Genomic DNA, 109846 nt, shown 5'->3' on the forward strand with positions numbered 1-109846 from the left:
GCGCCGGATGAGGGCCGCTTCCGCGCGCCGAATGTCGATACGGCCTAGGGCTCGATCAGGCGCGGCCCGGCGCCGTCCTCGCCCAGCCGGTCCTCGGGGTTGCGCAGCGGGCAGACCTTCAGCGACAGGCAGCCGCAGCCGATGCAGCCGTCCAGGTCGTCGCGCAGGTGCAGCAGCCGCTGGATGCGCTCGTCGAGCTCCGCGCGCCAGCGCCGCGACAGCCGCGACCAGTCGGCCACGGTCGGCGTGCGCCCGTCCGGCAACGTTTCCAGGGCGGCGCGGATCTCCGCCAGCGGCACGCCGGCGCGCTGGCCGACCTTGATCACTGCGACCCGGCGCAGCACGTCGCGCGGGTAGCGGCGCTGGTTGCCGGCGGTGCGCAGGCTGCGGATCAGCCCCTTCTTCTCGTAGAAGTGCAGCGCGGACACCGCCACCCCGCTGCGCGCGGCCAGTTCGCCCACCGTGAGTTCCCGCACCGATCGTGCCGGCGCCATGCCCGCCTCCTTGACCTCAACAATTGTCGAGGTTTTAACCTGCGCGCCCCTTCACCGCAAGCGCGACGCCCATGGCCCCGATCCGCCTCGCCCTGCTGCTGGGCAGCAACCGCACGCCCCGCTTCTGCGACACCGTGGCCGCCTGGGTCCTCGACGAGGTGGCGCGGCACGGCGGCTACCAGATGGACGTCCTGGATCCGCGCACGCTCGGCCTGCCCGCCTCGCTGCCGCCGGAGCCCGACCCGCCCACCCTGCGCCTGCGCCGGCGCCTGGCGGCGGCGGACGCCTTCCTCGTGGTCGCGCCGGAATACAACCACGGCTACCCGGCGCCGCTGAAGCAGACCCTCGACGCCGCGCACGCCGAGTGGCAGGCCAAGCCGGCGGCCTTCGTCGGCTATGGCGGGCATTCCGGCGGGCTGCGCGCCATCGAGCAGCTGCGGCAGGTGTTCTGCGCGCTGCACGCGGTGCCGGTGCACGACAGCCTGCTGTTGCCGGGCGCCGCCGCGCGCTTCGACGCATCGGGCCGACCGCCCGATGCGCAGGCGTGTGGACGGGCCATGCAGGCGATGCTGGCACAATTGCACTGGTGGGCCGTCGCGCTGCGCCGGGCGCGCGCGGAACGGCCCTACCGCGCGAACGCGGCGTGAGCCGCCGACGCCCGCCACCGTCCTTCGCCGACGCGCCGCCCCGCCCCGGGCGGCGCGCCGCCTTTCCGGAACCGTCCATGCTCCGCTGGTTCGAAACCCGACTCGACCCCTTCCCGCCCGCCCCGCCGGTGCAGCCGCCGCGCGGGCTGCTCTCGTTCTGCCGCCACTACACCCGCGGCGCGGAGGGCTGGCTGGCGCTGATGGCGGCGCTGGCCGCCGCGGTCGCCGCGGCCGAAGTGGTCATGTACGCCTTCGTCGGCTCCCTGGTCGACCGGCTGGCCGAGCGCACGCCCGCCGAGTTCCTCGGCACGGAGGGCGGCGCCCTGCTGTGGATGAGCGCGCTGGTGCTGGTGCTGCTGCCGGCGCTCAACCTGCTGTACTCGCTGGTCATCCACCAGACCCTGCTCGGCAACTACCCGATGCGCATCCGCTGGAACGTGCATCGCTACCTGCTGCGGCAGTCGATGAGCTATTTCCAGGACGAGTTCGCCGGGCGCATCGCGACCAAGCTGATGCAGACCTCGCTGGCGGTGCGCGAGACGGTGGTCAAGCTGCTCGACGTCGGCGTCTACGTCGTGGTCTACCTGGGCGGCGCACTGGCGGTGGCGGCCTCGGCGGACTGGCGGCTGATGCTGCCGTTCGCGGTCTGGCTGCTGGCCTACGGCGGCATGATGCGCTACTTCGTGCCGCGCCTGAGCCGGGTCGCCACCCAGCAGGCCGACGCGCGCTCGGTCATGACCGGCCGCATCGTCGACAGCTACACCAACATCGCCACCGTCAAGCTGTTCTCGCACTCGCAGCGCGAACAGGCCTACGCCCGCGAGGCGATGTCCGGGTTCCTGGACACCGTGCACCGGCAGATGCGCCTGTCGACCTGGTACACCGCGCTCAACTACGCCCTCAACATGCTGCTGCTGTTCGCGGTGGCGGCGCTGGGCATCTGGCTGTGGATGCAGGGCGCGGTGACCACCGGCGCGATCGCGGTGGCGATCGCCTTCGTGCTGCGCATCCTCGGCATGTCGCAATGGATCATGTGGGAGATGTCGGCGCTGTTCGAGAACATCGGCACCGTGCGCGACGGCATCAACTCGATCTCGCTGGCGCCCACCGTCGACGACGCGCCGGATGCGCAGCCGTTGCCGCAGGTGCGCGGCGACATCGTGTTCGACGGCGTCGGCTTCCACTACGGCAAGGGCGGCGGCGTGATCGACCGGCTGGACCTGCACGTGCGCCCGGGCGAGAAGATCGGCGTGGTCGGCCGCTCCGGCGCCGGCAAGTCCACCCTGGTCAACCTGCTGCTGCGCTTGCACGATTGCGAATCCGGCGCGATCCGCATCGACGGCCGCGACATCGCGCGGGTGCCCCAGGACGACCTGCGCGCGCAGATCGGCGTGGTCACCCAGGACACCTCGCTGCTGCACCGCTCGGTGCGCGAGAACATCCTCTACGGCCGCCCGGACGCGAGCGAGGCGGAGATGATCGAAGCGGCCAGGCAGGCCCGCGCCCACGACTTCATCCTCGGCCTGACCGACGCGCAGGGCCGCCGCGGCTACGACGCCCACGTCGGCGAGCGCGGGGTGAAGCTGTCCGGCGGCCAGCGCCAGCGCATCGCGATCGCGCGGGTGCTGCTGAAGAACGCGCCGATCCTGGTCCTCGACGAGGCCACCTCGGCGCTGGATTCCGAAGTGGAGGCGGCGATCCAGGAGAACCTGGCCACGCTGATGGAGGGCAAGACCGTCATCGCCATCGCCCACCGGTTGTCGACGATCGCGGCGATGGACCGCCTGATCGTGATGGAGCAGGGCCGGATTGTCGAGGAAGGCACCCACGAGACCCTCATCGCCGCGGGCGGCATCTACGCGCAGCTCTGGGCGCGGCAGTCCGGCGGCTTCATCGATCCCGGCGAGGCCGCCGCGCGCGCGGCGCCGGCGCCCTGAGCCGCGGACGACGCGCTCAGCCGCCGCCGCCCTGCTGCCCCAGCGGCTCGGGGCGCGGCGGCGGCGCCAGCACCAGGCCGGTGCCGACGTCGAACTCCGACAGCGGGCTTTCGGCCGGGCAGGTCTCGTCGGGAAAACCGAACCGCTGGCGCAGTTCCAGCCCGCAGGCGTTAAGCGCGTCGAGATCGGTGTTGGGCGCCTTGCAGCGCACGTCGAAGGCGCGGGTGAAGGAGTCGCGCCGGCTGACGAAATCCTCGCCGCACTTGCGCATCAGCCGCAGCCGGTCCAGGTCGTCCTGGGCCGGGTTCACGCCGTCCAGGCCGTACAGCTGCAGTTCCTCGGGCGTGAGCAGGCGCAGGCTGCGGTTGGGCACCGCCATCATCAGGTCCGCGACCGCGACCGCCGCGCCGTTGCGTTCCAGATAGCTGCGCACGCGATCGTAGACCGCGCGCAGCTCGGCGTTGAGTTCGGCACGCGTGGTCGCGGTGGAGCTCATGCGGATGATGCGGTGGATGCCCACGCGGCCGGTGATCAGGCGCGTATCGCCGGCGGTGAGCACGAACACGCAGGCGCTGTGGCAGGAGGAGCCTTCGCGTACCCAGATCGTCCAGCGCGATTCGGCGATGAAGTCGCCGGCGCGGATCGCCTCCTCCACCTGGCCGCCCACCGAGGCGATGTCGAGCACGCGCTTGCCGATGCCCAGCTCGTCGGCCACCGTCGCCACCCGCTGCACCAGCGCGGTGAAGTCCGCGGCGATGCGGCCGTCGTAGCGCAGCCGCATCACCCCGCGTTCGGCGCAAGGCTGCAGCGCGTGCTCGATCGCGCCGTGGGTCAGGTCGGGCAGCGGCTCGCCATCGCCGCGGGAGAGGTAATCCAGCTCGCAGCTCACGGAGGCGCGTCCGGACTCCAGCGCCAGGTCGGACCAGTCGACGCCTGCCGGCTCGGGCGCGGGCGCCGGCGGCGCCGGCGCGGCATCCTCGGGCGGCGCCGGCTCCACCGGCGCGACGCTGAACGCACCGCCGTCCTCGGGACCGGCCAACGGCACCGTCTCCAGCAACGGCGCCTCCGATGCCGGCTCGGGTCGCGCGCAGGCGGCCAGCAACAGGACGAGGCAGGGCAGGACCCGCCAGGACATCACGCGCATACGACGGAAAGCTCCGGGTCGGCCGGGCGGCAGGGAACGGCCAGTGTAGTGCCCGCGCCGCGGGACGGGCGAACCCCGAGTGAATCGTCCGCAGACCGGGCCGCGGGCGCCCCGGCGAGATCTCACGGGCTGCGGCAGCGGGGCCGCCAGGCCCCGGCGCGATGCGCCATGCGATCGAGATGCAACGCCGCGAGGCGCTCGGCCGGCCGGGCGCGCGGCGGCGGAAAACGCGGCGCCCTACAGCAAGCCGGCGAGCACCAGCAGCAGGCCCGCCAGCGAGGCCAGCCAGACCAGCGAGCGCAGGTAGGGCACGCCGGCGGCATACAGCGGCACGTAGGCCACCCGCGCCCAGAAATAGAGCTGCGCGCCCAGCGCGGTCTGGTCGTCGCCACGGCCCGTCGCCACCACGGCCAGCGCCGCCGCGGCGAAGAACGGGAAGGTTTCGAGGAAGTTGCGCCGCGCGCGGTCGAGCCGGCCGGCCAGCGGGCCCAGCGGCGCGGCCTGGCCGTCGCGCGCGCTGGCGTTCCAGCGCAGGCCGCGCTCGCGGGTGGCCGCCGTGGCGGCCACCCATACCTGCAGCAGGCCCAGCAGCACGGACCAGGCGAGCACGCGGATCTCGACGGGCAGGGATTCGATGGGCATGGGCGTCTGCGGTGGTGGCGGGCGGGAAGCGGGATCGCGCGCCGGCGTCAGCCGGCCGGCCGGCGATACAGCGCGGCGTTGACGCAGGCGAAGATGCTGACCACGAACCAGCCGAAGGGCAGCAGCGACAGGGTCAGCAACCAGGTGACGGCGAAGGCCACGCACGCGCTCACGAACCACAGGATCGCCGACAGCACCCGCCCCTGGAACAGCTGGCCCAGGCCCGGGACGAAGAAACTGCAGATCGCGGCGATGACGTTGCCGGTGGAACCCTGCCCTGCGCTCATGCCTGCCCCCCTCGAAGTGAATGGGCATAGCATGCCCCGGAACGCGAAACGCCGTCGTGAACGGCCGGGCAACGCGCCTGCCCGGCTGGAACGCGTCGCGTCCTCCGGCGTGCGGCCCCGCCTCGCCGGGCATGCCCCCCTCTAACCGTCGTGGTTGTCGATCGACGTCCGGGCGCCGTCGTCCTGGTGGGCCACGCGCGGCAGCAGGCTGACGACGATGAAGGCGACCACGGTGGTGATCGCCGCCACCCACTCCTGCCCCATGCCGGCGGCCATGCCGATCGCCGCGGTCATCCAGATGCCCGCCGCCGTGGTCAGGCCTTCGATGCGTTCGCCGCGATCGAGCTTCAGGATCGCGCCGGCGCCCAGGAACCCGATGCCGGAGACGATGCCCTGCATCACCCGCGTGACCTCGGCGCCGTCGATCCCGTACAGCAGCGGCGCCAGCACGAACAGCGCGGAGCCGATCGAGACCAGGATATGGGTCTTGAGCCCGGCGGCGCGCCCCTTCTGCTCGCGTTCCCAGCCGATGATCCCGCCCAGCACCGCCGCGGTCAGCACCCGCGCCACGATCACGGTCATCTCGCCCGCGCCCGGCAGCGAGAACTCGTCCGCGAGCGCCCGGCCGATCTCGTCGAGCGCGCTCATCGGCCACCGCCCTCCGGGCGGCGCGGCGCGGGCGGCGGGCGCAGGCATTGCGCAGGGGCTGGGTACGCCATCGGACCTCCTCACGAGACCGGGCGACGTTAGCCCCGGTGCGGTCGGCGGCGGGTGAGGACCCGCGGCCCTGGCGCGTCGACGCGTCGTGCGGACGGTCGGATGCCGCCCTGGGCCTATAACCCGGCGAGGGCCGGGGCGAGCGCGAGATGCACCGCGACCACGCCGGCTGCCAGCAGCGCCCCGCGCAGCAGGCCGGTGCCATGGATCAGCGCCAGCAGCGCGCCGCCCACCGCGACCAGGACCAGGCCGCAGGCGACCGGCGCCCAGCCCAGACTCTCCAGCCCGCGCCAGAGCGCGCCCAGCGCGAGGGTGCCCAGCAGCGCGTAGCCGAAGCTGCGCCGGCGCGCGCGCACCAGGCTCGCGCCGAGCCGCAGCGGCACGGCGGTCAGCGCCACCAGCAGCGCCAGCCCGACGGGCGAGGAGAGGGTCGCCATGCGTCTTCCCGGATTCCGAGGCCGATGCGAGTCTAGGGCCTGTCGACGCGGCGGCCCAGGGCGTATCGACATTCGACCTGCAGCGTCGAAACCGTCCCTGCTCCCGCAAGCGGGGTCATGTCGTCCCTTCTCCCGCAAGCGGGCCCATGTCGTCCCTTCTCCCGCGCAGCGCCGGATGAGGGCGCGTTTGCACGCCTGCGGCGTGCCCCAGCGCACCTCCAGGCGAGGGCCTTTCGCGCGCTGGATGCCGATACAGCCCAGGGCCTGTTTCCGACTCCGACTCCGACTCCGGCTCGGACCGGCCACCGGGCGGCACGGGGGCGCTCAGTGCGCGATGGAGCGCGAGAACAGGTTCAGCACCATCACCCCCGCCACGATCAGGGCGATGCCCGCCACCGCCGGCGCATCGAGCTTCTGCCCGAAGCCCAGCCAGGCGACCAGCGAGACCAGCACGATGCCCGCGCCGGACCAGACCGCGTAGGCGATGCCGACCGGGATCGTGCGCAACGTCAGCGACAGGCAATAGAACGCCACCCCGTAGCCCACCACCACGATCAGCGAGGGCCAGAGCCGGCTGAAACCATCGCTGGCCTTGAGCATCGAGGTCGCGATCACCTCGGCGACGATGGCGACGGCGAGATACAGCCAGTTCATGCGCGGGCTCCGACGACGGGGGGCACGCATGGTCGCACATGCGTCCGCACGCGCGGCCCCGCCTCCAGAGCCGGGAAATGGCCTGCGGCCCGGTGGATCGATGCCACGCCGACGCCGGCCCGGTGCGCGCCCGCCCGCGCGAAAGGACCATGGCCGCGTCGCTCGACAGAGCGCCCCATGGGCCGCACCTGCGCCCACAACGACGATGCCCGGCCGGAGCCGGGCATCGGGCGAACGCCGGGCCAGCGCGGGCTCAGCGGATCGACGGGTCCAGCCGGCGCAGCGCGTCGCGCATGTCGGCGCTGCCGGTGCGGTCGATCTCCTCGCGGGTATACACGCGACCGCCCGCGCTCACGCAGGCATCGCGCTCGCCGCGGCTGCGCGCGTTGCGCGTGGCCACGATCCGCGAACCGGTCTCCTGGATGCAGAAGCGCTCGTTGGCCGCCGCGCGCTCGGCACGCGACAGGCGCGCCTCTTCCTCCGGCTCGGCTTGCTGCGCGAAAGCGCCGAACGCCAGGCCCATCAAGGCGGTCGCCAGCAGCAGACGTTTCATGGATCACCTCCGGGGATATGTGTAGGCTGGACGATAGCGCGCGCACCCCGCGCACGCATGTGCACGCGCCGGCCGCATTTAGCGCGCCGTCACCTGCGTGCACGGCCGGGAACACGCCATGCTCCGGACCGCCGCCTGCCTTGCCGCGATCGCCCTGGGCGCCGCGTGCGCACCATCGCCGGCCGCCTCGCCCGGCGATGCGCCGCCGGCGCCGACGATCCTCGTGTTCACCCGCACCGAGGGGTTCCGCCACGACACCATCCCGCTCGCGGTCGAGACGCTGCGCGCGCTGGCGGGCGAGGCGGGCCTGGCCGTCGAGCACGGCGAGGACCCCGCGGCGTTCGCGCCGGAGCGGCTCGCGCGCTACCGCGCGGTGGCGTTCGCGCTCACCACCGGCAACCTGCTCGACGAGGCGCAGCGCGCCGCGTTCGAGGCCTACGTGCGCGACGGCGGCGGCTTCCTCGGCCTGCACTCGGCCGCCGACACCGGCCACGACTGGCCGTTCTACGGCGAGCTGGTGGGCGCCTGGTTCCGCAGCCACCCGCCCGGCCTGCAGCGCGCGCGCGTGCGCTTCGAGGACCCGGCGGTGGAGGCCGCCCACGGCCCGTGGCGGATCGAGGACGAGCTGTACGACTTCCACCGCAACCCGCGCCCCTGGGTGCGGGTGATCGCCACGCTGCACGAGCGTGCCGACGGCGGCGGCATGGGCGCCGACCACCCGATCGCGTGGTGCCACGAGCGCCTGGGCGGCCGCGCCTGGTACAGCGGCCTCGGCCACGATGCCGCGCTCTACGCCGACCCGGTGTTCCGCGCGCACCTGCTGGCGGGCCTGCGCTACGTCGCCGGCACCGTCGCGCGTTGCGACCAACTGTCACCTCGCCGGCCTATCATGGGCGGATGATGCCGTTCCGTTTCCTGGCGGCCGCCTTCGCGGCCTGCCTGCTCGCCGCTTGCGCTACGTCCCCGGCTCTGCCCGCCTCGTCGGCCGCCGATGGCCCGCCCACCCTGCTGCTGATCTCGCTGGACGGGGTGCGCCCCGACATGCTCGGCCAGGGCCATACCCCGCACATCGACCGCCTCGCGCGCGAGGGCGTGCGCGCGGCGTGGATGCGCCCGTCGTATCCCGCGCTGACCTTCCCCAACCACTACACCCTGGTGACCGGGATGCGCCCGGACCGCCACGGCCTGGTCCACAACGTCATGCAGGACGAGGCGCTCGGGCGCTTCGCGCTGAAGGATCGCGACGCGGTCTCCGACGGGCGCTGGTGGGGCGGCGAGCCGATCTGGGTCTCCGCCGAGCGCGCGGGCCTGCCGACGGCCACGCTGTTCTGGCCGGGCTCCGAGGCCGACGTGCAGGGCGTGCGGCCGACCCGCTGGCGGCCCTTCGACGACAGCCTGCCGCACGAGACCCGCGTGGCCGAGGTGCTGGGCTGGCTCTCGGAGCCGGCGTCCACGCGCCCGCGGCTGGCGACGCTCTACTTCGAGCACCCCGACTTCGCCGGCCACCATTACGGCCCGGACTCGCCCGAGCTGCACGCGGCGCTGGCGCAGGTGGACGCCGCGCTCGGCACGCTGTTCGACGGCCTGCGCGCGCGCGGGCTGGAGGACCGGGTCGACATCCTCGTCGTCTCCGACCACGGCATGGCCGAGGTGCCTCCGGGCCAGGCGATCGCGGTGGAGGACATGGCCGATCCCGCGCTCGCCGAGGTGGTGAGCGCGGGCCAGGTGATCGGCTTCCGCCCGCGGCCCGGTCGCGAGGCGGAGGCCGAGGCCGCCCTGCTCGGCGCGCACGCGCAGTACGACTGCTGGCGCAAGGGCGAGCTGCCGGCGCGCTGGCATTACGGCACGCACCCGCGGGTGCCGCCGATCGTGTGCCAGATGCACCTGGGCTGGGACGCGGTGCCGCGGCAGGCGCTGGCGCAGCGTCCCGCGCGCATGCGCGGATCGCACGGCTACGACCCGGACCTGCCGCAGATGCGCGCGATCTTCATCGCCCGCGGGCCGTCGTTCCGGCGAGGCGCCACCCTGCCCGGCTTCGACAACGTCGATGTCTACCCGCTGCTGGCGCGCCTGCTGGGCATCGCGCCGCAGCCGCACGACGGCGACGTGCGCACCCTGCTGCCGGCGCTGCGCGAGCAGGGCACGGCCACGCGCCCGTAGCGGCGCACACCTACGCGCCGAGGCTGCGCAGCGCCGCGGCGCGCGCGTGCAGCTCGGTGGTGTCGAACAGCGGCATCGGCGCATCGTCCGCGCCCACCAGCAACGAGATCTCGGTGCAGCCCAGGATCGCGCCCTCGGCGCCGCGCGCGGCGAGCCCGGCCAGCACCTCGCGATAGGCCGCGCGGGACGCGTCGCGGATCACCCCGCGGCACAGTTCCTCGTAGATCACCCGGTGCACCTGGCCGCGCGCGGCCGCGTCGGGCACCAGCACCTCCAGGCCGTGCCGCTCCAGCCGCTCGCGGTAGAACGCCTGCTCCATGGTGAAGCGGGTGCCCAGCAGGCCGACCCGGCGGATGCCGGCGGCGGCGAGCGCATCGGCGGTGGGATCGGCGATGTGCAGCAGCGGCAACGGCACCGCCGCCTCGATCGCCTCGGCGACGATGTGCATGGTGTTGGTGCACAGCACCAGGAAGTCGGCGCCGCCGCGCTGCAGGCGCCGCGCCGCGTCCGCCATCGCCTCGCCGGCGCCGCTCCAGTCGCCCGCGCGCTGCAGCGCCTCGATCTCGTGGAAATCCACGCTGTACAGCAGCACCCGCGCCGAGTGCAGGCCGCCCAGGCGCTCGCGCACCGTGCGGTTGACGATGCGGTAGTACGGCAGGGTCGATTCCCAGCTCATCCCGCCGATCAGTCCGATCGTTCGCGCCGTGCGCATCGCCCGCCTCCCGTGTCCGCCTGCCCGCCTTATCGCACACGCGCGGCTGCGGCGCGATCCGCCCGCGCATCCATGTCCGAAAGCGGCCGGTTCCGCCAGGGCCCCGGTGCTAGTCTGCCGCCATGCCCGCTGCCGCCGCCATGCCCGATGCCCAGGTCTGCGAGCGCGCGCGGTTGAGCCGCGACGCCCGCTTCGACGGGCTGTTCTTCACCGCGGTGCGCACCACCGGCATCTACTGCCGGCCGGTGTGCCCGGCGCCGGCACCGAAGCCGGGCAACGTGCGCTACTACCCCAGCGCCGCGGCGGCCGAGGCCGCCGGCTTCCGCCCCTGCCTGCGCTGCCGGCCGGAACTGGCCCCCGGCGAGGGGTCCTGGCGCCGCGGCGACGAAGCGGTGGCACGGGCGCTGAAGCTGATCGACCAGGGCGCGCTGGCGGAGGGATCGCTCGCCGCGCTGGCCGCGCGCCTGCACCTGGGCGAGCGCCAGTTGCGCCGGCTGTTCGTCGTGCGCCTGGGCGCGGCGCCGAACGCGGTGCATACCACCCGGCGCCTGCTGTTCGCCAAGCAGCTGCTGACCGAGACCGCGCTGCCGGTCACCACGGTGGCGATGGAGGCGGGCTTCGGCAGCCTGCGGCGCTTCAACGCCGCCTTCCGCCAGGCCTACGGCCTGGCCCCGCGCGACCTGCGCCGGCAACTGCCGGCGGTGCAGGACGGCCCGCTGGTGCTGCGGCTGGGCTACCGGCCGCCCTACGACTTCGACGCCGTGCTGGCGTTCTTCCGCGGCCGCGCGCTGCCCGGCGTCGAGCGGGTCGATGCGCGCACCTACGCGCGGGCGTTCGGCCACGATGGCGGCACCGGCTGGCTGCGCGTCGGCCGCTGGCCCGCGCCCGCGCATGCGCTGCGGCTGGAAGTGCACGGCGCGGCCACCGGCGGCCTGCTGGGCATCGTGCAGCGCGTGCGGCGCATGTTCGACCTCGACGCCGACCCGCATGCGATCGCATCGGTGCTGGGGCGCGATCCCCGGCTCGCGCCGCTGCTGCGCGCGCACCCGGGGCTGCGCATTCCCAGCGGCTGGGACGGCTTCGAGATCGCGGTGCGCGCGGTGATCGGCCAGCAGGTCAGCGTGGCCGCCGCGCGCACCCTGACCGCGCGCCTGGCCGCCGCGCACGGCGCCGCGTTGCCGGCGCCGCTCGCCGCGCAGGGCTTCGGCCACCTGTTCCCCAGTGTGGAGGCGCTGTCCGAGGCCGATCCCGACGGCTTCGGCCTGACCCGCGCCCGCGCGCAGGCCGTGCGCGGCATCGCCCGCGCGGTGCGCGAAGGCCGGGTCGATTTCGCCGCGGACGCTCCACTGGACGACTTCGTCGCGCGCTGGACCGCGTTGCCGGGGATCGGGCCGTGGACCGCGCAGTACATCGCGCTGCGCGCGCTCGGGCACCCCGACGCCTTTCCCGCCGAAGACCTCATCCTGCAGCGTACCGTGCCGGCGGACGGCACCCGCCTCGGCGCCCGCGCGCTGTCGGCCCGCGCCGAAGCCTGGCGCCCCTGGCGCGGCTACGCGGTGATCGCGCTTTGGCACGAGGCCATGGCCGCCGCGCCCGCACCTTCCCACCCCGCCGCCTCCAGGAGCGCCGCATGAGCGTCCGCTACGCCCACCTTCCCAGCCCGGTCGGCGCGCTGCTGGTCGCCGCCTCCGATGCCGGCCTGCACGCGATCGAGTTCCCCGACAACCGCCGCCCGGTGCGCCGCCTCGGCGACTGGCGCGCCGGCCCGCATCCGCTGATCGACGCCGCGCGCGCGCAGCTCGACGCCTACTTCGCCGGCACGCTGCGCCGCTTCGACCTGCCGCTGGCCCCGCACGGCACGCCGTTCCAGCTCGCCGTGTGGCAGGCGCTGGCCGACATCCCCTACGGCGCGACCGCAAGCTATGCGCAACTGGCCGCCCGTGTCGGCCGCCCCAGCGCGACCCGCGCGGTGGGCGCCGCCAACGGCCGCAACCCGCTGCCGATCGTGCTGCCCTGCCACCGCGTCATCGGCGCCGACGGCGCGCTGACCGGCTTCGGCGGCGGCCTGCCGACCAAGCGCTTCCTGCTGGAACTCGAAGGCGCGCTGCCGCGCGGCATCCCGTTCGCAGGCCATGCCCAACCGGGCGTGCGCGAGCCCGTGCCGCGTGTCTCCGCGAACGCACCGCCGGGCCCGGCGGGCGCTTCCCGCCCGGGCGGTCGAATCCGCACCGGGTAGCGCCGCGCTCGCACGCGTGCGCCGGCCAGCGCGACTTCCGGGCCACCGCACCCAGGCATCGCCAGGACGTTGCGGTCGTGGCCCCGGCCGGCGGGCCGGCCCGCCCGGGACGCTCAGCGCTTCTCGCCGTGCAGCGTCTGGCCGCCCTGGTGCAGTTCCAGCGCGGTCACGGCTTCGTCGGCGCCACGCAGGAAACGGATCTCGATGCCGTAGGCGGCGGCCTCGAAGCGGTCGGCCTCGCCGGTGGCGTCCAGCGCGAATTCGCCCTGTCCGGTGGCCTGCGCGAACAGCCCGCCGTCGCGCTCGCGCACGCTCAGCTCGAAGCCCGGCGCCAGCGGATAGATGCCGGCGTAGGCGCGCAGCATCTCGGGGGCCGGCATCGGCGCGGCGGCCGGGCGGCGCGCGCCGGGCGCCGGGAAGCGCGCGTCGAGCAGGTGCAGGCCGAGCGGTTCCAACCCGCCGTGGGAGTACAGCGCGGTATCCGACAGCAGCACCACCGCGCGGCCGCGCGCGCGCTCGAAACCGACGAAGGCGGAGAAACCGCCGGTACCGCCCTCGTGCAGGTGCAGGACGCGGCCGTCGAAGGGCGCGAGCAGCCAGCCCATCGCCATCGGCTGCTCCGCCGCCCCGGCGATCGGCTGCTGGGCCTGCACCAGCGCCGCGGCGATCGGCGCCTCGGCCTGGCCGAGCTGGGCCTGCGCGTAGCGCACCATGTCGTCGAGCGTGGCGCGCACGCCGCCGACCCCGGCCAGTGCCGGGGCGAAGCGCCAGGCCGGCGTCGCCTCCCCGCCCGGCAGGTGGCCCTGGGCCGGGCGCACGCCGTCCGGCGGCGTCGCGACGTAGGCGCCGTCCATGCCCAGCGGCGCGAACAGGCGCGCGCGCAGCAGCGCCTCCAGGTCCTCGCCGGCGCGATGCGCGAGCGCGTAGGACAGCAGCATGTAGCCGAAGTTGGAATACTCGAAGCGCTCGCCCGGGGCCTGCGCCAGGGGCGTGTCCTGCAGCGCGGCCAGCAGCGTGGCGACGTCCAGCGCGGCGTAGGGATCGGCCGGGTCCGACAGGTCCATCCCCGGCGGCAGGCGCGGCAGCCCGGAGGTGTGGGCGACGAGGTGGCGCAGCAGGATCGGCTGGCCCGAGTGGTCCGGCACCGCCGTGCCCTCCGGCAGGTAGGCGGCCAGCGGATCGTCCAGCGAGGCGCGGCCCTGCGCGATCAGGTCGGCCAACAGCGCGCCGGTCATGGTCTTGGCGACGGAGCCGATCTCGAACGCCGCGTCGGGCCCGATCCTCGACGACTGCGCTGGATCTGCGCAGCGCCAGGCGCGGGCGACACGGTCGCCGTCGATCACCGCGGCGGCGACGCAGGCGCCGCTGGCGTCGCCGTCGAGGCGATGGTCCAGCGCGAGCCGCAGGGCCTGGTCGGCATCGGCTTGCGCGGCGCCGGCGCACAGCAGCAGGGCGGCGGCGAGCGGTCGGAACTTCGGCATGGCGGATCCTCCTGGACGGGTTGGGACACGGGAAAGGCGCGAGGTCAGGCCGAGTCGCCGGCGAGCGGATCGATCTGCCGCTGCAGCGCGGCCGCGTGCGCGTGGAAGTCCTTCGCGGCACGGCGGTTCAGCCAGACCGCGAGCATGCCGAACGCCACGAACGCGGCGATGGTGATCAGCGCGCCGGGGGTGGGCCCGCTGGAGGCGAGGACGAACGCGCTCGCGCCGAGCATCGGCGGCGCGACGTACCATCGCCACGCGCGGTCGAGCAGGCGCGCCTGCACCAGCGCGGCGTCGCGCCGGCGCTGCAGATGGAGCACCAGCGGCTGGTCGGGCGCCGCCTCGGGCACCGCATGCCGCGCACGGCGCAGCGTCCACGGCAGCCACGCCGCCCAGGCCGCGATCCACGCCGCGGACGCGGCCACCCACCAGGCACCGCGCAGCCCCGCGGCGACGCCGACCAGGGCGAAGAACGCCAGCACCAGGACGGCGGCCACCGCCTCCACCCGGTCGCGCGTGCGCACGGCACGCGCGAGGGCGCGATCGCGCTCGCGCAGCGACTGCAGCGAGACGGTCTGCGCAGCGCCGTCGGTCGGCTGGCGCTGCCACGCCTCTCGGATCCGCTCCCAGTCCATCGTCGTCCTCCGGGTCAATCGTTCACGAATCGGGTTTCGTAGGCCTGCCGCAGGCGGGTCATGCGGATCGCCACCGCGTTCGGGGTCGACCCCAGCACCTCGGCGATCTGCTCGCGCGACAGGCCCTCGAGATCCAGCAGCAGCACGCTGCGCTGCACCGGATCCAGCGTCGCCAGGAAGGCGTCGAGCACGTCCAGCGGATCCAGCGGGTGCCCGGCGTCGGCCGGCTCCGCCGCCTCGTCCAGCGGCCGGTGCTCGCGCCGCGGGCGGCGCACGTGCGACAGCGCGGTATTGAGCGCGACCCGATACACCCAGGTCGAGCGCTGCGCGCGGCCCTCGAAGCCCGCGAAGCTGCGCCACAGCTGCAGGTGCATGTCCTGCAGCAGGTCCTGCCAGTCCTGCGGGCCCGCATAGCGGCGCGCCAGCCGCACCAGGGCCGGCTGGTTCGCCTGCAGCATCGCGGTGAAGGCGGCTTCGGTGTCCATCGCGCTCATGGTCGCAGTCCGGCGGGCTCGCTAGGATTGGTCGCACCGGGGCGCGTGGATTTTCATTGCCCGCGGCGGAACCTGCCGATGCCCGAACGCCGCGGGCGGCTGCCATGCCGCCCGCCCGTCCCTGCGGGACGCGCCGCGCTCGGCGGCAGCGGCGCGACATCCGCCTGGCCCGGCGGGGGCGACGCTCCGCGCGGCCCGCGAGCCGCGGGCGAGCGCGGCTACCGCTTAGGCCGCCAGCAGCCGGCGCAGCGTGGCGCCGTAGTCGGCGGCGATGGCGTCGGCCAGCAGGTGCCGCCCCTCGGCGACCACGCGCCGCCCGCCCACGTGCGCCTCGCGCAGCAGCGGGCGGTTGCCGCTGAAGATCCAGCGGTCGGCCACGTCCTGCTCGGTCGCGCCGGCGAGGACCGGGGCATCGGCATCGAGCAGCAGCCAGTCGTCGCTTTCGTCGAAACCGGTCGCCGCGCCCGCGCTCTCGGCGACGCCGGCCAGCAGCGTCTGGCCGACGCTCTCCGACGCGCCCACGGCGATGTTGCGGCGGCGGGCGACCAGCCGCTGGCCGTATTCCAGCCAGCGCAGTTCCTCCACCGGCGACACCGAGATCTGCGAGTCCGAACCCACGCCCCAGCGGCCGCCGGCATCGAGGAAGGCGCGCAGCGGGAACAGCCCGTCGCCCAGATTGGCCTCCGTCGTCGGGCACAACGCGACCACCGCCCCGCTGCGGGCGATGCCGGCGATCTCCGCCTCGTCCAGGTGGGTGGCGTGCACCAGCGTCCAGTGCGCGTCCACCGGGGCGTTCGCCAGCAGCCATGCCACCGGCCTGGCGCCGCGCAGCGCCAGGCAGTCCTGCACCTCGCCGACCTGCTCGGCGATGTGGATGTGCACCGGCGTGCGCGCCGGCAGCGCCGCGAGCACCTCGCGCATCGCCGCCTCCGGCACCGCGCGCAGGCTGTGCAGGGCCACGCCCGCGCGCAGGGTCTCGTCCTCGCGCGCGCGCAGCGCCTCGAACAGGCGCAGATAGGCGTCCACCTCGTGCCCGAAGCGGCGCTGCCGCGCTGACAACGGCCGGCCGTCGAAGCCGCCGGCCATGTACAGCACCGGCAGCAGGGTCAGGCGGATACCGGTCTCGCGCGCGGCGGCCACCAGCGCCAGCGACATCTCCGCCGGATCGTCGTAGGGAAGCCCGTCCGGGCGATGGTGCACGTAGTGGAACTCGCACACGCGGGTGTAGCCAGCCTCGAGCATCTCCGCGTACACCTGCGCGGCCACCGCGTGCAGCGCGTCGGGGGTCATCCGTTCGGCGAAGCGGTACATGGTCTCGCGCCAGGTCCAGAAGGAGTCGGCGGGATCGGTGCGCCGCTCGGCCAGTCCGGCCATCGCGCGCTGGAACGCGTGGGAATGCAGGTTGGCGATGCCGGGCAGGCGCCAGCCGTCGCCGGCGCGGATCGGCTGCGGGGATGCGGGTTCGGGCATCGGGACGGCCTGGCGGTGAGGAGTGCGCTAGGCTAACGCGTCGTCCCCGCCGCTCACAGGCCGCGCATGCTGACCGCCCTCGGCGTCGTCCTCGGTTCACTGCTCGCCGTCGCGCTGGTGCTGCTGATCGCGCGCGAGCGCCTGCGCGCGCCCGGCGCCCGCCGCGGCCGCGAGGGCGGCACGGTCGGCAGCGGCGGCCTGCCGCACGACCGTCACGACGGCGGCGGCGACAGCGGCCCGGGCGGGGCGGACGGCGGCGACGGAGGCGGCGGTGGCGACTGAGCGCTGGGACGGGCTGATCGTCGGCCCGACGCTGGTCACCCTGGCCGGCGATGCCGGCTACGGCCTGATCGAAGACGGCGCGCTGGGCTGGCGCGACGGCGTGCTGGTCCATGCCGGTGCCCGCAGCGCGCTGCCGGCCGCGCCGGAAGCGCTGGCCGCCGAGGTCGTCCAGGCCTCGGGCTGCATCACCCCGGGGCTGATCGACTGCCATACCCATCTGGTGTTCGCCGGCAACCGCGCGGCCGAGTTCGAGCTGCGCCTGCAGGGCGCCAGCTACGAGGAGATCGCGCGCGCCGGCGGCGGCATCCTCTCCAGCGTGCGCGCGGTGCGCGCGGCCGACGAGGACGCGCTGCTGGCCGAGTCGCTGCCGCGCGCGCGCGCGCTGGTGGCCGACGGCGCGACCACGCTGGAGATCAAGTCCGGCTACGGCCTCGACTTCGACAGCGAGCGCCGCATGCTGCGCGTCGCCCGCCGCGTGGGCGAAGCGCTGGGCATCGCGGTGCGCACCACCTACCTCGCCGCGCACGCGCTGCCGCCGGAATACGCGGGCCGCGCCGACGACTACATCGACGCGGCCATCGGCTGGCTGCCTGCGCTGCACGCCGAGGGGCTGGTGGACGCGGTGGACGCCTTCGCCGAGCGCATCGCCTTCGACCCGGCGCAGACCCGGCGCGTGTTCGAGGCCGCGCGCGCGCTGGGGCTGCCGGTCAAGCTGCACGCCGACCAGCTCAGCGACGGCGGCGGCGCGGCGCTGGCGGCCGAGTTCGGCGGCCTGTCGGCCGACCACGTCGAACACACCTCGGAAGCGGGCGTGCGCGCGATGGCGGCCGCCGGCACCGTCGCCGTGCTGCTGCCCGGCGCCTTCCACGTGCTGCGCGAGACGCGGCTGCCGCCGCTGGACGCCTTCCGCGCCGCCGGCGTGCCGATGGCGGTGGCCACCGACTGCAACCCCGGCACCTCGCCGCTGCTGTCGCTGCGCCAGGCGATGCAACTGGCCTGCACGCATTTCCGGCTCACCCCCGAGGAAGCGCTGCGCGGCGCCACCGTGCACGCCGCGCGCGCGCTCGGCCTGGACGATCGCGGCCGCCTGCGGCCCGGGCTGCGCGCGGACTTCGTGCACTGGGACGTGCGCGCGCCGGCCGAACTCGGCTACTGGCTGGGCGGGCGGCTGGCGCGCGGCGTGTACGCCGGCGGCCGCCGCATCGGTCCGCCGCCTGCGACCTGACCCACTGCCCGCCCGACGGAGGCCCCATGCCGCGCACCGCCCTGTGTACCGCCCTCGCCCTGGCCCTGGCCGCCGCCTTCCCGGCCCTCGCCGCCGACGCGCCGGAGGCCGCGCGCCGCCTCGCGCAGGAGGCGGTGATCGTCGATACCCACATCGACGCCCCCGGCCTGCTGGAGAGCGCCTGGACCGACCTCGGCGAGGCCGCGCCAGACCGCGAGTTCGACTACCCGCGCGCGCGCGAGGGCGGCCTGGACGTCGCCTTCATGTCGATCTACACCTCGGCGCGCCGCGACGAGGACGGCAGCGCGCGGCAGTCCGCGCACGCGCAGATCGATTCGGTGGAGGCGCTGGCGGCACGGCATCCGGACCGCTTCGCGCTGCTGACCTCGCCGGGCGACGTCGAGCGCCTGCGCGAAGGCGGCCGCGTGCTGCTGGCGCTGGGCATGGAGAACGGCGCGCCGATCGGCGACGACCTCGGCCAGCTGCAGCGCTTCCACGACCGCGGCGTGCGCTACATCACCCTCGCCCACAGCGCCAACAACCGCATCGCCGATTCCTCCTACACGCAGGAGAAGCGCTGGAACGGCCTGAGCCCGTTCGGCCGCGAAGTGATCGCGGAGATGAACCGGCTCGGGATCATGGTCGACGTCTCGCACATCTCCGACGCCGCCACCGAGCAGGCGGTGGCGGCCAGCCGGGTGCCGGTGATCGCCAGCCATTCGGCGCTGCGCCACTTCACGCCCGGCTTCGAGCGCAACCTCAGCGACGCGCTGGCCCGCGCCATCGCCGAGCGCGGCGGCGTGATCCAGATCCCGTTCGGCAACGCCTTCGTCAACCCGCAGGCCGCCGCCGACACCCAGGCCTACTTCCGCGCCATCGACGCCTTCGACCGCCGCAACGCCGAGCGCGCCGCCGCCGGCCGGCCGACCGAGGACCGCGCGGCCTTCGTCGAGCGCTGGGAGCGCGAGCACCCCTCGCCGGCGACCGCCATCGATGCCGTGCTCGACCAGATCGACCACGCCGTCGCGCTGGTCGGCATCGATCACGTCGGCATCGGCTCGGACTTCGACGGCGTCGACGGCAACCTGCCCGAGGGCCTGCGCAGCGTGGCCGACTACCCCAACCTGATCGCCGGCCTGCAGGCGCGCGGCTACGCCGAGGCCGACATCCGCAAGCTGCTCGGCGGCAACCTGCTGCGGGTCTGGGCCGAGGTGGAGGCCGGCGCCGCGCGCTGAAAACCCGTTCCAGCGCGTACTGCGCGCGCCGGCGGGCGCGCATGCGGCGCCCGGGCGCGCGAGCACGCCTCGTTCGCTGCGCTTGCCGCGTTCCGCCAGCCGGCGGCGCTCGCGGCGCCGGATACGCCACCGGAACGAAAAAGCCCCGCGCAGGCGGGGCTCGGTTCGCGGCCGGCGGCAGGTTCAGCCCGCCTTGGCGACGGTCTTCTTCGCGACCTTCTTCGCCGGCGCCTTGGCGGCGGTCTTCCTGGCGACGGGATCCGACGCCGAGGCGGCGTTGCGGGTCGCCGTCTTCGGGCGGCTGTTGCCGTAGCTGGAGTTGTAGCGCTTGCCCTTGAGGGTCTTGCGGTCGCCCTTGCCCATCGTCTCGCTCCTGAATCTGATACCGGTTTGCGTGGCGCCATTTCCGGCGCACGGGACCGCACATCCTATCACGCGGCCGGTGGCCGGTTGCTGGCGTGGGTGAGGCGCAGGTTGACCAGGTGCGCGGCGGCCAGCAGCAGGCCGCCGGCGGTCATGATGGCCGCATGGGCCAGGCCATGGTCGTGCAGCGGAGTGAACGCGCCCGCCCACACCAGCGCCAGGCCCGGCACCAGCAACAGCCAGGCACGGAAGCCGCGATGGCGGCGATAGCCCAGCGTCAGCGTGGTCAGCCCGAGCAGCGTGGCGAACACCACGAAGCCCTGGTCGAAGTCGATCCAGCCGCCGGCGCCCAGGCCCAGCGCCGGCAGCAGCGCCAGCGCGAGCGGCAGCAGCGCGCAGTGAACGGCGCAGAGGAAGGAGGCGGCGAAGCCGAGGCGGTCGGCTCGGCGCAGCGCCTGGCTGGAAGACGGGGGGGCGGTCTGCACGATGAGGTCTCGGTCCCTGATGGCTGTAATTTTATAACATGACCGGCGTGATGGGCGAGCCCACGCCCGGACGCGGCGGCGCGAACGGTTCAGCCGGCGCGAACCGGCGCGTCCCGCTATGCCGGCTCCGCCGTGACGATGTAGTCGTGGCCGTGCCGCAGCCCGCCCTCGCGCGCGACGTGCGCCAGCGCGCGGGCGCGCAGGTCGGCCACGTGCGCCAGCAGCGGCGCGGCCAGCCGGCGGTCGCGCAGCTTGCCGGCCGCCTGCACGCACATGTCGAGCTGGCTGTGCACGAAGCGCTCGCCGTAGCGGATCGGGATCGCCTCGGCATCCACGATGCGGAAGCCCGCACGCTCCAGATGCCGCAGCGTCCAATCCAGCGGGTACTCGCGGTAGGGCCGGTCCTCGGCCAGCAGCAGGCAGGCGTCGCGCAGCCGGCCGATCTCGTTGACCAGCCTGCCGTCGGCATCGGTCGGCAGCCGCGGCACGTAGGGCTCCAGCCCCAGCACGTACAGGCGCCTGCCCACCAGCGGCCGCAACCGCTCGAAGAGCCGGTCCTGCCAGTACGGCGCGAACCCCTCGATCGCGCCGAGCAGGTAGTCGGCCAGCACGGTGTCGTAGCGCTCGCCGGCCAGCAGCTCGGGATCGATCCAGTTGCCGACCACCAGGCGGTCCTGCGGGCGCATGCGCTCGCCGGCCTCGCGGCGGGTGTTGTCGGCCATCGCCTGCGAGCCGGTGACCGCGGTCCAGCGCTCGGTGTCCAGGCCCAGCAGCCAGCGCATCGAGCTGCGGCCGGTGCCGGCGTCCAGCACCGCGCCCCACGGCCGGTGGCCGTGGAGCGCGGTCACGCGTTCGTACAAGGACACGACTAGAAGGTGTAGCTCAGGCCCACCGTCAGGTTGCGCCCGGGCAGCGGGACGGTCCCGGCGAGGAACGAGGCGTGGTTCCAGATCTGCTCGTCGAGCAGGTTGGACCCGCGCAGGAACACCCGCGTGCGGCCGTCGGCGAGACGGTAGTTCAGCGTGAGGTTGAGCATGTCGTAGGCCGGCGAGGCGCTCTCGAAATCGGCGATGTCGTCCTGCCCGTTGACGTGGTAGAACTCCGCCTCGCCGCCGAACGCGCCGTTGTCGACCCGGACCCGTGCGCCGAGGCGCGACGGCGGGATGCGCGGCACGTTGCCGCTGCCGTCGGCGAACTTGGCGTCCACGCGGTCGGCGAACACGCCGGCGGAGAGCACGTCGGTGAAGCGGTAGTCCAGCTCGGCCTCGAAGCCGCGGAACTCGGCATCGCGCTGGGTGTACTTGATCAGCCGGAAGTCCTCGTAGCGATCGAGCGTGCGCGCGTAGATGTAGTCGTCGATGTCGTTGGCGAAGGCGCCGAGGCTGAAGGTCAGGTCGCCGGCGGTCTTGCGCAGCATCAGCTCGAAGTTGCGCGCGGACTCGTTGCCGTAGCCGGCGTTGTTCTCGGCGCCGCCGCAGGTCAGCGGGTGCGCGACCAGGCCGCACTCGTAGGTGTTGGTGGCCAGGTGCACGCCGCGCGCGTACAGCTCCTGCGCATGCGGCGCGCGCTCGGAGTGCGAGGCCGAGAACGTCAGCGACAGGTCGGGGCGCAACGACCAGATCGCCGCGCCGGAGAACGAGGTCGCGGTGTCGTCGAACGCCGGGCGTCCGCGCGCGTCGTTCTTCGGCGTGTGCTCGACCCACTCGTGGCGGGCGCCGAGTTCGAAGTGCCAGCGCTCGCTCAGGTCCAGGTGCTCGACCAGGAACACGCCGGTGGAGCGGCTGTCCACCGTGGGCATGAAGGCCTCCAGGCCGTCGGCGCTGAAGCGGGTATCGGTGTGCTGCACGCCGACCACGCCCGTCCACGGGCCCAGCGGCACGTGCTCCAGCTCGATGCGGCTGTCGTGGCCCTTGTTGGAGAACGTCGTGGCGACCTCGCCCTCCTCCAGCTCGTCGTGGGTGTAGTCGGTATAGCTGGAGCGGAAGCGGATGCGCGAGAAGCCGGCGAACGGATCCTCGAATTCGCCGCGCAGGTCCACGCGCTTGCTCTCCAGGTCGATCGTCGCCAGGTGTTCGTGATCGTGGTCGTGGTCGTGATCGTGGTCGTGATCCCCGCCGCCGTCGTGCGAATGGCTGCCGCAATGCAGCGCGCTGCCATGGGGGTGGCAGCCCTCGTACTCGTGGCTGTGCCCCGGCAGGCCGTAGTCGTCGTCGCGGTAGGAATAGGCCAGGCCCACGTAGCCGCGATCGGTCACCCAGGACAGGCCGAGGCTGGCGTTGCGGGATTCGCTGGCGGTGCCGTGCACGCGCGATGCTTCCAGGTCGGGCGCGCGGTAGTCGTCGGCATCGCGCCAGGAACCTTCCGCATGCAGCACCAGGTGGTCGCCGAGCTGCTTGGAGACGCCGGCGCCGAACGCCTTCTCGTCGGCCACGCTGTTGCCGCGCAGGACGAAGCGCCCTTCGAGCCCGTTCTCGGGCAGCGCGGTGGGGATCTTGTTGTCGAGCACGTTCACCACGCCGCCGATCGCGCCGCCGCCGTAGAGCAGCGTCGCCGGGCCGCGCAGCACTTCGACGCGCTCGCCCAGCAGCGGGTCCACCGTGACCGCGTGGTCGGGGGAGATGTCGGAGGCGTCAAGCACCTGCGAACTGTCCGACAGCACCTTGACCCGCGGACCGACCTGGCCGCGGATCACCGGGCGGCTGGCGCCGGCGCCGAACGTGTCGGCATGCACGCCCGGAAGATTGTTCAGGGCCTCGCCGATGGTGGCGGCGCCGCGCTCGACGATCTCGTCGCCCGACACCACGCTGTAGGGCGCGGCGATCTGGTTCGGATTCTCGCCGATGGCGGTCACGTGGACCGCCTGCAGGGTGGTGACGTCGTCGTCCTGGCGGCCGGCGTCGTCGGCCGCCAGCGCGGGTGCGGTCGCCGCGGCGCCGAGCAGGATGCACTGGATCGCGATGCCGAGAGGGTGGAGGTTCTTGGTCATGGAAGTCCGTCGGGGAGTCATGCGGGAAACGCGGCACTGCCGCGAGCCCGTAATGATATACCATAACAATGACGATGCCCGTGCCGGCGAGCGCTTTTCGTGCCGGCCCGGCCCTGCGACGCCGGACCGCCGCTGCCGCCCCTCTCCCCCACGCCGCCCGCCTCTTGCGACCGCCGTCGCGGCGGCGCAGCGCCGGCCGCAAGCGGCGCCACTGCCGGTACCGACTCCATCGGCGCAACGCGTCGGTGTCCGGCGACCGTGCCGGGCTCGACCGGCGGCGGCCCGCGGCGCCTTGCGCGGGGGCGCCGTGGCGAGCGGAGTCGACAGCGGATGCGGGCCGCACAGCGCGTGGCCCGGCCCGCGCCCTGCAGGCCGCAGCCCGACCGGCGAACGGCGGCTCCGCCTCGCGGCGACGGAGCCGCCGCACGCCAGGTTCGAGCCGCGCGCGCGGCGTCAGGGCTCCGTCGCGTATCGGCCCAGGTGCCGTCGCGCTTCCTGCCCGCGCACGCCGGCGAGGCCCGTTTGCGGCAGGTCGTGGCGATCCGCGGGCCCCGGGCGATCCGGTTCGAGCAACAGCACGTTGATGCAGGCGAGATGGTCCACCGCGACGCTTCTGCACAACCGCGCCCAGGCGCGCGGCTCGTGCATCGGCATGCCCAGCCGATCGAGCAGCGCGGCGTGCCGTTCCAGTTCGTCGGCGAGCGAGAGCAGGCGCTGGCCGTTGAGATCGGCACGGACGCCGAGGCGGGCACGCGCCCGGCTGCGGCGCGCGCTCCGCGTGGCCGCGGCGACCAGCATCGAGGCGCAGGCGCCGGCGAGGAACATGACCAGGCCGAAGACCCAGCCGCTCATGGCGATGCGCCCTGCCCGCGCGGCACGATGGACAGCGCTTTCCCGTGGCGGGAGGCCGTGCCGGAGCGCGGTCGGCGGGCGCGAGAAGCGTTGAGGCGCATGCAGGCTCCGATTCCTTCCGGACGCGGGCCAAATTGCCATCTCAAGTTGCAATTGTCAACAACCGCAACTTGCGATTCGCCGTTGGCGTCTACGCAACAATGTCCGCGCTGCAAGCGCACCGGAGCCGGCCACGCGCCGGCACTTCCTTCCCCCTGCACACGAGGACATGAGCCAGGCGCCCCACGCCGAATTCGCACGTCGGCTGCACCAGGCCCTGGACTTGGCGGGTTTCGCGCCTGGGCGCAGGCGGACCGGCGCACTGGCGGAATCCCACGGCGTGAGCCGCGAGACGGCGCGCAAATGGCTCACCGGGCTGTCCCTGCCCGAGCTCGAACGCATGATCGAACTCGCCATCCGCCACCACGTCAGCTTCGAATGGCTGGCGACCGGGCGCGGCGAAGCGGAACCGGAGGGCCTGAGCGTGCGCGACGCCTGGCTCAAGTACGGCGATCCGGAGGAAGCGCGGCTGCTCGAGCTGGTGCGCACGCTGTCCCACAAGCAGCGCCGGGCGTTGATCGACCTGCTGGACACGCCGTAGCGCGAGCGCCCGTGCCGGCGCCGACACCCCTGGCTGCATCCACCGAACGCGCGCGAGCGAGGGGATGCCCCGCGTACGGCCGCCTGCGATCGCCGCCGGCCTGCGGGATGCGGAAGCGCCGGGCCCGGCCGGCGCCCGGAGCGATCGTCAGGCCGCCGCGCAGAGCGCGCAGGTGCCGTGGACTTCCAGCGTCTGCGCCTGCGGCACGAAGCCCAGCGCGCGGGCGCGGGCGTCGAGCAGCTCGACCGCCTCCTCGTCCTCCAGCTCGGTGGCGCTGTGGCAGGTATCGCAGATCAGGAACGGCACCGAGTGCTGCCGGCTGCTGGGATGGTGGCAGGCGACGAAGGCGTTGATCGATTCCAGCTTGTGGACGAAGCCGTGCTCGAGCAGGAAGTCGAGGGCGCGGTACACCGTCGGCGGCGCGGGCGCGCCGGGGCCGTCGCCCTCGCGCACCTGGTCGAGCAGGTCGTAGGCCTTGAGCGGCTTGCCGGCGCGGGCCACCAGGCCGAGGACGTGGGCGCGGATCGGCGTCAGCCGCAGGCCGCGGCGCGCGCAGGCGTCCTCCACCGCGGCCACGTAGCCGGCGGCATCGTGGACGTGGTGCTGGGGATCGGTGCAGGCGGTCGCGCGCGGCATGACGCCCATGATGGCGGCGCGGCGCCGCCGACTCAAGCCGCCGCCCGGCCGCGGCCGGGCGCCGCTCAGGCCGCGGCCGGGATCCGCGCCAGCGCCGCGTCGATCCGCGCCAGCGCCTCCTCGCGCCCGGCCAGGTACACGGTGTGGCCGATGTCCGGGCTGACCTGGGTGCCGGTGATCGCCACCCGCATGGGCTGCGCGACCTTGCCCATGCCCAGCCCGAGCGCCGCGGCGGTGGCCTGCAGCGCCTCGTTGACGGCGTCCGCGCTCCAGTCCGGCAGTTCCGCCAGGCGCGCGCGCGCGTCGGCCAGGGGCGCCCGCGCCTCCGCCTTCAGGTGCTTGGCCACGGCCTTGTCGTCGTACTCGGTCAGCGGGCGGTACCACACCGCCGCGCGCTCGGCCATGTCGGCCAGGGTCTGCACGCGGTCGCGCAGCGCGACCACCACGTCGGCCGGCGCCGGTCCGCGGGCGAGATCGTAGCCGGCGCGTTGCAGGTGCCAGACCAGGTGGCCGGCGACGTCCTCGGGCGCGTCGGTCTTCAGGTACTGCTGGTTGAGCCAGCCGAGCTTGGCCGGGTCCAGCCGCGAGGCCTTGGCGTTGACGTCGGCCAGGTCGAACAGCGCGGTCATCTGCGCGATCGAGAAGATCTCCTGGTCGCCGTGCGACCAGCCCAGCCGCACCAGGTAGTTCAGCAGCGCGTGCGGCAGGTAGCCGGCCTCCCGGTACTGCATGACGTCGGCGGCGCCGGTGCGCTTGGACAGCTTGGCGCCGTGCTCGTCGAGGATCATCGGCAGGTGCGCGAAGCGCGGCGGCTCGGCGCCCAGCGCGCGGTAGATGTTGATCTGGCGCGGGGTGTTGTTGACGTGGTCGTCGCCGCGGACCACGTCGGTGATGCCCATGTCCAGATCGTCGACGACCACCGCGAAGTTGTAGGTCGGGTAGCCGTCGGGGCGGAAGATCACCAGGTCGTCGAGTTCGGCGTTGGCGATCTCGATGCGGCCCTTGACCAGATCGTCCCAGGCCACCACGCCCTCGGTCGGGTTCTTCAGCCGGATGACGCGGTTAGGATCGTCGCGCCACGGCGCGTTCCGATCGCGGTAGGCGCCGTTGTAGCGCGGCTTCTCGCCGGCGGCCATGGCGGCCTCCCGCATGGCGTCGAGTTCGGCCTTGGACTCGTAGGCGTAGTAGGCATGGCCCGCGGCGACGAGCTGCTCGGCCGCCTCGCGATAGCGCTCGACCCGCGCGGTCTGGTAGATCGGGCCCTCGTCGTAGTCCAGGCCCAGCCAGTCCATTGCCTCCAGGATCGCGTCGATCGCCGCCTGCGTGCTGCGCTCGCGGTCGGTGTCCTCGATGCGCAGCACGAACTGCCCGCCGGCACGGCGCGCGGCCAGCCAGCAGTACAGCGCGGTACGCGCGCCGCCGATGTGCAGGTAGCCGGTGGGACTGGGGGCGAAGCGGGTGCGGACGGTCATGGGGGGGCGGCGGTCGCTGTGCGGGAATCGCGCATTCTAAGGGGCCAGGGGTCAGAGGCCAGGGGCCAGGGAAAAGCGCTTCCTGCTTTTGCTTTCCCCTGACCCCTGACCCCTGCCCCCTGGCCTCTAGCCCCTTATCATTCCCCCATGACCACGCTCTTCGTCTCCGACCTGCACCTGGATCCCGCGCGGCCGGAGATCACCCGGCTGTTCGGCGCGTTCGTCGACGGCCAGGCGCGCGGTGCCGAGGCGCTGTACATCCTCGGCGACCTGTTCGAGTCCTGGGTCGGCGACGACGATCCCTCCGAGGCCGGCGCCTTCGTCGCCGAGCGGTTGAAGGCGCTGTCGGAGGCCGGCGTCCCGGTCTGGTTCATGCACGGCAACCGCGACTTCCTGCTCGGCCGCGACTACGCCGCGCGCGCCGGGATGCGCCTGCTGCCCGACCCGGCGGTGATCGTGCTCGGCGGCCGCCCGGTGCTGCTGACCCATGGCGACCTGCTGTGCACCGACGACACAGACTACCAGGCGGTGCGCGCGCAGACCCGCGATCCGGCATGGCAGGCGACGATGCTGGCGCAACCGCTGCCGGCGCGGCTCGCCTTCGCCCAGCAGGCGCGCGCGGCCAGCCAGGCGCGGCAGGGCGCGTTGCGCGAGGCCGGCACCATGGAGACGATCACCGACGTCGCGCCGGCGGCGGTCGATGCGATGTTCGCCCGCTACGGCGTGGACACCATGATCCACGGCCACACCCACCGCCCCGCGATCCATCGCCTCGACGGCGGCCGCCGCCGGATCGTGCTGGGCGACTGGTACGCGCAGGGCTCGGTACTGCGCGTCGACGGCGACGACTACCGCCTCGAGGGGCTCTGAGCGGCGCGCATCCTCGCTGCGATGCCGTCGCGCGCGAGCGACGAGCCGCCTACGCCACAGCGAACTCGGCCGCCGCCGGCCAGCCCGCGCGGACGCGGCGCCGGAGCGGCCTCGAGCAGCAACGGCGAGGGCAGCCTGCAATCCGGGTGCAGCCGGTTGAGGAAGTGCACCGATCCCGACACCCCGCTCATCAGCCCGGGCGTGTAGGTGTCGCGCGCCAGCCCGCCGACCGCGCCGTCGTACTCCTCCATCGCCGAGACGATGCGCGCGCCGGCCGGCAGCGCATCGTCGCTGCGCAACCCAGGGGCGAGCGCTTCGGCGCGCGCGAGCAGCTCCCACAGGCTGAGGTCGCCGTGGCACAGGGTGTGGCTGATGCCCCAGCCGCGGCGCTGGGCGGCGCGCACCGCGCGGCGCAGCGTATCGAGGTGGCGCGCGTCGCCGGTGCGCGCGAACAGGTCGCAGGCGGCCAGGCCGATGCCGACGCTGCCGTGGCACCAGGTGTCCGGGAACTCGCCGGTCCCAGGCTTGCGCACGTCGGTCCAGTCCTGCGCGTCCTCGTCGTACAGCGAATCCTCGAACGCGAACGCGCGCGCGGCGAGCGCAGCCCAGCGTTCGCGATCAGCCGCGCTGCCGGCATCGCTCAGCGCCAGCCGCGCCAGCGCCCAGCCGCTGCCGGTGGCGCCGTGGGCGAAGCCGCCCAGCGGCCGGTGGAAGATCGCGCTGGGCCAGCGCGCGCCGTCGTCGTCGACGATCGCGGTGGCCTCCAGGCAGCGGCCGGCCTGCGCGGCAAGGTCCAGCCAGCGCGCGTCGCCGTCGGCCGCGGCCAGTTGCAGCAGCGGCACGATGGCGCCGCTGACGCCCTCCAGCAGGTCGAGGTTGCCGCCCGCCGGGAAACCGCGGCGGGCGATCGCCGCGGCGCTGCGGCGCGCGCGCTGCAACATCTCCGGCTCGCCGTCGAGCCCATGCAGGGTCAACCAGGTCAGCACCTGCGAGCCCAGGCCGATGAAGCCGCCGACCGCGTCGATCGGTTCATGCGCCTCCAGCGCGTCGGCGACCCGGATCGCGCCGGCGATGGCGGCATCGAGCCCCTCGACCGGATCGGCGCGCCCCAGCCGCAGTTCGTGGCGGTAGCCCGCCAGCGCCACCGCGATGCCGCCCAGGCCGATGTAGAGGTCGGCCTGCAGCGTGCGCATGGTCCAGCCCTCCGGCCCCAGCACCGGACTGATCCAGGTACAGGTGCCGTCGCCGCCGCGCACCGACAGCCGCAGCAGCTTCTCCACCGTCGCCGCGGCGAGCCGGCGGCGGCGGCCGTCGAGGTCGCGCGCATGCGGACGGCGGGCGACGACGTCGCGCGGCGCGCCCTGGCGATCGGCCAGCCGGCCGTTGAGGTAGGCGGTCACCAGCGCGCCGCGGATGGTCAGCTCCTCCATCTCCAGGCGCATCGCGCGCCAGCCGTCCAGCACGCCATCGACGTCGGCGGGCGCGAGCCGCTCGGCGAACACCGGGATGTCGCCGTGGCGCATGTCCTCGACCTCGGCGGCGATGGCCTGCGGATCGCCCGGCGCGACCGGCAGCACCTCGGCGTTGCGGCGCAGGATGTCGCGCGCGCGCGCCAGCGCCGGCGGCTCGTCGTGGAGGGACGCGGGATGCCACAGCATGCGCATCACCTCCGAGTACGCCTGCGTGGGCCGCCGGATCCGGCGCACGACGCAGCCGGCGAACGGCTCGAGCAGCGGCCGCAGCGCACCGTCGCGGTCCAGCGCCTGCAGGCGCCGGGTGAGATCGGCGAAGCCTTCGACGACGTGGTTCCAGTGCTGCGAGATGTCCGGGCGCGGACAGGGATGGTTGCGCGCCGCCGGCAGCTCGACGTCGGCCACCTGCATCCGCGCCGAGGCGGTGCCGGCGCCGGCGATCAGCGGCACCCGGATCTTCGGCTGCTCGCCGGGCAGGGCGCCGGCGGCGGAGATGTCCACGCCGTGCAGGCCGAGCATCGGCGCGCGGAACGGCACCAGGCCGGTACGCAGCACCGAACTGGTGATGAGCCGGGTGGCCTCGTCCATCGCCCCGCCCAGGCCGCCGGGCGCGAACGCGATCTCGGGCGAGAACAGGCTTTCGACGTCCACCGCCACCGGCACCGGCCCCGCGGCGACGATGTTCTCGTGGTGGAGGTCGGTGCCGCCGAGCAGGCGCATTGCCGCCAGCCAGTGGCCGATGTTGCGGTAGAACGCCGCCAGTTCCGCCTCGCCCTCGCAGTAGCGGTGGGCGACGTATTCGGTCCAGCCGTAGCCGTCGCGCGCGAGCGCGGCCGGCACCCGGATGCGATCGGGCGCGTCGCCCAGGACCCGCGCCAGGAAACCGTCCAGGGCGAGATCGATCTCCAGCGGGCGCGGCTTGTACATCGCGCTGCCGCCCTCGAAGACCGCCTGCGCCACCGCCTGCCCGCGGTTGTGCACGTCGCCCTCGCCCAGCCGCAGCGCGCGCAACGCGCCTTCCGGCCCGCCGATCAGCGCGCGCAGGTGCGGCCGGTCGGCGACAAGCCGCCGCACCAGCAGCGCCAGCGCCTCGGCGTGCTGGTCGAGCGTGCGCTGCAGGCGCGGCCGCAGTGCCGGATAGCGCGCGTCCAGGTGCGCCTGGAACGCCGGCCGGCAGGCGAGCGCCATGAATTCCTCGAAGCGCTCGCGCTCGCCGGTCGACTGCAACCGGCCTTCCAGCTGCGCCGCGTGCAGTTCCAGCAGCAGCACCCGGTTGAGCTTGCGCCGCGCATTGGCGGCCAGGGCGCGATGCGCCGCTTCGGCCGCGATCGCGCGCTCGGCGTCGGCCAGCCCGCGTGCCGCCTCGGCCAGGCGCGCGTCCAGCCCCCGGCGCGCCTCGGCCGCGATGATCTCGATCGCGCGGTCGAACGCCGCGCCCCCCGCCTGCTGCTCGTCCATGTCCTGCCTCGGTCGTGGATGTCCATGCGCCGTGCGCGCATCGGCGGCGCCTGGCGCAATCGCCGGGCGCGCGGGACGACGGCCCGGCCGGGGGCCGGGCGCCGTACGGGAACGGGCCCGCGAGGGGCCCGTTCGGTTCGGACTAGCAACAGTGGCTGGGCGGCGACGCCGTGCAGGAGCTGCACTGGGTCAGGAGGAAGAAGTCGCGGTGGGTCATCGCCGCCTCGGTCGCCGCGATGCCCTCCACGTACAGCGAACCCGCGGGGTTCTCGTAGCCGTCCACGCTGTCGGCGCCGCTCAGCCAGCCGCGGACGATGTCTTCGTGCTGCATGTCGTATCTCCTTGTCGATCGGATCAACTTACGAAGGGCCGCCTGCACGCCCACGGGAAAACGCGATCCGACCTTCCCCGTCGAACGCACCCACGGCATCTGGACGGGGCGATGAGCCGGCGCTCCGGCCCGGCGCGTCGCTCCGCCCCGCCCCGATACTGGGCCCGGCGCAGCCCGGCGTCCACGATGGTCGTCACACTGTCCCGGCATCCGAGCTCCCCGGGCCGGCCGGCGCCCGCATCAGGGTCCGAGCGCCGCCGCCCGCAGCGCGTCCAGTTCCTCGGCGCTGAAGCCGGCCGCGGCGCGCGCGTCGAGATTGAACGGCCCGTGCAGCACCGTGCGGGCGTACTCGGCCAGCAGTTCGCGGAAGCGCGGCTCCGGCGCGATCCCGCGCTGCGCGCAGTACCAGCGGAACCAGCGGCTGCCGGCGGCGACGTGCGCGACTTCCTCGGCCAGGATCACTTCGAGGATGTCGGCGGTCTCGTCGTCGCCCTGCGCGCGCAGCTTCACGATCATGCCGGGCGTCACGTCGAGCCCGCGCGCCTCCAGCACGCGCGGCACCAGCGCCATCCGCGCCAGGCCGTCGTGGGCGGTCTTCTCGCACATCTCCCACAGGCCGTTGTGGGCGTCGAAGTCGCCGTAGTCGCGGCCCAGCGCGCGCAGGCGGTCGCGCAGCAGCACGAAGTGCCGGGCCTCGTCGTCGGCGATCGCGGCCCAGTCGGCGTAGAACGCGTCCGGCAGGCCGCGGAAGCGGTAGACCGCGTCCCAGGCGAGGTCGATCGCGTTGAGCTCGATGTGGGCGATGGCGTGGACGAAGGCCGCGCGCCCCTCGGGCGTGCCGAGGCCGCGCCTGGGCAGTTCGCGCGGGTGCACCAGCCGCGGGCGCGGCGGCCGCCCGGGCATGCGGATCGGCTCGGGGGGCGGGTCGCCGGCGGCGATGGGCAGTTCCCCGCGCGCGAACGCGGCCGCCGCGGCGCGGGTCAGCGCGACCTTGTCGTCGGGATCGCACGCGTCCAGGCAGGCGCGCGCGGCGCGCAGCAGGCTCGCGCTCATCGCGCCGCGCACCGCCCGGCCGATGCCCGCGCCCGCCTCACGAGGCGACGCGGCGCTTCTTCTTCGCCTCGTCCGAGCGCAGCTGCTGCAGGCGCTCGAAGTAGCCCGGCTCGATGCCGGTGACGTACTCGCCGCTGAAGCAGGAGCTGTCGAAGCGCATGCCCTCGAACTTGTGCCCGGCCACCGCCTTCTCCAGGTCGGCGAGGTCCTGGTAGATCAGCCAGTCGCAGCCCAGCAGCTGCTCGATCTCGCGCTCGCTGCGGCCGTTGGCGACCAGTTCGTCGGCCGAGGGCATGTCGATGCCGTAGATGTTCGGATAGCGCACCGGCGGCGCCGCCGAGGCCAGGTAGACCTTGCGCGCGCCGGCGTCGCGGGCCATCTGCACGATCTGCCGCGAGGTGGTGCCGCGCACGATGGAATCGTCCACCAGCAGCACCACCCGGTTGCGGAACTCCAGCGGGATCGGGTTGAGCTTGCGCTTGACCGACTTCGCGCGCTCGCCCTGCCCCGGCATGATGAAGGTGCGGCCGACGTAGCGGTTCTTGATGAAGCCCTCGCGGTACTTCACGTCGAGCACGTTGGCGATCTCCAGCGCGGAATCGCGCGAGGTGTCCGGGATCGGGATCACCACGTCGATGTCGTGGTCCGGGCGCTCGCGCAGGATCTTCTCGCCCAGGGTCACGCCCATGCGCATGCGCGCCTTGTGCACCGAGATGTTCTCGATCATCGAGTCCGGCCGCGCGAAGTACACGTACTCGAAGATGCACGGCGCATGCGGGGCCGGCTCGGCGCAGGGGCGATGGTGCAGTTCGCCGCGCGCGGTGATCACGATGCCCTCGCCCGGCGCCACGTCGCGCAGGCGCTCGAAGCCGAGGATGTCCAGCGCCACCGACTCCGAGGCCACCGCGTACTCGCTGCCGGCGGCGGTCTCGCGGCGGCCCAGCACCAGCGGGCGGATGCCGTGCGGATCGCGGAAGGCGACCAGCCCCAGGCCGAGCACGGTCGCGACCACCGCGTAGCCGCCCTTGGCGCGGCGGTTCACGCCCTCGATGGCGCGGAACGCCGCGTCCGGCGTCAGCGCCTTCTGCCGGTCCAGCTCGTGCGCGAACACGTTGAGCAGGACCTCGGAATCCGAATCGGTATTGATGTTGCGGCGGTCCTGCTCGAACACCTCGCGGCGCAGCGCGTCGGTGTTGATCAGGTTGCCGTTGTGGGCGAGCGCGATGCCGTAGGGCGAGTTGACGTAGAACGGCTGCGCCTCGTCGCTGCCTTCGGAGCCCGCGGTCGGGTAGCGGCAGTGGGCGATGCCGACCCGGCCCTCGAGCAGGGCCATCGCGCGGGCGTCGAAGACGTCGCGCACCAGGCCGTTGCCCTTGTGCACGCGCAACTGGGTGCCGACCGCGGTGGCGATGCCCGCGGCGTCCTGGCCGCGGTGCTGGAGGACGGTCAGGCCGTCGTAGAGGGCTGGGGCGACCTCGGAAGTTCCGACGATGCCGACGATGCCGCACATGGGGATTCACCTGTCTGGAAAGCGGGCGCCCGGTCCGCGCGGTCCGGGCGCGGGCGGGCGGAACGGGCCGGCGCGGACGCCGGGCCCTCAGGGATGGCTGCGTACCAGTCCGTCGACGCCGGTCTTGCCCCGGATCTGCGCGCGCAGCCGCTCGGCCTCGGCGCGGTCGAGCACCGGACCGGCCTTGACCCGGGTCAGCCGGCCGCGCTCGGTCTGCACGGTATCGGTGAACGCGCCGATGCCGGCCGCGCGCACGCGCTCGCGCAGCGCCTCGGCGTCGGCGGCGTTGCTGAAGGCGCCGAGCTGGACCACGAAGCCGGCGCCGGCCGCCGCGGCGGGCACGGGCGCGGGTGCGGGCTTCGCGGGCGGCGGGGCGGGCGACGCCGGTGCCGGCGCCTGCTGCCGCGGCGGACGCGACGCGGCCGGCGCGGTGGCGGCGGCCGGCGCTGCATCGAGCGCGATCACCCGGGCGTCGTTGGTGCCTATGCGGGAGGCGGCCACCCGCACGGCTTCGGCATCGGCGCGGCTGGCATAGGGACCGATGCGCACGCGCCACACGGTCTTGCCGGACACCGTGGCCCGCGCGCTCTCGGCGGGCAGATCCTCGGCGCGCAGGCGATTGACCACGGTCTCGGCATCGACGCTGTTGCCGTAGCTGCCGAAGTGCACCGCGTAGGCGCCGCCGGCGGCGGTGGCCGGCAGCGCGGGGGCGGTGCCGGCGGTCTGCGCGCGCGCGGCGGCGGTGTCGACGGTGGGCAGCCCGCCGTCCGCGGCGGGGGCCGCTGCCGGGGCGGGCGCGGCGCCGGCGCGGCGCCGGGCCTCCAGCACGCCGCCGTCGGCGGGCGCCGGCGGCGGCGCGATCAGCGGCAGGTCGCGGGTCACCATCTCGCCGCGGGGGGCCTCCGGCAGATCCAGCGGCAGATCGGACACGCCGCTGTCGGGCGCCGGCCCCTTGACCAGCATCGGCAGGAAGATCACCGCCAGCGCGATCAGCACGGCCGCGCCGATCAGGCGCTGTTTCAGTCCGGGATCCATCGACGTCTCGCGAAACGAGGGCGGCGGAAATTATACGCGCCCGCCGCGGCCGGCTCCTGAGGACGCGCTGACGGACGCTGCGTCCCGCGCGCCGGCGCCGAGCGCCGCCAGCGCCGCCGCGGCGGTGTGGAAGGACCCGAACGCCAGCACCCGGTCGCCCGGGCGGGCCGTGCGCAGCGCCGCGGCCAGGGCCCCGGCCACGCTGGCGTGGCGCGGGGCGCCGGCGGCGGCGGTGCCGGCCAGCGCCGCGGCCAGGGCGTCGGCGTCGCGCCCGCGCGGGCCCGCGTCCTCCAGGCCGGCCAGCCGCCAGTCGTCCACCGCGCCCGCCAGCGCGGCGACCACGCCGGCGGCGTCCTTGTCGGCCAGCGCCGCGTAGAGCGCGATCGTGCGTCCGGCCGCGGGCCGCTCGGCCAGCGCGGCGGCCAGCGCGCGCGCGGCCTGCGGGTTGTGGCCCACGTCCACCAGCACCTCCACCCCGTCCGCGTCGAAACGCTGCAGCCGCCCCGGCAGGCGCGCGGCGGCGACGCCGGCGGCGATGGCCTCCGGCGCGGGATCCTCGGGCAGCGCGCGCAGCGCGGCGATCGCGACGGCCGCGTTGCGCAACTGCACCGACCCGGCCAGATGCGGGCGCGGCAGGTCCAGCTCGAAGGCCAGTTCGCGCCAGCGCCACCGGCCCTCGTCGACCGGCTCGGCGAAGAAATCGCTGCCGTAGCGGATCGCCGAGGCGCCGATCCGATAGGCGTGGCCGAGCACGCTGGAGGGCGGGTCCTCGTCGCCGATCACCAGCGGTCGCCAGGCCCGCGCGATGCCGGCCTTCTCGCGCCCGATCGCCTCGCGATCGGCGCCCAGCCAGTCCTGGTGGTCGAGATCCACGGTGGTGATCGCCGCCACGTCGGCATCGACCAGGTTCACCGCGTCCAGGCGCCCCCCCAGGCCGACCTCCAGCACCGCGAGGTCGAGCCCGGCGCGCGCGAACAGCCACAGTGCGGCCAGGGTGCCGGTCTCGAAGTAGGTCAGCGCGACGTCGCCACGCGCGGCCTCGACCGCCTCGAAGGCTTCGACCAGGGCGTCGTCGCCGGCCTCGACGCCGTCCAGGCGCACGCGCTCGTTGTAGCGCAGCAGGTGCGGCGAGGTGTAGGCGCCGACCCGCCAGCCCTGCGCGCGTCCGATCGCCTCCAGGAACGCCACCGTCGAGCCCTTGCCGTTGGTGCCGCCGACCACCACCGTGCGCCGGGCCGGCGCGCCGATGCCCAGCCGCGCGCGCACCGCGCCGACCCGGTCCAGGCCGAGCGCGATCCCGGCCGGATGGCGCCGCTCCAGCTCGGCCAGCCATTCCGGCAGCGTGCGGCGTGCGCTCACAGCGCGCGGTGCACGGCCTCGCCGAACAGCGGGGTGTGGTGCGCGCAGTCGTTGAGGCGCACCACTTCCAGCGTTCCGGGGCTGCCGCCCTCCAGCAGGTTGAGCGTGGTCGGCGCCTGGCGGAAGGTCCACAGCCGCGACAGCGGGATGCCCAGCACGCGGCACAGGATCACCCGGTTGACCGCGTCGTGGGCCACCACCAGCAGGGTGTCGTCGTCGCCGAGCCCGTCCATCGCGCGCTCCAGCGCCGGCCAGGCGCGATCGGCCACGTGCTGCAGCGATTCGCCGCCGTCGGGCATCAGCACCGTGTCCGGCGCCTCGCGCCAGGCCTGCAGCAGTTCCGGATGCCGCTGGCGGATCTCGCTGGCCAGCAGGCCTTCCCAGCTGCCGTGGCCGATCTCGCGCAGGCCCTCGTCCAAGGTCAGCAGCGCCGCCCGCCCGGGGCCCAGCGCCAGCTCGGCGGTACGGCGGGCGCGCTGCAGCGGCGAGGCCACGGCGCGGTCGATGCGCGTGTCGCGCAGGCGCTCGCCCAGCGCCTCGGCCTGGGCGATGCCGACCGGCGACAGCGCGATGTCTTCCTGCCCCTGGTAGCGGCCTTCCGCGTTCCACGGGGTTTCGCCGTGCCGGGCCAGCAGGATTCTCATGCGCGTCGCGTCTCGTCGGGGGCGCAGCAGGTTAGCAGAGCCGGGCGCGCACCGCGGCGCCTACGGCAGGTCCAGTTCCTGCAACAGGTCGGGCGCGGGATACACCTCCTGCATGATCCAGCGCAGGTAGCGCTGATCGACCGAGATGGTCCGCGTCATCGCCGGGTCGAACACCCAGTTGGAACTGACCGACTCCCAGTTCATGTCGAACAGCAGCCCGGTCAGGCGGCCGTGGGCATCGAGCACCGGCGAGCCGGAATTGCCGCCGGTGACGTCCAGGTCGGACAGGAAGTTCACCGGCACCGTACGCAGCCGGCGATCGGCCAGCCCGCCGTAGCGCTTGGCCGCGACCGCGTCGAGCAGCGCCTGCGGCGCGTCGAAGGGCTCCTGCCCGGTGGCCTTGGCGGCCACCTCCTCCAGCCGGGTGAAGGGCGCCTGCTCGCTGCCGTCGAGCTTGGTGTAGCCGGTCACCCGGCCGAAGGTGATGCGCAGCGACGCGTTTGCGTCCGGGTACACCGCCTGGCCCAGGCTGTGCCGGTAGCCCGCGACCGCGCCCAGGTACAGCGGCCGCGCGCGCAGCAGGTCGCCGCCGCGCGCCTTGCGCTCGATGTCCTGCCGCAGCATCGACGGCGTCACCGCCACCGCGTACCGGATCGCGGGATCGTCGCTGCGCTCGAAGGCGTCGCGGTCGGCGGTCAGCCAGCGCATGCGCTCCTCCAGCTGGCCCAGCCGGGTGCCGGCCAGGCGGTCCAGCGCGCGTTCCACCGCCGCCGCGTCGTCGCCACCCAGCCACTGGTCGATGGCCGGGTCGCGCTGGTCGGGCGGCAGCTTGGCGTACTCGGCGAACCAGTAGCGCTGCAGGATGCGGTCCATGTCCGGGTGGTAGCGGCGCTCCATCTGCTGCAGCGCGCCTTCGATGGTGGCCTGGTCGCGCTCCTGGTAGCCCGGCTCGCGATCGGCGTCCGGATTGCTGCGCTCGATCGCGTTGCGGTAGAGCGTCATCGCCACGCCGATCGTGCCCAGGCGGTGCAGCTGGCCGGTGACCAGGTCGCGGTCGCGGGTGGCGTCGGCGGCCGCGGCGCTGCGCACCAGCTCGGCGTGGGCCTCGAGCGCCGGCGCGCCGGCCTCGCCCTGCTCGCGCAGCCAGGCCAGCACGGCCGCCTCTTCCTCGCGCTTGCGCGCGGCGGCGCCGATGCGGGCGAAACCCTCCAGCTGGCCGTCGTAGTTCTTGGAGGCGTTCTTCCAGCCGCCGACCGTGCTGGCGTAGCGCACCGCGATCTCGGGATTCTCGCGCCCCGCCTCCTCCACCAGCGCCAGCAGCCGCTTGTAGTGCGCCGACAGCGTCGGGTACATCCAGCCCGCGGTCTGCTCGAACTCCGCGGCGATCGCGTAGCGGTTCGTGCTGCCGGGGTAGCCGGCCGCCATCACGAAGTCGCCCTCGCGCAGCGGCTCGCTGGCGAAGCGCAGCCAGTGCCGCGGCCGGTAGGGCACGTTCTCGTCGGCGCGGTCGGCCGGGCGGCCGTCCGGGCCGACGTAGGCGCGATAGAAGGCGAAGTCGCCGGTGTGCCGCGGCCACATCCAGTTGTCCACTTCGCCGCCGAAGTTGCCGACCCCGCCCGGCGGCGCGTAGACCAGGCGCACGTCGCGGATCTCGAGGTTGCGGAACAGGCGGTAGGCGCCGCCGCCCTCGAAGGCGTACAGGCGGCAGCGGTAGCCGGGCTGGAACTCGCAACTGGCCACCAGCCGCTTCTCGATCGCCTCGAAGGCGCGCGCGCGCCCGATCGCGTCCGGCGCGGCGGCGATGGCGCGCTGCACCTCGGCGGTGACGTCGCGGATGGAATCGAGCACGTAGATGCGCGCGTTGGGGCCGGCGGCGAGCTCGCCGGCGCGCCCGCCGGCGTTGAAGCCGTCGCGCATCAGGTTGTTCTCGGGCGTCGAATTGAGCTGGATGGCGCCGTAGGCGCAATGATGGTTGGTGACCACCAGGCCCTGCGGGGAGACGAAGCTCGCGGTGCAGCCGCCGAGCGAGACCACCGCGCCCATCGGATCGCCGGTCAGATCGGCCAGCCGCTCCGGCGGCAGGCGCAGCCCCGCGTCCCGCAACGGCTGCGCGATCTCCGCCAGTTGCTGCGGGACCCACATGCCCTCCGCGGCCTGGGCCAGGGCCGGGGCGGCGGCGGCGAGCGCGAGCAGCGCGGCGATCGGGCGGCGGGTCATCCGGGGCGGTCTCCTGTCGGCGGGGGACCGCAAGTCTACCCAGCCCGCGCCGGCGGGCGACCGCAGCGCAGCACGGGGCGGCCGGGGCGCTGCCCTATAATCGCGCCTCCTTTTTGCCCACCGGAACCTTTTCCATGGCCGAGACCGCCCGGCGACCCACCACCATGCGCGCATTGGTCAAGCGCGAGGCCGCCAAGGGCATCTGGATGGAAGAGGTGCCGGTGCCCTCGCCCGGCCCCAACGAGGTCCTGATCCGGGTCGAGAAGGCCGCCATCTGCGGTACCGACCTGCACATCTACCTGTGGGACGAGTGGAGCCAGCGCACGATCGAGCCCGGGCTGGTCATCGGCCACGAATTCGTCGGGCGCATCGCCGAGATCGGCCCGGGCGTGGCCGGCTACAGCCTCGGCCAGCGCGTCTCGGCGGAGGGGCACATCGTCTGCGGCCACTGCCGCAACTGCCGCGCCGGCCGCCAGCACCTGTGCCCGAACACCCGCGGCATCGGCGTCAACCGCGACGGCGCTTTCGCCGAGTACATCGTCATGCCGGCCACCAACCTGTGGCCGATCCCCGACCAGATCCCCTCGGAGCTGGCGGCGTTCTTCGACCCCTACGGCAACGCCGCGCACTGCGCGCTGGAGTTCGACGTGGTCGGCGAGGACGTGCTGATCACCGGCGCCGGCCCGATCGGGGTGATGGCGGCGGGCATCTGCAAGCACGTGGGCGCGCGCAACGTGGTGGTCACCGACGTCAACGACTACCGCCTGAAGCTGGCCGCCGACATGGGCGCCACCCGCGTGGTCAACGTCGCCAACGCCTCGCTGCGGGACGTGATGGCCGACCTGCACCTGGAAGGCTTCGACGTCGGCCTGGAGATGAGCGGCAACCCGCGCGCCTTCAACGACATGCTCGACTGCATGTACCACGGCGGCAAGGTCGCCCTGCTGGGCATCCTGCCCAAGGGCGCGGGCATCGACTGGGACCGCATCATCTTCAAGGGCCTGACCGTGCAGGGCATCTACGGCCGCAAGATGTACGAGACCTGGTACAAGATGACCCAGCTCGTGCTGTCGGGCTTTCCGCTGGGCAAGGTGCTGAGCCATCAATTGCCGGCCGACGAATTCCAGAAGGGCTTCGACCTGATGGAATCGGGTAAGTCGGGCAAGGTCGTGCTCGACTGGCACTAGCGGCGTCTCGACGTTCGAACTGCAGCGTCGAAACCGTTCCTTCTCCCGCAAGCGGACCCCATGCCGTCCCTTCTCCCGCAAGCGGGGGCATGTCGTTCCTTCTCCCGCAAGCGGGACGCATGCCGTCCCTTCTCCCGCAAGCGGGACCATGTTGTTCCTTCTCCCGCGGGAAGGGAAAAACAAGATGCGCCCCGCTCGCGGGGGAAGGACCGCGCGGGCGCTGCGACGCCACCGCCCCCGGCGGCATCCCTTCGGGAGTCCGTCCCGGAGAATCCGCATGCCGTCGCGCCCGCTGTCGCTGCTTCGCCTCCTGCTTTCGCTCGCCGCCACGGCCGCGTCCGCGGCCGAGCCCGCACCCTGCCCCACGCTGCCCGCCCCCGCCGCGGAACTCGCCTGCGTCGCCAGCGAGGCGGGCTGGTTCTACGCCCACGACGCCGGCAGCGCCGCGCGGATCGCCGAGGACGCGCTCCGGACCGGCGAGGATTTCCGCCGCCGCTTCTCGCGCCCGCCTCCGCGCGGTGCGGTGATCGCCGGCGGCGCCGGGTTCGTCCTCGCGCCCGCAGCGGCGCAGATCCTGCGCGATGCCGGCGCGGCCTGGCAGCTGCCCTGGCTGGACGCGTCCGAACGGCGCGAACTCCAGCGGCTGGGGATCGAGCGCCAGTTGCGCGCGCAGCGGCCGCAGGCCTCCGAGGCCGAGATCGCCGCGCTGCTGGAAGCGGCGCTGCGCCGTGCGCCGGCGCTGCAGGCCACCGACCGCAGCGCGCTGCGCCACGAGATCGGCCACGCGCTGCTGATCCACGCGTTCTGGCCCGACGCCGCCGGCACGAGCGGCGCGGCGCACTACGGCGGCCCCGCGCAGGACTGGCTGGACGAGACCGCCGCGGTGCTGATGGAATCCGAGGACATGGCCGACGCCCGCCGGCGCCGGCTCGCCGAACCCGGCGAACGCGCGCGCCTGCTGCCGCTGGAGGCGTTCTTCGCCGCCGACCATCCGCTCGCCGCGCGCCTGGCCGAGCTGCGCCCGTCCGCAGCCGGCGGCGGCATCCGCGTGATCTCCGGGGAGGACGCGCAGCGCCTGTCGCAGGAGGCCGGCGGCTTCTACGCCCAGGCCCGCGGCGTGGCCGATTTCCTGATCGAGGCCAGCGGCGACCCGGCCGTGTTCGGCGACATCGCCACCTTCGCCGCCGCCGGCGGCGACATGGCCGGCTGGCTGTCCGCACGCGGCGCGCGCTACGGCCTGCCCACGACGGTGGCGGCGCTGGATGCGGCCTGGCGGCGCTGGCTCGATGCCGCCGTCGCCGCGCCGCCGCCGCGCGCGTCCGGCGACGCCGCGGAGCGCGATGGATAGACTGTGCCCCTCCCGAACCGCCGAACCCCGCTCATGTCCCTCACCCAGCGCTACGCCGCGACCCTCGACGAGATCCGCGAGGCCGGACTGTTCAAGTCCGAACGCATCATCACCAGCCCGCAGTCGGCCGAGATCACGCTGGCCGACGGCCGCACCGTGCTGAACTTCTGCGCCAACAACTACCTCGGCCTGGCCGACCACCCCGACCTGATCGCCGCGGCGAAGGACGCGCTCGACAGCCACGGCTTCGGCCTGGCCTCGGTGCGCTTCATCTGCGGCACCCAGGATCTGCACAAGCGCCTGGAAAGGACCATCGCGGACTTCTTCGGCACCGAGGACACCATCCTCTACGCCGCCTGCTTCGACGCCAACGGCGGCCTGTTCGAGCCGCTGCTGGGCGAAGAGGACGCGATCGTCAGCGATGCGCTCAACCACGCCTCGATCATTGACGGCGTGCGCCTGTGCAAGGCCCGCCGCTACCGCTACGCCAATTGCGACATGGCCGACCTGGAGGCGCAGTTGCGGCAGGCGCGCGCGGACGGGGCGCGCACGATCCTGATCACCACCGACGGCGTGTTCTCGATGGACGGCTTCGTCGCCCCGCTCGACGAGATCGTCGCGCTGGCGGCGAAGTACGACGCGCTGGTGCACATCGACGAATGCCATGCCACCGGCTTCATCGGCGCGACCGGTCGCGGCTCGGCCGAGGCCCGCGGCGTGCTCGACAGGATCGACATCTTCACCGGCACCCTGGGCAAGGCCATGGGCGGCGCCCTGGGCGGCTTCACCACCGCCAGGGCCGAGGTGATCGAGCTGCTGCGGCAGCGCTCGCGCCCGTACCTGTTCTCCAACTCGCTGCCGCCGCACGTGGTGGCCGCCGGCATCAAGGCCTTCGAGATGCTCGACGCCGCCGACGCACTGCGCGAGCGGCTGCGCGAGAACACGCGCTACTTCCGCGAGCGCATGACCGCGGCGGGCTTCGACCTCAAGCCGGGCGACCACCCGATCTCGCCGGTCATGCTCTACGACGCGCCGCTGGCGCAGCGCTTCGCCGAGCGGCTGCTGGAGGAAGGCATCTACGCGATCGGCTTCTTCTTCCCGGTGGTCCCCCAGGGGCAGGCGCGCATCCGCACCCAGATCAGCGCCGCGCACACCCGCGCGCATCTCGACCGCGCGATCGATGCCTTCACCCGCATCGGCCGCGAGCTGGGCGTGATCGCCGGCTGAGCGCCAGAACGCGAGAGAGCCCGCTCGCGCGGGCTCCTCGTCCACTCGGCGCGATGCCGGCCTCAGTCCGGAGAGGCGGACGCCGCCGCGCCGGACGTGCCGGCGGCTTCGCCGGTCGCCGTCGCCGCGGGCACGCCCTCGATGTCGAGCGCCGGCGTCGCCGGCTTCGGCGCGCCACGGGCCACGCGTACGCCGCGGGCCTTCATCCAGGCGTCGAACTCGTCGGCGGTCATCATCTTGCCGCCCTGCTGCATGTCGAACCGCCACGGGGTGTTGTCGAACTCCGTCTGCGGCTTGTAGACGGACGGATCGTTGGGATCGATCGCGGCCGGCGCGGGCATCGCGCTGGCCAGTTGGCTGCAGCCTTCCAGGCGCATGCGCAGGACCACCTGTTCCAGCGACTGCGTTTCGTCGAAGGCCGGCGACAGCACGCCGCCCTGCGCGCCGGGGCGGTAGACCGGGGCGATCAGTTCGGGCGAGATCGCGGTCAGCACGGTCGGCTGCAACGGCGCCGCGGCGGCGGTCTGGCCGATCGAGCAATCGGAGGCATGGGACAGGACGGGCGTTGCCGCGAGCAGCAACGTGGCGATGGCCTTGTGCATGGTGAGATCCCCGGCGAAAGTGCGAAGGAGTGTATGCGCTTTAAATAAGCGCCGCAAGTCGTTGTTTCACAAAGCCACGCATTCAGCATGACCCGCGCGACGCCCGGCCCACGCTAGCACTTTTCCGGGTCCGCCGCGGCATCGCGGCGACCGCACCCGCGGAAAACAGAAAGCCCGGCGCGAGGCCGGGCTTTCTGGTGTTGCGCGAACCGACGTCCTTAGTTCTGGACGTTCAGCTCGGTGCGGCGGTTGCGCGCGCGGCCTTCCGGATTGTCCGAGCCATCCGGGTTGGTGTTCGGCGCGATCGGGCGGCTCTCGCCGTAGCCGACCGGACCCACCAGGCGGCTGGCATCGATGCCGTTGCTGGTGATGTAGTCGTACACGGCGCGCGCACGGCGCTCCGACAGACCCTGGTTGTAGGCATCGGTACCGACCGAGTCGGTGTGGCCGGCCACTTCGACGCGCAGGTCGGGGTAGCGGCGCAGGATCTCGATGGCCTCGTTCAGGATCGCCACGGCGTCCGGACGCAGGGTCGACTTGTCGAAGTCGAAGTTGACGCCGCGCAGGTCGATGGTGACCGGGACCGGGCAGCCGTCCGGACCGACGGTGGTGCCGGCGGCGGTGTTCGGGCAGCGGTCGTCGCAGTCGTTCACGCCGTCGCCATCGCTATCGCGATCGGCGCAGGTGTCGACCGGCGGCGGCGGCGGCGGGGCGACCGGAGCAACCGGCGGCGGGCCCAGCGGAATCACGACGCCGACCGAAGCCAGCAGGTCGGTGAAGTAGCTCTCCGACTGGTTGTGCGGGTAGCCGGCCCAGTCCTGCGAACCGTTGGCCGCATAGCTGTCGTCGTTGAAGTCGCCGCGCAGCGCGACCTCGGTACGGACCGCGACGCGGTTGGCGAAGGTGCTCTGGATGCCCAGGCCGATCTTGGCGGCGAAGTTGCCGTCCTTGTTCTCGCCGGGGGAGTCCGCGTTCGGGAAGTTGTCGTACTCTTCCTCGCTGCGCTGGTAGCCGATGCCGAACAGCGCATAGGGGTTCCAGGAACGGCCTTCCGAGAGCCAGTGGTAGCGGAAGTCGAACGAGATACCGTACTGGCTCCAGTTCAGGTTCGGGTTGGAACCCGTCACGTCGTTGGCGCTACGGAAGTTCGGGTTCTGGTAGTTCAGCTCGCCGTCGACCGACCAGTTGGGGCTGATGAACTTGCCCAGGCCGATGGTCCCGAAGGGGGCGTCCGAGGTGCGACGGTCGTCGTCCTGGAAGTTGTAGCCCACCGAACCGGTCAGGTACCAGCGATCGTCGAACTCCTGCGCACTGGCGGCGTGCGCCAGGCCCAGGCCGCCCAACAGCGCGGCGCAGAGGAGTTTCTTCTTCATTTGGTTCAGCTCCTTGATCAAGGGGGAAAGCGGGACTGCACTGAATTGTTCGTTGTCGGTCGTGACCGCGTGAGGCGATCATCGCCGGCGTAGCCTAGAGTCAGCCCTGTGAAGGCCCCGTTAACGCTAGCATAACAGTTGAAGGGTGCCAACGTGGGGCAAGCCCTGACCCTGCCCCCCCAGTCAGGGACGATAAAGGGCCATGAACGCGTCCAGCGGGGTCTCGTCGAAGCGGTCGGGGTCGGCGGCCAGCGCCAGGATCCGCTCCGCCTGCGCCGGCGGCAGGTGCGCGCGCAACGCGGTTTCGCACTTGGCCAGCAGCAGCGGCACGCCCTCGGCGCGGCGCCGGCGGTGGCCCACGGGATAGGCGACCTCGACCCGGCCGGTCGAGCTGCCGTCGGCGAAGACCACCTCCACCGCGTTGGCGATCGCGCGCTTGTCCGGGTCGAGGTAGTCGCGGGTGAAGGCCGGATTCTCGCGGACCCGCATCCGGGCGCGCAGCGCGTCGATGCGCGGATCGGCGGCCACCTCGTCGCCGTAGTCCTCGGCGGTCAGGCGGCCGAAGATCAGCGGCACCGCGACCATGTACTGCAGGCAGTGGTCGCGATCGGCGTAGTTGGCCAGCGGCCCGGTCTTGTCGATGATCCGCGCGCCCGCTTCCTGGGTCTCGATCTCGATGCGCGCGATTTCGCCCAGGCGGTCGCGCACCTGCGGGTGCAGGCGCAGGGCGCACTCGACCGCGGTCTGGGCATGGAATTCCGCGGGGTAGCTGATCTTGAACAGGATGTTCTCCATCACGTAGCTGCCGAACGGCCGTTCGAACTCGAACGCGCGCCCGCCGAAGGCGACGTCGTAGAAGCCCCAGCCGGGCGCGCTGAGCGCGCTGGGGCAACCCACCTCGCGCTTGCGCGCGGCATCGAGCGCGAGGACGACCGCGCGGCGGCAGGCGTCGCCCGCGGCCCAGCTCTTGCGCGGCCCGGTGTTGGGGGCGTGGCGGTAGGTGCGCAGGGCGCCGTTGTCGACCCAGGCGTGCGAGACCGCCGCGACGATCTCGTCGCGGCCGCCGCCCAGCATGGCGGTGGCCACCGCGGTCGAGGCCAGCCGGACCAGGATCACGTGGTCCAGGCCGACCCGGTTGAAGGCGTTGCGCAGCGCGTAGACGCCCTGGATCTCGTGCGCCTTGATCGCCCATTCGAGCACCTCGCGCATCGCCATCGGCCGGCCTTCGCGGCGTGCGCGCCAGTCGGCGACGGCGAGGATCGCGCCGAGGTTGTCGGACGGGTGTCCCCACTCCGCCGCCAGCCAGGTGTCGTTGTAGTCGAGCCAGCGGATCAGGGTGCCGATGTTGAACGCGGCCTGCGCGGGATCGAGCTCGAAGCGGGTGCCGGGCACGCGGGCGCCGCCGGGAATCTCGCCGCCCGGCACCAGCGGCCCCAGGTGCCGGGCGCATTCGGGGAACGCCAGCGCCATCAGCGCGCAGGCCAGCGAGTCGAACACCATCAGCCGCGCGGTGTCGTAGGCCTCCGCGGACTCGATGCGGGCATCGAGCACGTAGTCGGCGATGGCGACCAGGGGCGCGTCGGGCGCGGGCCGGGCCGCGGAACGGGGATCGGAACCGTGCGTCATGCAGATTCTCGCTTGCCTCGGGACCCCACACTCTAAAGGCTGCCGGCACCGGACGCGCCGGACTGCAACGCTGCGGTTCGCCGGTACGGCTTGGCCCGCCCGGCGCCTGGGGCCATGGTGGGCGCATGCACATCGTCCCGACGCCCTCGCCCGCCGCATCCGCGCCGCGCCCGCCCGCGCTGTTCCTGTCCCACGGCTCGCCGATGCTGGCGGTGGAGGACTCGCCCGCCGGGCGGTTCCTCGACGGGCTCGGCGCGCGGCTGCCGCGTCCGAGCGCGATCCTGGTCGCCTCGGCGCACTTCACCGCCGCGCCGTTCCTGGTCGGGGCGGCGGGCGCGCCGGCGACGATCCACGATTTCGGCCGCTTCCCGGACGCGCTGTTCCGCATCCGCTACCCGGCCCCCGGCGCGCCGGCGCTGGCGGAGGCGGCGGTCCGCCGCCTGCGCGAGGCCGGCATCGCCGCCGCGCCGTGGCCGGACCAGGGCCTGGACCACGGCGTCTGGGTGCCGCTGCGGCGCATGTATCCGGATGCGGACGTCCCGGTGGTGCCGGTGTCGGTGAACCCGCGCGCCGATGCCGCGGCGCACTTCGCGCTGGGCCGCGCGCTCGGCGGGCTGCGCGACGACGGCGTGCTGGTGATCGGCTCCGGCGGCTTCGTGCACAACCTCGGCGACCTGGTGTGGACCGACCGCGACGCGCCGATGCCGGCCTGGGCGAGCGCCTTCGCCGGCTGGATGCGCGCGCGGCTGGAGGCCGGCGACCTGCCGGCGCTGCTCGACTGGGCGCAGCGCGCGCCCGAGGCGCACCGCGCGCACCCCACCGTGGAACACCTGTTGCCGCTGTTCGTGGCGCTGGGCGCTGCGGGCGACGCGCCGCGGGTGGAGACGCTGCACCGCTCGCACGAGTTCGGTTCGCTGGCGCTGGACGCCTTCGCCTTCCACGACGATCCACCGCCGGCCCGGTAGGCGCGCGGTCTACGCCGCTTCCATCCCGGCCTCCCACGGCGGCGGATCGCCGAGCCGCGCGGCGAGGAACGCCAACAGCGCATCCACCCGCGGCGGCACCAGCCGCCGCTGCGGCATCACCGCGTGGATGGCGGTCTCGGCGATGCGGTAGTCCGGCAGCACCGCGCGCAGGCGGCCGGCGCGCAGGTCCTCGTGCACGTGCCACAGCGAGTGCTGGGCGATCCCGAGGCCGGACAGCGCCGCATCGCGCAACGCCTCGCCCAGGTTGCTCTCGAAGCGCGCCTGCATCCGCACCGCGGTCTCGCGGCCCTGCGCGTCCAGCAGCCGCCACACGTCGTGGCGTCCCCGGTTGCCGAACAGCAGTACGCCGTCGTGCGCAGCGAGATCGGCCGGCGTGCGCGGGGTGCCGCGCCGGGCGAGGTAGTCGGGCGAGGCGCACAGCACGTAGCGGTTGCGCGCCAGCGGCCGCGCGACCAGCGAGGAATCCGGCAGCGCACCGATGCGGATGGCCAGGTCGTAGCCGCCGCCGACCAGATCCACCACGCGGTCGTCGAGGTCCAGGCTGATCCGCAGCGCCGGATGGGCCGCGAGGAAGTCCGGCAGCAGCGGCGAGATGTACTGGCGGCCGAACGAGGCCGAGGCGGTCATCCGCAACACCCCGGACACGCCGCCGGCACCGCCGCTGCCGCGCAGGCTGGCGGCCAGGCTGTCGAACTCGTCGATCAGCGCGCGTCCCTGCGCGGCCAGCAGCGAACCTTCCGGGGTCGGGTGCATGCGGCGCGTGGTCCGGTGCAGCAGGCGCACGCCCAGTTCGCGCTCGAGCCGCTTCAGCCGCTGGCTGGCCACCGCCGGCGACAGGTCCAGGCTGCGCGCGGCAGCGCTGATGGAGCCCAGGTCGAGCGTGCGCAGGAACAGCGCGACGTCGCCTATCCGGTCCATGTCCGCCCCATGCGATCTTCAATATTCCATTGAAAGTGATTGGCGATTCTACGCCTGTTTCGGCATCGCGGCGCCCGCCAGACTGGCCGCCTTCTCCCGTTCCGGCCCACGCATGCGCCCGCCCCTCCCCGCCCCGCCCGCCGCTTCCCACCGCCTGCCGCTGGCGCTGTACGCCTTGACCGCCGGCGCGTTCGGCATCGGCACCACCGAGTTCGTGATCATGGGCCTGCTGACCCAGGTGGCGGCCGACCTGCGGGTCAGCCTGCCCGCGGCCGGGCTGCTGATCTCCGGCTACGCGCTGGGCGTGTTCGTCGGCGCGCCGCTGCTCACGCTCGCCACCGCGCGGCTGCCGCGCAAGGCGGTACTGGTCGGGCTGATGGTGGTGTTCACGCTGGGCAACCTCGCCTGCGCGCTGGCGCCCGGCTACGGCGGCCTGATGGCCGCGCGGGTGGTCACCGCGCTGGCCCACGGCACCTTCTTCGGCGTGGGCGCGGTGGTCGCGACCGGGCTGGTGCCGCGCGAGCGCCAGGCGTCGGCGATCTCGCTCATGTTCGCCGGCCTGACCGTGGCCACCCTGCTCGGGGTGCCCGCCGGTGCCTGGCTCGGCCTGCAGGCGGGCTGGCGCGCCACGTTCTGGGCGGTGGCCGCGCTGGGGGTGCTGGCCACCGCGGTGATCGCCGCGCTGGTGCCGGCCGAGCGAGCGCGCCCGGCGCCGCTGCGCACGGCCCAGCAGATCGCGGCGGTCGCACGCCCGCAGGTACTGCTCGGCCTGTCGATGACGGTGCTGGGTTTCGCCGGGGTGTTCACCGTGTACACCTTCATCCAGCCGATCCTGCTGCGGGTGACCGGACTGTCGGAAGCGGCGGTGTCTCCGGTGCTGCTGGTGTTCGGCGTGGGCATGATCGCCGGCAACCTGCTCGGCGGCCGGCTCGCCGACCGCCGCCCGGCCGCGTCGCTGCCGATCACCCTGGGCGCACTGGCCGCGGTCATCGGCACGCTCGGCCTGGCGATGCACTCGGCGCCGGCGATGGTGCTGTGCACCGGCCTGCTGGGCGTGGCCGCGTTCGCCACCGTGTCGCCGATGCAGCTGTGGGTGCTGCGGCAGGCCGGCGACGCCGGCCGCACGCTGGCCTCCAGCCTCAACATCGGCGCCTTCAACCTCGGCAACGCGCTCGGCGCCTGGCTCGGCGGGCTGGTCCTGGCGCGCGGCGGCGGCCTGGCCGCGACCGCGCCCGCCGGCGCCGCGGCCACCCTGGCCGGGCTCACGCTGGCGATCGCCGCGATCCGCCTGGCCGGCCGCGAAGCCACGCCGGCAGCCCTGCCCGACGCCTGCTGATCCCGTTCCCTCCCAACCGGAAGACCCACCATGGACATGCGTTTCCTGGGCGCCTCGGGCCTCAGGGTTCCCGCCCTCGGCTTCGGCGTCGGCACCTTCGGCGGCCGCGGCCCCCTGTTCGGCGCCTGGGGCGACACCGGCCCCGACGAAGCGACCCGGCTGATCGACATCTGCCTCGACGCCGGGGTCAATTTCTTCGACACCGCCGACGTCTACTCCGACGGCGCCTCGGAAGAGGTACTCGGCCGCGCCGTGCGCGGGCGCCGCGACCGCGTGCTGCTGTCGACCAAGGTCGGCCTGCGCCTGGGCGAGGATGCCAACGCCGTCGGCAGCTCGCGCTTCCACCTGTTGCGCGCGGTCGAGGACAGCCTGCGCCGGCTCGGCACCGATTACCTCGACCTGCTGCAGCTGCATGCCTTCGATGCGCGCACGCCGGTGGAGGAGACGCTGTCGACGCTGGACGGCCTGGTCCGCGCCGGCAAGGTGCGCTACCTGGGCGCGTCGAACTACTCCGGCTGGCAACTGATGAAGTCGCTGGCCGCCGCCGACCGCCACGGCTGGAGCCGCTACGTGGCGCACCAGGCCTACTACTCGCTGATCGGCCGCGACTACGAATGGGAACTGATGCCGCTGGCCCTGGACCAGGGCCTGGGCGCGGTGGTGTGGAGCCCGCTGGGCTGGGGCCGGCTGACCGGCAGGATCCGCCGCGACCGGCCGCTGCCGGCCGGCAGCCGCCTGCACGAGACCGCCGGCTTCGCGCCGCCGGTGGAGGACGCGCGGCTGTACCGCGTGGTCGATGCGCTCGACGCGGTCGCCGCCGAGACCGGGCGCAGCGTGCCGCAGGTCGCGCTGAACTGGCTGCTGCAGCGGCCCACCGTCTCCACCGTGCTGGTCGGCGCGCGCAACGAGGCGCAGTTGCGCGAGAACCTCGGCGCCGTCGGCTGGTCGCTGGATCCTGCGCAGGTCGCGCGGCTGGATGCGGCGAGCGCCGTCGCGCCGCCGTATCCCTACTACCCTTACTGGAACGGGCAGTTCGCCGAACGCAGCCCCGCCCCCGTCCCCCGCTACGAGGAATCCGCATGAAAGCCATCGCCATGACCCGCCCGCTGCCCATCGACGATCCCGAGGCGCTGGTCGAGATCGAACTCGACCTGCCCGAGCCCGGTCCGCGCGATCTGCGCGTGCGCGTGGACGCGGTCTCGGTCAACCCGGTCGATACCAAGCTGCGCCGCGCGCCGCTGCCCGATGGCGCGGCGCATCGCGTGCTCGGCTACGACGCGGCCGGCGTCGTCGAGGCGATCGGCGCGCAGGTGCGCGGCTTCGCCGTCGGCGACGCGGTGTACTACGCCGGCGACGTCTCGCGCCCGGGCAGCAACGCGCAGTTCCAACTGGTGGACGAGCGGCTGGTCGCGCGCAAGCCGCAATCGCTGGACTTCGCCCAGGCCGCGGCGCTGCCGCTGACCGCGATCACCGCCTGGGAACTGCTGTTCGAACGCATGCCCTACGCCTTCGACGGCGGCGGCGCCGGCAAGACGCTGCTGGCCATCGGCGGCGCCGGCGGCGTCGGCTCGGTCGCGATCCAGCTGGCGAAGCTCGCCGGCTTCACGGTGGTCGCCACCGCCTCGCGCGAGGAGACCGTCGCCTGGTGCCGCGAACTGGGCGCCGACCATGTCGTCGACCACCGCCAGCCGCTGGCGCCGCAGTTGCGGGCGCTGGGCCTGGCTGCCGTGGAGGCCGCGATCAACCTCGCCGACACCGACCGCTACTGGGACGAACTGGGCGAACTGCTGGCGCCGCAGGGCCACCTCGGCCTGATCGTGGAGCCGGCCGGCGCGCTCAGGATCGGCGATCCCTACAAGGCCAAGTGCATCGGCATCCATTGGGAAATGATGTTCGCGCGCCCGCGCTTCCGGACCGCGGACATGGATGCGCAGGGGCGCATCCTGGCGCGCGTGGCGGACCTGATCGACGCCGGCCGGCTGCGCGGCACCTGGACCGAGACGCTCTCGCCGATCGGCGCCGGGACGCTGCGCGAGGCGCACCGGCGCCTGGAGTCCGGGCGCACGATCGGCAAGCTCGTGGCCGCCGGCTGGTAGCAGCGCGCACGCGCGCCGGCGGCGCCGGAGCGGCCCGGCGAGCGGCTTCGGCGCTTACCGCACCCGGCTGAACAGGGCAAGGATCGGCGCGAATCCCATTCAGGATGGGTTTGGACAGGCGCCCTTAACGTGCGCGCACCTTCCGGGGGGCCCTCCCCGGAAACCGGTCCGGGCCGCGTTCGGCGGCCCGGTCCCGGGCACAAAGCGCGCCGCAGAGCCGCTGCCCTTGTCGCGAATCCCTCGCGAGCGTCCCGGCGCCGATGCCGGACGTGCCTATCGCCATGCCGGTCCGTCGCGCCGTCCTCGCCCCAGGCGACGATGCCGCGAGCCCGGCGCAACGGAGCAAGGACCGAACATGCAACTGAGCTGGATCCTTTGGCTGGCCTCGATCCTTCCCCAGCCCGCCGCCGACTCGCTGTGCCTGAGCACCACCGTGTACCTGGAGGCCCGCAACCAGTCCGAGCGCGGCCAGAAGGCCGTCGCCGAGGTCGCCCTGCGCCGCCAGGACAGCGGCCTGTGGGGCCGTTCGATGTGCGAAGTGGTGACCGCGCGCAACCAGTTCGCGCCGACCATCGTGTCGCCGCGCACGCGGCTGAGCAACGTCGAGGCGTGGTCGCAGGCGGTCACGATCGCGCTGGAATCCGAGCGCAACTGGGCGCTGCCGCCCGGCGAGCGCACCGAGATCGTGCCGGGCGCGAGCCATTTCATGGCCCACGGCATCGCCAGCCCGAGCTGGCGCAACGCCTACCAGGTGGCGCAGATCGGCGACCACACCTTCCTGCGCGTGCAGACGCTGACCCCGCGCGGCTCCTGATCGCCGGCGGCGGCACGCCGCACGCGCGCGTGGAAGACGGCCCCGACTGGCCTTCGCCGATTCCGACGCGCATCCGACCTTCCGTTCGCTTCTGGGCGCTGCGCGTCCTCGACGCCCAGTCCGGCCGCGTCGCGATCGAGAAGCGGCCCGTCCGCCGGCGCGGACGGGCCACGCCGGTCAGCCGCGCCGGTCGATCGGCACGAACTCGAGGTTCTCGGGACCGGTGTAATTGGCGCTCGGGCGGATGATCTTGCCGTCGATGCGCTGCTCGATCACGTGCGCGCTCCAGCCGGAGGTGCGCGCGATCACGAACAGCGGGGTGAACATCGCCGTCGGCACGCCCATCATGTGGTAGCTGACCGCGCTGAACCAGTCGAGGTTGGGAAACATCTTCTTGATGTCCCACATCACCGTCTCCAGACGTTCGGCGATGTCGTACATCTTGGTGCTGCCCTGCTCCACCGACAGCTGGCGCGCGACCTCCTTGATGACCTGGTTGCGCGGATCGCCGGTGGTGTAGACCGGGTGGCCGAAGCCGATCACCACTTCCTTGCGCTCCACCCGCGCGCGGATGTCGGCTTCCGCCTCGTCCGGCGTGTCGTAGCGCTTCTGCACCTCGAAGGCGACCTCGTTGGCGCCGCCGTGCTTGGGCCCGCGCAGCGCGCCGATCGCGCCGGCGATGCAGGAATACAGGTCGCTGCCGGTACCGGCGATCACGCGCGCGGCGAAGGTGGAGGCGTTGAACTCGTGCTCGGCGTAGAGGATCAGCGAGGTGTGCATCGCGCGCACCCAGCTCTCGCGCGGCTCGGTGCCGTGCAGCAGGCGTAGGAAGTGGCCGCCGATCGAATCGTCGTCGGTCTCCACCTCGATGCGCCGGCCGTTGTGGCTGAAGTGGTACCAGTACAGCAGCATCGAGCCGAGCGAGGCCATCAGCTTGTCGGCGATGTCGCGCGCGCCGGGATGGTTGTGGTCGTCCTTCTCCGGCTGCAGGCAGCCCAGCGCCGACACGCCGGTGCGCATGACGTCCATCGGGTGCGCCGACGGCGGCAGTTGCTCCAGCACCGCCTTGACCGCGGCCGGCACCCCGCGCAGCGATTTCAGCTTGGCCTTGTAGCCGCGCAGCTCGGCCGCGGTGGGCAGCTTGCCGTGCACCAGCAGGTAGGCGATCTCCTCGAACTCGCTGGTGGTGGCGATGTCGAGGATGTCGTAGCCGCGGTAGTGCAGGTCGTTGCCGCTGCGCCCCACGGTACACAGCGCGGTGTTGCCGGCCGCGGTGCCGCTCAACGCGACGGATTTCTTCGGCTTGAACGCCGGGGCGGTGGTCTGGCTCATCTGCTCGCTCCTTCAAGAGCGTGCCGGCCGCGGATCTGCGCGGATCGGCACGGATTGAGAACTTCGATCGTCGGTTTCGCTATGCCCGCGCTCATCCGCGGAAAATCCCCGTGGCGCGTCATTTCTTCGATGCGAACAGCGCATCCAGGCGCTGCTCGAAGGCGTGGTAGCCGATGCGCTCGTACAGCTCCTCGCGGGTCTGCATGGTATCCAGCACCGCGCGCTGGGTGCCGTCGCGGCGCACCGCCTCGTAGACCGCCTCGGCGGCCTTGTTGGCGGCGCGGAAGGCCGACAGCGGGAACAGCTGGATCGCCACGCCCGCCTGCGCCAGCTCGTCGCGGGCGAACAGCGGGGTGGCGCCGAACTCGGTGATGTTGGCCAGCACCGGCACCTTCACCGCATCGACGAAGCGGCGGTAGGTGTCCAGGTCGTAGGCGGCCTCGGCGAAGATGCCGTCGGCGCCGGCCTCCACGCAGGCGATCGCGCGCTCGATCGCGGCGTCCACACCGTCCACCGCGATCGCGTCGGTGCGCGCGATCAGGAAGAAGGCCGGATCGGTCCTGGCGTCGGCGGCGGCCTTGACCCGGTCGACCATCTCGTCCTGCGGCACGATCTCCTTGCCGGGCCGGTGGCCGCAGCGCTTGGCGCCGACCTGGTCCTCGATGTGGCAGGCGGCGGCGCCGGCCTTGATCAGCGACTTCACCGTGCGCTCGATGTTGAACGCGCTGGGGCCGAAGCCGGTGTCGATGTCGACCAGCAGCGGCAGGTCGCAGACGTCGGTGATGCGGCGCACGTCGATCAGCACGTCCTCCAGGGTGTTGATCCCCAGGTCCGGCAGGCCCAGCGAACCGGCCGCCACGCCGCCGCCGGACAGGTAGATCGCGCGGAAGCCGGCGCGGCGCGCGAGCAGCGCGTGGTTGGCGTTGATCGCGCCGATCACCTGCAGCGGCGATTCCTCGGCGAGGGCGGCGCGGAACCTCGCGCCCGGGCTGGCGGGGGCGCCGGCGTGTTGCGGGCTCATCGGGACTCCTTGGAGGATGGCGTGCGGGCCGACAATCTGGCACCGCCGTACCCGTTGATCAATCTTGATCGGATCGATCAATCTGTCGGCATGAGCGCCGATGCCGACCTCCTCACCGCCCGCCAGGCCTGCGCCCTGCTGGGAATCAGCCGGGCGACGCTGTACGCCTACGTCAGCCGCGGCCTGCTGCGCTCGCGACCCGGCGCCGACCACCGCAGCCGCGGCTACCTGCGCCAGGAGGTGGAGCGGCTGGCGCAGCGCCAGCGCAGCGGCCGCGGCGCGGCGCGCGGGGCGGCGCAGAGCCTGGACCGCGGACTGCCGGTGCTGGAGACGCGGATCTCGCTGATCCGCCCCGACAGCCCCTACTACCGCGGCCGCTCGGCGGTCGCGGCGGTACGCGCCGGGGCCACGCTGGAAGACGCCGCCCGGCTGTTGTGGGATTGCGGCGCCGACGATCCCTTCGCCGATCCGGCGGAGACCGGCTGGCCGCCCCGGGTCGCGGCGCTGGCCAACGATGCCGCGCTGCCGCCGCTGGAGCGCGCGATGGCCGCGCTGCCGCTGCTGGCGCTCGACGCCCCGCGCTCCTTCAGCGCCGCGCCGCGCGCGCGCCACCGGACCGCGGCCGCGCTGCTGCGGCAGACCGCGGCGCTGCTGGTGGCGGCCGCGCCGGCGCCCGGCCCGGTGCACCGGCAACTGGCCGCGGCCTGGCGCCCCGGCGACGCCGCCTTCGCCGATCTCGTGCGCGCGGCGCTGGTGCTGTGCGCCGACCACGAACTCAACGTCTCCGCCTTCGCCGCGCGCGTGGTCGCCTCCACCGGCGCGCACCTGCACGCCACCGCCTGCGCCGGGCTGGCCGCGCTGTCCGGGCCGCGCCACGGCGGCGCCACCGCGCGCGCCTACGCGCTGATCGCGCAGGCGCGCGAAGGCGACGCGCGGGCCGCCATCGCCGAGCGCTGGCGGCGCGGCGACGACCTGCCCGGCTTCGGCCACGCGCTGTATCCCGACGGCGATCCGCGCGCGGCGGAACTGCTGGCGCGCCTGCGCGCGGCCTGCGATGGCGCGCCGGCGCTCGCAGAACTCGACGCGATCGTCGCCGCCGCCGAGGAGGTCAGCGGCGAGCGCCCCAACATCGACTTCATGCTGGCCGCGATCTGCCATGCCCACGCGTTGCCGGCACCGCCGGCGCTGGTGCTGTTCGCGGCCGGCCGGCTCACCGGCTGGCTGGCGCACGCGCTGGAGCAGCAGGCGCTGGGCCGGCTGATCCGGCCGCGCGCGCGCTACACCGGCATCGCCCCCGGCCAGGCGCCATAGACGCGACGGGCGTTCCGGAAGCGCGAGCGCGTACCTAAGGCGTATCGACATTCGACCTGCAGCCGAATGCAGCCGAAGCCATCGCTTCTCCACAGGCGGGACCACATCGTCCCTTCTCCCGCAGCGGGTGCATGCCATCCCTTCTCCCGCAAGTGGGCCCATGCCGTTCCTTCTCGCGTGCCCCCATCCGCCTTCGGCACCTTCCCCCGCTCGCGGGGGAAGGAAAAACAAAGTGCTCCCCGCTTGCGGGGAAGGGAAAACAGCGTGCTCCCCGCTTGCGGGGGAAGGGAAAACAGCGTGCTCCCCGCTCGCGGGGGAAGGAAAAAACAGGATGGCCCCCGCTCGCGGTGAGAGGCAGGGGCTTTCCCACGCTGAAATCGATACGACCTAGCGCGCCACCAGCGCGCGCCGGATCTCATCCAGCGCGCCGGGGTCGTCCAGCGTGGACAGGTCGCCCGGATCCCGGCCTTCGGCGAGCGCCTGCAATGAGCGCCGCAGCAGCTTGCCCGAGCGGGTCTTGGGCAGCGCGCCCACCACGTGCACGCGCGCGGGCCGCGCCACCGCGCCCAGCGAGGCGTCCACCGCGCGCTGCATGTCGCGCGCGGCCTGCTCGCGTGCCGCGGCGTCGGCCCCGGGATCGCGCAGGGTGGCGAACACGATCGGCACCTGTCCCTTCAACTCGTCGGCCACGCCGACCACCGCGGCCTCGGCGACCGCCGGGCACGACGACACCGCCTCCTCGATCTCGCGCGTGCCGAGCCGGTGGCCGGCGACGTTGATGACGTCGTCGGTGCGGCCGAGGATGAAGGTGTAGCCGTCCTCGTCGCGCACCGCCCAGTCCAGCGAGCTGTAGAGCAGTTCGTTGAAATGCGAGAAGTAGCTGTCGAGGAAGCGCCGGTCGTCGCGCCAGATCGTGCTCATGCAGCCCGGCGGCAACGGCGGTTCGATCACCAGCACGCCCTTCTCGTTCGGGCCGACGGTCTCGCCGCTGCCCTCGCGCACCACCTTCATCCGGTAGCCCAGGTTGGGGAAGCCGGGCGAGCCGAACCGCACCGGCTTCATGTCCAGCCCCGGCATCAGCGTCAGCGCGGGCCAGCCGGTCTCGGTCTGCCAATAGTTGTCGATCACCGGCTTGCCCAGCGCAGCGGAGATCCACCGCGCGGTGGGCTCGTCGAGCGGCTCCCCGGCCAGAAACAGGTATTCCAGCTTCGACAGGTCGCGCTCGCGCAGGTAGGACACGTCGTGCTTCTTCAGCACGCGGATCGCGGTGGGGGAGGAGAACAACGTGCCCACGCCGTAGCGCTCGCACAGCGACCACCAGATGCCCGGATCCGGGTTCACCGGCAGCCCCTCGTACAGCAGCGAGGTACAGCCGCCGATCAGCGGCCCGTAGACGTTGTAGGAATGGCCCACCGCCCAGCCGACGTCGGAGGTCGAGAACATGACCTGGCCGGGCGCGCAGTCGAAGATGGTGCGCATGGACTGCGCCATCGCCACCGCGTAGCCGCCGACGTCGCGCTGCACGCCCTTCGGCTTGCCGGTGGTGCCGGAGGTATAGAGCAGGTAGCTGGGCTCGTTGGACTCCAGCCAGGCCACCGGTACCTCGGCCTCGCCCGTCTGCGCGCGCAGCTCGGCGTAGTCGACGTCGCGCCCGGCCACGCGCGGCTCGGCCGGGTCGAGCCCGCGCGAGACGATCAATACGTGCGGCGGCGGCGACTTCGCCCGCGCGCAGGCCTCGTCGACCAGCGGCTTGTACGGAATGATCCGGCCACCGCGGCTGCCGGCATCGGCGCAGACCAGCAGCTTCGGCTCGGCGTCGTCGATGCGCAGCGCGAGGTTGTGCGCGGCGAAGCCGCCGAACACCACCGAGTGGATCGCGCCGATGCGCGCGCAGGCCAGCATTGCGAACACCGCCTCGGCCATGTTCGGCATGTAGATCACCACGCGGTCGCCGCGCCCCACGTCCAGCCGCAGCAGTGCGGCGGCGAAGGCGTTCACCTCGCGATGCAGCTGACGGTAGGTGATCTCGCGCGTCGCGCCGGTCTCGGTGGACACGGCCACCAGCGCGAGCTGGTCGCCGCGCGCCTGCAGGTGACGATCGACGGCGTTGTAGCAGAGATTGGTCTCGCCGCCGACGAACCACTTGCGCAACGGCGGGTTGGAGTCGTCGAGGATCCGCTCCGGCGGGCGGTGCCAGTGGATGGCGCGGGCCTCCTCCGCCCAGAACGCCTCCGGCTGCTCGATCGAGCGCCGGTAGACCTCTTCGTAGGTACTCATGCGGCCGCCTCCGAGGAACCGCATCCGAGCATAGCGCCGGGCCCGCGCGCCGCCCCTGCGACCTTGGTCGTAGCCCGGAAAGCGCGAACGGGGATGGAACGCGTTCCAATCCCCCGCCTCGAAGCGCCGGCGCCCCCGGCGAAGTCCCCTCGGGTCGAGGGCGCGCCAACGGCGCAGGGGCGTGGAGAGCGAGCACGCCGGCCCCACGGTCCGCGCAACGAACCGTGGGGCCTGCGTGCGGAGCGAGAAGGCTACCCCAGCAAATGCGCCACGCCGCCGCGCTCTTCCTCGAGCTCGGCAAGGGTCTTGTCGATCGCCTTCTGGCTGAAGTCGTCGATCGGCAGATCCTTGACGATGGTGTACTCGCCGTCCTTCGTCACCACCGGGAAGCCGAAGATCACGCCTTCCGGGATGCCATAGCTGCCGTCGGACGGCACGCCCATGGTCACCCACTTGCCGTCGCTGCCCAGCACCCAGTCGCGGACGTGGTCGATGGCGGCGTTGGCGGCGGACGCTGCCGAGGACAGTCCGCGCGCTTCGATGATCGCCGCGCCGCGCTTGCCGACCTGCGGGATGAAGACCTCGGCGTTCCACGCCTCGTCGCCGATCCTGTCCTTGAGCGAGGCGCCGCCGACGGTAGCGAAGCGGTAGTCGGGGTACATCGTCGGGCTGTGGTTGCCCCACACGATCAGCTTCTCGATCTCGCCCACCGGCACGCCGGCCTTGTTCGCCAGCTGGCTCAGCGCGCGGTTGTGGTCCAGGCGCAGCATGGCGGTGAAGTTCTTCGCCGGCAGGTCGGGCGCGGACTTCATCGCGATGTAGGCGTTGGTGTTGGCCGGATTGCCGACCACCAGCACCTTGACGTCGCGCGAGGCGACCTTGTTCAGCGCCGCGCCCTGGGCGGTGAAGATCTTGGCGTTCTCCAGCAGCAGGTCCTTGCGCTCCATGCCCGGGCCGCGCGGGCGCGCGCCGACCAGCAGGGCGATGTCGGCGTCCTTGAACGCCACTTCCGGATCGTCGGTGCCGATCACGCCGGCCAGCAGCGGGAACGCGCAGTCCTCCAGCTCCATGATCACGCCCTTCAGCGCGGCCTGGGCCTTCTCCATCGGCAGCTCCAGCAGCTGCAGCACGACCGGCTGGTCCTTGCCGAGCATCTCGCCCGAGGCGATGCGGAACAGCAGGGCGTAGCCGATCTGGCCGGCGGCACCGGTGACGGCGACTCGGACGGGGGTCTTCATTCGGTGGATCCTCTCGTTGCTGGGTGGGGAACGGCGCGCGCGTTCAGTAGACGCGGTAGCCGAGCGGGGTCAGCCGGCGGTCGAGCGCGGCGGTGTCGTAGCCGCGCACCACGTCCTGGCCGATGACGGTGACCGGCACCCCGCGCGCGCCCAGGGCGCGCATGGCGCGGTCGCCGTCGGGGGTGTCGATGTCGAGCACCCGATAGCGCACGCCGGCGCGCTCGAAGTCCCGTTGCTGCCTGCGGCAATAGCCGCACCAGTCGGCGGCCAGCATCACGATGCGGTCGTCGCCGGTGGCGGTACGGGGATCGTCGGGATGCAGCGCGGGCGCGGCCTCGCCGTGGAAATGGAACCAGGCGCCGGCGGCGCAGAGCGTCAGCAGGAGCAGCGCCCAGCGCACGATTCAGGCCCTGCCGACGACGGCACCGGTCGCGCCGGGGCGGGCGCGTACGCGTGAGGCGGTCGGTGGACGGGATGGGCGCATCGACGCTCGTGCTGGGTCCGGGCGGGCTCCGCGAGCGAGGCTGCGCGGAGCCCGCGATTCTAGCATCCGCCCGGCGCGCCGCCGCACGCCGGGCGGGGCGGTCTCAGGCGGCCAGGATCTTGTTCCACTCCGCCACGCGGTCGGCCTTCGCGGCCAGCGCGGCGTCGGCGTCGCCCTCGATCTTCACGGACTTGATCGTATCGCCCTGCTTGACCGCGTCCACCACCTCCAGGCCCTCGGTCACCTTGCCGAAGACGGTGTGCTTGCCGTCGAGCCAGTCGGTCTTGATGTGGGTGATGAAGAACTGGCTGCCGTTGGTGTTCGGACCCGCGTTGGCCATCGACAGCACGCCGCGCTCGTGCTTGACGCCGTTGTCGGTCTCGTCCTCGAAGCGGTAGCCGGGACCGCCGCGGCCGGAGCCTTCCGGGCAGCCGCCCTGGATCATGAAGTCGGCGATGACGCGGTGGAAGCTCAGCCCGTCGTAGAAGCCGCGCTTGGCCAGGTTGACGAAGTTGGCCACCGTCAGCGGGGCCTTGTCGGGCAGGAGCTCGACGCGGATCTGGCCACGGTCGGTGTCGAAAACGGCGTTCAGGGACATGCGGTTGCCTCGGGGCTCGGATGAATGGGAAGACATGCGGCCGCCGGCGGGGGAATCAACCGCCGACCGCCGCGCCGCATTGCGGCGGCGCAACACGCTACAATACGCCCTTATCCGCCTCCCACCGTCGCGCCCCGCCCCAGCCCGGCGCGCCCTTGCCCGTGCCCGCTCCCATGCCCTCATCCATCGAACGCCTGCGCAACATCGCCATCGTCGCCCACGTCGACCACGGCAAGACCACCCTCGTCGACCAGCTGCTCAAGCAGTCCGGCACCCTCAGCGAGCGTGCCGCCGTCCCCGACCGGGTGATGGACAGCAACGACCTCGAGAAGGAGCGCGGGATCACCATCCTGTCGAAGAACACCGCGATCCGCTGGACCGATCCGGCCGGCGAGACCTGGCGCATCAACATCGTCGATACGCCCGGCCACGCCGACTTCGGCGGCGAGGTGGAGCGCGTGCTGTCGATGGTGGACTCGGTGCTGATCCTGGTGGACGCGATGGACGGCCCGATGCCGCAGACGCGCTTCGTCACCCAGAAGGCGTTCGCGATGGGCTTCAAGCCGATCGTGGTGGTCAACAAGGTCGATCGCCCCGGCGCGCGGCCGAGCTGGGTGCTGGACCAGACCTTCGACCTGTTCGACCGCCTGGGCGCCAACGACGACCAGCTCGACTTCCACACCGTCTACGCCTCCGGCCTGCAGGGCTACGCCGGCCTCACCGAGGACGTGCGCCAGGGCGACATGACGCCGCTGTTCCAGGCCATCACCCAGCACGTGCCGGCGCCGCCGGTCGATCCCGACGGCCCGTTCCAGATGCGCGTGACCTCGCTGGACTACAACAGCTACGTCGGCATCATCGGCGTGGGCCGCATCCAGCGCGGCAAGGTCAAGACCAACCAGCAGGTCGTGGTGATCGACCGCGAGGGCAAGACCCGCAACGCCAAGGTGCTGCAGGTGCTCGGCTTCATGGGCCTGGAGCGGGTGGAGGTGCCGGAGGCCCAGGCCGGCGACATCATCGCCTTCTCCGGCATCGAGGGCATCGGCATTTCCGACACCCTGTGCGATCCGTCGGCGGTCGAGCAGTTGCCGGTGCTGGCGGTGGACGAGCCGACCATCTCGATGACCTTCCAGGTCAACGACTCGCCCTTCGCCGGCGTCAAGGAGCGCTCCGGCGGCAAGTTCCTGACCTCGCGCCAGCTGCGCGACCGCCTGATCCGCGAGACCCAGCACAACGTCGCGCTGAAGGTGGAGGACACCGCCGATGCCGACAAGTTCAAGGTCTCCGGCCGCGGCGAGCTGCACCTGTCGATCCTGATCGAGACCATGCGCCGCGAGGGCTACGAGCTGGCCGTATCGCGCCCGGAAGTCATCGTGCGCGAGATCGACGGCGTGCTGCAGGAGCCCTACGAGTCGCTGGTGGTGGACCTGGAGGAGCAGTACCAGGGCGGCGTGATGGGCCGCCTGGGCGAGCGCAAGGCGATCCTGCAGAGCATGGAGCCCGACGGGAAGGGCCGCGTGCGCCTGGAGTTCATCATCCCGGCGCGCGGACTGATCGGCTTCCAGACCGAGTTCCGCACCCTGACCGCCGGCACCGGGCTGATGTTCCACGTGTTCGACCATTACGGCCCGAAGGCCGACGGCGACATCGGCCAGCGCATCAACGGCGTGCTGATCTCCAACGGCACCGGCACCTCGCCGGCCTACGCGCAGATCGCCATGCAGGAGCGCGGCCGGCTGTTCATCGAGCCGGGCGAGGAGATCTACGAGGGCCAGATCGTCGGCATCAACGCCAAGGACAACGACCTCACCGTCAACGCGCTGCGCGGCAAGCAGCTCACCAACTTCCGCGCCGCGGGCAAGGACCAGGACGAGGGCCTGATCCCGCCGATCAAGCTGTCGCTGGAGCAGGCGCTGGAGTTCATCGACGACGACGAGCTGGTCGAGGTCACGCCGAAGCAGATCCGGCTGCGCAAGAAGCTGCGCACCGAGACCGACCGCAAGCGCGCGGGCCGCGCCGCCTGAGCCGGCGGCCGGCGGTGAGCGTCTTCGTCGCCTGGATCCCCGACGAGGAGGCGCTGGACGCCCTCGATGCCCTGTGCGCGGCGCTGCCGGCCGCGCTGCCCGGATTGCGCGGCCTGGCCTGGCGCCGCCGCGCGCAGTTCCACATGACCCTGCGCTATCTGGCCGAGGGCCTGCCGGACGATCCGGCGCCGCTGCTGGCGGCGCTGAGCGAGACGGCGGCGCGACGGCCGCGGCTGACGCTGCGCTTCGATCGCGTGGAAGCCTGGCCGGGCGCCCGCGCGCTGGTGGCGCGCACCGCGCCCGACGACGCGCTGGCCGGGCTGTTCGCGGCGCTGGAGCGCGCGGCGGTGGCCTGCGGCCACGCGCCGGAACCGCGCGCGCCGGCACCCCACGTCACCCTGGCCTACGCGGGGCCCGGCCAGCGCCTGGACGAGTTCTGCACGCCCGCGCCCGGCAGCCTGCCGCTGCCCTTCGACGCCTGTCTCGGCAGCCTGTCGCTGGCGCGCACCGCGCCCGGCCGCTACGAGATCCTGCAGTGGTGGCCGCTGCGCGACGCCGAGGACGGCGCCGCCGCCGGGCCGCGCCTGGAGTGACCCCATGCACGCCCCGCCCTCCACCGCCCGGCCCGAGGACGACGCGCCGCACCGCGCGCAGCTGCGCGCGGTGGCGGCGTTCGAGGCGGCCAAGGGCGCGACGGCGCTGCTGACCGCCGGCGGCCTGGCCTGGCTGGGCGCGCCGCAGCTGCAGCGGCTGGTCGAGGCCGCCGCCGCCCGCCTGGGCGCGCCGCTCGACGGCGGCCGCATCGCCTGGCTCGAGCGCGCGCTCAGCCCCGGCAACCTGCACCTGCTGCTGGCCGTGCTGGCGATCTACGCCGCGATGCGCTTCGTCGAGGCCTGGGGCCTGTGGCGCGCGCGCCGCTGGGCGTCGTGGCTGGGCTGCATCGGCGCCGCGCTCTACCTGCCGTTCGAGGTCGCCGAGCTGTGGCGCCACCCCGGCTGGCTGCCGGCGCTGGTGCTGGCGACCAACCTCGCCATCGTCTGGGTGCTGGGCCGCGACCTGGCCCGGCGCCGCCGGCAGCCGGCGCCGTAGCCCGCGACCGCGGGACGCGGCCATCCGCCGCTACGAGGAGGAGGCCGCCTCGGGCGTGCGCGGCTCGCGTTGCGCACCCTGCAGCGCGAATGCGCCGTCGAGCGTGGCGCGCATGCGCGGCAGCGCCTGCGGCTGCTCGCGGCGCAGGTAGTCCAGCATGCGCTCGCGCACCGCCGCGCGCAGGTCGTAGTCGTCGCCCGAGTTGCGCGCGCTCACCAGCAGGCGCACCTTCATCGCCTCGGCGGCGATGTCCTCCACGTGCACCACGCACACCCGCCCGTCCCAGCGCGGGTCCGACTCGCAGATCCGCCGCAGTTCCGCGCGTACCGCCTCCAGCGGCGCGCCGTGGTCCAGCCACAGGAAGACCGGGCCCAGGATCTCGGCGCTGCGCCGGGTCCAGTTCTGGAACGGGTTCTCGATGAACCACTGCAGCGGCACCACCAGCCGGCGCTGGTCCCAGATCGCGACCACCACATAGGCGCTGGTGATCTCCTCGATCCGCCCCCATTCGCCGTCCACGATCACCACGTCGTCCAGGCGGATCGGCTGGGTGATGGCGATCTGCAGCCCGGCGATCAGGTTGCCGAACACCGGCTTGGCGGCGAAGCCCGCGACCACCCCCACCAGGCCCGCCGAGGCCAGCAGCGTGGCGCCGACCTGCCGGATCGCCGGAAAGGTCATCAGGATGATCGAAAGGCCGAACAGCAGGATCGCGATCTGGATCGCACGGCCGATGACGCGGGTCTGCGTCTGCACCCGCCGCGCGTGCAGGTTGTCGGCCACGTCCACCGGGTTGCGCGCGACGATCCGCGCTTCCATCGCGCCTACCGCGCGCATGAAGGCCCAGGTCAGGCAGGCCAGCCCCCCCACGCCCAGCAGGTGCTGGATGCGCGCGATCCACAGCGCCGGCAACGGCGTGGCGTTGACCGCGAGGCTCAGGAAGAACAACGGCAATGCGAACGCGGCGGGCACCGCGACCGCGGCGATGATCAACGCCCACGCGCGGCCGCCTGCGCGTCCGCGGGCGCGCTTCGCGGCCAGCAGCACCAGCCGGCGTACGACGAAACCGATCAGCAGGGCGACCGCGAGCGGCCAGACGGTGGCGGAGACCAGTGACCAGTCGATCGAGGTCATGCGGGAGTGTCCGGATGCGGGCTCCCGCCCCATGCTGCGATGCCGCGCGTCCACGCGCGGTGGAGGCCCGCGGTTCGCGGCCCGTCCGAGCGTCCCGGGTCCGCGCCGCTAGCGGGCGATCGATCTCGGCAGCGAGGCCTGCTTGCGCACGATCGCCATCGCGATCTCCAGCGCCTGCTCGTAGTTCAACCGCGGATCCACCGTGGAACGGTAGGCGCGCTCGAGATCGACTTCGGTCAGGTCGCGGGCGCCGCCGATGCACTCGGTCACGTCCTCGCCGGTCAGCTCCAGGTGCACGCCGCCCAGGCGGGTGCCGGCCGCGGCATGCAGGTCGAAGGCCTGCTCCAGCTCGCCGCGGATGCGGTCGAAGCGCCGTGTCTTGTAGCCGTTGCGCGTGGACTCGGTGTTGCCGTGCATGGCGTCGCAGACCCACAGCACGCGCCGGCCGTCGCGCCGCACCGCCTCCAGCAGCGGCGGCAGCTTCTCGGCGATCTGCGCCTCGCCCATGCGATGGATGAGGGCCAGCCGGCCCGGTTCGTCCTCGGGGTTGAGCACGTCGATCAGGCGCAGCAACTGGTCGGGCGCGACCGAGGGGCCGATCTTGACCGCCACCGGGTTGCGGATGCCGCGGAAGTACTCCACGTGGGCGCCGTCGAGCGCCGCGGTGCGCATGCCGATCCAGGGGAAGTGGGTGCTGAGGTTGAACCAGCCCCACTGCCGCGGCACCTGGCGGGTGAACGCCTCCTCGTAGGGCAGCAGCAACGCCTCGTGCGAGGTGAAGAAATCGACCCGGTTGAGGTTGTAGACCTCGGCCCCGGACAGCGTCTCCATGAAGCGCACCGCGTCGCCCAGGCTGGCGACCATGCGGTGGTATTCCTCGGCCAGCGGCGAGTGGCCCATCCAGCCGAGGTTCCAGTACTCGGGGTGGTGCAGGTCCGCGAAGCCGCCGTCGATCAGCGAGCGGGTGAAGTTCATCGTCATCGCCGAGCGCGCGTGCGCCTTGATCATCCGCCGCGGATCGGGGGTGCGCGCGTGCTCGGTGAATTCCGGCCCGTTGATCACGTCGCCGCGGTAGCTCGGCAGGGTGACGTCGCCGCGGGTCTCGGTGTCGGCCGAGCGCGGCTTGGCGTACTGCCCGGCGAAGCGCCCGACCCGCACCACCGGCAGGCGCAGCCCGTGCACCAGCACCAGGCTCATCTGCAGCAGCACCTTGAGCCGGTTGGAGATGACGTCGGAGTGGCAGTCGGCGAAGTTCTCGGCGCAGTCGCCGCCCTGCAGCAGGAAGCGCTTGCCCTCCTGCGCCTCGGCCAGCTGCTGCTTCAGCGAGAGGATTTCCCACGAGGTGACCAGCGGCGGCAGCGCCTGCAGCTCGGCCTGCGCCGCGGCCAGCGCCTCCGCGTCCGGGTAGACCGGCAGCTGCAGCGCCGGGCGCGAGCGCCAGCTGTCCGGCTGCCAGTCGGGCGGCAGATGGACGGGCGTCAGGCTGCGCTCGCGCTGCGGCATGGAGGCGTTCCTCGTTCCCGGGGCTCCGGAAGGACGCCCATCATGCCAGAGTGCTGCGATGCGTCAATTTCGCCTGCAACGATCTCCGCGGGATTCAGCCGGCGGCCGGCGCCCGCGGGCGGGCGAACGCGGCGTGCAGCGCCCAGGCCGCCAGCAGCACGAACCACAGCAGGCTCCAGGCCGGCATCGACAGGCCGAGGAAGGTCCAGTCGACCAGGCCGCAATCGCCGCTGCCGCTCATCACCCGCCGGATCAGGTTGCCGGTGGACAGCGTCTCGCGCAGGAACTCGTACGGCGGCCCGCAGGCGGGGATCTCGGGAGGGTTGAGCTGCAGCCAGGTATGGCGTCCGGCGATCGCCATGCCCACGCCGGCCGCGGCGAGCGCCAGCACGCCCCAGAGCCGGCGTCCGAGCGGCCGCGTCGGCGCGTGCAGGCCGCCGACCAGCAGCACCGCGCCGAGCCCGGCGAAGGCGAAACGCTGGAAGATGCACAGCGGGCAGGGCTCCAGGCCCCACTGCAGCTGGCTGTAGATCGCGAAGCCGATCAGCGCGAAGCAGATCGCGGCGCCGGCGAGGAAGCGGGCCCGGAACGACCAGGCGAAAGGATTCATGCGCATTGCGGGCCTGTACGGGCGGGTGCGGCGCGCAGGGCGCGGGGCCGCGGAACGCAGGCAACATAGCAAAAAGCGCACGGTCCGCACATGCGGCCGTGCCGCGCGTGGCGGCGGAAACGAAGAACCCCGGCGCGGGGCCGGGGTTCGTCTGTCGGCCTGCGGCGATGCCGCGGGCTCAGTCCTCGTCGGACTCGGCCGCCGCCTGCGGGCGATCGACCAGCTCGACGTAGGCCATCGGCGCATTGTCGCCGGCGCGGAAGCCGCACTTGAGGATGCGCAGGTAGCCGCCCGGACGCGCCTGGTAGCGCGGGCCCAGCTCGACGAACAGCTTGCCCACCGCTTCCTTGTCGCGCAGACGCGCGAAGGCGAGGCGGCGATTGGCCACGCCGTCGGTCTTGGCCAGGGTGATCAGCGGCTCGGCGACGCGGCGCAGCTCCTTGGCCTTGGGCAGCGTGGTCTTGATCAGCTCGTGCTTGAACAGCGACGCGGCCATGTTCTTGAACATCGCCTCGCGGTGCGCGCTGGTGCGGTTGAATTTGCGTCCGGCTTTCTGGTGGCGCATGGGTCGGATCCTTCAGGTCTGAATGTTGGGGCCGTGGACTGCGTTGTCGCCATCCCATGGCGCTGAAGCTTGGACTGCGGGTGGTCCGTGCCGGCATCCCTTGCCGGGGATCGCCGCGGACCTCGGGGTCCGTCGTGCGAAGGGCTGCTCTACGATCATTTCCTCGTCGCCATCCCTGGCGGTAATGCGCGGACTTCGGAGAGTCCTGCCCGGCCATCCCCGGCCGGGCGTTCGCGCCCGCAGCCGATGCCGATAGGGCATCGGCTAGGCGCGGGCGCTCACCCCAGCATGCCGTGCGCGGAGACGCCGGCCGGCGGCCAGTTCTCCAGCTTCATGCCCAGCGAGAGGCCGCGTTGCGCCAGGACTTCCTTGATCTCGGTCAGCGACTTCTTGCCCAGGTTCGGCGTCTTGAGCAGCTCGACCTCGGTCTTCTGGATCAGATCGCCGATGTAGTAGATGCTCTCGGCCTTCAGGCAGTTGGCCGAACGCACCGTCAGCTCCAGATCGTCGATCGGGCGCAGCAGCAGCGGGTCGACGCCCGCGGTCTGCTGCTTCGCCGCACCGCGGTCGCGGTTGGTGAAGTCGCCGAACACCGAAAGCTGGTCGGTGAGGATGTCGGCGGCGGTACGCACGGCTTCCTCGGCGTCGATCGTGCCGTTGGTCTCGATGTCGAGCACCAGCTTGTCGAGGTCGGTGCGCTGCTCGACGCGGGCGGCCTCGACCTCGTAGGCGACGCGGCGCACCGGCGAGAACGAGGCGTCCAGCATCAGGCGACCGATCGCGCGCGTCTCCTCGTCGGGACGACGGCGGGCGGCGGCCGGCTGGTAGCCGAAGCCGCGCTCGATCTTCAGGCGCATGTTGATCGATGCCTCCTTGGTCAGGTGGCAGATCACGTGCTCGCCGTTGAGGATCTCGACGTTGTGATCGGTCTTGATGTCGGCGGCGGTGACCACGCCCGGGCCGGACTTCGACAGCGACAGCGTGGAGCTCTCGCCGGTGCCCATGCGGATGGCGACGTCCTTGAGGTTGAGCAGCACTTCCAGCACGTCTTCCTGCAGGCCCTCGATCGCGCTGTACTCGTGCAGCACGCCGTCGATCTCGACCTCGGTGATGGCGAAGCCCGGGATCGAGGACAGCAGCACGCGGCGCAGCGCGTTGCCGAGCGTGTGGCCGTAGCCCCGCTCCAGCGGCTCGATCACGACCTTGGCACGGTTGCCGGTGAGGCGCTCGATCTGCGGAGCGCGCGGACGCAGGACCTGGTTGGCAGTAACCGTCATGTTTGTGGCATCTCCTGCAATGAACCACCGGGCGGGGGCCTGCGGCGGGTTTCGCTTTCGCATTTTGGGCCCCCTTCTCGCAAAGGGGGCGGCCGATGCGCTGCGCGCATCGGCCGAGGGGATCGGGTATCGCGCCGCTCCGGGACGTCGGCCCCGGAGGCGGCCGCAGCCCTTACTTCGAGTACAGCTCGACGATCAGCGCCTCGTTGATGTCCGAGGGCAGGTCGCTGCGCTCGGGCACCGACTTGAACACGCCGGCGAACTTGTTCGCATCGACCTCGACCCAGCCGGGCGAGAGGTCCATCTGCGAGGACACTTCCAGCGCCTCCTTGACCCGGAGCTGCTTCTGGGCGCGCTCGGACAGGGCGATCGCGTCGCCGGCCTTGACCTGGTAGGACGGCAGGTTGACCGGCTTGCCGTTGACGGTGATGCCGCGGTGCGACACCAGCTGCCGGGCGGCCGGACGGGTCACCGCGAAACCCATGCGGTAGACGACGTTGTCCAGGCGGGTCTCGAGCAGCTGCAGCAGGTTCTCGCCGGTGTTGCCCTTCTTGGTCGAGGCCTTCTTGTAGTAGTTGCGGAACTGCCGCTCCAGCAGGCCGTAGATGCGCTTGACCTTCTGCTTCTCGCGCAGCTGGGTGGCGTAGTCGGACAGCTTGCCCTTGCGGGCGGTGGCGCCGTGCTGGCCGGGCTTCTGCTCCAGCTTGCACTTGGAATCGAGCGCGCGCGACGGGCTCTTCAGCGAGAGGTCGGCGCCCTCGCGGCGGGCGAGCTTGCAGGTAGGACCGATATAACGAGCCATTTCTTATCGCTCCCTTAGACGCGACGCTTCTTCGGCGGACGGCACCCGTTGTGCGGGATCGGCGTCACGTCGATGATGTTGGTGATCTTGTAGCCCACGTTGTTGAGCGAGCGGACCGCCGACTCGCGGCCGGGGCCCGGGCCCTTGATGCGGACTTCCAGGGACTTCACGCCGTAGTCCAGCGCGGCGCGCCCGGCCTTCTCGGCCGCCACCTGCGCGGCGAACGGGGTCGACTTGCGCGAGCCGCGGAAGCCCGCGCCGCCCGAGGTCGCCCACGACAGCGCGTTGCCCTGACGGTCGGTGATCGTCACGATGGTGTTGTTGAACGAAGCGTGGACGTGGGCGACGCCATCGGTGATGACGCGCTTGATCTTCTTCTTGGTCTTGGTTGCTGCCGGCTTTGCCATGACGATTCCTTACTTCCTGATGGCCTTGCGCGGACCCTTGCGGGTACGGGCATTGGTGCGGGTGCGCTGGCCGCGCAGCGGCAGGCCGCGGCGGTGGCGCAGGCCGCGGTAGCAGCCCAGGTCCATCAGGCGCTTGATGGCGATGCCGATCTCGCGGCGGAGGTCGCCCTCCACCACGTACTTGCCGATCTCGGCGCGCAGGCGCTCGACTTCGGGCTCGGAAAGATCCACGATCCGGGTCGTCACGTCGACGCCCGCGGCCTCGCAGACCTTCCGGGAACGGGTACGGCCGATGCCGTAGATGCTCTGAAGCCCGACCCAGACATGCTTCTGGGCAGGCAGGTTGACGCCCGCAATACGCGCCATGAGGCGATCTCCAACTGGTTGGCGGCCGGGCCTTCTCGGGCAGACCGGCGCAGTGAACACGAAATTGTATCAGGGTCTCGGAGTCTCAGGAAGCCCCGGCCGCGAACGGCCGGGACTCCGGCATGGGGAGTGTGCCCATGCTCCGGCGACGGACCCAGGTTGGCCGGACCGGGAAACCTCCCCGCCCTGCCCCGCGCGCTACTCTGGCGCGCGACCGACCCGGATCCACCCGCGCCCGAAACCGCCGCGCGAGTCGCCCATCTTCCCCGCCCCACGCTGCCGTCGGGACGGGGTCTGCATTCGTTGGCCCTCCATGACGCAGCCGGACCGGCCTGCGGACAGCGCCGGCCTTCCGTGGCCGGGCGTGGAGCGGGCGGGACGCTAGCGTCCCCGCGCGCCGCCCTTCAGGTTCGCCTTCTTCAACAGGCTCTCGTACTGGTGCGACATCAGGTGGGCCTGGAGCTGGGCGATGAAGTCCATCACCACCACCACCACGATGAGCAGCGAGGTGCCGCCGAAGTAGAACGAGGTGCCCAGCTCGGCCCGCATGAACTCGGGCAGCAGGCAGACGATGACCAGGTACAGCGCGCCGGCCGCGGTCAGGCGGGTCAGCACGCCGTCGATGTAGTCCGCGGTCGCCTTGCCCGGCCGGATTCCGGGGATCAGCGCCCCCGACTTCTTCAGGTTGTCGGCGGTCTCCTGGCTGTTGAAGACCAGGGCGGTGTAGAAGAACGCAAAGCCCGCGATCAGCCCGGCGTACAGCAGGATGTACAGCGGCTCGCCCGGGGACAGCGCCTGCGCGGCGCGCTGCAGCCAGGTGGCCGAGCCGGCCTGGCCGAACCAGGTCGAGACGGTCGCCGGGAACATGATGATCGAGGAGGCGAAGATCGCCGGGATCACGCCGGCCATGTTCAGCTTCAGCGGCAGGAACGAGCTCTGGTTCATGTACGCGTTGCGGCCGCCCTGCCGACGCGCGTAGTTCACGGTGATCCGGCGCTGGCCGCGCTCGACGAACACCACGAAATAGATGAACACCAGCACGATCACCGCGATCAGGATCACCGAGATCGGGCTGATGTCGCCGTTGCGGGCCTGCTCGAAGGTGCTGATGATCGCGCCCGGGATGCCCGCCACGATGCCGGCGAAGATGATCAGCGACACGCCGTTGCCGATGCCGCGCTCGGTGACCTGCTCGCCCAGCCAGACCAGGAACATGGTACCGGCGGTCAGCGCGACGATCGCGGTCAGCACGAAGCCCATGCCGGGCTGGTAGACGACCTGGATGCCGCTGCCCGCGCCCTGCGACTGCAGCGCCATCGCGATGCCGGCGGACTGGAAGATCGCCAGCGGGATCGCGCCGATGCGCGACCACTGGGTAATCCGGCGGCGACCCGACTCGCCCTCCTTCTGGATCGCCTTCAGGCTCGGCACGATCTGCACCATGAGCTGCATGACGATCGACGCCGAGATGTAGGGGATCACGTTCAGCGCGAACAGGCTGAAGCGCTCCAGGGCGCCGCCCGAGAACATGTTGAACATGTCCACGATCGTGCCCTGCTGCTGCTCCATCAGGCGCAGCATGGCGTCCGGGTTCACTCCGGGCACCGGGATGTAGCAGCCGATGCGGTAGACCAGCAGCGCGCCGAGCACGAACAGCAGCCGCTGGCGCAGCTCGGTGAACTTGCCCATGCCTGCGCCGAGGTTGCCCATTGCGCTAACGCTGCGTGACATCGATTGCTCCGCTGTGCCGGCCGGTCCGGACGCCGGCCGAAATCTTGGATCGGATCATGGCCGCCGCGGCGGCCGGGCTGGACGGGATCGCGCCCGGCCTCGCGGCCGGGCGCCGGTCCCCGCAGGCGTCAGGCGCCGGCGGACTCGTCCTGGACCTGACCACCGGCGGCCTCGATCGCCGCGCGGGCGCCGGCCGTGGCCAGCACGCCCTTGAGCACGAGCTTCTTCGAGATCTCGCCCTTCTTCACGACCTTGGCGCGCTTGGCGGTGGACGGCACCAGCTTGGCCGCGCGCAGGGCCTTGAAGTCGATCTCGCCATCCAGCCGCTCGAGCTGGTACAGGAAGACCTCGGCGGTATCGCCGGCCGTGCGCGAACGGAAGCCGATCTTCGGCAGCCGCATGTGCATCGGCATCTGGCCGCCTTCGAAGCCGGCCTTGATCTTGCCCTTGCCCGAGCGCGCGAACGAGCCCTTGTGACCGCGCCCGGCGGTCTTGCCGAGGCCGGAGCCGATGCCGCGGCCGACGCGGGTGCGCTCGGCGCGGGCGCCCTTGGCGGGCTTGAGTGTATTCAGACGCATGATGGTTACTCCTCGACCCGGACCAGGTAGTAGACCTTGTTGATCAGGCCGCGCACCTGCGGGCTGTCCTTCAGTTCGCGGACGTCGTTGAGCTTGTTGAGGCCCAGCGCCTTCACAGACAGCCGGTGGCGTGCCTGGGTTCCGCGCAGCCCCTTGACCAGGCGCACCTTCACCGTGCCGCCGGCGTTCTCCTGCTTAGCCATGGACGATCTCCTCGACCTTCTTGCCGCGCTTGGCCGCGATCTTGGCCGGCGAATGCATCGCCTCCAGGCCCTTGACCGTGGCCCGCACCAGGTTGATCGGGTTGCGCGAGCCGACCGCCTTGGCCAGCACGTCCTTGACCCCGACCGCTTCGAGCACGGCGCGCATCGCGCCGCCGGCGATCATGCCGGTACCCTCGGACGCCGGCTGCATGAACACCCGCGCCGCGCCGTGGCCGGCCTTGACCGAGTGGTACAGCGTGCCGCCGTTGAGTTCGACGGTGCTCATGTTCTTGCGGGCGTACTCCATCGACTTCTGGATCGCGACCGGCACTTCGCGCGCCTTGCCGTAGCCGAAGCCGACCCGGCCGTTGCCGTCGCCCACCACCGTCAGCGCGGTGAAGGTGAACTGGCGGCCGCCCTTGACGGTCTTGCTGACGCGGTTGACCGCGATCAGCTTCTCGACCATGCCGTCGTCGATCTCTTCGCGGTCGCGACGATCGCGGCCCCGCGGTTCCCTTTCGTTTGCCATGTTTCGGATCTCTCGATGGTGGAGGATGTACGGCTCGCAGGCCGCTTATGGTTGTGGCTGGAGCGGTGGACCGTCGGACCGCGCAGAAGGCGGAGGACGTCCGGCGCGAACGGCGCCGGCCGTGGAGCGGCGGACGGGAACGCCCCGCCCGCCCGGCGGATCAGAACTGCAGGCCACCCTCGCGAGCGGCATCGGCCAGGGCCTTGATGCGGCCGTGGTAACGGTAGCCGGAGCGATCGAAGGCGATCTTCTCGATACCGGCGGCCTTGGCCTTCTCGGCGATCGCGCGGCCGACCTTGGCGGCGGCCTCGGCGTTCTTGCCGTTCTTCAGCCCCTCGCGCACGTCGGCCTGGGTGGTGCTGGCGGCGGCCAGGACCTTGGAGCCGTCGGCGCTGAACAGCTGCGCGTACACGTGCTGGCCGGTGCGCAGCACCGACAGGCGGGGGACGCCGAGCTCGCGGATCCGGGCGCGGGTGGCCTTGGCGCGACGCAGGCGGGCGTTCTTCTTGTCCATTGCTGTGTTCTCTGTTGGAAGCGGATCGACGCGGCGTTTTCCGTTGAATCCCGGCCCGGACGGGTCCGGTGCCTCGCGGAGGCCGCTTATGCCTTCTTGGCTTCCTTACGGATGATGGTCTCGTCGGCGTACTTCACGCCCTTGCCCTTGTAGGGCTCCGGCGGACGGAAACCGCGAATCTTGGCGGCGGCCTGGCCCACGGCCTGCTTGTCGGCGCCGCTGACCACGATCTCGGTCTGCGACGGCGTGGCGATGCTGACCCCTTCCGGCGCGGAGAACACCACCGGATGGGAGAACCCGAGCGACAGGTTCAGGTCCTTGCCCTGCATGGAGGCGCGGTAGCCGACGCCCACCAGCTCGAGCTTGCGCTCGAAGCCCTGCGAGACGCCCTGGACCATGTTGGCCAGGATCGCGCGCAGCGTGCCGGTGATGGCGATGCGGGAGGGATCGGCCGGCGACAGCACGGCGCTGCCGTCCTCGATCTTCACCTCCACGCCTTCGGGCCTGGCGGTGCTCAGGGCGCCCTTGGGCCCCTTGACGCTGACGGTATCGGACTGGATGTCGAACTCGACGCCCTTCGGAAGGGCGATCGGCTTCTTGGCGACGCGAGACATGCGGCTTGCTCCCTTAGGCCACGAAGCACAGGACCTCGCCGCCGACGCCCTGCTGGCGCGCCTGCGCATCGGTCATGATGCCCTTCGAGGTGGAAATGATGGCGACGCCCAGCCCGTTGAGGACCTTGGGCAGCGCGTCCTTGCCGCGGTACTGGCGCAGGCCCGAGCGCGACACGCGCTGCAGGCGCTCGATCACCGGACGGCCGTCGTAGTACTTGAGGTCGATCTCGAGTTCGGCCTTGGCGCCGTTCTCGGTCACGCGGAAACCGCCGATGTAGCCCTCGTCCTGCAGGACCTTGGCGATCGCGGTCTTGATCTTGGACGACGGCATCTTCACCGCCGGCTTGCCGACCGCGGCCGCATTCTTGATGCGGACCAGCATGTCGGCGATGGGATCAGTCATGCTCATGAGTGTTCACCTTTGAGTAGCACCGATATCCGCTTTCGCGAAATCTTGGGTTGTGCCCGGCGGCCCGGGCGGGCGACCGGTCGCCCGGCCCGCCCCGCCAACGGCGGGGAGCCGGACATTCTACAGGGGCCGGGGACCGCGGGCCAGAGATCGGGAGGAGCGCGCTGGCTCCTGCCCTGGCCCCTGACCTCTGGGCCCTGGCCTCCGCCTTACCAGCTCGCCTTGCGCAGGCCCGGCACGTCGCCGCGCATGGTGGCCTCGCGCAGCTTGTTGCGGCCCAGGCCGAACTTGCTGTAGACCGCGCGCGGACGCCCGGTCAGCGCGCAGCGGGTGGTCTGGCGGGCCGGGGACGAATCGCGCGGCAGCTTCTGCAGCTTGGCCACCGCGTCCATCTTCTCCTCGTACCCCGCCGACTCGCTGCTGATGATCTTCTTCAGCGCGTCGCGCTTGGCGGCGTACTTCTTCACCAGCTTCGCCCGCTTGATCTCGCGGTTGACCATCGAGGTCTTTGCCATTGTGTGGAACCCTTAATTGCGGAACGGGAAGCGGAAGGACTCGAGCAGCGCCTTGGCCTCCGCGTCGGTCTTCGCCGTGGTGGTGATGGCGATGTCCATGCCGCGGATGGCGTCGACCTGGTCGAAGTCGATCTCCGGGAAGATGATCTGCTCCTTCACGCCCATGTTGTAGTTGCCGCGGCCGTCGAACGAGCGGCCCGACACGCCGCGGAAGTCGCGCACGCGCGGCAGCGAGACGTTGATCAGGCGGTCCAGGAACTCGTACATGTGGTTGCGGCGCAGGGTGACCTTGCAGCCGATCGGCCAGCCGTCGCGGATCTTGAACGAGGCCACCGAGACCCGGGACTTGGTCACCAGCGGCTTCTGGCCAGCGATCTTGGCCAGGTCCGCGGTGGCGTTCTCGAGGATCTTCTTGTTCGCCGCGGCCTCGCCCACGCCCATGTTGAGCGTGATCTTGGTCAGCTTCGGCACCTGCATCGGATTGGTGTAGCCGAACTGCTTCATCAGCTTCGGCACCACTTCGTCCTTGTAGAACTTTTCCAGACGGGTCGTCATTTCAGCATTCCTCAGGCGTCGACCGCCTCACCGCTGGAGCGGAACACCCGGATACGGCGTCCATCCTCCAGCACCTTGGTCCCGATGCGCGCGCCCTTGCCGGTGGCAGGGTCGAACAGCATCACGTTGGAGATATGGATCGGCGCCTCGCGCTCGATCACGCCGCCGGGCTGGTTGGCCTGCGGGTTGGGCTTGGTGTGCCGCTTGACCAGGTTGACGTTGGACACGACGACCTTGTCGCCGAGCACGCGCAGCACCTCGCCCTGCCGGCCCTTGTCCTTGCCTGCGATCACGACGACCTGGTCGCCCTTCTTGATACGGTTGGTAGCCATTTATTCTGTCCTTGCGCTCACAGCACTTCAGGCGCGAGCGAGACGATCTTCATGAACTTCTCGGACCGCAGTTCGCGGGTCACGGGCCCGAAGATGCGCGTGCCGATCGGCTCGTGCTTGTTGTTGAGCAGCACGGCGGCGTTGCCGTCGAAGCGGATCAGCGACCCGTCCGGGCGACGCACGCCCTTGCGGGTGCGCACGACGACGGCGTTGTACACCTCGCCCTTCTTCACCTTGCCGCGCGGGATGGCATCCTTGACCGACACCTTGATGATGTCGCCGATCGCGGCGTAGCGGCGCTTGGAACCGCCGAGCACCTTGATGCACATCACTTCCTTGGCGCCGGAGTTGTCGGCCACGTCGAGGTGGCTCTGCATCTGGATCATGGTCAGCGCTCCTCGTTATTCCGCTGCACGCGTGACGATTTCGACCACGCGCCAGTTCTTGGTCTTGGACATCGGCGCGATCTCGACCACGCGGACGGTGTCGCCCTCGTTGCACGCGTTGTCGGCGTCGTGGGCGTGCAGCTTGGTCGAACGGCGGATGTACTTGCCGTACAGCGCATGCTTGACCTGGCGCTCGACCAGGACCGTCACGGTCTTGTCCATCTTGTTGCTGACCACGCGGCCTTCGACCGTGCGCAGCTTCTTCTCGGCCTGCTTCATAGCAGTGGTGTCCTCGCTCATCTCGGCCGTCCTCACTTCTTCGCGCCAGAGTCGATCTGGCCGATCAGGGTGCGCACGCGAGCGATCTCGCGGCGCACCCGACGGGCCTCGTGGGTCTTGGCCAGCTGGCCGGTCGCCTTCTGCATGCGCAGGGAGAACTGCTCCTTGTGCAGCTCGAGGAGGTGGGCCTTCAGGTCGTCGGCCGACTTCTCGCGGAGTTCCTTGATCGTAGCCATCAGCGCACCGTCCGGGTCACGAATTGGGTGGTGACCGAGAGCTTGGCGGCGGCCAGGCGGAACGCCTCGCGGGCGGTCGCCTCGTCGATGCCCTCGATCTCGTAGATCATGCGGCCGGGCTGGATCTGGGCCACCCAGTACTCCACGTTGCCCTTGCCCGAGCCCATTCGGACCTCGATCGGCTTCTTGGTGATCGGCTTGTCGGGGAACACGCGGATCCACATCTTGCCGCCGCGCTTGACGTGGCGGCTGATGGTGCGGCGGCCGGCCTCGATCTGGCGCGCGGTGAGCTGGCCGGTCGCGGTCGCGCGCAGGCCGAATTCGCCGAAGCTGACCGCGTTGCCGTTCCAGGACAGGCCGTCGTTGCGGCCCTTGTGCATCTTGCGGTATTTGGTTCGCTTGGGTTGCAGCATGACTTAGTCCCTCGCCTCGCGATCACGATCCCGGCGCGGGCCGCGCGGGCGCTCGTTGCGCTCGCCGCGATCGCCGCGCGGCGAATCGTCCTGCTTCTCCTGGCCCACCTGGCTGAAATCGAAGATCTCGCCCTTGTAGATCCAGGTCTTGATGCCGATGATTCCGTAGGTCGTCTTGGCCTCGGCGAAGCCGTAGTCGACGTCGGCGCGCAGCGTGTGCAGCGGCACGCGACCCTCGCGGTACCACTCCGAACGCGCGATCTCGGCGCCGTTGAGGCGGCCGGCCACGTTGACCTTGATGCCCAGCGCGCCCAGGCGCATCGCATTGCCGACCGCGCGCTTCATCGCGCGACGGAACATGATGCGGCGCTCGAGCTGCTGCGCGATCGACTCGGCGACCAGCTGCGCGTCCAGCTCGGGCTTGCGGACCTCGGTGACGTTGATGTGCGCCGGCACGCCCATCATCTGGCTGACCTCGCGGCGCAGCTTCTCGATGTCCTCGCCGCGCTTGCCGATCACCACGCCCGGGCGGGCGGTGTGGATCGTCACGCGCGCGGTCTTGGCCGGGCGCTCGATCAGGATCTTGCTGATGCCCGCCTGCGCCAGCTTCTTGCGCAGCATCTCGCGGACCTTCAGGTCGGCGGCCAGGTACTCGGCGTATTCCTTCTTGCCGGCGTACCACTTCGAGTTCCAGTCCTTGGCGATGCCCAGGCGGATGCCGGTGGGATGAACTTTGTGACCCATGTTACTTGCCCTCTCCCACGACGACGGTGATGTGGCTGGTCCGCTTCAGGATGCGGGTGCCGCGGCCCTTCGCGCGCGCCATGAAGCGCTTCAGCGTCGGGCCCTCGTCGACCATGATGGCCTTGACCTTCAGCTCGTCCACGTCGGCGCCCTGGTTGTTCTCGGCGTTGGCGATCGCCGACTCCACCACCTTCTTGATCAGGTGGGCGGCCTTCTTGTCGGAGAACTTCAGCAGGTTGACCGCGCGCTCGGCGGGCAGGCCGCGCACCTGGTCGGCGACCAGGCGAGCCTTCTGCGGGGAGATGCGGGCGGTGCGCAGGACCGCCTTGGCGCCATTCTGAGTAGTCATGGTCATCTCCTTAACGCGACTTCTTGTCGCCGCCGTGACCCTTGAAGGTCCGGGTCAGGGCGAACTCGCCGAGCTTGTGGCCGACCATGTTCTCGTTGACCAGCACGGGAATGTGGTTCTTGCCGTTGTGCACGGCGATGGTGAAGCCCACCATCTCCGGCAGGATCATCGAACGGCGCGACCAGGTCTTGATCGGCTTCTTGGTGTTGCTGCCCGCGGCCTCGACCTTCTTGATCAGATGGTGGTCGACGAACGGGCCTTTCTTCAGGGAACGTGCCATGGCCGATTAGCTCCTGCGATCGCGCACGATGAACTGCTGCGTGCGCTTGTTCTTGCGGGTCTTGTAACCCTTGGTCGGGACGCCCCACGGGGTGACCGGGTGCGGGTTGCCCTGGCCGGCGCGGGCCTCGCCGCCGCCGTGCGGGTGGTCGACCGGGTTCATCGCCGCGCCGCGGACGGTCGGCTTGATGCCGCGCCAACGCTTGGCGCCGGCCTTGCCCAGCTTCTCCAGGTTGTGCTCGTCGTTGCCGACCTCGCCGATGGTGGCGCGGCACTCGGCCGGCACCTTGCGCATCTCGCCCGAACGCAGGCGCAGCGTGGCGTAGCCCTGCTCGCGCGCGACCAGCTGGACCGAGGCGCCGGCGGCGCGGGCGATCTGCGCGCCCTTGCCCGGCTTCATCTCGATGCAGTGCACGGTCGAGCCGACCGGGATGTTGCGCAGCGGCAGCGTGTTGCCGACCTTGATCGGCGCGTCGGTGCCGGCGATCACCTGGTCGCCCGTCTTCAGGCCCTTCGGCGCGATGATGTAGCGGCGCTCGCCGTCCACGTAGCACAGCAGCGCGATGTGCGCGGTGCGGTTCGGGTCGTACTCGATCCGCTCCACGCGCGCCGGAATGCCTTCCTTGTTGCGCTTGAAGTCGATGATGCGGTAGTGCTGCTTGTGCCCGCCGCCGATGTGGCGGGTGGTGATGCGGCCGTGGTGGTTGCGGCCGCCGGTCTTGCCCTTCTTCTCGACCAGCGCGGCGTGCGGGGCGCCCTTGTGCAGCTCGGGCGACACCACGCGGACCGCGGAGCGGCGGCCGGCGGAGGTGGGCTTGAATTTCATCAATGGCATGGGACTGGATCCTGTTTAATGAAGTGCCGACGCGTCGGACTTCGTCAGACCTTGGCCGTCATCACGTCGATCGACTGGCCCTCGGCCAGCTTCACGTACGCCTTGCGCCAGTCGCCGCGGCGGCCGGTGCGGAAGCGGAAGGACTTGTTCTTGCCCTTCACGTTGACCACGTTGACCGCTTCGACCTTGACGTCGAAGAGCTTCTCGACCGCGGCCTTGATGTCGGCCTTGGTGGCGTCCACCGACACCTCGAAGGCGTACTGGTTGGACACTTCCTGCAGACGGGCGGTCTTCTCGGACACGCGCGGCGCGCGGATCACTTCGTACAGCTTGGCCTCGTTCATGCCAGCCACTCCTCGATCTTCTTGACCGCATCGGTCGTGATCAGCACGCTGTCGGCGCCGACCAGCGACACCGGATCCAGGCCCTGCACGTCGCGCACTTGCACGTAGGGCAGGTTGCGGGCCGAGAGATACAGGTGCTCGGACGCTTCCTCGGTCACGATCAGCGGGCGCCGGCCCAGGTCGCAGTCCTTGAGCTTGGCGACCAGCGCGCTGGTCTTGGTGGCCTCGACGTCGAACGCATCGACCACCTTCAGCCGGCCCTGGCGGTTGAGCTCGGACAGGATCGCCGACATCGCCGCGCGGTACATCTTGCGGTTGACCTTCTGCTCGAAGCTGCGCGGCTTGGCCGCGAAGGTCACGCCGCCGCCGACGAAGATCGGCGCGGTCAGCGCGCCGTGGCGGGCGCCGCCGCCCTTCTGGCGCTTCGACTTCTTGGTGGTGCCGGCGACCTCGGAGCGGGTCTTCTGCGCCTTGGTGCCGGCGCGCCCCGCGTTGCGGTAGGCGACCACCACCTGGTGCACCAGGTCCTCGCTGAATTCGCGGCCGAACACGGCGTCGGAGACCGACAGCTTCTCGTTGCTATTGTTGATGGCAAGTTCCATCGTCGTGACTCCTTATGCCTTGCTCGCAGGACGCACGATCACGTCGCCGCCCGGCGCGCCCGGCACCGCGCCCTTGACCGCGATCAGGCCGCGCTCGGCGTCGACCCGGATCACCTCGAGGTTCTGGGTGCTCTGCACTTCCGCGCCCATGTGACCGGACATCTTCTTGCCCGGGAACACGCGACCCGGGGTCTGCCGCTGGCCCAGCGAACCCGGCGCGCGATGCGACAGCGAGTTACCGTGGGTGGCGTCGCCCATGCTGAAGTTCCAGCGCTTGATCGTGCCCTGGAAGCCCTTGCCCTTGGTGACGCCCTGGACGTCGACCTTCTGGCCGACCTCGAAGATGTCGGCCTTGATCTCGCCGCCGACGGCGAAGTCGGCGATCTTGTCGTCGGCCACGCGCAGCTCCCACAGGCCGCGACCGGCTTCCACCTTGGCCTTGGCCAGGTGGCCGGCTTCGGGCTTGTTGATCAGCGACGCGCGCTTGTGGCCCACGGTCACCTGCACGGCGCTGTAGCCGTCGGTGTCCGGGGTCTTGATCTGGGTGATGCGGTTGGGCGTGGCCTCGATCAGGGTCACCGGCACGGAACGACCGTCCTCGGTGAACACCCGGCTCATGCCCGCCTTGCGACCGACGATTCCCAGCGAATACTTCTTCGCAGTCATGTCAGTGGCCTCAGGTCAGCTTGATCTGGACGTCGACGCCGGCCGCGAGCTCGAGCTTCATCAGCGCGTCCACGGTCTTGTCGTTGGGGTCGACGATGTCGAGCACGCGCTTGTGCGTGCGGGTCTCGTACTGGTCGCGCGCATCCTTGTCGACGTGCGGCGACGTCAGGATGGTGTAGCGCTCGATCTTGGTCGGCAGCGGGATCGGGCCGCGCACCTGCGCGCCGGTCCGCTTGGCCGTCTCGACGATCTCGCTGGCCGAACGGTCGATCAGGCGATGATCGAACGCTTTGAGCCGGATCCGGATCTTTTGGTCCGCCATGACGGAGTTCCTTAACGTTGAAAAGAGCGACGGGCCCGCGGCTGGGTGCGCGCAACCCCTGGAATCTGACGACTTGCCGGACCCGACCTCACCCACGGCCCGACAGCATCCCTGAACGAACAAGGCAGGCCGGTCACCCGGCCCGCCCAGACGAGAAACGCAGACGCGACGACATGCCCCATCCCATCGTGCCCCGGAAATCTCCGGAACGGGCGGAGCGCAGCCTCGCGACATGTCCCTGTCTGGCGAAAACGAAGCACTTCCTGCGCCTCATTTCGCGGTTCCGGGACCCGGCCGGAAAGGCCGAATCCCGAAGTGGTCGAACATTCTAGCGGCTCGGCATGCCCGGGCGCAAGGCCCGGGACGCCAGCCACGGGCGGGAGACGCGCTCCCGCCCCACGGGCATTACTTGAGGATCTTGCTCACCACTTGGTGCGCTCGAACTTACCTTTTGCCATTTTCTGCTGCCTCGGATGTGATGTATCGGGATTCGGAGGCCAGGGGCCAGAGGTGAGGCCGGGGAGAAGCGGGAAACGCTCCGATTCACCCCGATCTCCGGCCCCTGACTCCTGCCCCTGCCTTAGTTCTTCTTGATGACCGACTCGGCGATGTTGGCCGGGGCCTCGGCGTAATGGTCGAACTCCATCGTGAAGGTCGCACGGCCCTGCGTCATCGAACGCAGCGTGGTCGCGTAGCCGAACATCTCGCCCAGCGGCACCATGGCGTTGATGACCTTGCCCGACGGGCTGTCGTCCTGGCCCTGCAGCACGCCGCGCCGGCGGCTCACGTCGCCCATCACGTCGCCCAGGTAGTCCTCGGGGGTGACGATCTCGACCTTCATGATCGGCTCGAGCAGCACCGGGCTGGCCTTGTTGAAGCCCTCCTTGAAGCCCATCGAGCCGGCGATCTTGAACGCCATTTCGGACGAGTCGACCTCGTGGTAAGAACCGTCGACCAGGCGCACCTTGATGTCCACGATCGGATAGCCGGCCATGATGCCGTTGGCCATCGCCTCCTGGATGCCCTTGTCGACCGCGGGGATGTACTCCTTCGGCACCACGCCGCCGACGATGGCGTTCTCGAACACGTAGCCGGCGCCCGGCTCCTGCGGCGAGATCTCCAGCCACACGTGACCGAACTGGCCCTTGCCGCCCGACTGGCGCACGAACTTGCCCTCGGACTTGACCGCCTTGCGGATGGTCTCGCGGTAGGCGACCTGCGGCTTGCCGACGTTCGCCTCGACGTTGAACTCGCGCTTCATGCGGTCGACGATGATGTCCAGGTGCAGCTCGCCCATGCCGGAGATGATCGTCTGGCCGGACTCCTCGTCCGTACGCACGCGGAAGGACGGGTCCTCCTGCGCCAGGCGGCCCAGGGCCAGGCCCATCTTCTCCTGGTCGGACTTGGTCTTGGGCTCCACCGCCATCGAGATCACCGGCTCCGGGAAGCTCATGCGCTCGAGCACGATCGGCGCGTCCTGGGCGCACAGCGTGTCGCCGGTGGTGACGTCCTTCAGGCCGACCGCCGCGGCGATGTCGCCGGCGAGCACTTCCTTGATCTCATCGCGGTTGTTGGAATGCATCTGCAGCAGACGGCCGATGCGCTCCTTCTTGCCCTTGACCGAGTTCAGCACCTGGTCGCCGGCGCTGAGGGTGCCGGAGTAGACGCGGAAGAAGGTCAGCGAGCCGACGAACGGGTCGGTCATGATCTTGAACGCCAGCGCGGAGAACGGCGCCTTGTCGCTGGACTCGCGGGTCAGCTCCTTGGTCTCGTCGTCGACGTCCACGCCCTTGACCGCCGGCACGTCGACCGGCGACGGCAGCAGGTTGACCACGCCATCGAGCATCGCCTGCACGCCCTTGTTCTTGAACGCGCTGCCGCAGAACATCGGCACGATCTCGGTCTTGAGCGTGCGCTCGCGCAGGCCCCGGACGATCTCCTCCTCGGTCAGCTCGCCGCCTTCGAGGTACTTGTCCATCAGCTCCTCGCTGGCCTCGGCCGCGGACTCGACCATGAAGGCGCGCGCCTCGTTGGCCTGCTCCAGCAGGTCGGCGGGAATGTCGCGGTACTCGAAGGTCAGGCCCTGAGAGGCGGAATCCCAGTGGATCGCCTTCATCTTCAGCAGATCGACCACGCCCTCGAAGCCGTCCTCGGCGCCGATCGGCACCTGCATCGGCACCGGGAAGGCGCCGAGCCGCGCCTTCAGCTGGTCGCGGACCTTGAGGAAGTTGGCGCCGGTGCGGTCCATCTTGTTGACGAACGCGATGCGCGGCACGTGGTACTTGTTGGCCTGCCGCCACACGGTCTCCGACTGCGGCTGCACGCCGCCGACCGCGCACAGCACGAACACCGCGCCGTCGAGCACGCGCAAGGACCGCTCCACCTCGATGGTGAAGTCCACGTGCCCGGGGGTATCGATGATGTTGAAGCGGTGCTCGGGCAGCGACTTGTCCATGCCCTTCCAGAAGGCGGTGGTCGCGGCGGACTGGATCGTGATGCCGCGCTCCTGCTCCTGCTCCATCCAGTCCATGGTGGCGGCGCCGTCGTGCACCTCACCGATCTTGTGGCTCTTGCCGGTGTAGAACAGGATGCGCTCGGACGTGGTGGTCTTGCCGGCATCGATGTGGGCCATGATGCCGAAGTTGCGATAGCGTTCGATGGGAGTGGTGCGAGCCACGGTCGTCTCTCGTCTCTGGGCCCGGCCGATATGCCGGGCTGAAATGGCCGGATGCCGCCTTGCGGCGGCTTCCGGGATCGCTGCGGCGGCCGGATCGGCCGCTTCGGCCACGCGCGCCGCCTGGGGCGGCGCGGGCCGTGGGAATGGGCGCCCCGCAGGGCGCCCGGGGGATCACCAGCGGTAGTGGGCGAACGCCTTGTTCGCTTCCGCCATGCGATGGGTCTCCTCGCGCTTCTTGATCGCGCCGCCGCGGTTCTCGGCGGCGTCGATCAGCTCGGCGGCCAGCTTGCGCGGCATGGTGTTTTCGCCGCGCTTGCGCGCCGACTCGATCACCCAGCGCATCGCCAGCGCGGTACGGCGCGAGGCGCGCACTTCGACCGGCACCTGGTAGGTGGCGCCGCCGACGCGGCGGGACTTCACCTCGACCGCGGGGGCCACGTTGCCCAGCGCCTTCTCGACCAGCTCGAGGGCATCGCTGTTCTTCTCGCCGATGACGTCCATCGCGCCGTACACGATCTTCTCGGCGACGGACTTCTTGCCGCTCTTCATGACCATGTTGATGAAGCGCGCGATCGTCTCGCTGCCGTGCTTCGGATCGGGCAGCACCGAACGCTGCGGAGTGTTTCCCTTACGCGACATGTCTTCTCTCCTCAGCCCTTCGGACGCTTGGCGCCGTACTTGGAACGCGCCTGCTTGCGCTTGGCGACGCCGGCGGCGTCGAGCGAACCGCGCACGGTGTGGTAGCGCACGCCCGGCAGGTCCTTGACGCGGCCGCCGCGGATCAGCACCACGCTGTGCTCCTGCAGGTTGTGGCCCTCGCCGCCGATGTACGAGATGACCTCGTAACCGTTGGTCAGGCGCACCTTGGCGACCTTGCGCAGCGCCGAGTTCGGCTTCTTCGGCGTCGTGGTGTAGACGCGCGTGCACACCCCGCGGCGCTGCGGGCAGTTGGCCAGCGCGGGCGAGGTGCTCTTGTAGGTTTCCGGGCTGCGCGGTTTCCGCACCAGCTGGTTGATCGTTGCCATCGTGGTCTGGTTTCTTTGGTTGGGGCCTGACGCCCGTGCGTGAAAACGAAGGCAGGCCGACATGCGGCCCACCCAGACAGAAAAGTATAGCCCTCGCCGACCCGGAGGGTCAACGCGAGGACTATCCACCCGGGCGAGGGCCGAGGCCCCCGCCCGGGAATTCCTGCGATCCCGCCCGTCCCTGGGCCGAACACGAGGCGCATCCGTGGCGCCTCCTTTCGTGATCTGGGACGGCCCGCAGGCCGTCGCGTGGTGCGGATTCTACCCGAAGATCGCCCGTGCCGGGCGGAACGCGGCGACCGCCGCGCCCGTCCGGCGCACGGTCACTCCGCGGCGCCGGCCTCCGGCGCCGCCTGGGCGGTCTCGGCATCGGCCTCGGCCGCCGGGGCCGCGTCCGCGGCGGCGCTGCCGCCGGAGAGGGTCTCCATCTCCGACTCGGTCAGCCCGGAGGCGTCGCGACGGCGCTGGGTGTGGTAGGCCAGGCCGGTGCCGGCCGGGATCAGCCGGCCGACGATCACGTTCTCCTTCAGGCCGCGCAGGCTGTCGCGGGTACCGCGCACGGCGGCCTCGGTCAGCACGCGGGTGGTCTCCTGGAAGGAGGCCGCGGAGATGAACGACTCGGTCGCCAGCGACGCCTTGGTGATGCCCAGCAGCACCGGCTCGTACTTGGCCGGCAGCTCGTTGCGCGCCAGCAGCTTGGCGTTGTCCTCGATGACCCGCTGCTTCTCGACCTGCTCGCCCGCCAGGTAGCGGCTGTCGCCGGCGTCGGTGATCTCGACCTTGCGCAGCATCTGGCGAATGATCACCTCGATGTGCTTGTCGTTGATCTTCACGCCCTGCAGGCGATAGACGTCCTGGATCTCCTTGACCAGGTACGCGGCCAGCTCCTCGACGCCCTTCAGGCGCAGGATGTCCTGCGGGCTCGGCTCGCCGTCCACCACCGTCTCGCCCTTCTCCACGTGCTCGCCCTCGAACACGATGATCTGGCGGTACTTCGGGATCAGCTCCTCGTGCTCCTCGCCGTCGGCGCCCTTGATGATCAGGCGCTGCTTGCCCTTGGTGTCCTTGCCGAAGCTGACCACGCCCGACTTCTCGGCCAGGATCGCCGGGTCCTTCGGCTTGCGCGCCTCGAACAGGTCGGCCACGCGCGGCAGGCCGCCGGTGATGTCGCGGGTCTTGGACGCTTCCTGCGGGATCTTGGCGACCACGTCGCCCACGCCCACCGCGTCGCCGTCCTGCAGGTTCACCACCGAACGCGGCGGCAGCAGGTACTGCGCCGGCAGGTCGGTGCCCGGGATGTTGAGGTCGTCGCCGTTCTTGTCGACGATGCGCACGATCGGACGCAGATCCTTGCCCTGCGAGCCGCGCCGCTTGGGATCGGTGATCTCGCGCGAGGCCAGGCCGGTCAGCTCGTCGGTCTTCTCGATCACGGTCACGCCGTCGACGAAGTCGACGAAGCGCACGAAACCGGCCACTTCCGAGACGATCGGGTGGTTGTGCGGATCCCAGTTGGCCACCGTCTGGCCGGCCTTGATCTCGGCGCCGTCCTGCACCGCGATCGTGGCGCCGTAGGGCAGCTTGTAGCGCTCGCGCTCGCGGCCGTGCGCGTCGAGCACCGACAGCTCGCCCGAGCGCGACACCGCGACCAGGCTGCCGCTGGCGTGCTGGACGTGCTTGAGGTTGTTGAACTTGATCGAGCCGGTGGTCTTGACCGTCACGTTGTCGATCGCCGCCGCACGCGAGGCCGCGCCGCCGATGTGGAAGGTCCGCATCGTCAGCTGCGTGCCGGGCTCGCCGATCGACTGCGCGGCGACGACGCCGACCGCCTCGCCGTGGTTGACCAGGTGGCCGCGGCCCAGATCGCGGCCGTAGCACATGGCGCAGACGCCGAACGAGCTTTCGCAGGTGATCGTGGAGCGCACCTTGATCGCCTGCACGCCGGCGTCCTCGAGCTTCTGCACCCAGGCTTCGTCGAGCAGCGTGTTGCGGGTGACGACCGGATCCTCGTCGTCGCCGGGCAGGAACACGTCCTCGGCCACGATGCGGCCGAGCACGCGGTCGCGCAGCGGCTCGACCACGTCGCCGCCTTCCACGATCGGGGTCATGGTCAGGCCCGCGACGGTGCCGCAGTCGGTCTCGGTGATCACCACGTCCTGCGCCACGTCCACCAGGCGGCGGGTCAGGTAGCCGGAGTTGGCGGTCTTGAGCGCGGTGTCGGCCAGGCCCTTGCGCGCGCCGTGGGTCGAGATGAAGTACTGCAGGACGTTCAGGCCCTCGCGGAAGTTCGCGGTGATCGGCGTCTCAATGATCGAGCCGTCCGGCTTGGCCATCAGGCCGCGCATGCCGGCCAGCTGGCGGATCTGCGCCTGCGAACCGCGCGCGCCGGAGTCGGCCATGATGTAGATCGAGTTCATCGACTTCTGCGCGACCTGCTTGCCTTCGGCATCGGTCACGGTTTCGGTGCCGATCGCGTCCATCATCGCCTTGGCCACGCGCTCGTTGGTGCGCGACCAGATGTCGACGACCTTGTTGTAGCGCTCGCCGGCGGTCACCAGGCCCGACTGGTACTGCTGCTGGATCTCCAGCACCTCGGCCTCGGCCTCGGCCAGGATGTCCTTCTTCTCCGCCGGGATGGTCATGTCGTCGATGCCGATCGACACGCCGGCGCGGGTCGCGTAGCCGAAGCCGGTGTACATCAGCTTGTCGGCGAACACGACCGTGTCCTTCAGGCCCAGCTGGCGGTAGCAGGAGTTGATCAGGCGGCTGATGTTCTTCTTGCTGAGCTCGGTGTTGACCAGCGCGAAGGGCAGGCCCTCCGGCAGGATCTCGGCCAGCAGCGCGCGCCCGACCGTGGTGTCCACGATCGAGACCTTCTTCTCGCGATTGCCTTCCTCGTCGATCACCGTCTCGGCGATGCGGACCTTGACCTTGGCGTGCAGGTCCACGACGCGGTTGTCGTAGGCGCGCTTGACCTCGGCGACGTTGGCGAACGCCATGCCCTCGCCCGCCTTGTTCTCCAGCGCGCGGGTCATGTAGTACAGGCCGAGCACCACGTCCTGCGACGGCACGATGATCGGCTCGCCGTTGGCCGGCGAGAGGATGTTGTTGGTCGACATCATCAACGCGCGCGCTTCCAGCTGCGCCTCGAGCGACAGCGGCACGTGCACGGCCATCTGGTCGCCGTCGAAGTCGGCGTTGAACGCGGTGCAGACCAGCGGGTGCAGCTGGATCGCCTTGCCCTCGATCAGCACCGGCTCGAACGCCTGGATGCCCAGGCGGTGCAGGGTCGGCGCGCGGTTGAGCAGCACCGGGTGCTCGCGGATCACCTCTTCCAGGATGTCCCAGACTTCCGCCTCTTCGCGCTCGACCAGCTTCTTGGCGGCCTTGATGGTGGTGGCCAGGCCGCGGCGCTGCAGCTTGGAGAAGATGAAGGGCTTGAACAGCTCCAGCGCCATCTTCTTCGGCAGGCCGCACTCGTGCAGGCGCAGGGTCGGGCCGACCACGATGACCGAGCGGCCCGAGTAGTCCACGCGCTTGCCGAGCAGGTTCTGGCGGAACCGGCCCTGCTTGCCCTTGATCATGTCGGCCAGCGACTTGAGCGGGCGCTTGTTGGTGCCGGTGATGGCGCGGCCGCGGCGGCCGTTGTCCATCAGCGCGTCCACCGACTCCTGCAGCATGCGCTTCTCGTTGCGCACGATGATGTCGGGCGCGTTGAGCTCGAGCAGGCGGCGCAGGCGGTTGTTGCGGTTGATGACGCGGCGGTACAGGTCGTTGAGGTCGGAGGTCGCGAAGCGGCCGCCGTCGAGCGGGACCAGCGGGCGCAGGTCCGGCGGCAGCACCGGCAGCACCGTCATGATCATCCACTCGGGGCGATTGCCCGACTCGACGAACGCCTCGACCAGCTTGATGCGCTTGGTCAGGCGCTTGAGCTTGGTCTCAGAGCCGGTGCCGGCGATCTCTTCCTTGAGCTTGACCATCTCGGCCTGCAGGTCGATCGTGCGCAGCAGGTCGTAGACGGCCTCGGCGCCCATCGCGGCGTCGAAGTCGTCGCCGTGCTCCTGGCGCATCTGCATGAACTGCTCCTCATTGAGCAGCTGGCCGCGCTCGAGCGGGGTCAGGCCCGGCTCGGTGACCACGTAGGCCTCGAAGTACAGGATGCGCTCGATGTCGCGCAGGGTCATGTCCAGCATCAGGCCGATGCGGCTGGGCAGCGACTTCAGGAACCAGATGTGGGCGACCGGCGAAGCCAGGTCGATGTGGCCCATGCGCTCGCGGCGCACCTTGGCCAGCGTCACTTCGGTGCCGCACTTCTCGCACACCACGCCGCGGTGCTTCATGCGCTTGTACTTGCCGCACAGGCACTCGTAGTCCTTCACCGGGCCGAAGATCGCGGCGCAGAACAGGCCGTCGCGCTCGGGCTTGAAGGTGCGGTAGTTGATGGTCTCGGGCTTCTTGACCTCGCCGAACGACCACGAACGGATCATGTCCGGCGACGCCAGCGCGATCTTGATCGCGTCGAAGTCGAGCGTCTGGCGCTGCTGGTTGAAGAGGTTGAGCAGGTCTTTCATGTGTTGTCTCCGAGAGGCCAGGGGCCGGAGGCCAGAGGCCAGGGATAGGGGCGGGAAGAAGAGTCAGGGGTCGCAGACCAGGGACCAGGGAAAGCGCGCATCGCTGCTTCTTCCCGGCCCCTGGCCCCTGACCTCTGGCCTCAGTGCTCCTCCAGCTCCATGTTGATGGCCAGCGAGCGGATTTCCTTGACCAGCACGTTGAACGACTCCGGCATGCCGGCGACCATCTCGTGTTCGCCGTCGACGATGTTCTTGTACATCTGGTTGCGGCCCTGCACGTCGTCGGACTTCACCGTCAGCATTTCCTGCAGGGTGTAGGCCGCGCCGTAGGCTTCCAGCGCCCAGACTTCCATCTCGCCGAAGCGCTGGCCGCCGAACTGCGCCTTGCCGCCCAGCGGCTGCTGGGTGACGAGCGAGTACGGGCCGGTCGAGCGGGCGTGCATCTTGTCGTCGACCAGGTGGTTGAGCTTGAGCATGTGCATGTAGCCCACGGTCACCTTGCGCTCGAACGCGTCGCCGGTGCGGCCGTCGTAGAGCTGGGTCTGGCCGCTGACCGGCAGGTCGGCGAGTTCGAGCATCTTCTTGATCTCGGACTCGGCCGCGCCGTCGAACACCGGGGTCGCCATCGGCACGCCGTCGGTGAGGTTCCTGGCCAGGGTCAGCAGCTCCTCGTCGCTGAACTGCGACAGGTCCACGCGCTCGCCGAGCACGTCGCTGTCGTGGTTGTAGATCTGGCCGAGGAACTCCCGCAGCTCGGAGACCGCACGCTGCGCGTCGAGCATGCGCTGGATCTTCTCGCCCAGGCCCTTGGCCGCCCACCCCAGGTGGACCTCCAGGATCTGGCCGATGTTCATGCGGCTCGGCACGCCCAGCGGGTTGAGCACGATGTCGACGGTCTGGCCGTCGGCCATGTATGGCATGTCCTGCACCGGCACGATGTTGGACACCACGCCCTTGTTGCCGTGGCGGCCGGCCATCTTGTCGCCCGGCTGGATGCGGCGCTTCACCGCCAGGAACACCTTGACCATCTTCAGCACGCCCGGGGCGAGGTCGTCGCCCTGGGTGATCTTGCCGCGCTTGTCCTCGAAGCGCTTGTCGAACTCCTTGCGGTGCGCGTCGATCTGCATCTGCGCGCGCTCGATCGCCTCGACCGCGTCGGCGTCCTTCATCCGCAGCGCGAACCAGTCGGACTTCTTCAGCGCGTTGAGCACCTCGGAGGTCACGGTGTCGCCCTTCTTCACGCCGGGGCCGCCGTTGGCGATCTTGCCCAGCAGCTGCGACTTCAGGCGCGCGTAGATCGCGCTTTCGAGGATGCGGAACTGGTCGTCGAAGTCCTTCTTGACGCGCTTGATCTCGGACTCCTCGATCTGGCGCGCGCGCTTGTCCTTCTCGATGCCGTCGCGGGTGAAGACCTGCACGTCGATGACGGTGCCGTCCATGCCCGGCGGCACGCGCAGCGAGCTGTCCTTCACGTCGGAAGCCTTCTCGCCGAAGATCGCCCGCAGCAGCTTCTCCTCGGGGGTGAGCTGGCTCTCGCCCTTCGGCGTCACCTTGCCGACCAGGATGTCGCCGGCGCGGACCTCGGCGCCGATGTACACCACGCCCGACTCGTCGAGGCGGTTGAGCGCCTGCTCGGAGACGTTCGGGATGTCGGCCGAGATCTCCTCCGGGCCCAGCTTGGTGTCGCGGGCGACGCAGGTGAGCTCCTCGATGTGGATCGTCGTGTAGCGGTCTTCCTGGACCACGCGCTCGGACAGCAGGATCGAGTCCTCGAAGTTGTAGCCGTTCCAGGGCATGAACGCGACCAGCATGTTCTGCCCGAGCGCCAGCTCGCCGATGTCGGTCGAGGGGCCGTCGGCCAGCACGTCGCCGCGGGCGACCACGTCGCCCACCGCCACCAGCGGGCGCTGGTTGATGCAGGTGTTCTGGTTGGAGCGGGTGTACTTGATCAGGGTGTAGATGTCGACGCCGGCGTCGGTGCCGCCGGAGATCTCGTCCTCGTTCACCTTGACCACGATGCGGCCCGCGTCGACCTGCTCGATCACGCCGCCGCGGCGCGCGTTCACCGTCACGCCCGAGTCGCGCGCCACCGCGCGCTCGATGCCGGTGCCGACCAGCGGCTTCTGCGCGCGCAGCGTCGGCACCGCCTGGCGCTGCATGTTGGCGCCCATCAGCGCGCGGTTGGCGTCGTCGTGCTCCAGGAACGGCACCAGCGCCGCCGCGACCGAGACGGTCTGCATCGGCGAGACGTCCATGAAGTCGACCTCGGACGGCGGCTTCAGCAGCGACTCGCCCTGGAAGCGGCAGTCCACGAACTGGGCGTTGAGGTTGCCGTGCTCGTCCTGCGGCGCGTTGGCCTGGGCGATGACGTACTCGTTCTCCTCGATCGCCGAGAGGAACTCGATCTCGTCGGTCACCTTGCCGTCCACCACCCGGCGGTACGGCGTCTCCAGGAAGCCGTAGCGGTTGGTGCGGGCGAACACCGCCAGCGAGTTGATCAGGCCGATGTTCGGGCCTTCCGGGGTCTCGATGGTGCACACGCGGCCGTAGTGGGTCGGGTGCACGTCGCGCACCTCGAAGCCGGCGCGCTCGCGGGTCAGGCCGCCCGGGCCGAGCGCCGAGACGCGGCGCTTGTGGGTGACCTCGGACAGCGGGTTGTTCTGGTCCATGAACTGCGACAGCTGCGAGGAGCCGAAGAACTCCTTGACCGCGGCCGCGACCGGCTTGGCGTTGATCAGTTCCTGCGGGGTCAGGCCATCGGCCTCGGCCATGGTCAGGCGCTCGCGCACGGCGCGCTCGACGCGCACCAGGCCGACGCGGAACACGTTCTCGGCCATCTCGCCCACCGAGCGCACGCGGCGGTTGCCGAGGTGATCGATGTCGTCCACGGTGCCGCGGCCGTTGCGGATCTCGGTCAGCACGCGGATCACGTCGAGGATGTCGGAGGTGTCGCCGTACTGCTCGCGCAGGCGCGCGGAATCCTCGTCCTTGCGCTCGGCGTAGTACTTGGCGTCGTAGAGCACGGCCGCGCCCTCGGTCTCCTTGCGGCCGAGGCGGCGGTTGAACTTCATCCGGCCCACGGCCGAGAGGTCGTAGCGCTCGAAGGTGAAGAACAGGTTGTGGAACAGGTTCTGCGCGGCGTCCTTGGTCGGCGGCTCGCCGGGGCGCATCATGCGGTAGATCTCGACCAGCGCCTCGAGCTGGGTGCGGGTCGGGTCGATGCGCAGCGTATTGGAGATGTACGGACCGCGGTCCAGGTCGTTGACCCAGATCGTGCCGATGGTCTCGACGCCGGCCTTGCGGAAGGCCGCCAGCTGCTCGTCGTTGATCTCGTCGTTGGCCGAGGCCAGCAGCTCGCCGGTGGCGGGATCGACCACGTCGTGCGACAGGATGCGGCCCAGCAGGTACTCGTCGGGCACCGCCAGCGCGGCGATCCCGGACGCCTCGAGCTGCTTGATGTGGCGCGCGGTGATGCGCTTGCCGGCCTCGACGATCACCGTCTCGCCGTCGGCCAGGTCGAAGTCCAGCGTCTCGCCGCGCAGGCGCTCGGGCACCAGCTCCAGCTGCACGCCTTCCTTGGGGTCGATGTGGAAGGTGTTGATCTCGAAGAACTCGTTGAGCATCTCCTCGTTGGAGTAGCCCAGCGCGCGCAGCAGGATCGACACCGGCAGCTTGCGGCGACGGTCGATGCGGGTGAACAGCGCGTCCTTCGGGTCGAACTCGAAGTCCAGCCAGGAGCCGCGGTAGGGGATGATGCGCGCGGAGTACAGCAGCTTGCCCGAGCTGTGGGTCTTGCCGCGGTCGTGGTCGAAGAACACGCCCGGCGAACGGTGCAGCTGGGAGACGATGACGCGCTCGGTGCCGTTGACGATGAAGGTGCCGTTCTCGGTCATGAGCGGGATCTCGCCCATGTAGACCTCCTGCTCCTTCACGTACTTGATGGCCTTGCTGGACGACTCGCGGTCGTAGATGACCAGGCGCACGGTCACGCGCAGCGGGGCGCCGTAGGACAGGCCGCGGTTGCGGCACTCGCGCTCGTCGAACACCGGCTCGCCGAGCTTGTAGCCGACGTATTCCAGCGCTGCGTAGCCGTTGTAGCTGACGATCGGGAACACCGAATTCAGCGCGGCGTGCAGGCCGCGATCCTCGCGCCGGGCCGGATCCACGTCGGCCTGCAGGAACTCGCGGTAGGAATCGACCTGGATCGCGAGCAGGAACGGCACCTCGATGATGCTGCCGCGCTTGCCGAAATCCTTGCGGATGCGCTTCTTTTCGGTGAAGGAATACGTTGTCGTCATGGGATATGACCGCCTTTGGCATCGACGGGCCGCGCGTCCGCGACCCTGGGGACCGGCCATCGCATGGATGGCCCTGGGGGAAACCGCCAGTGGGAAGTCGCTGGTATTGCCGGCACCAGCACGCCCTCTCCCGCTACTTCCTACTGGCGACTCGTCTTAGGAGCAGAGATTCGGGATTGGAGATTCCGGATCCGGACCAGCAGAGGAATCCTCATGCCTGGCCGATCCCGAACCCGCAATCCCGAATCCCGGCCGTCGCAACAACGGCCAAAGGCCGGGGGCTTTCGCCCCCGGCCTCGGGTGGTCGCCTGACGGGGTCGGGCGACGCAAGGAGCGCTTACTTCAGCTCGGCGGTGGCGCCGGCAGCCTCGAGATCCTTCTTGATCTTCTCGGCTTCTTCCTTCGAGACGCCTTCCTTCACGTCCTTCGGCGCGCCCTCGACCAGGTCCTTGGCCTCCTTCAGGCCCAGGCCGGTGATCGCGCGGACCACCTTGATGACCTCGACCTTCTTCTCGCCGGCGGCCTTCAGGACGACGGTGAACTCGGTCTGCTCCTCGGCGGCGGGAGCGGCGGCGGCGGCCGGGCCGGCGGCCACGGCGACCGGGGCGGCGGCGGACACGCCGAACTTCTCTTCGAACGCCTTGACCAGCTCCATCACCTCGACGAGGGACTTGCTGCCGATGGCTTCCAGGATTTCTTCGTTGGAAAGGGACATTGTGATTACCTGCGGTTGACTGTTGACGAAACGGCTGTCGGATGCGTACCGAACGTGGGACTCACCGGGGATTTCAGGCGGCCTTGGCCTGGCCGACCGCGTTGATCACGCGGGCGGCGGAGGCGGCGGGCTCGGCCAGGACGCGGGCGAGCATGGTGGCCGGCTGGGCCATCATGCCGACCAGCATCGCCAGCGCCTGCTCGCGGGTCGGCAGCGATGCCAGGACGTCCACGTGGGAGCCCGGGTACTTCTGCCCGCCCACCGAAACCAGGCGCGGCTTCAGCTTGTCTGCGGTCTTGGCGAAATCCTTGATGAGGCGGCCGGCGGCGCCCGGGTCTTCCTTCGAGAAGGCGTACAGCAGCGGACCGGTCAGCTCGTCGGCGATGACGGCGTAGTCGGTGTCGGCTACCGCACGCGAGACCAGGGTGTTCTTCGCTACCTTCAGGTAGACCCCGCTCTCGCGCGCCTTCTTGCGCAGGTCGGTCAGTTGCCCGACCGTCAGACCCATGTACTCCGCGGCGACCAGCGAGTGCGCCGATGCGGCGACCTCGGCCAGTTCGGCAACGACTTCCTTCTTCTGGTTCAGATTGAGAGCCATTGCACTCCTCCGTTTTGAAGCCGGGACTCCGGATCCGGGAACGGGACCGGGATGGGATCCCGTCCGTCCCGGCCGTCGGCCCGGCTTCGGAACTCCGCTCGCGGCTCCTGCCGCTTGCGGTCCTCGAGCGGCACCGGTCCGTCGATGCCGGGAAAGCCTCGCGGCCTTCCGGGTGGCAGCCGTTTCCAAAGCCTCTTGGAGGGTCGGCGACCATCTACGCAGGCCTGGGCGCTCGCGCGCCCGGGATTAAGCGGCCGTCCCCCGCATCGGCGGCGATTCCGTTGCCAATCGAGCGTCCGTGCCCGTCGCCGTTGCGTGGCCGACCGCGCCTGCGGTCTTTGACGGCGCCGCGCAAGGCCCGAAGACCCGTTGCGATGCCCTCAAAATTGGCGAGCGGGCGCGACGCGCGCGGCCCGCCCGGTACTGCGTGATGCCTTACTTCAGCGACAGCGACGACTGGTCGACGGTGACGCCGGGGCCCATGGTCGAGCTCAGCGAGATCTTCTGCAGGTAGGTGCCCTTGGCGGTCGCCGGCTTGGCCTTGACCAGGTCGGCCAGCAGCGCCTGCAGGTTGGTCTTCAGCCGATCGGCCTCGAAGTCGGCCTTGCCGATGGTGCAGTGGATGATGCCGGCCTTGTCGGTGCGGTAGCGCACCTGGCCGCCCTTGGCGTTCTTGACCGCCTCGCCGGGGTTCGGCGACACGGTGCCGACCTTCGGGTTGGGCATCAGGCCGCGCGGGCCCAGCAGCGTGCCGAGCTTGCCGACCACGCGCATGGCGTCCGGGGTGGCGATGACCACGTCGTAGTTGAGGTCGCCGGCCTGCATCTTCTCGGCCAGGTCTTCCATGCCCACGGCATCGGCGCCCGCGGCCAGGGCCTCGTCGGCCTTGGCGCCGGCCGGCGCGAACACCGCCACGCGCACGGTCTTGCCGGTGCCCTCGGGCAGCACGGTCGAGCCACGCACCTGCTGGTCGGACTTGCGCGCGTCCACGCCCAGGCGCACGGCCACGTCCACGGCCTCGGGGAACTTGGCGGTGCTGAGTTCCTTGACGATCTTCAACGCCTCGTCGATCGCGTAGGCCTTGCCGGGTTGCACCGCGGCCTTGATGGCCTGCTGCCGCTTGGTCTGCTTCGCCATGATCTCAGCCCTCCACCGTCAGACCCATCGAACGGGCCGAGCCCGCGATGGTGCGCACCGCCGCTTCCAGATCGGCCGCGGTCAGATCGGGTTCCTTCGCCTTGGCGATCTCCTCCAGCTGCTTGCGCGTCACCTTGCCCACCTTCTCGGTGTTGGGACGCTTGGAGCCGGACTGGACGCCCGCGGCCTTCTTCAGCAGGATCGTCGCCGGCGGGGTCTTGGTGATGAAGGTGAAGGTGCGGTCCGAATAGGCGGTGATGACCACAGGGATCGGCAGGCCCGGCTCGAGCTTCTGCGTGGCGGCGTTGAACGCCTTGCAGAACTCCATGATGTTCAGGCCGCGCTGGCCCAGCGCGGGACCGACCGGCGGCGAGGGGTTGGCCTGACCGGCCTTCACCTGCAGCTTGATGTAACCGACGACTTTCTTCGCCATTTCTGTGTGCTCTCCGGGTGCAAGCGCCTGTTCAGGCTCCCCATCGGGCCGGGAACAACGTCATCCAGAGCGGCACGCATCCCGGCATCGCGCCGCCGCTCGCGCAAAAGGCCGCCAGGGCGGCGGCCAATGCGGATGCCCGGCTCGACCGGACAGTGAGCCGCGCACTATAACAGGTTTCGTGGCGCCGGGGAAACCGGCGCCGCACCCGCGGTCAGGCCTTCTCCACCTGCCCGAACTCCAGCTCCACCGGGGTGGAGCGGCCGAAGATCAGCACCGCCACGCGCAGCCGGCTCTTCTCGTAGTTGACTTCCTCGACCACGCCGTTGAAATCGTTGAACGGGCCGTCGATGACGCGGACCATCTGGCCGGCCTCGAACAGCACCTTCGGGCGCGGCTTCTCGACGCCGTCCTGGACGCGCTGGAGGATCACGTCGGCCTCCTCGTCGCGGATCGGCAGCGGGCGGTCGGCGGTACCGCCGATGAAGCCCATCACCTTCGGCGTCTCCTTGACCAGATGCCAGCTCTCGCTGTCCATCCGCGGGATGCCGGCCTCGTCGTGGGTGGCGATCTGCACCAGCACGTAGCCCGGGAAGAACTTGCGCTCGGAGCGCCGCTTCTGGCCGGAACGCATCTCCACGACCTCCTCGGTCGGGACCAGCACGTCGCCGAACTTGTCCTGCATCCCTGCGCGCGCGATACGGTCGCGCAGCGCCTGCGCCACCGACTTCTCGAAGCCGGAATAGGCATGCACCACGTACCAGCGCTTGTCGCCTTGCGTTTCCATCAGGTCCAAAACCTCCTCAATGCCCCAGGAGCACGCGCAGCAGCCACTGGATGACGGTGTCGAAGCCGGCCAGGACCAGCGCGATGATGATGACCGCCACGATCACCACCCAGGTCATGCGGGTGGCCTCCTGGCGCGTCGGCCAGACCACCTTGCGCAGCTCGAAGCGGGTCTCGGCCAGGAACTCGCGGGTCTGGGCGCCCTTGAGACTGAGCATGAACACGGCGAATCCCGCCCCCACCCCCACCACCACGGCGCCGATCCGCGCCCAGGCCGGCCAGGCGCCGAACCAGTAGAACGCGAACACGCCGGCGGCGACGAGCGCGACCGCCAGGGCGTACTTGACGATGTCGCCGCTGGAGGTCGTCTTGGTTTGTTCGACTCTGCTGTTCACCGTTGACGCTTTCGCTCTCGCTCTTCGTGGGAAAGTCCGCGCTGGGACCGCGCGGGCTCGTGCGGAGGGTTCCGCATGCGACTGGCACGCCAGGAGGGACTCGAACCCCCAACCTGCGGTTTTGGAGACCGCTGCTCTGCCAATTGAGCTACTGGCGTGTAACTGGAACGGAACGCTCGCCCCGGCACCCGCCCTTAGACGGCGAAGGCGGACCGAGGTTCCTCAGGTCCGCCTCGCGGGTCGCGGCGAAGCGGCGGGCTCGCGATGCGCGCCCGCCGCCCGGATCACTTGAGGATCTTGCTCACCTTGGTGCGCTCGAACTTACCCTTGGCCATGGTTGCGTGTCTCGAATGAACAGTTGATTTGGATTGCCGCGAAAGGTGGTGCTCACGAATGGAATCGAACCATCGACCTCCTCCTTACCAAGGAGGTGCTCTACCGACTGAGCTACGTGAGCACTGAGTTGTTCCGTCCCTTCTCGCCGCCTGCGCCGCCCGGCGTTCCGGGCACCGCACCCGCCGCGTCCTGCGCCGGGGTGAATCGAGCCGCCTGACAGCGGGCGCCCAATGGAGCGGGAGACGGGAATCGAACCCGCACCATCAGCTTGGAAGGCTGAGGTTCTACCATTGAACTACTCCCGCATCTGCGGTTTTCGCGGGCCTCTGTCGCCGGCCCGCGGGTATCGCGTTGGTGGAGGGAGGTGGATGACTCGGGGCCTTCGACCCCTCGCCCTCCGGGCCGCGCCTTCGGCGCGTTCGGAAGCGCCCTCCGGCGCTTCCGTCGAACCACGGCGGCGGTTCTCACCCACCTCCACGGCTCTTCGTTCCAGCTTTGCGGGCCTCTGTCGCCGGCCCGCAGGTATCGCGTTGGTGGAGGGAGGTGGATTCGAACCACCGAAGGCGTAAGCCAGCAGATTTACAGTCTGCCCCCGTTGGCCGCTTGGGTATCCCTCCGCCGAATCGAAACCGGTGAAAACAGCCCGCGATTTTCGCCCCTTCCGGAGGCGCTGTCAACGCATTCCGGCATCCGATGCACAGGACCGGGGGTCTCGCGCAAGCGCGACAGTGTACGCGCTGCGGGCGCCCCCGCCCAGACCCGGCCGAGGCGTCAGACGTTGAAGCGGAAGTGCAGCACGTCGCCTTCCTGCACGCGGTACTCCTTGCCCTCCAGCCGCAGGCGCCCGGCATCGCGGGCGCCGGCCTCGCCGCGGTACTTGACGAAGTCGTCGTAGGTGATGGTCTCGGCGCGGATGAAGCCCTTCTCGAAGTCGGTATGGATCACCGCCGCGGCCTGGGGCGCGGTCGCCCCGGCCTTGACGGTCCAGGCGCGCACTTCCTTGACCCCGGCGGTGAAATAGGTCTGCAGGCCGAGCAGGCGGTAGGCCGCGCGGATCACCCGGTTGAGGCCCGGCTCGTCCAGGCCGAGATCCTCGAGGAAGGCGTCGCGGTCGGCGTCCTCGAGCTGGGACAGTTCCTCCTCGATCGCCGCCGACACCGGCACCACTTCCGCGCCCTCGCGTTGCGCGCGCTCGCGCACCGCGTCGAGCAGCGGATTGTCGTGGAACCCGTCCTCCAGCACGTTGGCCACGTACATCACCGGCTTCAGGGTGAGCAGGAACAGGTCGCGCACCAGCGCCCGCGCCTCGGCGTCCAGGCCCGCGGCGCGCGCCGGCGTGCCGTCGGCCAGCGCCTTCTGCAGGATCTCCAGCACCGGCCTGCGCGCGATGGCCTCCTTGTCGCCGCCCTTGGCGGCGCGCTCGGCGCGCTGCAGCGCCTTCTCCACCGACTCCAGGTCGGCCAGCGCCAGCTCGGTGTCGATGGTGTCGATGTCGGAGATCGGATCGACCTTGCCGGCGACGTGCACGATGTCGCCGTGCTCGAAGCAGCGCACCACGTGGGCGATCGCATCGACCTCGCGGATGTGGGCCAGGAACTTGTTGCCCAGGCCCTCGCCGCTGGCGGCGCCGGCGACCAGGCCGGCGATGTCCACGAACTCGACCGCGGTCGGGATCACCCGCTCGGGCTTCACGATCGCCGCCAGCTCGGCCAGGCGCGGGTCGGGCACCGGCACCACGCCGACGTTGGGCTCGATGGTGCAGAACGGGAAGTTGGCCGCGGCGATGCCCGCCTTGGTCAGCGCGTTGAAGAGGGTCGACTTGCCGACGTTGGGCAGGCCGACGATGCCGCATTTAATGCCCATGACGGGGGCCAGGGATCAGGGGCCAGGGGCCTGGGAAAAGCAGGATGTTCAAGACCGGAACTCCACAAGACGTGAGGTAATTGGATACGCGGACGACGCGGTGCGCTACTGGCCCCTGGCCTCCGGCCCCTGGCCCCTGGGCGTATGCAACCGCGTCATCGCGTCCATGAAGTTGCCCGAGACCGCGAGCGGCAGCACGTCGAGCGCGTCGTCGATGGCGCGGCCGGTCAGGATGTCGTCGTCGGTGCCGGCGCGGCCTAGCACCCAGGGCGTCACCTTGTCCTTGCTGCCGGGGTGGCCGATGCCGATGCGCAGGCGGTGGAAGCGACCGTGCCCGAGCAGGCGCATGATGTCGCGCAGCCCGTTCTGGCCGCCGTGGCCGCCGTCGAACTTCAGCCGCGCCACGCCCGGGGGCAGGTCCAGCTCGTCGTGGACGACCAGGGTCTGTTCGGGTTCGATCTTCCAGAAGCGCTGCGCGGCCAGCACCGACTTGCCGGACAGGTTCATGAAGGTGGCGGGCTTGAGCAGCCAGACCGGTCGCCCGCCGATATCGACGCGTGCGGTCTCGCCGAACAGCTTGGCCTCGACGCCGAAGCGGCCGCCGAAGCGCTCGGCCACGGCGTCGGCAAAGCGGAACCCGGCGTTGTGCCGGGTCCGCGCGTGTTCCGGGCCGGGGTTGCCCAGCCCGACGATCAGTCGCAATCCGTCCATCGCTAAGGACCGGCGGGCGCGCACCGCGCGCCCGCGCGGGGATCACTCGCCCTTGCCGGCTTCGGCTTCGGCGCCGCCCTCGCCGGACTCCTCCGGCTCGGCCTCGACGCGCCCGTGCTTGGCGACGACGACGGCGACGTCGTGGTCCGGCCCCAGCGCCAGCTCGGGAATCTCCACGCCCTGCGGCAGCTTGAGCTGCGAGAGATGGATGATGTCGCCCACCGCCAGTTCGGCCAGGTCGACCTCGATGAACTCCGGCAGGTCCTTGGGCAGGCAGCTGACGGTGACCTCGTTGAGCTCGTGCATCACGATGACGTCGGCGGCCTTGCCGGCCGGCGAGACGTCCTCGTTGACGAAGTGCAGCGGCACGGCGGTGCGCAGCTTCTCGTTCTCGCTCACGCGCTGGAAATCCAGGTGCATGATCTGCTGCTTGTACGGATGACGCTGCATGTCGCGCAGCAGCACCTGCTGCACGTCGCCGTTGAGGTTCAGGTCCAGGATCGAGGAATAGAACCACTCGTTCTGGCTGGCCAGCCAGACCTTCTCGTGGTCGAGCTGGATGTTGACCGGGGCGAGCTCGCCGCCGTAGACGACGGCCGGAATCTTGCCCGCGCGGCGGAGGCGGCGGCTCGCACCCTTCCCCCCGTCCTCGCGGCGCTCGACCGAGATTTCATGATTGGACATGTCGTATCACTCTTCGATGTTGCGATGATCCGCCTCGCGGCGGTTTGGCGACTCCCCCGCGACCAGGGAAGCCATTGGGAGAGGCCGGAGACCGGGAGCCAGAGGCCAGGGAAAAACGCGAGGACGACGCGCTTCGACTTTTCCCTGGCCTCTGGCCCCCGACCTCCGGCCCCTGATCTCAATCCACGTACAGCGAGCTGACCGACTCGCCGAAGGCCACGCGGCGGATGGTCTCGGCCAGCAGCTCGGCCACGCTGAGTTGGCGGATCTGCGCGCACTGGCGCGCAGCATCCGACAGCGGGATGGTGTCGGTGACCACCAGCTCGTCGAGCTGCGACCTGGAGATGTTCTCGATCGCCGCGCCCGACAGCACCGGGTGGGTGCAGTAGGCCACGACCTTGGTGGCGCCGTTCTCCTTGAGCGCCGCCGCGGCCGCGCACAGGGTGCCGGCGGTATCGACGATGTCGTCCACCAGCACGCAGGTCTTGCCCTGCACGTCGCCGATGATGTTCATCACCGTGGCGACGTTGGCGCGCGGGCGACGCTTGTCGATGATGGCCAGGTCCGCGTCGTCCAGGCGCTTGGCGATCGCGCGCGCGCGCACCACGCCGCCGACGTCGGGCGAGACCACGATCAGGTTGTCGGTGCCGTGCGCGCGCCAGATGTCGGCCAGCAGCAGCGGCGAGGCGTACACGTTGTCGACCGGGATGTCGAAGAAGCCCTGGATCTGGTCGGCGTGCAGGTCCACCGTGAGCACGCGGTCGGTGCCGACCGAGCCGATCATCTTCGCCGCCACCTTGGCGGTGATCGGCACCCGGGAGGAGCGCAGGCGGCGGTCCTGCCGCGCATAGCCGAAGTACGGGATCACCGCGGTGACGCTGGCGGCCGATGCGCGCTTGAGCGCGTCGATCAGCACCGCCAGCTCCACCAGGTGCTCGGCGCTGGGCGCGCAGGTCGGCTGGATGACGAACACCTCCTGCCGGCGCACGTTCTCCTCGATCTCGACCTGCACCTCGCCGTCGGAGAAGCGCGAGACCAGGGCCTTGCCCATGCGCGTGCCGAGCTCGCGGCACACCGCCTGGACCAGGGGCCTGTTGGCGTTGCCGGAGAAGATCAGGAGGTTGCGATCTTCTTTCATTTTGGGGGCGTCTCCGCGTCGCTCTGACCGTAGCGGGTGGGGGAATGGACCTGCCGGATGGCAGGGGCGGCAGGATTCGAACCTGCGAATGCCGGGATCAAAACCCGGTGCCTTGGACCTCTTGGCGACGCCCCTGGGGAGCCGGGACTCGGGATTGGGGACTGGGGGTTCGAAAAGGCGCGGCGATGCGCTTCCACGAACTCCCTAATCCCGAATCCCCAGTTCCAGCCTTTCGAGCACCGGCGAGCGCGCGGCGCCGGCGACCACCCAGGCCCGGAGACCCTGCGGCAGCGCGGCGCGCGCGGCCTCGGCGTCTTCGCGGTCGGCGAATTCGACGAAGCAGCCGCTGCCGGTTCCGGTCAGCCGCGCGCGACCCACCCGCGACAACGCCGCGAGCGCGGCCTCGACGGCCGGTTCGCGGCGACGCAGGACCGGCTCGAACGCATTGCCGAGCGGAGCACCCGAAACGAAGTCGGCTATTGTCGCGGGCGCAGCATTTCGCGTCAATTCGGGATCGGCGAACAGGGCCGCGGTCGGCACTCCGACGCCGGGATCGGCGAGCAGGTACCAGGCCGGCGGCAGGTCCAGCGGCAGCAGCCGCTCCCCCACCCCCTCGGCCCAGGCATTGGCCCCGCGCACGAACACCGGCACGTCGGCGCCGAGCTGCAGGCCCAGCGCGGCCAGCCGCTCGCGCGGCCAGTCCAGCCCCCACAGCCGATCCAGGGCGAGCAGCACGGTGGCGGCATCCGACGAGCCGCCGCCGAACCCGCCGCCCATCGGGATGCGCTTTTCGACGCGGATGTCGACCCCGAGGCCGACGTTCGCCGACGCTGCCAGAAGTTTCGCCGCGCGCACGGCAAGGTCGTCCTCCGCGGCCACCCCGTGCGGGCCGTCGCCGGCGCGGACGATCCGGCCGTCGTCGCGCGGCCGCAAGTGCACGGTGTCGCCCCAGTCCAGCAACCGGAACACCGTCTGCAGCTCGTGGTAGCCGTCGTCGCGGCGCCCCAGGATCCGCAGGAACAGATTCAGCTTCGCCGGCGCCGGCCAGGCGCTCCAGCCGCCGCCCACCGGGCCCGCTTCCGGGCTCACGGCGCCGCAGGCTCGCCCAGGCGCCAGTCGTCGACGATCAGCCGCACCCGGGCGTCGTCGCGCCGCGCGTCCACGCGCAGCGGCAACGCCGGCGCGCCGCCGGTCTCGGGCTGCCAGGCGAGATAGTCGATGGTCCAGCCGTCCTGGCGCAGTTGCGCGAGGCGCCCTTCGGCGTCGAAGGCCACCTCGGCCTCGCCGAAGCGCGCATCGTCGGCGCGGGCGCCGGCCGCCCAGGCGGCCATCGCCGCGACCGGGATCTCCAGTCCGGTGGCCTCGTGCAGCAGCAGGCCGACGTCCGCGCCCTGGCGCGGCCCGCCCTCCAGGCCCTCGATGCGCGCGCCCGCCGGGCCGCCGGTCAGGCGCCAGCTCTGGCGGGTGACCGGCGCGCTCAGGGTGACCGCATAGTCGGCCCCGCGCTGACGCCACTCGATGCGTCCGTTGCCGCCCTCGCGGCCCTTGGACAGGGCCACCCGGCCGCTGAAGGCCAGCGCGGGCTGCGCGCGCAGCGCCGCCTCGCGCGCCTCCAGCCGGGCGGTCGCGGCGGCGAGCGCCGGCCCGGACAGCACCACCGTGGCCGGCGCCGGGCCCGGCCGCGTGGTCGCGCAACCGGCCAGCAGCGCGCCGGCGAGCAGCAGCAGCGCGCCGCGGCGCGCGCGCCTCACAGGTCCACCCCGGTGTGTTCCAGGGCCCGGCGCAGGGAGCGGTTGTCGGGATCGAGATCCATCGCGCGGCGGAAGTACTCCCGCGCCTCGTCCTCGCGCCCCATGGACCACAGCACCTCGGCGATGTGCGCGGCGACCTCGGCGTCCTTCATCAGGGTCCAGGCGCGACGCAGCTCGACCAGGGCCTCGGCCTTGCGGCCCAGCCGGTAGAGCACCCAGCCGTAGCTGTCGATGATCGCGGCGTTGTCGGGCTCGGCGACGCGGGCGCGATCGATCAGCTCCAGCGCCTCGCGGTAGCGGTCGGTGCGGTCGGCCAGGGTGTAGCCCAGCGCGTTGAGCGCGGCCACGTTCTCCGGCTCGGCCACCAGGATCCGGCGCAGGTCGGCCTCGGCGCGGGCGATGTCGTCGCGCCGCTCCCACATCAGCGCGCGCGCATAGAGCAGCGCGCCGTCGTCGGGATGCGCGCCCAGGCCGCGGTTGTAGGCGTCGAGCTCCGCGTCGGGCCGCTCGTCCTGCTGGTGCAGCTCGGCTTCGAGCAGATAGGCGTCGCGGCGCAGATCCTCGTCGGCGGAGGCGTCGCCTTGCATCCGGCGCAGGGCGGCGAAGGCCTCGTCCTTGCGCCCCAGCTCGAACAGCACCCGGGTGGCGCGCATCCGCGCGATGCTGCGCGGCTCGCCGCCGGGCACGCTCTCGTACCACTCCAGCGCTTCCTCGTAGCGTTCCAGGTACTCGGCCATCTGGCCCAGCAGCAGGCGCCGCCCGGGATCGGGGGCGGCGGCTTCGCCGCGCAGCTCGGCATACAGCGCCTCGAGCGCCGGCTTGTCCTCGGCCTTGACCAGCAGCGAGGCCCGCAGGCCGTAGCTGCGCTCGTCCTGGGGCCCCATGCCCATGATCCGCGCGGCGTCGGCGGGCGCGCCCAGGCTGTCGTACTCGGCGGCGATCGCCAGCCGCAGCTCGGGCGAGCGCAGGGCCTGATCCTCGACCGGCGCCAGCGCCGCGCGCGCGCCCTCGACGTCGCCGTCCTCGCGCAGCTGGGCGGCGCGCAGCAGGGCCACGCGCGGCTCCTCCGGGAAGCGCCTCACCACCTCGTCGAGGATGCGCGGCGCGACGTCGCCGCCCAGCCGCTGGGCCAGGCCGCCGAAGGCCAGCCAGGCCTGCAGGTCGTTGGGGATCGCGCCGCTGTCGACCAGGCGGTCCAGCAGGCGCGAGGCGGCCTCGGGATCGCGGCTGCCGGTGCCCAGCGCGGCCAGCGCGTGCCGCCAGCCGGCCGGATCGGGATCGCGCAGCAGCGCCACCAGCTCGCGACGCGCGGCGCGCTCGCGACCGGTGCGCAGCAGCCACGTGGCCTCGATGCCGCGCATCTCCACCGTGCGCGGCGCGCGCTGGGCCCAGAGCCGCAGCGCCTCGCCGGCGCGCGCGTCGTCGTTGGCCAGCAGCGCGATGCGCACCGCGCGCTCGGCCAGCGCGGCATCGCCATCGGCGGCGCGGGCGGCGCGCAGGTAGGCGTCGGCGGCCTCCTCCAGGCGACCGGCCTGCAGGGCGAACTCGCCGGACAGGGCGGCCTCGAGCAGGTCGGCGGGCATCGCCTCGCGGGCGGCGGCCGGGGCGGCCAGCAGCCCCAAGGCCAGGGCCAGAACGGAAAGTCGGCGGGCGAAAGCGGAGAAAACGGGCATCGGGGACGATCGGGCCGTAAAATACGGCGTTCGGCCGCAAGCTTATCGCAAGCCCCTGAACGCACGTCGCCCGCTGTCATGAGCCTTTTCGCCCTCGGCATCAACCACCAGAGCGCGCCGGTCGCCCTGCGCGAACGGGTGGCCTTCGCCGAGCATCGGCTGCCGGAGGCGCTGGCGTCGCTGCGCGCGCTGCCGCCGGTGCGCGAGGCGGCGCTGCTGTCGACCTGCAACCGCACCGAGCTCTACGCGATCGCCGACGACGACGGCCGGGCGCTGGCCGACTGGCTCGCGCGGCGCCCCGACGCCGACCTCAGCGCCTACCTGTACGTCCACCGCGGCAGCGAGGCGGCGCGGCACCTGTTCCGGGTGGCCACCGGCCTGGACTCGCTGGTGCTGGGCGAGCCGCAGATCCTGGGCCAGGTGAAGCAGGCCTGGGCCGCGGCGCGGGCGGCCGGCACCCTCGGCAGCCGCCTCGACCGCCTGTTCCAGCACGCCTTCGTGACCGCCAAGCGCGCGCGCAGCGAGACCCGGATCGGCAACAGCCCGGTGTCGGTGGCCTCGCTGGCGGTGCGGCTGGCGCAGGAATCGTTCGCGCGGCTGTCGGAGTCCACCGTGCTGCTGATCGGCGCCGGCGAGACCATCGAGCTGGCCGCGCGGCACCTGGTGCAGGCCGATGCCCGCCGCCTGCTGGTCGCCAACCGCACCCTCGCCCACGCCCAGGCGCTGGCCTCGCGCCACGGTGGCGTGGCACTGCCGCTGCCGGATCTCGACCGCCACCTTTCGCAGGCCGACGTGGTGTTCTCGGCCACCGCCAGCCGCGAGCCGGTGCTGCACCGCGCCCAGGTCGAGGCGGCGCTGAAGGCGCGCCGGCACAAGCCGATGCTGCTGATGGACCTGGCGGTGCCGCGCGACATCGCGCCCGACGTCGGCGAGCTCAAGGACGCCTACCTGTACACCGTCGACGACCTGGAACGGGCCGTCGAGGACAACCGCCGCAACCGCCGCGAGGCCGCCGAAGCGGCCGAGGCGATCATCGACCTGCAGGTGTCGCGCTACCACGAGATGCTGGCGGCCAGCGCCTTCCACGCGCCGCTGAAGCTGCTGCGCGCGCACGGCGAGCGCGCGCGCGCCGAGGCCCTGGCGCGCGCGCGCCAGCAGCTGGCCGCCGGGCGCGACCCGGACGCGGTGCTGGAATCGCTCGCCCACACGCTGACCAACCGCCTGCTGCATGCGCCGACCGCCGCCGTGCGCGAGACCGCCGCCGGCGGCCACCCCGAGCTGGCGCGCGCCCTCGAGCGCGCGCTGCGCCCCGCCCACGCCCCCGCCGACGATGCTGCCGACCCTGCGCCGCAAGCTTGAGGCGCTGGCCGAGCGGCGGGACGAACTGGAACGGCTGCTGGCCGAACCGGAGGTCGCCGCCGACCCCACGCGCTTCCGCAGCCTCTCGCGCGAATTCTCGCGCCTGGAGCCGCTGGCCGCCGCGCTCGCCGCCGAGCGCCAGGCGCGCCAGGACCTGGCCGGCGCGCAGGCGCTGCGCGACGACCCGGAGCTGGCCGAACTGGCCGACGAGGAGATCGCCGCGGCGCAGGCGCGGCTGGACGCGCTCGACGCCGAACTGACCGCGCTGCTGGTGCCGCGCGACGCGCGCGACGAGGGCGGCCTGTACCTCGAGATCCGCGCCGGCACCGGCGGCGACGAGGCCGCCATCTTCGCCGGCGACCTGTTCCGCATGTACGCCCGCTACGCCGAGCGCCAGGGCTGGCGGGTGGACGTGGAGTCGGCCAGCCCCGGCGAGCACGGCGGCTTCCGCGAGATCGTCGCCCGCGTGGAGGGCGCCGGCGCCTACGCGCGGCTGAAGTTCGAATCCGGCACCCATCGCGTGCAGCGCGTCCCGGAGACCGAATCGCAGGGCCGCATCCATACCTCCGCGGCCACGGTGGCGATCATCCCGGTGGAGGAAGACGGCGAGCCGGTGGAGCTCAACCCCGCCGACCTCAAGGTGGACACCTTCCGTTCGTCCGGCGCCGGCGGCCAGCACGTCAACAAGACCGACTCGGCGATCCGCATCACCCACCTGCCCAGCGGGCTGGTGGTGGAATCGCAGACCGAGCGCTCGCAGCACGCCAACCGCGACAAGGCGATGAAGCGCCTGCGCGCGATGTTGGCCGAGGCCGAGGCCGCACGCCGCGCCGCGGCCACCGCGGCCACGCGCAAGCTGCAGGTGGGCAGCGGCGACCGCAGCCAGCGCATCCGTACCTACAACTACCCGCAGGGCCGCATCACCGACCACCGCGTCGAGGGCCTGACCCTGTACGACCTGCCGAACGTGCTCGAGGGCGCGCTCGACCCGCTGATCGAGCGCCTGGCGCAGGAACACCAGGCCGAGGAACTGGCGCGGCTCGCCGAGGCGGGCTGAGCAGCGCTGGGGCGCGACGCCGTCGCCGCCGACGGGTGACAGGCGCCGGCCGACGCGCGAGCATGGCGCGCCGCCCGCCCGCCCGACCGACCGCCATGCCCGCCGACCTCCGCCGCGCCGCGCCCGACGATCTCGACGCCGTCGCGTCGCTGTTCCACCGCTACCGCACCTTCTGCGGCCAGCCCGACGAGCCGGCGCGCAGCCGCGCGTTCCTGGCCGAGCGCCTCGCGCGCGGCGAGTCGGCGGTGCTGCTGGCCTCGCGCGCGGGCACGGCGGCCGGCTTCGTGCAGCTGTACCCGATGTTCTCCTCGGTGCGGCTGGGCCGGGTCTGGGTGCTCAACGACCTGTTCGTCGAACCGGCGCAGCGCCGCCGCGGAGTGGCGCGCGCGCTGCTCGACGCGGCCGCCGGCTTCGCCCGCGCCGACGGCGCGCTGCGGCTGGAACTGGAGACCACGCCGGACAATCACGCCGCGCAGGCCCTCTACCGCGCCGCCGGCTGGCAGCGCTTCGATGGCACGCTGTGGTTCCGCCTGCCGCTGGACACGGCATGAGCGCCAGCCCGACCGACCCGCGCGCGCAGGCGCGCCTGGCGGTGCAGCGCGCGCCGCAGGACGCGATGGCCTGGATCCTGCTCTCCGACGCGGAGCTGGAGGCGGGCGATGCCCGCAACGGGGCCGGCGCGGCGCAGCGCGCGCTGCAACTGGCCCCGGGCCATCCGGAAGCGCTGGCGCGGCTGGGACGCGGGCTGTGGATGCTGGGCCGCCACGACGATGCCGTGCGGGCGCTGCACGCGGCCGCCGCGCGCGCGCCGGGACACGCCGGCATCGCGGT

Annotated in this window: 113 protein-coding genes, 5 tRNA genes and 1 other RNA gene (1 of these 119 cut by a window edge); 27 read left to right on the forward strand and 92 right to left on the reverse strand. The window is 71.6% G+C overall.

Annotated elements, in window-relative coordinates:
* Window positions 1-44: 44 nt before the first annotated feature.
* Window positions 45-494 (reverse strand): redox-sensitive transcriptional activator SoxR, encoded by a 450-nt coding sequence (gene soxR, locus Z164_RS0113115; protein ID WP_169735573.1) that lies wholly within the window; start codon window positions 492-494, stop codon window positions 45-47.
* Window positions 495-565: 71 nt separating this feature from the next.
* Between soxR and Z164_RS0113120 the strand changes: the two genes are divergently transcribed.
* Together Z164_RS0113120 and Z164_RS0113125 are read left to right on the forward strand one after the other, a co-directional pair.
* The gene (locus Z164_RS0113120; RefSeq protein WP_024891143.1) at window positions 566-1141 is read left to right on the forward strand and encodes an NADPH-dependent FMN reductase; all 576 of its coding nucleotides are present in this window, start codon (window positions 566-568) and stop codon (window positions 1139-1141) included.
* A gap of 77 nt (window positions 1142-1218) precedes the next feature.
* Window positions 1219-3078 (forward strand): ABC transporter ATP-binding protein, encoded by a 1860-nt coding sequence (locus Z164_RS0113125; RefSeq protein WP_024891144.1) that lies wholly within the window; start codon window positions 1219-1221, stop codon window positions 3076-3078.
* Between the two features lie 16 nt (window positions 3079-3094).
* Here Z164_RS0113125 and Z164_RS0113130 read toward each other — a convergent pair whose 3' ends face one another.
* The 7 genes from Z164_RS0113130 to Z164_RS0113160 form a co-directional block, all read right to left on the reverse strand.
* Window positions 3095-4213 carry a COG3904 family protein gene (locus Z164_RS0113130; RefSeq protein ID WP_052338446.1) on the reverse strand — a complete coding sequence of 373 codons (1119 nt, stop codon included), beginning with the start codon at window positions 4211-4213 and terminating at the stop codon, window positions 3095-3097.
* A 246-nt stretch (window positions 4214-4459) separates the two neighbouring features.
* Window positions 4460-4849, reverse strand: a complete 390-nt coding sequence (locus Z164_RS0113135) for an MAPEG family protein (protein ID WP_024891146.1) — start codon at window positions 4847-4849, stop codon at window positions 4460-4462.
* 62 nt (window positions 4850-4911) lie between these two features.
* Window positions 4912-5151 (reverse strand): hypothetical protein, encoded by a 240-nt coding sequence (locus tag Z164_RS0113140; RefSeq protein WP_024891147.1) that lies wholly within the window; start codon window positions 5149-5151, stop codon window positions 4912-4914.
* A 141-nt stretch (window positions 5152-5292) separates the two neighbouring features.
* Entirely contained in the window at window positions 5293-5799 is a 507-nt protein-coding gene (locus Z164_RS0113145; RefSeq protein WP_024891148.1) for an MgtC/SapB family protein, read from the reverse strand.
* A 185-nt stretch (window positions 5800-5984) separates the two neighbouring features.
* Window positions 5985-6305, reverse strand: a complete 321-nt coding sequence (locus Z164_RS0113150) for a hypothetical protein (protein WP_024891149.1) — start codon at window positions 6303-6305, stop codon at window positions 5985-5987.
* Between the two features lie 324 nt (window positions 6306-6629).
* The gene (locus tag Z164_RS0113155) at window positions 6630-6959 is read right to left on the reverse strand and encodes a DMT family transporter (protein WP_024891150.1); all 330 of its coding nucleotides are present in this window, start codon (window positions 6957-6959) and stop codon (window positions 6630-6632) included.
* Window positions 6960-7212: 253 nt separating this feature from the next.
* A complete protein-coding gene (locus Z164_RS0113160; protein WP_024891151.1) occupies window positions 7213-7512 on the reverse strand; it encodes a hypothetical protein in 300 nt (99 codons plus the stop codon).
* A 118-nt stretch (window positions 7513-7630) separates the two neighbouring features.
* Between Z164_RS0113160 and Z164_RS0113165 the strand changes: the two genes are divergently transcribed.
* Window positions 7631-8413: a ThuA domain-containing protein gene (locus Z164_RS0113165; protein ID WP_024891152.1), complete on the forward strand. Its 783-nt coding sequence runs from the start codon at window positions 7631-7633 to the stop codon at window positions 8411-8413.
* Window positions 8410-9672, forward strand: coding sequence for an alkaline phosphatase family protein (locus Z164_RS0113170; protein ID WP_024891153.1), 1263 nt, complete (start codon window positions 8410-8412; stop codon window positions 9670-9672). The genes Z164_RS0113165 and Z164_RS0113170 overlap by 4 nt, the downstream gene beginning before the upstream one ends.
* Before the next feature lie 10 nt (window positions 9673-9682).
* Here Z164_RS0113170 and Z164_RS0113175 read toward each other — a convergent pair whose 3' ends face one another.
* Window positions 9683-10384, reverse strand: a complete 702-nt coding sequence (locus Z164_RS0113175; protein WP_024891154.1) for an aspartate/glutamate racemase family protein — start codon at window positions 10382-10384, stop codon at window positions 9683-9685.
* Window positions 10385-10506: 122 nt separating this feature from the next.
* Here Z164_RS0113175 and Z164_RS0113180 point away from each other — a divergent pair, with 122 nt between their 5' ends.
* Together Z164_RS0113180 and Z164_RS20595 are read left to right on the forward strand one after the other, a co-directional pair.
* Complete coding sequence (locus Z164_RS0113180; RefSeq protein ID WP_024891155.1) at window positions 10507-12018, forward strand: DNA-3-methyladenine glycosylase 2 family protein; 1512 nt, start codon at window positions 10507-10509, stop codon at window positions 12016-12018.
* Entirely contained in the window at window positions 12015-12620 is a 606-nt protein-coding gene (locus Z164_RS20595; protein ID WP_024891156.1) for a methylated-DNA--[protein]-cysteine S-methyltransferase, read from the forward strand. Before Z164_RS0113180 ends, Z164_RS20595 begins: the two co-directional genes overlap by 4 nt.
* A 113-nt stretch (window positions 12621-12733) precedes the next feature.
* Here the strand turns inward: Z164_RS20595 and Z164_RS20600 are convergent, their stop codons facing one another.
* The 4 genes from Z164_RS20600 to Z164_RS0113205 form a co-directional block, all read right to left on the reverse strand.
* A complete protein-coding gene (locus tag Z164_RS20600; protein ID WP_024891157.1) occupies window positions 12734-14101 on the reverse strand; it encodes a serine hydrolase in 1368 nt (455 codons plus the stop codon).
* A 44-nt stretch (window positions 14102-14145) separates the two neighbouring features.
* The gene (locus Z164_RS22820) at window positions 14146-14736 is read right to left on the reverse strand and encodes a hypothetical protein (protein ID WP_024891158.1); all 591 of its coding nucleotides are present in this window, start codon (window positions 14734-14736) and stop codon (window positions 14146-14148) included.
* Between the two features lie 14 nt (window positions 14737-14750).
* The gene (locus tag Z164_RS0113200) at window positions 14751-15230 is read right to left on the reverse strand and encodes an RNA polymerase sigma factor (RefSeq protein ID WP_043690116.1); all 480 of its coding nucleotides are present in this window, start codon (window positions 15228-15230) and stop codon (window positions 14751-14753) included.
* Window positions 15231-15455: 225 nt separating this feature from the next.
* Window positions 15456-16700 (reverse strand): formimidoylglutamate deiminase, encoded by a 1245-nt coding sequence (locus Z164_RS0113205; RefSeq protein WP_024891160.1) that lies wholly within the window; start codon window positions 16698-16700, stop codon window positions 15456-15458.
* A gap of 66 nt (window positions 16701-16766) precedes the next feature.
* Between Z164_RS0113205 and Z164_RS0113210 the strand changes: the two genes are divergently transcribed.
* The 3 genes from Z164_RS0113210 to Z164_RS0113220 are packed head-to-tail and all read left to right on the forward strand — an operon-like array spanning window position 16767 to window position 19442.
* Window positions 16767-16982 carry a hypothetical protein gene (locus Z164_RS0113210; RefSeq protein WP_024891161.1) on the forward strand — a complete coding sequence of 72 codons (216 nt, stop codon included), beginning with the start codon at window positions 16767-16769 and terminating at the stop codon, window positions 16980-16982.
* Window positions 16972-18207 carry an imidazolonepropionase gene (gene hutI, locus Z164_RS0113215; RefSeq protein ID WP_024891162.1) on the forward strand — a complete coding sequence of 412 codons (1236 nt, stop codon included), beginning with the start codon at window positions 16972-16974 and terminating at the stop codon, window positions 18205-18207. The genes Z164_RS0113210 and hutI overlap by 11 nt, the downstream gene beginning before the upstream one ends.
* A gap of 26 nt (window positions 18208-18233) precedes the next feature.
* Window positions 18234-19442, forward strand: a complete 1209-nt coding sequence (locus Z164_RS0113220) for a dipeptidase (RefSeq protein ID WP_024891163.1) — start codon at window positions 18234-18236, stop codon at window positions 19440-19442.
* A gap of 183 nt (window positions 19443-19625) precedes the next feature.
* Here Z164_RS0113220 and Z164_RS0113225 read toward each other — a convergent pair whose 3' ends face one another.
* The 5 genes from Z164_RS0113225 to Z164_RS0113245 all read right to left on the reverse strand — a co-directional run bounded on the left by Z164_RS0113225 (window position 19626) and on the right by Z164_RS0113245 (window position 24128).
* On the reverse strand, window positions 19626-19805 hold the full coding sequence (locus tag Z164_RS0113225) for a 30S ribosomal protein THX (RefSeq protein WP_024891164.1): 180 nt from the start codon (window positions 19803-19805) through the stop codon (window positions 19626-19628).
* A gap of 68 nt (window positions 19806-19873) precedes the next feature.
* Window positions 19874-20290, reverse strand: coding sequence for a MerC domain-containing protein (locus Z164_RS0113230; protein WP_024891165.1), 417 nt, complete (start codon window positions 20288-20290; stop codon window positions 19874-19876).
* A gap of 116 nt (window positions 20291-20406) precedes the next feature.
* Entirely contained in the window at window positions 20407-21138 is a 732-nt protein-coding gene (locus Z164_RS0113235) for a class I SAM-dependent methyltransferase (protein ID WP_201769603.1), read from the reverse strand.
* Window positions 21139-21158: 20 nt separating this feature from the next.
* Window positions 21159-23276 carry a TonB-dependent receptor domain-containing protein gene (locus Z164_RS0113240; protein WP_024891167.1) on the reverse strand — a complete coding sequence of 706 codons (2118 nt, stop codon included), beginning with the start codon at window positions 23274-23276 and terminating at the stop codon, window positions 21159-21161.
* A 453-nt stretch (window positions 23277-23729) separates the two neighbouring features.
* On the reverse strand, window positions 23730-24128 hold the full coding sequence (locus Z164_RS0113245) for a hypothetical protein (protein WP_024891168.1): 399 nt from the start codon (window positions 24126-24128) through the stop codon (window positions 23730-23732).
* Between the two features lie 268 nt (window positions 24129-24396).
* Between Z164_RS0113245 and Z164_RS0113250 the strand changes: the two genes are divergently transcribed.
* Window positions 24397-24768, forward strand: coding sequence for a helix-turn-helix domain-containing protein (locus tag Z164_RS0113250; protein ID WP_024891169.1), 372 nt, complete (start codon window positions 24397-24399; stop codon window positions 24766-24768).
* A gap of 147 nt (window positions 24769-24915) precedes the next feature.
* On the opposite strand, the gene Z164_RS0113255 is transcribed toward Z164_RS0113250, so the two are convergent.
* On the reverse strand, window positions 24916-25404 hold the full coding sequence (locus tag Z164_RS0113255; protein ID WP_024891170.1) for a Fur family transcriptional regulator: 489 nt from the start codon (window positions 25402-25404) through the stop codon (window positions 24916-24918).
* Window positions 25405-25469: 65 nt separating this feature from the next.
* Window positions 25470-26876, reverse strand: a complete 1407-nt coding sequence (gene gltX, locus Z164_RS0113260) for a glutamate--tRNA ligase (protein WP_024891171.1) — start codon at window positions 26874-26876, stop codon at window positions 25470-25472.
* Between the two features lie 147 nt (window positions 26877-27023).
* Between gltX and Z164_RS0113265 the strand changes: the two genes are divergently transcribed.
* The gene (locus tag Z164_RS0113265; RefSeq protein ID WP_024891172.1) at window positions 27024-27746 is read left to right on the forward strand and encodes a UDP-2,3-diacylglucosamine diphosphatase; all 723 of its coding nucleotides are present in this window, start codon (window positions 27024-27026) and stop codon (window positions 27744-27746) included.
* On the opposite strand, the gene Z164_RS0113270 is transcribed toward Z164_RS0113265, so the two are convergent.
* The 8 genes from Z164_RS0113270 to Z164_RS0113305 all read right to left on the reverse strand — a co-directional run bounded on the left by Z164_RS0113270 (window position 27725) and on the right by Z164_RS0113305 (window position 38750).
* Window positions 27725-30676, reverse strand: coding sequence for a type 2 lanthipeptide synthetase LanM family protein (locus Z164_RS0113270; protein WP_024891173.1), 2952 nt, complete (start codon window positions 30674-30676; stop codon window positions 27725-27727). The genes Z164_RS0113265 and Z164_RS0113270 overlap by 22 nt on opposite strands.
* Before the next feature lie 142 nt (window positions 30677-30818).
* On the reverse strand, window positions 30819-31007 hold the full coding sequence (locus Z164_RS0113275; RefSeq protein WP_024891174.1) for a DUF6229 family protein: 189 nt from the start codon (window positions 31005-31007) through the stop codon (window positions 30819-30821).
* Between the two features lie 240 nt (window positions 31008-31247).
* Window positions 31248-32060, reverse strand: coding sequence for a ferritin-like domain-containing protein (locus tag Z164_RS0113280; protein WP_052338444.1), 813 nt, complete (start codon window positions 32058-32060; stop codon window positions 31248-31250).
* 37 nt (window positions 32061-32097) lie between these two features.
* Window positions 32098-33570 carry an amidophosphoribosyltransferase gene (gene purF / locus Z164_RS0113285; RefSeq protein WP_024891176.1) on the reverse strand — a complete coding sequence of 491 codons (1473 nt, stop codon included), beginning with the start codon at window positions 33568-33570 and terminating at the stop codon, window positions 32098-32100.
* 87 nt (window positions 33571-33657) lie between these two features.
* A complete protein-coding gene (locus tag Z164_RS0113290; protein WP_024891177.1) occupies window positions 33658-34605 on the reverse strand; it encodes an SPOR domain-containing protein in 948 nt (315 codons plus the stop codon).
* A gap of 30 nt (window positions 34606-34635) precedes the next feature.
* Complete coding sequence (gene folC / locus Z164_RS0113295; protein WP_024891178.1) at window positions 34636-35964, reverse strand: bifunctional tetrahydrofolate synthase/dihydrofolate synthase; 1329 nt, start codon at window positions 35962-35964, stop codon at window positions 34636-34638.
* Window positions 35961-36608, reverse strand: coding sequence for a histidine phosphatase family protein (locus tag Z164_RS0113300; protein ID WP_024891179.1), 648 nt, complete (start codon window positions 36606-36608; stop codon window positions 35961-35963). Before Z164_RS0113300 ends, folC begins: the two co-directional genes overlap by 4 nt.
* A 60-nt stretch (window positions 36609-36668) precedes the next feature.
* Window positions 36669-38750 (reverse strand): S46 family peptidase, encoded by a 2082-nt coding sequence (locus Z164_RS0113305; protein ID WP_024891180.1) that lies wholly within the window; start codon window positions 38748-38750, stop codon window positions 36669-36671.
* 239 nt (window positions 38751-38989) lie between these two features.
* Between Z164_RS0113305 and tdh the strand changes: the two genes are divergently transcribed.
* From tdh to kbl, 3 genes are all read left to right on the forward strand, one after another.
* Window positions 38990-40012, forward strand: a complete 1023-nt coding sequence (tdh, locus tag Z164_RS0113310) for an L-threonine 3-dehydrogenase (RefSeq protein WP_024891181.1) — start codon at window positions 38990-38992, stop codon at window positions 40010-40012.
* Between the two features lie 277 nt (window positions 40013-40289).
* The gene (locus Z164_RS0113315) at window positions 40290-41360 is read left to right on the forward strand and encodes a hypothetical protein (protein ID WP_024891182.1); all 1071 of its coding nucleotides are present in this window, start codon (window positions 40290-40292) and stop codon (window positions 41358-41360) included.
* Between the two features lie 33 nt (window positions 41361-41393).
* Entirely contained in the window at window positions 41394-42587 is a 1194-nt protein-coding gene (kbl, locus tag Z164_RS0113320) for a glycine C-acetyltransferase (protein ID WP_024891183.1), read from the forward strand.
* A 62-nt stretch (window positions 42588-42649) separates the two neighbouring features.
* Here the strand turns inward: kbl and Z164_RS0113325 are convergent, their stop codons facing one another.
* The 3 genes from Z164_RS0113325 to Z164_RS0113335 all read right to left on the reverse strand — a co-directional run bounded on the left by Z164_RS0113325 (window position 42650) and on the right by Z164_RS0113335 (window position 46188).
* Window positions 42650-43189, reverse strand: coding sequence for a hypothetical protein (locus Z164_RS0113325; RefSeq protein WP_024891184.1), 540 nt, complete (start codon window positions 43187-43189; stop codon window positions 42650-42652).
* A 218-nt stretch (window positions 43190-43407) separates the two neighbouring features.
* Window positions 43408-44562 (reverse strand): OmpA family protein, encoded by a 1155-nt coding sequence (locus tag Z164_RS0113330; RefSeq protein WP_024891185.1) that lies wholly within the window; start codon window positions 44560-44562, stop codon window positions 43408-43410.
* A 183-nt stretch (window positions 44563-44745) separates the two neighbouring features.
* Window positions 44746-46188, reverse strand: coding sequence for a bifunctional 2-methylcitrate dehydratase/aconitate hydratase (locus tag Z164_RS0113335; RefSeq protein WP_024891186.1), 1443 nt, complete (start codon window positions 46186-46188; stop codon window positions 44746-44748).
* Window positions 46189-46313: 125 nt separating this feature from the next.
* Between Z164_RS0113335 and Z164_RS0113340 the strand changes: the two genes are divergently transcribed.
* Window positions 46314-47153, forward strand: a complete 840-nt coding sequence (locus tag Z164_RS0113340; protein ID WP_024891187.1) for a DODA-type extradiol aromatic ring-opening family dioxygenase — start codon at window positions 46314-46316, stop codon at window positions 47151-47153.
* Window positions 47154-47162: 9 nt separating this feature from the next.
* On the opposite strand, the gene Z164_RS0113345 is transcribed toward Z164_RS0113340, so the two are convergent.
* Window positions 47163-48092 carry a LysR family transcriptional regulator gene (locus tag Z164_RS0113345; protein WP_024891188.1) on the reverse strand — a complete coding sequence of 310 codons (930 nt, stop codon included), beginning with the start codon at window positions 48090-48092 and terminating at the stop codon, window positions 47163-47165.
* 112 nt (window positions 48093-48204) lie between these two features.
* On the opposite strand from Z164_RS0113345, the gene Z164_RS0113350 reads away from it, so the two are divergent.
* From Z164_RS0113350 to Z164_RS0113365, 4 genes are all read left to right on the forward strand, one after another.
* Window positions 48205-49428, forward strand: a complete 1224-nt coding sequence (locus Z164_RS0113350; RefSeq protein WP_043690123.1) for an MFS transporter — start codon at window positions 48205-48207, stop codon at window positions 49426-49428.
* Window positions 49429-49458: 30 nt separating this feature from the next.
* On the forward strand, window positions 49459-50511 hold the full coding sequence (locus Z164_RS0113355; protein WP_024891190.1) for an aldo/keto reductase: 1053 nt from the start codon (window positions 49459-49461) through the stop codon (window positions 50509-50511).
* Complete coding sequence (locus tag Z164_RS0113360; RefSeq protein ID WP_024891191.1) at window positions 50508-51524, forward strand: zinc-binding alcohol dehydrogenase family protein; 1017 nt, start codon at window positions 50508-50510, stop codon at window positions 51522-51524. Before Z164_RS0113355 ends, Z164_RS0113360 begins: the two co-directional genes overlap by 4 nt.
* A gap of 355 nt (window positions 51525-51879) precedes the next feature.
* Complete coding sequence (locus Z164_RS0113365) at window positions 51880-52338, forward strand: cell wall hydrolase (protein ID WP_024891192.1); 459 nt, start codon at window positions 51880-51882, stop codon at window positions 52336-52338.
* 177 nt (window positions 52339-52515) lie between these two features.
* Here Z164_RS0113365 and prpC read toward each other — a convergent pair whose 3' ends face one another.
* Entirely contained in the window at window positions 52516-53670 is a 1155-nt protein-coding gene (gene prpC, locus Z164_RS0113370) for a bifunctional 2-methylcitrate synthase/citrate synthase (protein ID WP_024891193.1), read from the reverse strand.
* 118 nt (window positions 53671-53788) lie between these two features.
* A complete protein-coding gene (gene prpB / locus Z164_RS0113375) occupies window positions 53789-54691 on the reverse strand; it encodes a methylisocitrate lyase (RefSeq protein WP_024891194.1) in 903 nt (300 codons plus the stop codon).
* A gap of 90 nt (window positions 54692-54781) precedes the next feature.
* Here prpB and Z164_RS0113380 point away from each other — a divergent pair, with 90 nt between their 5' ends.
* Window positions 54782-56002, forward strand: a complete 1221-nt coding sequence (locus tag Z164_RS0113380) for a citrate synthase family protein (protein WP_024891195.1) — start codon at window positions 54782-54784, stop codon at window positions 56000-56002.
* Window positions 56003-56389: 387 nt separating this feature from the next.
* On the opposite strand, the gene prpE is transcribed toward Z164_RS0113380, so the two are convergent.
* The 4 genes from prpE to Z164_RS0113400 all read right to left on the reverse strand — a co-directional run bounded on the left by prpE (window position 56390) and on the right by Z164_RS0113400 (window position 60599).
* Window positions 56390-58279 carry a propionate--CoA ligase gene (gene prpE, locus Z164_RS0113385; protein WP_024891196.1) on the reverse strand — a complete coding sequence of 630 codons (1890 nt, stop codon included), beginning with the start codon at window positions 58277-58279 and terminating at the stop codon, window positions 56390-56392.
* Between the two features lie 251 nt (window positions 58280-58530).
* Entirely contained in the window at window positions 58531-59517 is a 987-nt protein-coding gene (locus Z164_RS0113390) for a malate dehydrogenase (RefSeq protein WP_024891197.1), read from the reverse strand.
* A 43-nt stretch (window positions 59518-59560) separates the two neighbouring features.
* Window positions 59561-59917, reverse strand: a complete 357-nt coding sequence (locus tag Z164_RS22515) for a glutaredoxin family protein (RefSeq protein WP_043690126.1) — start codon at window positions 59915-59917, stop codon at window positions 59561-59563.
* A 187-nt stretch (window positions 59918-60104) separates the two neighbouring features.
* On the reverse strand, window positions 60105-60599 hold the full coding sequence (locus Z164_RS0113400; RefSeq protein ID WP_024891199.1) for a peptidylprolyl isomerase: 495 nt from the start codon (window positions 60597-60599) through the stop codon (window positions 60105-60107).
* Between the two features lie 173 nt (window positions 60600-60772).
* On the opposite strand from Z164_RS0113400, the gene typA reads away from it, so the two are divergent.
* From typA to Z164_RS0113415, 3 genes are read left to right on the forward strand one after another with little or no spacing between them, the layout of a single operon-like run.
* A complete protein-coding gene (gene typA, locus Z164_RS0113405) occupies window positions 60773-62623 on the forward strand; it encodes a translational GTPase TypA (protein ID WP_024891200.1) in 1851 nt (616 codons plus the stop codon).
* Window positions 62624-62637: 14 nt separating this feature from the next.
* Entirely contained in the window at window positions 62638-63216 is a 579-nt protein-coding gene (locus Z164_RS20605; protein ID WP_024891201.1) for a 2'-5' RNA ligase family protein, read from the forward strand.
* Window positions 63217-63220: 4 nt separating this feature from the next.
* On the forward strand, window positions 63221-63712 hold the full coding sequence (locus Z164_RS0113415) for a DUF2127 domain-containing protein (protein WP_024891202.1): 492 nt from the start codon (window positions 63221-63223) through the stop codon (window positions 63710-63712).
* 30 nt (window positions 63713-63742) lie between these two features.
* Here Z164_RS0113415 and Z164_RS0113420 read toward each other — a convergent pair whose 3' ends face one another.
* From Z164_RS0113420 to Z164_RS0113680, 54 genes are all read right to left on the reverse strand, one after another.
* Window positions 63743-64846, reverse strand: a complete 1104-nt coding sequence (locus Z164_RS0113420; protein WP_024891203.1) for a mechanosensitive ion channel domain-containing protein — start codon at window positions 64844-64846, stop codon at window positions 63743-63745.
* Window positions 64847-64954: 108 nt separating this feature from the next.
* On the reverse strand, window positions 64955-66349 hold the full coding sequence (locus Z164_RS0113425) for a class II 3-deoxy-7-phosphoheptulonate synthase (protein WP_024891204.1): 1395 nt from the start codon (window positions 66347-66349) through the stop codon (window positions 64955-64957).
* Window positions 66350-66443: 94 nt separating this feature from the next.
* Window positions 66444-66959 (reverse strand): disulfide bond formation protein B, encoded by a 516-nt coding sequence (locus Z164_RS0113430; protein WP_024891205.1) that lies wholly within the window; start codon window positions 66957-66959, stop codon window positions 66444-66446.
* Window positions 66960-67137: 178 nt separating this feature from the next.
* Window positions 67138-67524, reverse strand: coding sequence for a 50S ribosomal protein L17 (gene rplQ / locus Z164_RS0113435; RefSeq protein WP_024891206.1), 387 nt, complete (start codon window positions 67522-67524; stop codon window positions 67138-67140).
* A 278-nt stretch (window positions 67525-67802) separates the two neighbouring features.
* Complete coding sequence (locus Z164_RS0113440; protein WP_024891207.1) at window positions 67803-68801, reverse strand: DNA-directed RNA polymerase subunit alpha; 999 nt, start codon at window positions 68799-68801, stop codon at window positions 67803-67805.
* Window positions 68802-68973: 172 nt separating this feature from the next.
* The gene (gene rpsD / locus Z164_RS0113445; RefSeq protein ID WP_024891208.1) at window positions 68974-69603 is read right to left on the reverse strand and encodes a 30S ribosomal protein S4; all 630 of its coding nucleotides are present in this window, start codon (window positions 69601-69603) and stop codon (window positions 68974-68976) included.
* A gap of 14 nt (window positions 69604-69617) precedes the next feature.
* A complete protein-coding gene (gene rpsK, locus Z164_RS0113450) occupies window positions 69618-70010 on the reverse strand; it encodes a 30S ribosomal protein S11 (protein WP_024891209.1) in 393 nt (130 codons plus the stop codon).
* Between the two features lie 9 nt (window positions 70011-70019).
* Window positions 70020-70376, reverse strand: coding sequence for a 30S ribosomal protein S13 (gene rpsM, locus Z164_RS0113455; protein WP_024891210.1), 357 nt, complete (start codon window positions 70374-70376; stop codon window positions 70020-70022).
* 381 nt (window positions 70377-70757) lie between these two features.
* Window positions 70758-72107, reverse strand: coding sequence for a preprotein translocase subunit SecY (gene secY / locus Z164_RS0113460; RefSeq protein WP_043690129.1), 1350 nt, complete (start codon window positions 72105-72107; stop codon window positions 70758-70760).
* Window positions 72108-72235: 128 nt separating this feature from the next.
* Complete coding sequence (rplO, locus tag Z164_RS0113465) at window positions 72236-72685, reverse strand: 50S ribosomal protein L15 (RefSeq protein ID WP_024891212.1); 450 nt, start codon at window positions 72683-72685, stop codon at window positions 72236-72238.
* 5 nt (window positions 72686-72690) lie between these two features.
* The gene (rpmD, locus tag Z164_RS0113470) at window positions 72691-72888 is read right to left on the reverse strand and encodes a 50S ribosomal protein L30 (RefSeq protein ID WP_024891213.1); all 198 of its coding nucleotides are present in this window, start codon (window positions 72886-72888) and stop codon (window positions 72691-72693) included.
* A complete protein-coding gene (gene rpsE / locus Z164_RS0113475) occupies window positions 72881-73417 on the reverse strand; it encodes a 30S ribosomal protein S5 (RefSeq protein WP_024891214.1) in 537 nt (178 codons plus the stop codon). The genes rpmD and rpsE overlap by 8 nt, the downstream gene beginning before the upstream one ends.
* A gap of 160 nt (window positions 73418-73577) precedes the next feature.
* Window positions 73578-73931, reverse strand: coding sequence for a 50S ribosomal protein L18 (gene rplR / locus Z164_RS0113480; RefSeq protein ID WP_024891215.1), 354 nt, complete (start codon window positions 73929-73931; stop codon window positions 73578-73580).
* Between the two features lie 86 nt (window positions 73932-74017).
* Window positions 74018-74545 carry a 50S ribosomal protein L6 gene (rplF, locus tag Z164_RS0113485; RefSeq protein ID WP_024891216.1) on the reverse strand — a complete coding sequence of 176 codons (528 nt, stop codon included), beginning with the start codon at window positions 74543-74545 and terminating at the stop codon, window positions 74018-74020.
* A 13-nt stretch (window positions 74546-74558) separates the two neighbouring features.
* Complete coding sequence (gene rpsH / locus Z164_RS0113490; RefSeq protein ID WP_024891217.1) at window positions 74559-74954, reverse strand: 30S ribosomal protein S8; 396 nt, start codon at window positions 74952-74954, stop codon at window positions 74559-74561.
* A 209-nt stretch (window positions 74955-75163) separates the two neighbouring features.
* On the reverse strand, window positions 75164-75469 hold the full coding sequence (gene rpsN / locus Z164_RS0113495; protein ID WP_024891218.1) for a 30S ribosomal protein S14: 306 nt from the start codon (window positions 75467-75469) through the stop codon (window positions 75164-75166).
* A 12-nt stretch (window positions 75470-75481) separates the two neighbouring features.
* A complete protein-coding gene (gene rplE, locus Z164_RS0113500; RefSeq protein WP_024891219.1) occupies window positions 75482-76024 on the reverse strand; it encodes a 50S ribosomal protein L5 in 543 nt (180 codons plus the stop codon).
* 11 nt (window positions 76025-76035) lie between these two features.
* A complete protein-coding gene (gene rplX, locus Z164_RS0113505) occupies window positions 76036-76356 on the reverse strand; it encodes a 50S ribosomal protein L24 (protein WP_024891220.1) in 321 nt (106 codons plus the stop codon).
* Window positions 76357-76373: 17 nt separating this feature from the next.
* Complete coding sequence (gene rplN, locus Z164_RS0113510) at window positions 76374-76742, reverse strand: 50S ribosomal protein L14 (protein WP_024891221.1); 369 nt, start codon at window positions 76740-76742, stop codon at window positions 76374-76376.
* Between the two features lie 15 nt (window positions 76743-76757).
* Window positions 76758-77021 carry a 30S ribosomal protein S17 gene (gene rpsQ / locus Z164_RS0113515; RefSeq protein ID WP_024891222.1) on the reverse strand — a complete coding sequence of 88 codons (264 nt, stop codon included), beginning with the start codon at window positions 77019-77021 and terminating at the stop codon, window positions 76758-76760.
* 32 nt (window positions 77022-77053) lie between these two features.
* Window positions 77054-77257, reverse strand: coding sequence for a 50S ribosomal protein L29 (gene rpmC / locus Z164_RS0113520; RefSeq protein WP_024891223.1), 204 nt, complete (start codon window positions 77255-77257; stop codon window positions 77054-77056).
* A complete protein-coding gene (rplP, locus tag Z164_RS0113525; protein ID WP_024891224.1) occupies window positions 77257-77670 on the reverse strand; it encodes a 50S ribosomal protein L16 in 414 nt (137 codons plus the stop codon). The genes rpmC and rplP overlap by 1 nt, the downstream gene beginning before the upstream one ends.
* Before the next feature lie 3 nt (window positions 77671-77673).
* Window positions 77674-78414 (reverse strand): 30S ribosomal protein S3, encoded by a 741-nt coding sequence (gene rpsC, locus Z164_RS0113530; protein WP_024891225.1) that lies wholly within the window; start codon window positions 78412-78414, stop codon window positions 77674-77676.
* Window position 78415: 1 nt separating this feature from the next.
* Window positions 78416-78763 carry a 50S ribosomal protein L22 gene (rplV, locus tag Z164_RS0113535; RefSeq protein WP_043690133.1) on the reverse strand — a complete coding sequence of 116 codons (348 nt, stop codon included), beginning with the start codon at window positions 78761-78763 and terminating at the stop codon, window positions 78416-78418.
* 10 nt (window positions 78764-78773) lie between these two features.
* The gene (gene rpsS, locus Z164_RS0113540; protein ID WP_024891227.1) at window positions 78774-79043 is read right to left on the reverse strand and encodes a 30S ribosomal protein S19; all 270 of its coding nucleotides are present in this window, start codon (window positions 79041-79043) and stop codon (window positions 78774-78776) included.
* Window positions 79044-79049: 6 nt separating this feature from the next.
* The gene (rplB, locus tag Z164_RS0113545) at window positions 79050-79877 is read right to left on the reverse strand and encodes a 50S ribosomal protein L2 (RefSeq protein ID WP_024891228.1); all 828 of its coding nucleotides are present in this window, start codon (window positions 79875-79877) and stop codon (window positions 79050-79052) included.
* Between the two features lie 44 nt (window positions 79878-79921).
* Window positions 79922-80221, reverse strand: coding sequence for a 50S ribosomal protein L23 (gene rplW / locus Z164_RS0113550; protein WP_024891229.1), 300 nt, complete (start codon window positions 80219-80221; stop codon window positions 79922-79924).
* Window positions 80218-80823, reverse strand: a complete 606-nt coding sequence (rplD, locus tag Z164_RS0113555; RefSeq protein WP_024891230.1) for a 50S ribosomal protein L4 — start codon at window positions 80821-80823, stop codon at window positions 80218-80220. Before rplD ends, rplW begins: the two co-directional genes overlap by 4 nt.
* A 12-nt stretch (window positions 80824-80835) precedes the next feature.
* A complete protein-coding gene (gene rplC, locus Z164_RS0113560; protein WP_043690136.1) occupies window positions 80836-81489 on the reverse strand; it encodes a 50S ribosomal protein L3 in 654 nt (217 codons plus the stop codon).
* Between the two features lie 10 nt (window positions 81490-81499).
* Window positions 81500-81811, reverse strand: coding sequence for a 30S ribosomal protein S10 (gene rpsJ / locus Z164_RS0113565; RefSeq protein ID WP_024891232.1), 312 nt, complete (start codon window positions 81809-81811; stop codon window positions 81500-81502).
* Between the two features lie 580 nt (window positions 81812-82391).
* Window positions 82392-84488: an elongation factor G gene (gene fusA, locus Z164_RS0113570; protein WP_024891233.1), complete on the reverse strand. Its 2097-nt coding sequence runs from the start codon at window positions 84486-84488 to the stop codon at window positions 82392-82394.
* Between the two features lie 171 nt (window positions 84489-84659).
* Complete coding sequence (gene rpsG, locus Z164_RS0113575; RefSeq protein WP_024891234.1) at window positions 84660-85127, reverse strand: 30S ribosomal protein S7; 468 nt, start codon at window positions 85125-85127, stop codon at window positions 84660-84662.
* An 11-nt stretch (window positions 85128-85138) separates the two neighbouring features.
* Window positions 85139-85513 carry a 30S ribosomal protein S12 gene (gene rpsL / locus Z164_RS0113580; protein WP_024891235.1) on the reverse strand — a complete coding sequence of 125 codons (375 nt, stop codon included), beginning with the start codon at window positions 85511-85513 and terminating at the stop codon, window positions 85139-85141.
* Between the two features lie 323 nt (window positions 85514-85836).
* Window positions 85837-90081 carry a DNA-directed RNA polymerase subunit beta' gene (rpoC, locus tag Z164_RS0113585; RefSeq protein WP_024891236.1) on the reverse strand — a complete coding sequence of 1415 codons (4245 nt, stop codon included), beginning with the start codon at window positions 90079-90081 and terminating at the stop codon, window positions 85837-85839.
* A 140-nt stretch (window positions 90082-90221) separates the two neighbouring features.
* Window positions 90222-94379 carry a DNA-directed RNA polymerase subunit beta gene (gene rpoB, locus Z164_RS0113590; protein WP_024891237.1) on the reverse strand — a complete coding sequence of 1386 codons (4158 nt, stop codon included), beginning with the start codon at window positions 94377-94379 and terminating at the stop codon, window positions 90222-90224.
* A 337-nt stretch (window positions 94380-94716) separates the two neighbouring features.
* Entirely contained in the window at window positions 94717-95094 is a 378-nt protein-coding gene (rplL, locus tag Z164_RS0113595) for a 50S ribosomal protein L7/L12 (RefSeq protein ID WP_024891238.1), read from the reverse strand.
* A 73-nt stretch (window positions 95095-95167) separates the two neighbouring features.
* On the reverse strand, window positions 95168-95692 hold the full coding sequence (rplJ, locus tag Z164_RS0113600; RefSeq protein ID WP_024891239.1) for a 50S ribosomal protein L10: 525 nt from the start codon (window positions 95690-95692) through the stop codon (window positions 95168-95170).
* A 435-nt stretch (window positions 95693-96127) separates the two neighbouring features.
* Window positions 96128-96829, reverse strand: a complete 702-nt coding sequence (rplA, locus tag Z164_RS0113605; protein WP_024891240.1) for a 50S ribosomal protein L1 — start codon at window positions 96827-96829, stop codon at window positions 96128-96130.
* Window positions 96830-96833: 4 nt separating this feature from the next.
* Complete coding sequence (gene rplK / locus Z164_RS0113610) at window positions 96834-97262, reverse strand: 50S ribosomal protein L11 (RefSeq protein WP_024891241.1); 429 nt, start codon at window positions 97260-97262, stop codon at window positions 96834-96836.
* Between the two features lie 214 nt (window positions 97263-97476).
* The gene (gene nusG, locus Z164_RS0113615; RefSeq protein ID WP_043690138.1) at window positions 97477-98049 is read right to left on the reverse strand and encodes a transcription termination/antitermination protein NusG; all 573 of its coding nucleotides are present in this window, start codon (window positions 98047-98049) and stop codon (window positions 97477-97479) included.
* A gap of 16 nt (window positions 98050-98065) precedes the next feature.
* The gene (gene secE / locus Z164_RS0113620) at window positions 98066-98443 is read right to left on the reverse strand and encodes a preprotein translocase subunit SecE (protein ID WP_024891243.1); all 378 of its coding nucleotides are present in this window, start codon (window positions 98441-98443) and stop codon (window positions 98066-98068) included.
* Between the two features lie 82 nt (window positions 98444-98525).
* Window positions 98526-98601, reverse strand: a tRNA-Trp gene (locus Z164_RS0113625).
* A gap of 223 nt (window positions 98602-98824) precedes the next feature.
* Window positions 98825-98900 (reverse strand) — tRNA-Thr (locus tag Z164_RS0113630).
* 110 nt (window positions 98901-99010) lie between these two features.
* Window positions 99011-99084: transfer RNA gene (locus tag Z164_RS0113635), tRNA-Gly, on the reverse strand.
* Window positions 99085-99131: 47 nt separating this feature from the next.
* Window positions 99132-99268: non-coding RNA, RtT sRNA (locus Z164_RS21990), on the reverse strand.
* 42 nt (window positions 99269-99310) lie between these two features.
* Window positions 99311-99396 (reverse strand) — tRNA-Tyr (locus Z164_RS0113640).
* Between the two features lie 154 nt (window positions 99397-99550).
* Window positions 99551-100642, reverse strand: coding sequence for a redox-regulated ATPase YchF (ychF, locus tag Z164_RS0113645; protein WP_024891244.1), 1092 nt, complete (start codon window positions 100640-100642; stop codon window positions 99551-99553).
* A 105-nt stretch (window positions 100643-100747) separates the two neighbouring features.
* Window positions 100748-101353, reverse strand: a complete 606-nt coding sequence (pth, locus tag Z164_RS0113650; protein WP_024891245.1) for an aminoacyl-tRNA hydrolase — start codon at window positions 101351-101353, stop codon at window positions 100748-100750.
* A 42-nt stretch (window positions 101354-101395) separates the two neighbouring features.
* Window positions 101396-102037: a 50S ribosomal protein L25/general stress protein Ctc gene (locus tag Z164_RS0113655; protein WP_024891246.1), complete on the reverse strand. Its 642-nt coding sequence runs from the start codon at window positions 102035-102037 to the stop codon at window positions 101396-101398.
* 178 nt (window positions 102038-102215) lie between these two features.
* On the reverse strand, window positions 102216-103175 hold the full coding sequence (locus Z164_RS0113660) for a ribose-phosphate diphosphokinase (protein WP_024891247.1): 960 nt from the start codon (window positions 103173-103175) through the stop codon (window positions 102216-102218).
* 58 nt (window positions 103176-103233) lie between these two features.
* A tRNA-Gln gene (locus tag Z164_RS0113665) sits at window positions 103234-103310 on the reverse strand.
* Window positions 103311-103379: 69 nt separating this feature from the next.
* The gene (gene ispE / locus Z164_RS0113670) at window positions 103380-104264 is read right to left on the reverse strand and encodes a 4-(cytidine 5'-diphospho)-2-C-methyl-D-erythritol kinase (protein WP_043690140.1); all 885 of its coding nucleotides are present in this window, start codon (window positions 104262-104264) and stop codon (window positions 103380-103382) included.
* A complete protein-coding gene (lolB, locus tag Z164_RS0113675; protein ID WP_024891249.1) occupies window positions 104261-104926 on the reverse strand; it encodes a lipoprotein insertase outer membrane protein LolB in 666 nt (221 codons plus the stop codon). Before lolB ends, ispE begins: the two co-directional genes overlap by 4 nt.
* Entirely contained in the window at window positions 104923-106599 is a 1677-nt protein-coding gene (locus tag Z164_RS0113680; RefSeq protein ID WP_024891250.1) for a tetratricopeptide repeat protein, read from the reverse strand. Before Z164_RS0113680 ends, lolB begins: the two co-directional genes overlap by 4 nt.
* A 78-nt stretch (window positions 106600-106677) precedes the next feature.
* Between Z164_RS0113680 and hemA the strand changes: the two genes are divergently transcribed.
* The 4 genes from hemA to Z164_RS0113700 form a co-directional block, all read left to right on the forward strand.
* Window positions 106678-107958 carry a glutamyl-tRNA reductase gene (hemA, locus tag Z164_RS0113685; protein WP_024891251.1) on the forward strand — a complete coding sequence of 427 codons (1281 nt, stop codon included), beginning with the start codon at window positions 106678-106680 and terminating at the stop codon, window positions 107956-107958.
* Window positions 107930-109015, forward strand: a complete 1086-nt coding sequence (prfA, locus tag Z164_RS0113690; RefSeq protein ID WP_024891252.1) for a peptide chain release factor 1 — start codon at window positions 107930-107932, stop codon at window positions 109013-109015. The genes hemA and prfA overlap by 29 nt, the downstream gene beginning before the upstream one ends.
* A 95-nt stretch (window positions 109016-109110) precedes the next feature.
* Window positions 109111-109566 carry a GNAT family N-acetyltransferase gene (locus Z164_RS0113695; RefSeq protein WP_024891253.1) on the forward strand — a complete coding sequence of 152 codons (456 nt, stop codon included), beginning with the start codon at window positions 109111-109113 and terminating at the stop codon, window positions 109564-109566.
* Window positions 109563-109846: the start of an O-linked N-acetylglucosamine transferase, SPINDLY family protein gene (locus Z164_RS0113700; RefSeq protein ID WP_024891254.1), read on the forward strand. 1441 nt of this gene lie beyond the right edge of the window; the window shows 284 of its 1725 coding nt (coding positions 1-284); the start codon lies at window positions 109563-109565; its stop codon lies off the right edge, out of view. Before Z164_RS0113695 ends, Z164_RS0113700 begins: the two co-directional genes overlap by 4 nt.

Source organism: Luteimonas huabeiensis HB2 (genome assembly GCF_000559025.1).
Classification (GTDB): domain Bacteria; phylum Pseudomonadota; class Gammaproteobacteria; order Xanthomonadales; family Xanthomonadaceae; genus Luteimonas; species Luteimonas huabeiensis.

Bases quoted from the DNA above. Each gene is read 5' to 3' on its own strand.
- prpB (WP_024891194.1), bottom strand. From the start codon at position 54,691: ATGAGCCCGCAACACGCCGGCGCCCCCGCCAGCCCGGGCGCGAGGTTC.
- gltX (WP_024891171.1), bottom strand. From the start codon at position 26,876: ATGACCGTCCGCACCCGCTTCGCCCCCAGTCCCACCGGCTACCTGCAC.
- prpC (WP_024891193.1), bottom strand. From the start codon at position 53,670: ATGAGCCAGACCACCGCCCCGGCGTTCAAGCCGAAGAAATCCGTCGCG.
- Z164_RS0113210 (WP_024891161.1), top strand. From the start codon at position 16,767: ATGCTGACCGCCCTCGGCGTCGTCCTCGGTTCACTGCTCGCCGTCGCG.
- kbl (WP_024891183.1), top strand. From the start codon at position 41,394: ATGTCCCTCACCCAGCGCTACGCCGCGACCCTCGACGAGATCCGCGAG.
- tdh (WP_024891181.1), top strand. From the start codon at position 38,990: ATGCGCGCATTGGTCAAGCGCGAGGCCGCCAAGGGCATCTGGATGGAA.
- rplE (WP_024891219.1), bottom strand. From the start codon at position 76,024: ATGACGACCCGTCTGGAAAAGTTCTACAAGGACGAAGTGGTGCCGAAG.
- Z164_RS22820 (WP_024891158.1), bottom strand. From the start codon at position 14,736: ATGGACTGGGAGCGGATCCGAGAGGCGTGGCAGCGCCAGCCGACCGAC.
- rpsS (WP_024891227.1), bottom strand. From the start codon at position 79,043: ATGGCACGTTCCCTGAAGAAAGGCCCGTTCGTCGACCACCATCTGATC.
- Z164_RS0113160 (WP_024891151.1), bottom strand. From the start codon at position 7,512: ATGAAACGTCTGCTGCTGGCGACCGCCTTGATGGGCCTGGCGTTCGGC.
- Z164_RS0113150 (WP_024891149.1), bottom strand. From the start codon at position 6,305: ATGGCGACCCTCTCCTCGCCCGTCGGGCTGGCGCTGCTGGTGGCGCTG.
- Z164_RS0113180 (WP_024891155.1), top strand. From the start codon at position 10,507: ATGCCCGCTGCCGCCGCCATGCCCGATGCCCAGGTCTGCGAGCGCGCG.
- Z164_RS0113130 (WP_052338446.1), bottom strand. From the start codon at position 4,213: ATGTCCTGGCGGGTCCTGCCCTGCCTCGTCCTGTTGCTGGCCGCCTGC.
- Z164_RS0113245 (WP_024891168.1), bottom strand. From the start codon at position 24,128: ATGAGCGGCTGGGTCTTCGGCCTGGTCATGTTCCTCGCCGGCGCCTGC.
- rpsE (WP_024891214.1), bottom strand. From the start codon at position 73,417: ATGGCAAACGAAAGGGAACCGCGGGGCCGCGATCGTCGCGACCGCGAA.
- rpsQ (WP_024891222.1), bottom strand. From the start codon at position 77,021: ATGAAGCAGGCCGAGAAGAAGCTGCGCACGGTCGAAGGCCGCGTGGTC.
- rplO (WP_024891212.1), bottom strand. From the start codon at position 72,685: ATGCGTCTGAATACACTCAAGCCCGCCAAGGGCGCCCGCGCCGAGCGC.
- rplW (WP_024891229.1), bottom strand. From the start codon at position 80,221: ATGAACGAGGCCAAGCTGTACGAAGTGATCCGCGCGCCGCGCGTGTCC.
- rpsN (WP_024891218.1), bottom strand. From the start codon at position 75,469: ATGGCAAAGACCTCGATGGTCAACCGCGAGATCAAGCGGGCGAAGCTG.
- rplJ (WP_024891239.1), bottom strand. From the start codon at position 95,692: ATGGCTCTCAATCTGAACCAGAAGAAGGAAGTCGTTGCCGAACTGGCC.
- rplK (WP_024891241.1), bottom strand. From the start codon at position 97,262: ATGGCGAAGAAAGTCGTCGGTTACATCAAGCTGCAGGTGAAGGCCGGT.
- rpsL (WP_024891235.1), bottom strand. From the start codon at position 85,513: ATGGCAACGATCAACCAGCTGGTGCGGAAACCGCGCAGCCCGGAAACC.
- Z164_RS0113315 (WP_024891182.1), top strand. From the start codon at position 40,290: ATGCCGTCGCGCCCGCTGTCGCTGCTTCGCCTCCTGCTTTCGCTCGCC.
- Z164_RS20595 (WP_024891156.1), top strand. From the start codon at position 12,015: ATGAGCGTCCGCTACGCCCACCTTCCCAGCCCGGTCGGCGCGCTGCTG.
- hemA (WP_024891251.1), top strand. From the start codon at position 106,678: ATGAGCCTTTTCGCCCTCGGCATCAACCACCAGAGCGCGCCGGTCGCC.
- secY (WP_043690129.1), bottom strand. From the start codon at position 72,107: ATGTCACGCAGCGTTAGCGCAATGGGCAACCTCGGCGCAGGCATGGGC.
- Z164_RS0113350 (WP_043690123.1), top strand. From the start codon at position 48,205: ATGCGCCCGCCCCTCCCCGCCCCGCCCGCCGCTTCCCACCGCCTGCCG.
- rplB (WP_024891228.1), bottom strand. From the start codon at position 79,877: ATGCCATTGATGAAATTCAAGCCCACCTCCGCCGGCCGCCGCTCCGCG.
- Z164_RS0113200 (WP_043690116.1), bottom strand. From the start codon at position 15,230: ATGAGCGCGATGGACACCGAAGCCGCCTTCACCGCGATGCTGCAGGCG.
- Z164_RS0113145 (WP_024891148.1), bottom strand. From the start codon at position 5,799: ATGAGCGCGCTCGACGAGATCGGCCGGGCGCTCGCGGACGAGTTCTCG.
- Z164_RS0113300 (WP_024891179.1), bottom strand. From the start codon at position 36,608: ATGAGAATCCTGCTGGCCCGGCACGGCGAAACCCCGTGGAACGCGGAA.
- Z164_RS0113265 (WP_024891172.1), top strand. From the start codon at position 27,024: ATGACCACGCTCTTCGTCTCCGACCTGCACCTGGATCCCGCGCGGCCG.
- rplF (WP_024891216.1), bottom strand. From the start codon at position 74,545: ATGTCTCGCGTCGCCAAGAAGCCGATCGCCCTTCCGAAGGGCGTCGAG.
- rplA (WP_024891240.1), bottom strand. From the start codon at position 96,829: ATGGCGAAGCAGACCAAGCGGCAGCAGGCCATCAAGGCCGCGGTGCAA.
- Z164_RS0113280 (WP_052338444.1), bottom strand. From the start codon at position 32,060: ATGAGCGCGAGCCTGCTGCGCGCCGCGCGCGCCTGCCTGGACGCGTGC.
- Z164_RS0113325 (WP_024891184.1), bottom strand. From the start codon at position 43,189: ATGCACAAGGCCATCGCCACGTTGCTGCTCGCGGCAACGCCCGTCCTG.
- Z164_RS0113420 (WP_024891203.1), bottom strand. From the start codon at position 64,846: ATGACCTCGATCGACTGGTCACTGGTCTCCGCCACCGTCTGGCCGCTC.
- prfA (WP_024891252.1), top strand. From the start codon at position 107,930: ATGCTGCCGACCCTGCGCCGCAAGCTTGAGGCGCTGGCCGAGCGGCGG.
- Z164_RS0113125 (WP_024891144.1), top strand. From the start codon at position 1,219: ATGCTCCGCTGGTTCGAAACCCGACTCGACCCCTTCCCGCCCGCCCCG.
- rpsH (WP_024891217.1), bottom strand. From the start codon at position 74,954: ATGAGCATGACTGATCCCATCGCCGACATGCTGGTCCGCATCAAGAAT.
- Z164_RS0113390 (WP_024891197.1), bottom strand. From the start codon at position 59,517: ATGAAGACCCCCGTCCGAGTCGCCGTCACCGGTGCCGCCGGCCAGATC.
- Z164_RS0113680 (WP_024891250.1), bottom strand. From the start codon at position 106,599: ATGCCCGTTTTCTCCGCTTTCGCCCGCCGACTTTCCGTTCTGGCCCTG.
- rplX (WP_024891220.1), bottom strand. From the start codon at position 76,356: ATGGCTACCAACCGTATCAAGAAGGGCGACCAGGTCGTCGTGATCGCA.
- rpsJ (WP_024891232.1), bottom strand. From the start codon at position 81,811: ATGGCGGACCAAAAGATCCGGATCCGGCTCAAAGCGTTCGATCATCGC.
- nusG (WP_043690138.1), bottom strand. From the start codon at position 98,049: ATGGAAACGCAAGGCGACAAGCGCTGGTACGTGGTGCATGCCTATTCC.
- Z164_RS0113175 (WP_024891154.1), bottom strand. From the start codon at position 10,384: ATGCGCACGGCGCGAACGATCGGACTGATCGGCGGGATGAGCTGGGAA.
- Z164_RS0113400 (WP_024891199.1), bottom strand. From the start codon at position 60,599: ATGTCCCTGAACGCCGTTTTCGACACCGACCGTGGCCAGATCCGCGTC.
- rpsK (WP_024891209.1), bottom strand. From the start codon at position 70,010: ATGGCAAAGCCGGCAGCAACCAAGACCAAGAAGAAGATCAAGCGCGTC.
- rplN (WP_024891221.1), bottom strand. From the start codon at position 76,742: ATGATCCAGATGCAGAGCCACCTCGACGTGGCCGACAACTCCGGCGCC.
- rpoB (WP_024891237.1), bottom strand. From the start codon at position 94,379: ATGACGACAACGTATTCCTTCACCGAAAAGAAGCGCATCCGCAAGGAT.
- rplR (WP_024891215.1), bottom strand. From the start codon at position 73,931: ATGGACAAGAAGAACGCCCGCCTGCGTCGCGCCAAGGCCACCCGCGCC.
- Z164_RS0113430 (WP_024891205.1), bottom strand. From the start codon at position 66,959: ATGAATCCTTTCGCCTGGTCGTTCCGGGCCCGCTTCCTCGCCGGCGCC.
- rplC (WP_043690136.1), bottom strand. From the start codon at position 81,489: ATGACTGCGAAGAAGTATTCGCTGGGAATCGTCGGTCGCAAGGCGGGC.
- rpmD (WP_024891213.1), bottom strand. From the start codon at position 72,888: ATGGCTAAGCAGGAGAACGCCGGCGGCACGGTGAAGGTGCGCCTGGTC.
- rplD (WP_024891230.1), bottom strand. From the start codon at position 80,823: ATGGAACTTGCCATCAACAATAGCAACGAGAAGCTGTCGGTCTCCGAC.
- Z164_RS0113330 (WP_024891185.1), bottom strand. From the start codon at position 44,562: ATGAAGAAGAAACTCCTCTGCGCCGCGCTGTTGGGCGGCCTGGGCCTG.
- Z164_RS0113305 (WP_024891180.1), bottom strand. From the start codon at position 38,750: ATGTGGGTCCCGCAGCAACTGGCGGAGATCGCGCAGCCGTTGCGGGAC.
- rplL (WP_024891238.1), bottom strand. From the start codon at position 95,094: ATGTCCCTTTCCAACGAAGAAATCCTGGAAGCCATCGGCAGCAAGTCC.
- rplQ (WP_024891206.1), bottom strand. From the start codon at position 67,524: ATGCGCCACCAGAAAGCCGGACGCAAATTCAACCGCACCAGCGCGCAC.
- soxR (WP_169735573.1), bottom strand. From the start codon at position 494: ATGGCGCCGGCACGATCGGTGCGGGAACTCACGGTGGGCGAACTGGCC.
- Z164_RS0113290 (WP_024891177.1), bottom strand. From the start codon at position 34,605: ATGGATCCCGGACTGAAACAGCGCCTGATCGGCGCGGCCGTGCTGATC.
- Z164_RS0113250 (WP_024891169.1), top strand. From the start codon at position 24,397: ATGAGCCAGGCGCCCCACGCCGAATTCGCACGTCGGCTGCACCAGGCC.
- Z164_RS0113345 (WP_024891188.1), bottom strand. From the start codon at position 48,092: ATGGACCGGATAGGCGACGTCGCGCTGTTCCTGCGCACGCTCGACCTG.
- Z164_RS0113205 (WP_024891160.1), bottom strand. From the start codon at position 16,700: ATGCCCGAACCCGCATCCCCGCAGCCGATCCGCGCCGGCGACGGCTGG.
- typA (WP_024891200.1), top strand. From the start codon at position 60,773: ATGCCCTCATCCATCGAACGCCTGCGCAACATCGCCATCGTCGCCCAC.
- purF (WP_024891176.1), bottom strand. From the start codon at position 33,570: ATGTGCGGCATCGTCGGCATCGTCGGAACTTCCGAGGTCGCCCCAGCC.
- Z164_RS0113425 (WP_024891204.1), bottom strand. From the start codon at position 66,349: ATGCCGCAGCGCGAGCGCAGCCTGACGCCCGTCCATCTGCCGCCCGAC.
- Z164_RS0113275 (WP_024891174.1), bottom strand. From the start codon at position 31,007: ATGCAGCACGAAGACATCGTCCGCGGCTGGCTGAGCGGCGCCGACAGC.
- pth (WP_024891245.1), bottom strand. From the start codon at position 101,353: ATGGACGGATTGCGACTGATCGTCGGGCTGGGCAACCCCGGCCCGGAA.
- Z164_RS0113415 (WP_024891202.1), top strand. From the start codon at position 63,221: ATGCACGCCCCGCCCTCCACCGCCCGGCCCGAGGACGACGCGCCGCAC.
- Z164_RS20600 (WP_024891157.1), bottom strand. From the start codon at position 14,101: ATGCCGAAGTTCCGACCGCTCGCCGCCGCCCTGCTGCTGTGCGCCGGC.
- Z164_RS0113240 (WP_024891167.1), bottom strand. From the start codon at position 23,276: ATGACCAAGAACCTCCACCCTCTCGGCATCGCGATCCAGTGCATCCTG.
- Z164_RS0113255 (WP_024891170.1), bottom strand. From the start codon at position 25,404: ATGCCGCGCGCGACCGCCTGCACCGATCCCCAGCACCACGTCCACGAT.
- rpmC (WP_024891223.1), bottom strand. From the start codon at position 77,257: ATGGCTACGATCAAGGAACTCCGCGAGAAGTCGGCCGACGACCTGAAG.
- Z164_RS0113270 (WP_024891173.1), bottom strand. From the start codon at position 30,676: ATGGACGAGCAGCAGGCGGGGGGCGCGGCGTTCGACCGCGCGATCGAG.
- ychF (WP_024891244.1), bottom strand. From the start codon at position 100,642: ATGGGCATTAAATGCGGCATCGTCGGCCTGCCCAACGTCGGCAAGTCG.
- Z164_RS0113120 (WP_024891143.1), top strand. From the start codon at position 566: ATGGCCCCGATCCGCCTCGCCCTGCTGCTGGGCAGCAACCGCACGCCC.
- rplP (WP_024891224.1), bottom strand. From the start codon at position 77,670: ATGCTGCAACCCAAGCGAACCAAATACCGCAAGATGCACAAGGGCCGC.
- Z164_RS0113155 (WP_024891150.1), bottom strand. From the start codon at position 6,959: ATGAACTGGCTGTATCTCGCCGTCGCCATCGTCGCCGAGGTGATCGCG.
- rpoC (WP_024891236.1), bottom strand. From the start codon at position 90,081: ATGAAAGACCTGCTCAACCTCTTCAACCAGCAGCGCCAGACGCTCGAC.
- rpsC (WP_024891225.1), bottom strand. From the start codon at position 78,414: ATGGGTCACAAAGTTCATCCCACCGGCATCCGCCTGGGCATCGCCAAG.
- rplV (WP_043690133.1), bottom strand. From the start codon at position 78,763: ATGACTACTCAGAATGGCGCCAAGGCGGTCCTGCGCACCGCCCGCATC.
- Z164_RS0113440 (WP_024891207.1), bottom strand. From the start codon at position 68,801: ATGACGGTTACTGCCAACCAGGTCCTGCGTCCGCGCGCTCCGCAGATC.
- Z164_RS0113340 (WP_024891187.1), top strand. From the start codon at position 46,314: ATGCACATCGTCCCGACGCCCTCGCCCGCCGCATCCGCGCCGCGCCCG.
- Z164_RS0113335 (WP_024891186.1), bottom strand. From the start codon at position 46,188: ATGACGCACGGTTCCGATCCCCGTTCCGCGGCCCGGCCCGCGCCCGAC.
- Z164_RS0113355 (WP_024891190.1), top strand. From the start codon at position 49,459: ATGGACATGCGTTTCCTGGGCGCCTCGGGCCTCAGGGTTCCCGCCCTC.
- Z164_RS0113380 (WP_024891195.1), top strand. From the start codon at position 54,782: ATGAGCGCCGATGCCGACCTCCTCACCGCCCGCCAGGCCTGCGCCCTG.
- prpE (WP_024891196.1), bottom strand. From the start codon at position 58,279: ATGAGTACCTACGAAGAGGTCTACCGGCGCTCGATCGAGCAGCCGGAG.
- rpsD (WP_024891208.1), bottom strand. From the start codon at position 69,603: ATGGCTCGTTATATCGGTCCTACCTGCAAGCTCGCCCGCCGCGAGGGC.
- Z164_RS0113660 (WP_024891247.1), bottom strand. From the start codon at position 103,175: ATGAAAGAAGATCGCAACCTCCTGATCTTCTCCGGCAACGCCAACAGG.
- Z164_RS0113360 (WP_024891191.1), top strand. From the start codon at position 50,508: ATGAAAGCCATCGCCATGACCCGCCCGCTGCCCATCGACGATCCCGAG.
- rpsG (WP_024891234.1), bottom strand. From the start codon at position 85,127: ATGTCGCGTAAGGGAAACACTCCGCAGCGTTCGGTGCTGCCCGATCCG.
- Z164_RS0113225 (WP_024891164.1), bottom strand. From the start codon at position 19,805: ATGGGCAAGGGCGACCGCAAGACCCTCAAGGGCAAGCGCTACAACTCC.
- Z164_RS0113655 (WP_024891246.1), bottom strand. From the start codon at position 102,037: ATGTCCAATCATGAAATCTCGGTCGAGCGCCGCGAGGACGGGGGGAAG.
- Z164_RS0113220 (WP_024891163.1), top strand. From the start codon at position 18,234: ATGCCGCGCACCGCCCTGTGTACCGCCCTCGCCCTGGCCCTGGCCGCC.
- Z164_RS0113365 (WP_024891192.1), top strand. From the start codon at position 51,880: ATGCAACTGAGCTGGATCCTTTGGCTGGCCTCGATCCTTCCCCAGCCC.
- Z164_RS0113140 (WP_024891147.1), bottom strand. From the start codon at position 5,151: ATGAGCGCAGGGCAGGGTTCCACCGGCAACGTCATCGCCGCGATCTGC.
- Z164_RS0113170 (WP_024891153.1), top strand. From the start codon at position 8,410: ATGATGCCGTTCCGTTTCCTGGCGGCCGCCTTCGCGGCCTGCCTGCTC.
- Z164_RS0113165 (WP_024891152.1), top strand. From the start codon at position 7,631: ATGCTCCGGACCGCCGCCTGCCTTGCCGCGATCGCCCTGGGCGCCGCG.
- rpsM (WP_024891210.1), bottom strand. From the start codon at position 70,376: ATGGCGCGTATTGCGGGCGTCAACCTGCCTGCCCAGAAGCATGTCTGG.
- Z164_RS0113695 (WP_024891253.1), top strand. From the start codon at position 109,111: ATGCCCGCCGACCTCCGCCGCGCCGCGCCCGACGATCTCGACGCCGTC.